Below are 111,219 nucleotides of genomic sequence, written 5' to 3' on the forward strand. Positions count from 1 at the left end.
TACGCCCGCGGCGCTCTGCGCGGGACCGTCCAATGAACCGCCGTACTCTCCTTGCCACCATGATGATCGGAGCCACCTGCATGTCCGCGAGCAATCTGGGAGCCGCCGTCCCGCAGGAGCGGGACGCCACGGTAACGGTATCGGGTGTCGAGATCGCGTGTCGTTTCACCATGCCGCAAGGCACACCGCGCGGGGCCGTTCTGCTCGTACCCGGATCGCTCTACAGCGACGTGGACGGCAACTATCCGTCGATGAACATGCGTCCTCACGCCTATGCGGATTTGGCGCAGCAGCTCGGCGCGCACGGCTTCGCCGTGCTACGGATGGCGAAGATCGGACCAGGCACCGGCTCACGGACGATCGATGCCAACGCTGCTCTCCGACACATCGACTTCCTAACTCGGGTCGAGGTCGCGCAGGCCGGGCTTGATCTACTGCGCCGCACCGTAACTGTGCGGCCGGTTATCGTGGCGGGACATAGCGAGGGGGCGGTTGTCGCTTCCCTGCTCGCCGCCGGTCTCGCCGCTAAAAGCATCGATGGCGTTGTCAGCCTATCCGGCCCAGCCTTGCCGATCCTGTCGATCATTCGTGCGCAGGTAGCTGCGATGACACCGCCGGGAATCGTGCCCGACATGACGGTGTTCGACCGCATGGTCGATGCTATCCGAGCGGGCCATCCACCATCGGATGACGCGAAATCCAATCCACAAACAGCAATGCTTGCCTCATTGCCGGAGCAGGGAATCTCTTATCTGCGCAGTGCGGATCGGATCGACCCGATGGCGGCATTGGCAAAGGTGCGTCAGCCGGTGTTGATTGTTCAAGGCGGTCGTGATGATTCCGTCCCGCCGTCTCACGCGGATTTACTGCGCGCAAGCCGAGGCAACTTATCGACCGAAGTCACGACGTTCCCAAACCTGACACACTTCTACAAGGTCGCGCCTGCTGGCATGTCGCCGATGCAATCAATGGCTCTCGACACACCGAGCGATCCGGCTGTGGCTGAGGCAATTGCTGAGTGGGCAAGCCGCCTACCGCGGCAATAGCCACCGTTTCGATAGCGGTCGGATCGTCGTCGACCGGACTGCGACATTCATCCCGCAAGGCTTAGCGTACGTTTTCGGACATCCTCTCGCCGGTCCCCATATCCGCTTGCCTTCTGCAGCCGCGGCATCGGTGAACGCGAAACGTCCGGCATAGAACGCCAGCGCCCACCGATCCTCCGACGGCAGCGACGCAAAGCTCTGCATCGCCGTGCCATCGATGCCCTGTCCGATGACCTGATAAAGTGCGAACGCGCTGCGCTGGCGTGCCCGTACAATGTCGGTGAACGCGATCGGCGGCGTAGTAAGCTTCGCGGCGTCGGGTCCGCGTCCGTCTCCGCTCATCCCGTGGCAGCTGGCGCAATTCTGCGCGAACAGCGTGGCGCCGCGCGCCAGGTCCGGCGCACGAGCGGGCGCGAGCGGAATCGGGTAGGCCTTAAGCAGGTCAGCGGCCAGACCATGCGCCAAGCCAGCGACAGCTTCGGGGGCCGCCTTGGCGGCGATGACGGCCTTGAGACGCGTCGCGCCGGCGACGAGGCTCGCCTTGGCCGGTGATGGCGGCAACGCCGCAATCCGCTCGGCAACGGATATCGAGAATTCGGTCATCTCCGCGTATTCCGACGCGCTCTTGATCCGCCCATTGGCGACCGCGCCGCCATAGTCGACTGCCAGATAATCGAGCAGGCGCCACGCGGTCGGCACATCGGCGGTCTGCGCGTTGGCAATCCCGCCCATGAAGACGCAAAGCAATGCCGCGAGAAACGTCCAGAGGGGTCGGATCGCGCGCGGTGATTGGGCTCGGTGGGAGTTGGATCTTCGCATCCGCCCTTGATAAAGCCTCTAGCCGCTAGAGGGTCAAGTAGTTTTGCGAATTAGTTGCAATAGCGATCGATATCACCCCTCGGCAGTCTTGGGCTGCGAAATGTCGGGGCCGAGCGACTCGATGATCCGGCATTCGGAAATCGATCCGTGGCCGCACTGCACGATCAGGTTGCCGAGTTCTGCGCGCAGCGTCGTCAGGTCGGCGAGCTTGCGGTCAATCTCGGCCAGGTGCTCGCGAGCGATCAGGTCGACGGCAGAGCACGATATGTCCTTCTGGTCGGCAAGGCCGAGCAGCGCCTGGACCTGTTCAAGCGAGAAGCCGAGCGCGCGCGCACGCCGGATGAAGCTCAGCCGCGAAAGGTGCGCCGGTGAATAGGACCGGTAATTGCTGGCGGTGCGCTCGGGTGCCGCCAGCAGGCCAACAGATTCGTAATAGCGGATCGTCTCCACCTTGGTACCGGTGGCGGCGGCGAGCTTGCCGATGCTGAGCGATGGTTGCTGCATGGATCGCCGTCCTTTGGAACTTCTACCGTTTATAGGATTGGTCGCTAAAAATAGTCGAGCGGATCAACCGCCTGATTTTGGAGCTCGGGGTTCGCCCTGACAGCAAGGGTTCGCTCCGATGGGGGGGGGGAACAAGTCCAAAAGGCTGGACGAAAGGCCGAAACTTGGATGTCGAAACGAAGTCATAAGCGTCCGGATCTGGGTCTTTTCTGCTGCATACGCCACCAGCGCACCATTTCAGTTCATGGGCCGGGGCGAATGATGACATTACGGTCCCCTGATCATTTCGTGGATACGCGCATCGAGTGCGTCTACCGCGAACGAACGAACGAACAACTTTCGCGTGGCGTCACCCAAGCAGCGGTCCGACGATCGCTGCCACGGTCGCGCTGGCCCGGCGCTGTCGCAGGACACGGCGATCGCGTCCGCCTTCTTCGTCGTCTCCGGGATCGGCGTCGAATTTCGCAAAGGCGACCGGACCATCCTTACGATAGCCCTCGGTCTTGTCATCATCGCAAAAATGCGTTGCGAGCAGGCCGAGCGCGGAGTGGATGGTTTCGCGGTGCCTGGTTTCCAGCGCGTTGCTGAAGGCGGCGATCGTTGCCTCTGTGCCGCCTTCGACATGGTTGAGGCAATAGACGAGGTCATGAGCATCCTTCGGCTCGAAGCGACTCTCGAACGCGAACGCCTTCAGGCAGGTGAAGCTCACGACGTCGGCGTATCGGACGGTTTCCGTGACGACGCCGTTGTCGCCGAGCAGTTCGGCGGTGATCTCGGCGCTCTCGTAGAAGTCGAACACCATGGAGGCATGCGGGATGTTGAGCGCCGAGACTTTACCTTTTGCGGGAAGCTCCTGGACCTTGCCGCCGGCACGTTCCGGATCATCTGCGAGGAATTCGAGGATCATGGTGGTGCCGGTTTCGAGCGTGGTCTTCCAGCGCCATGACTGTTTGCGGCCCTCATCATTTTCGGCGCGATCAAAGCCCATCATGCGGAGATTTTCTTCCAGCGTCCGATAGGCCTCCGTGTCGGCCAGGATCGCAAGGTCGACGACGACATCGACGTCGCCGGTGCCAGCATGCGCCGGCACTTCGGGCGGACGTGCACGCACGAGATAGCGCGGGGTGAGGCCGCCGACGAGGAACACCGAATCCTTCCACGGGCCAAGGCCCCGCAGGAGCGTGACCAGCACGCGCTCGCACGCTTCGGTGACGGCATTGTCATAGCCGCCAAAGGTCTTCGGCTTGCTCATCAGGGCTTGAGCCTTTCCGCGCGCAGATGCGCCGCCATCTCCTTGGATCGTCCCGACCCCTCGAGCAGATCGAGATAGACTTGCAGCACCGGCGCAAGCGCCACGCCGTCGATCCGCTCGCCCACCGTAACGTCGCCGCGCGAGCGTGTCTCCATAACGCCGAGATTCCATCCCTCGCTGACTGGCCGGGCGTCCAGAAGGTCAAGGATCTGCTTTTGAAATGGGCCGGGAAGGATGCGGCATTTGAGCTGGGAGATGCTGGAGAGATAGGGCGCATAAGCTTGTGCTGCGGCTTCGCCGGTAACGGCATAATCCGCGCCGCCGCAGACTTGATCCAACCGCTCCGACAGCGTGCGAATGTCAGTTAGCGGAACGTAATAGCGATCGATCTTGGCCGGCTTCTGCTCGAGGATATACTTCTGCCAAGCGTCAAGCACCTCCTCGGCTGCGCGCAGGCGGCGCAGCTTGGATGGGCCGGAGCCTTCTACCTCGACCCACTCGCGACGCTCCATCTCGGTAAGCGTGGAAGATGCCGTCGCTGGCGAGACTTCGGTTGTCTCCGCAAGCTCCTTGACGCTCAGCCATGCATGGCGACGTTCGAACACTGCCATGACGACGCGCGCCTTTTGCCCCTGAAAGACGGATTCGAACACTTTGCGGGTGGTACGAGGGGGCGGTCGATCGATGAAGACGAACGCATTGGGGGCTGGGATGTAGAGCGTACCGCCAAGGTCGTAAAAGCCGATGCCTTCCTCGCGCAGGATGTTCCGCGCGCCCGGCGAGATCGCGCGGGCGACGAAGAACGGCAAAACAGGACGGCCATCGGTGGGGAGGTGGGCGGCGTTGGTTCGAAGCTGCCACACGGATTCGCGCACATCGCGGGGAAAAGCATCGCGCTTAGCTTCGACCAGCAATTGCATCGGCCGTCCACCCACGACGATATCGACGAGCGCGTCGGCGCGTCCATTGCGGCCGATCGGAACCTCCCGCGCTCGCACGATGGCCTGCCCCTCGGGCAATTTGCTGATCGCGGTGACCAGACTCTCCAGCAACTCGCCTTCTTCAATCTCGAATTTGAGCATATTTGATGTCCAGTGAATATGGTCCAAATAGCGAATCTTCGCTAATATGTCCATATTTACTGCGCAGGGAATTTGGGCTGGAGGATTAGCGGGATCGGTTCCGCTCCGGCGGCTTGTGATCACGTCCTTGCCGAGCTTGCAACACGCGTTCCGCTGCGGGCCCACGCTCAGGACCGCGTTGTACGGACGCACCGGTATCGCGAACGACCGCGGGCTGGATCGTCCGACCGGCTGCCACATGGGCATCGAGTTGGGCGCGCGCGACCGTCATCACCCGCGTCACCGCCTCGGGGTTATCAAACAGGGTGCGCCGGATCACCGCCTCCATGACGCGCATTTGACTATCGACGGCGCGATCGTTGGGCAGCGAACGTCCATCGACGCGCTCACCGGGTTGGCGGGCAGGGGCAGGGGACTCTTCCGATCGCCGCGCCGAAGCCGGGTGGCGGCTTTCAGTGGCATCGCGCGCGACCATCGGTGCAATCGTGTTCTTGCTCGCGTCGCTGCGCAGCCGGTCGAGCTCCTGCAGATCACGATCATTCGGCTTATAGCCCCGGACTTCGAGCCCCTTTTGTCCCGCCTCCAACCACACCGATCGCCGGAATGCCTCGGTTCCGGTGACATGGATTCTGTCCCACGAACGATGCTGGGCGATCGCGACAAGATCCTTCACCACCTCCTGGCTCTCGGTCGCCGTGACCAGTCGACGCCCCTGATCGCGAAACGCCGGATCCTTCGTTTCCGCTGAGGTAAAGTATGCGGGATCGCCCGACCATTTCGCCTTGTCGGCATAATAGCGTTTGCGCACCGCCTCGGGCATGTCACCCGCCTCGACCGAGGGAGCTTTCAGCTTCTTGTCGGTCCCGACCTTGCGCTCCGTGACGCCTGGGTCCTCGGTCTTTCGCTCCGCGCCCTTCGATTGCCCGACAGCTTCAGGCTCGGCCATGACGCCTCCAGACGCTACCCTTTTGCTGCGATCCTTGTCGTCGATGGCGACGCCGTTGGTCCTGCCGCGCGCCTTGGTTGCCGGCGCCTTCTCCTTATCGGCCATGGTCATGCCTCCCAGTCACTAGCGCTTCAGAAAGGTCGCCATCGTCCTCCGGCTCAATCGCCGCGCGGGCGGTCATCGCCATCACGAAATCAAGTGCCGCCTTCTCGTCGCCGGGCGGCGGCAACGCCTCAAGCTCACCCAGCACCAGCATGTCATCGGTGATCTCGGCATAGCCGGACAGTTCATCGTCGGTCAGAGTGCGCGTCACGACGGGCTCTTCCTTTGGGGGTGGCGGCGCGTGCAGGGCGGCGCGCTTCGCTTCAATCGCCTGCGCGAGGGGGTCGCTACCGGTCGCTGCGCCTGCCTGTGTCGGGTTGGATTTGGGCTGGCGCATCAGGATCAGCCGCGGCGCGACCTTCGGCGGATCGGATATTCTGTCGGTGAAGCGCTTTAACCGGAAATACTCGATCTTGCGCGCGCGAACCGGCGGAATGCCACCACGCAGCAACAGCAGATCGCCCTTGGGCATCTGCATCAGCTCTTGCGGCATCATCAATGCACGACGCTGGTCGGACTCCGAAATGCTGCGATTGGCGAGCATCCCGTGGATCGTGCGGCTCTTCGATTTCACGCTCATCGTGAAGAAGCCGAGCCGTTCGGACAACTCGTTCGCCACCCGCAATTCCTTGGGCGTGAACACCACCTCCAGGCCGCAATTGGCGATGATCTCGTCGGTGACGTCGGGGCCGTATATGCCGCGCGGCTGCGACCGGCTCTGGATCACCGGCAACAGCCGCAGGCCGTATCCCGCGACATAGGAAAAGGCGGACGCGATGACGGGGGCCTTGCCCAGGCGCGCAAACTCATCGAGCAGGACAAGAACCGGCACCTGGCCCCCGGTCGCTGGCAGTTCCCGCGTGTTGAGGTCGATCAGTTGCTGGAGGAACAGATTATAGACCGGTGCGATCCGGTCGATATTGTCCGGCGAGACCCCCAGATAGATCGAGATCCGCTCGCGACGCACCTGCCGCAGATCGAAGTCGGTCTCCGAAGTCGCCGCGTCGACATAGGGGTTGAGCCACAGATTGAGCTTGGATGTGATCGTCTGCTTGATACCGGAAAAAGTGTTGTCCGACGCGGAAGTGAAATCGCTCAGTGCCGAAACGCATGCCTGGCTCAGCCGCTGCCCGCGCTTCTGTGCTTCCTCCACGACCTTGGGTAGTTCGACCTTGGGATCGCCCTCCGTCAGCCGTCGGTAAATCTCGCCGATCGTGAAGGGCAAAGCCGGGTTGGCCGCCACCAGCGCGCCCACCCCCACAAACGCCGCGCGGGCGGCCTCGGCCCAGAAGGGATCGGACTTCTCAGGCGCGGGGAATAGCATTCCGCCGATCTTCTGGAGTTCGTTGATCACCTCGGTGTCGTCGAGCCGGTCAATGAAGCTCAGCGGATTGTAGCGAGCTGACCGGCCTTCGGGGTCGAGCGGATCGAAGAGATGGACCTTTTGCCCATGCCGCGCCCGGAACCCTGCGGTGATGTCCCAATTCTCGCGCTTTACATCGAGTACAACAACCGAGTCCGCCCAGCTTAGCAGATTGGGGATCACGACGCCGACACCTTTACCGGCACGGGTCGGTGCTTCGAGCAGAACGTGCTCGGTGCCTCCAAAAACGAGATAGCGGCCGCCTTTTTGTCCTACGATGATCCCGGACGTGCTGCGCAAATGCTCGCGCCGGATTTCGCCCTCGTTTGCAAAGCGTGCCTCGCCGTGCAGGGAGCGGCCGCGCTTGAGAATGACAAGCAGGATCACGAACGCGGTGGCGCCGCTGACCAGCGCGCCGCGCTTGAGCCAGAGGTGCAGGAGCGGATCACCGCGATAATACCAGAGCCACGCCGGCACGGCCGAGACGTCCATCTGCGGCCCGATCTGTTTGAGGCCGACCAGCGCGACCAGCACGGCGCAGAGCGCGCATGCCAAAAGCGCCGCTGCAAGAATCCCGGCAATGATCGCGACCTTAGTGAGCGGCCGCGCGTCCGACAGGCGGATCAAAATACACCTCCTCGACTTCGAATTTGCCGGCGCGCTTGCGCGTCTGGACGACGACATCGACCAGCATGCGGAGCAGGCCACGAATGTCGTCACGGGCGAGATCCCGGCCGCCCTCGGACTCCTTCACCAACAAGGTCAGCTGTTCGAAGGCGCCCATCGCCGAGCCGGCATGGACCGTCGTAATCGATCCGGGGTGGCCCGAATTGACGTTGCGCAGATAGAAAAAGGCCGTCCCGTCGCGCAGTTCCTGTAGCAGGATGCGATCGGGCCGCATCCGCAGCGCGCTTTCGAGCAGCTGCTTGGGGCCGACCTTGGCCAGGCCCTGTCGTTCGCTTGAATAGACCATATGAACGACGTTGCGATGCTCGACGACGAGCTCGCGCGTATCCTCAATCGTCAGCAGCCGTTCCTCGGGCGGGATCAGCTGGATCAACGCCTTGGCGAACGTGGTTTTGCCCGAACCGGTCGCGCCGCTGACCAGGATGTTCTTGCGGGCGGCGACGGCCGTTCGAAAGAAAGCGGGCCAATCGCCGAGGTCGCGCTGCGCGATAAGCTGGGCATCGACTTCGCCAAGGCCTTGCGCCGCAGCGCGCGTGCCCGTGAAGAGGCCGACCCGCGCGAGTTCGTCGATCGCGAGGGTTACGCGCGAAGGCTTGCGGACGGTGAAGGACGGCGCACCCGTCGGCGTCACCGACGGGATCACGATCTGGCAACGCTCGCCCCCTGGCAGGATTGTCGAGCAGATCGGCGTCTCCGCATTCACGTCCTGTCGGGTAAAGCTTGCGGCCGCAACGGCGAGGGTCGCGAGCCATTCGCTGTCGAGTTCGGGGACAGTGTGCCAATGCCAGCCCAGATGGTCCTCGATTCCGACCTCGCCGGGCTTGTTTATCACAAGCTCGGTGACCTCGGCCGGCTCGAGCAGCGGCAGGATCGGCGCGAGGTAATGGCGAAGGACCGCGGTGTCGCTCACGTTCAGCGCCGCAGCTCCAGATTGTAGACGTCGGCGAAGTTGAAATCCTTGGCGACGAAGATTCCGACCTCTTCGCCCTGGTTCTTCTTCAGAACGGGTCTGATGTTGATGCTGTTCTGTAGCGCGATCCCAGCGCCCTCGCTCGGCGTCCGTGTGGTGTTGTTGAAGTTGTTGCTGCCACCCGAAACCGATTGCCCCGCGATGTAGGCGGCGTCATCGACCAGCGAGAGCAGCAGCGCACTGCCGAACCGCGCCCAGAAGAAGGTGTCGACGGATCCGGCGATGCCCGCGCGGCCAAGCGCGTCCGAGCCCGGCGAAGCCAGGTCGATGCGAACCCCCTGCGGCGTGACCGCGCGCGTCCAGAGCACGAACAGACGGTTCTGCCCTTGCTGGATGCCGCCATGATACTCGCCGAGCACCTTCGTGCCCTTCTCCATCAAGACGACACGGCCATTTTCGGAATAGACGTCGCGCGGGATCAGGCAGGATGTGTAGCCGGGTTGGGCCGAATTCATCGCGGTTTGCAGGATGCACGGGATCAACGTGCCGGCGGTGACGAGATAGTTGCGATTGGGGAGCATCGCTGCGCGCGCTTCCCCGACGGCCGAGCTCTGCCGCAGCGCATCGAGCGCATTCGGGGTGCCGCGGGCGCCTGGTGCTGCCTGCCCGTCACCGCCGCCCGCCTCGCTGGGGTCAGCCGGCGCGCCATTGGCAGCGGCCGAACCTGGGATCGGCGCGCGACCGCCATAAGCGATCAATGTCGATCGCCGCGCCTGGTCTGCCAGGTTCTGGCCTTTGGTCGGTGCGGTCGCCGTCGGCGCGGCCCCAGGCTGCATTGCCGGTACAATCTGACCGTCCGGGCCGACGTCGCGGGCGCCGGGTGGCGGGTTGATGACGGGCGCATTCGGGTCCGGGACCGCGCCCAGGGGTTTCGGCCGGACCGCGACCGCATCATAGGCAACCGTCTCGCGCGCTGCCAGATCGGTGCGTCGGGCGGTAGCCTCGGGCTTTGCCATCAGGTTGCCAGCGGTCTTGCTACCCGTTCCTGAATTTACCCACAGAATGCCGAGCACCATCGCGGTGCCGGCAAAGATCAGGGCACCGTTTCGCTTCGCCGGCGTCATGCCACCGATCGGATCGATGCCGCGTTCGCGGACGATCTCGTCGCGTTCCGGGGTCGGATCACCCTGTGGGCGACGGCGGTCTTCTGGCGCAAATTCGTCCATCGCGCTCACTCCTTCGGGTCTTGCATGGTGCGCTCGACGTGCGGCGATGCGGTGTTCGTGCCGTGATCGATGCCGTAAGGTGTCGGGGCCAGGTTATAGATGCAGAGCACTTCCCGGTTTCGCCGCAGTCGGAGTTGGGCTGTGACAATGTGCACGACCACGAACTCGTCCCGAACGTCGAAGGGGACCAGCGTCTCGGTCCCATCTGGTCGCACCATGTAAATGGCTGGGATCTCGTGATTGCCGGGGAAGCGCAGAACCGTGAACTGGCCATTGTCGGAAATCTCCGATGGCTGCAGATCGCTCGATCCCTGGACCTTGTAGTTCAGATTGCGCGGACCCTCGATCACGCCATGGTCGAGGGCTCCCCGGACGACGCTTGCCTGCAGCGCTGCCACGCGCTGCGCCTCCCGTGTCGCCTGCATACGCGCCGCGCGCTCGGCCTCGTCACGCGGAGACCGGAAGCGAACCTGAAAATAGGTATTGGCGCTCTTGCTGCTGATCGGTCCTCGACGCGCGGTAAGCTCGAAGGCGTAGTTGCGGAGCTCACCGCCCCGATTGGTCGTGACGATGAGGTTGGTCGGCCCCGCACGTTCGCGTGGTTTCAGGAACAGGATATGGCCAGCGACAGCAACTTCCCACGACACCGTGTCGCCGAGCGCCACATGCTCAATCGTCTCATCGGCACCGAGCACGATCTGGGTCGCGGTGCGGAAGGTGCCGACAATCCGGTAGACCTGCGTTTCCTGATACTCGACGAACTTTACGCGCGGGTCCGAGGGGCCGCCGCGCGGCGTATCCTCGGCAAGGGCAGGGGCAGCGATCAGCGCGACAGCGCTTGCGAGGCAAACGAGCCGGTTCACCGCACCACCTCCGGGTCGGCCCGGTAGTTCTCGACCTGAAAGCCTAGCGGATTGCGGTAGCGATCCCCTTCGGCCATCGGCGCGTTCGTATACCGGAACGTCACGGTCGCGATCCAGTCGGTGCTCTGCGTGTCGGTGTCGGTCTGGACCGTGCGCGTGAAGCGCACATTGGCGACGCGATCGTTGATAAAGGCGATGTTGCGAACGCGTGCCTGGACGGTCGCACCCTTGCCCCAGACGACCTGCGGGCTGTTTTGATTGTTTGAGCTGAAGAAGCGGCCCCAGCGCTGCTGTTCGCCAGGCTCGGACAAGATCGTGACCGCTCTGAAATTCTCTTCGGCCGCAGCCGACAGCCAGCTCTCGCGTGCCCTGACGTACTGGGCCAGGAAGAATTTCGTCACCGCCTCGTCATAGCGCATCGGCTTTTGAGTGAGCGTGGTCTGGACGTCGACGGCGCCCGTCGTTTGGTTGACCCGGATGATATAGGGCATCACCGTCTTGAGCGGAGCAAGTCCGGCGAGAGCGAAGCCTTCGGCGGCTGACACCAGCAATGCCAGGGCAGCCACGATCCACGCAATGCGTTCGGAGCGCAACGATTTGCGCTGCCGGTCCTGGTCCCAGGACCGCGCCTGACCGAAATAGAGTTCTGCGTCCTTCGCGGGTACGCCCTCGACCTGGCTGCGCATGGTCAGCAGCTCCCATGATTGCGGGGCGCATCCCGCATGGAGGTCTTGTCTGGCGCGGGAACCGGAACCGGTGGCGGCGCTGATGCACCTTCGGGCGGTTGGATGACCGGCGGGACAGGCGGCGGGGCAGGGGGCGCTACGACGCCCGGGATCGGCGAGCCGGGTAGGACGCTACCGTAAATATTCACGTCGCGCAGGTGCTTCCCGTTACAGACGGGCAGCTTTTTCGGGCCAGAAGCCCCGCTCGACATGGAAGGAAGGATCATCAGCAGTGCGACCGAACTGCGCAGGATGTGGATGGGCGTTGATGAACTCGTCATGGAATTTTCCCTGGTCATAAGGCGCGGCTGACCGAACCACCGCGACCGGCGGCACGTTCGAGATTGCGGCTATTGCGTGTGGCGCGGGCTTGCTGGAACGGTGCAGCCATGGTTCCCCAAGCGGACCCCGCAAAAGCTCCGACCCCGGCCGCAGCGCCGCCGGCGATGCCCGTCGCGATCGACGGCGCCTGGAAAAAGAAGATTGTGCCGAGGAAGATATATACCGCGAACAATACAGCGCCGATCGTCACGTCAGGCGTGCCTTCGGCCGCGGTCAGTGCTGTAGCGCCGAGATCGGTGATCAGGGCCGTGATGGCGATGATCACAGCCATCAGGACGATGTAGTTGAACACCTGTCCCAGCCACCCGTAGAAGAACCGGCGGGTGGTCTCGAACAGCGACAGCGCGATAAAAATCGGCCCGAGCGCGATCACGACGGCGAGCGCCACCTTTGCGAACACGGTGATCGCAAACCCGATCGCCGCAGAGAGGCCCGCTAAACCGTAAATCGCTACCGCCAGCGTGAGCAGGACGAGCTTCCAGGGGTTGATGTCGAGATAGGTCGCGGCTTCCGTCCGGATGATCAGGACGATGGAATCGACCTGCCCGAAGTAATCGTCGAACACCGCACCGACGCTGGTGATGGTCTTGCCCGCCAGCGCCTGGGAGATTGCATCCGGCATCCCGTGGAAAAGCGGGTTCGTGATCCACTCCGAATAAGCGACCGTCGTGGCCGCAACGTAGAGCAGGCACAGCTTCACCATCCGGTAGACCAGCTCGCCCCAGGGCTCGCTGACGATACCGCGCATCACCATGTACCCATACAGCGCGATGTAGATGACCAGGCCAAGCGCCAGCGGTCCTCTCACGACCTCAATGACGTTGTTGAGACGCTCGTTGAGGAAGAGATCGAGCTTCCCGTCGATGTTGGTATAAATATCCGCGAAGAGTGTGGACGCCATGGCCAGTATCCTCGCTTATTTGTGACCCAGCGAACGCTCGAGCTTGTCAGCGTTCTCGACGTCCTTGGCGTTGCTGCACTCCTGGGCATCGTTGTGAGTGCCGTTGGCGCAGGCGGCCAGGATTGCAGCGCGCTGCTTGGGATCGGACTTCAGCTCGGCCTTGCCGACCAACTGCCCGCAACCACTCAGGAGTGTGGCCGTCAGAGCAGGGAGGAACGCAGCGATCCCCTTCACGGCCGGCTACTCAGGCTCTGCTGAAGTTTGGCGAGGCCGTTTTCATCATCTCGCTGCGAACGCAGTCTCGCCTCGGCGGCCTGCCGCATCTGAAGCGCCTGAAGCTGGACGGCGTCGTTCTGAATATGCGCGTTTTCGACGCCAATCCGCGCCTGAATGTCCATGACTTCTTTCGCGTCTGAGGCGCTGTCGAGTGAGGAGCGAAGCTCCTCGAGACCGGTCGTCCGCTGGGCGGTGACCCCGTAAGCCGCTTCGGCGATCGCAGCGTCGCGAGCGGCCATCTCGCCATTTTGTGAGATCGAATCTCGGTTGGACCGTTCGAACGCCGTCGCGCCCGGTCGAAGGTCCGGCAGTTCGATGCGGTTGCTGCTGCGGATCCGGGCGGCAGACGAGCCCAGGCTCCCCAACCCGGAAAAATCGGACGACATCAATCGCTGGATGTCCCGAGCTTCGCTTGGAAGAAGGTGGCGAACGGCGTCGGTATTGAGCGAGGACGCTATCTGGTTGACGTTCGTAAGCTTGTTGACGCTGTTGTAGAGTTCGGTTGCCTGCGAAATCTGCTGCTTGCCCTGCTCGATCATCGACAGCGTGTTTTTCACCGTCGAGAGCGTCTGCAAGAACGTTGCGGTGTCGTGGACGGGTATCCCCTGCGCATACGCCGGCGCCGACATTGCCAATGCGCCGACGATCGCCATCGTTCGAATTGCCTTCATGACCTTATCCTTTCCTTCTGGTGGTTGCGCGCCGACGCTCGTGGAATGCGGGCAGCCAAGCGCTGGGATCATCGCCATGCTCAGCCCGGACCTGATCGAGGATGCCGACCGTCTCAGTGGTGCCCGAGAGGACGGCCAACTCGTCCGACAGACCGCCCAGGTCGAGTTCCACAACGATGGAATCATGGCCCTGCTTCACCAGGAAGCGCCGGCTTTCGGGAATGAGGTCGTTCCTGATGAGCTTGAATTCGGCGCGTGTAAGACCGAGGCCATCGATATAATCGACCTCGCGGCCATAGGGATTGGGCAACAGGATCTTGGTCGCGACCTGTTCCATGATGCTGTGCGAGATGTCCGAGCGCAGTGCGTCGGCCGGGCTCTGGGTGCCGAACACCAGAAAGGCATTCTGCTTGCGGTAGGTCTTCAGCCCGTCTTGCGCGAAGGCGCGGAAGGCGTCGTCGCCGAGTGCCTTCCAGAACTCGTCGATGTCGATCACAAGCCGGCGACCGTCGAGCAGCGCATCGATGCGGTGGAACATGTACATCATCAGCGGCGTGCGGATCTCTGGATTATCGAGGAAGTCCGTCATGTCGAAGCCGATGAACCTGGCCTCGAGCGTCAACTCGTCCCGGTCGTTGTCGAACACCCACCCTAGCGCCCCGCCGCGTGACCATTTCTCCAATCGCGCGCCGATCCCTTCGGGATCGCGCTGTCCAAGCAGCTGGCGCAGCGCGAGAATTGACCGTTCTTCTGGAGGGAGACGCCCGATCGAGAGGATACCCTCGTCGATCATCCTCTCCTGGGTAACGCCGAGCTGCAATCCAGCTGGCGTCACGAGATGCCGGATCAGTCTGCCGAGGAAGACAATATTGCCGGGCGTCTGATCGAGCGCGCGGACCGGGGCGAACCCGGTCGGCACACCATTGCGCAATGCGAGGTAGGTGCCGCCCGAGGATCGGACATAGATCTCCGCGCCGCGATCCTTGTCGATAAAGATCTGCTGCGCGCCAGTCTTCTCGAGCTGCGCCATCAGGAAGTTCTGCACCACGGTCTTGCCACCACCCGAGGGGCCGATGATCAGCGTGTGGCCGAGATCGTTCACATGGAAGTTGAAATAGTAGGGAGATTGGGCAGCGGTCTTCATCAGCGCGATCGCCGCGCCCCAGTGATTGCCATCGGGCTTTCCGGCCGGGAAGGTATGGAACGGCGATAGCGCTGCGAAATTGCGCGACGTGATCGCGGCCGGCCGCGCCCGCCACGAGAAGTTGCCGGGTAGCTGCGACCAGAAGGCAGCTTCAAGCGCCGGGCCTTCGCGCGCCGATACAAGACCGGCGTCCGCCAGCGCAGCCCGAGCCGTCGACAGGTTCTCGGCCAGACGCTTCTGGTTTTCACCGAATACCGCGAGAGAGAAATGATGCTCGCCGAGCACAAACCGATTACTTTGAAGGTCGTCGGCTGCATCCGCCAGTTCGATTGCCTGGCTGGCAGCGGCATCTTCGGTCGATGCCATCTGGTTCTGACGCCGACGCAGCCGCTCCGACGCCCGTGCCTTGCCCATGAACGCGAAGGATTGCGTCACGACGAACGCAAAATCCTGTGAGAGCAGGGCGTTCATTTGCCCCGGCCGGGTCATGGCCGGATACTCACGAATGCCGAACAAACCGACGAAGCGACTTTCGTCATGCGCGCGCACCTCGACTGTCTCCCGGCCGAAGATGACGCGCTCACCGTAAATGGCGGAGCCCAGATGACCACGTACGAGCGGGACGCGCGCCGCTCGGCCCATCATCACGAGCTCCAGCACCTCAAGGGGCTGCGAGAACATCAGGCCATTATGTTCGTAGAGGCTGAGCCTGAGTGGCCGGCATCGGGCCAACAGCTTCTCGATGTCGCGCGCCTTGTCCTCAAAGCGCGCAAGTTCGTCTTCGTCGACCTCTTCGCCCTCCTTGCGGGCAGTAGAGAGGCGGCGCAGCAAAACCCCCGTGCGATCAGCCGAACCAACGGACGGGCGCATGATCAGGGTCAGATACAGTTCGTTGACGAACATACGCTTGGCCGTGACCCGGGCGCGGTACTTCGCGTCCAGATCTGCTGCGAAATCCGACCGGAACTCTCCTTGCGGATAATCGGTAATTGGGCGGCGCACGATGTGGGTCCAGATCGCGAGACGATCGTCGGCAATGTTGCGCAGCGTGCCGTTCAGCTTCTCGTGCCAGTCGTTGAGATGGAGGGGGTCAGCCGTCTCGAACGCGAGACCGTCGAGCTTGAACATCATCATCAGATCGCGGCCATCAAGCGCGATGACGTGATCGTCGATATGGCGCGCATAGGGGAGGTAACGCGCGGGGTCGGCCTCGTTCTTGAGGATTCGCCAAGGCGTTCGGGCTGACGTGGCACCGAGCGAGATCGCGCCACTAGCCACGAGCGAACCCCTAGGTCGTCAGCAACAGGGCCTTGTTGCTGCGTCTCGCCAAATCGACATTGTGAACCAAGGCAAACCACCGGAAGCCAGATTCTCTGACGATGGCATCGACTAGCGCCGACAATTCATCGAGCGTCTCTGCGTGCTTTGAGCGTTGCTCGAATTCGCTGATCGCGGCCAGCTGCCCGTTGTCGCAAACGTTTGTCATGACGACGATTTTGGGTCGAGGAATCAGTCGATCCACCCCCAAGTCGTTGAACAGGAGCAAAAATACGGCGAACTGCGACCGGTTCTCAACTCCTCCGGCCGGCGGCACGACTGACCGCATCTCAACGACTTATGGGATCCTGGTAGCTCGCGCGTGGTGCGGCAATTCCGTCACCGCGCCAGCAAAAGCCTGAGGCCCGGCACGTCGATACGTGCCCATTGCTGATCTGCCGTAACAACGGGCAACCCTTCGGCGATCGCCAGGGCCATGCAGGTTCGATCGCCGAGGCCGCTGCCGAATTCTTTAGTGACAGGGTAGAGGCTGGCGGCTGCAATGGCGTCGTCCCACCCATGCGGACGCACCTCGAGATGCAATGCATCCAGCATCGCCAGCGCAGCATCGATCGGCACGTCGCGGCGTAAGAGGCCCTTGATTACTTCCTGAAAATTGACCGCCGATATGAGCCCGTCGCCAATATACTGCGCGACAACGTTGGCACCCGGCTCATCGCGCAGCAACGCCAATATCGCCGAGGCGTCAAAAACGATCGATGCCATGCCTAGTCGAGGTCTTCGCGTGCCGCTTCGGCCCGGCGCTCGGCGATGAAGTCATCAACCGGAAGGTCGTTCGTCGCGTGCTGGCGGTACAGGTCCTGAGCGCGTTTGATGCTCTGATGCATCGACGTGAGCTTCACATTGTCGCCGTCGATCGACAGCACTAAGACGCCTGCGCCTGTGACGCCAAGCGCCTTGCGCGCCGAACGCGGCAGTACCATGCGGCCATTCTCCGCAATCCGGATGTCCATAGTTTCGTGCACGAATGACACCTCATTCAAAAGGGCATGAACCGTACTTATGCCATTTTATAAAGAATGTCTATCTATGTCCTATGACGATGGCTCTGCCGAATTGCCGGTGGAAGTCGATAATCCCTGTCTGTCAGACGGCCGATCGTTTCTGCGAAAGAGACGCTTTACGGGCTGACCAACGAGCGCACAGCCCGTGCGCACCGCATCAATCGATCGGTCCGATAATATATCTTATGTTAAATATATCAATGGTTTATGCAGCTTTTCCAAGCGCTCGCTTTACAGAGGGCGCAATCGTATAGACCGCCTCTCGACCGGCTCCGCGGTTTTCGTGGTCGACGCGGTAGCCTTGATAGTGCCGATGCAGCAGTCCAGCACGAACCAGATCCGACACGGCACGGCTGACGTTAGTGCGGCCAGAATGACGAAGCCTCGTACGCACCTCGTCAGCAATCATCTGCTTTGCGCAAGTTACATCGGTCGGTAGCGCGCCCCTGCCGCTCAGATCCGCGCGGACCTGCTCGACCACGGCAAGCCGGCGCGCATCGCGTTGCGCCATCGGCATCAGGGCGTCGCTCAGCCAGTCCCTGACCGGGATCGCGCGCGCGCCTTCGCGGATATAGGGTCCGGCACTGTCGGACTCGCCTGCAGCGCGAGCGATGAGGTTCAGCACCATGAAGGTATATCGCGGACGCGCCGAAATGCGGGCCAAACGCTCCAAGACCGAAGGCAGATCGAGATCGTTATCCCTTCCGCCGGATGATGGACCAGATTGCCGCGGCGCGCTCTGTGTCAATTTGCGAGGCGTGACCGGACCAGCGCTCAACTTGCTGGCATCGGCGACGATGTCCTTCGCGAAGAGGTCGGGCTGGAACATGGAACATTACAAGCACAGCCGTACTGATTTGTGAATCCACTACCTGCAATGTGCTGATTTTTAGCCACTAGTGACACTTTACCAGACCTCGCAGGTAAAGTGTCACCCGTGGGCTTTCCCGGCCGCAGATGCCGCCCCAGTTTAGCTGCCTGAGCCCCGGATTCGCGCTCGGGATCGACCAGGCCTTGGTGTAATGGCGTTGCCTGCGCGGCCGATGATCGGCGCGTAAAGTCGGACAAACGCATGGCGCGCAAACATTCGAAACACGGTTCATACGAAGACCTGAATCGCGACGATGAGGCGCCGGCGACAGTAGCGCCTTGCTGGCTGTGCGGTCGGCCTACTGGCAAAACCGTCATCTGGCACCATCCTGTGCCGAAAAGTCGGGGTGGGCGCGATATCGTGCCCATGCACCCCATCTGCCAGCAGACGGTGACAGCCAACTTCAGCAATTCCGAACTCGAGCGGCACGGCATGGATGTGGCGGCCCTGCTGGCCAATCCCGCCATCCGCAAATTCGTTGACTGGGTCGTCAAAAAGGACCCTGACTTTACCGCCACAACGACCAAGAAGCAGCGCTAGTACGACTGCGCCTTCACGACCCAAACGCTGCCAATCAAGTCGAGCTTATCGCCGCTTGGGCGCGGGCGCTGGTTCGGGTGCAGCAAACAGCTCCTTTCACAGGTCTCAAATCCGTAGGCTGAACTCAAGGGGTGATTGCTTGTCCGCCTATGATCCTCTTTGCTGTCGGCCGGGTGGCTTCGACTGGCCGGTTTGGGGCGGATCGCGGATAAGCTAAGGACGGCCATGGACTTTGATCAACTGCTCATCCATTTGTTCGGCACCGACGAGATCGCCGACCTTGCCCCTGAACAGCTCGCCGAAGGCATCGACCGCCTGCGGGTCCAGTTCGGGCTTGAGCAGGATCGTGGACGCCGTTTCGCCCTCTGGTGCTTGGCTTACATGCTCGGCACTGCGCCCGACCTCGATGTCGCCTTCAAGGACGAAGCGGATCGGAACTCGGCGCGCGACTTCATGGACACCGTCGACCGCCAAATAGAGAAGGGCAGCTGAACGATGACGACAGTACTCAAAAGCACCGCTGATGTCGGATGAGTATGCCCATGGTCGGCGAGATGGATTGCGGCTCGCGCTAGCAGTTCTGGCGGCGGAAGAGGCAAAATGGGCGGCGCTACTAGGCGAAAGCCCGTCGTGGCGGACCAACGCGACCCGCGAGGTGAGGCACAAGGCGCTTCAGGTCGCGCAGAAGCGAATAAAGACAGTTTTGAACCGGCTCACGCCGAAGGCCGATGGCCAGATTGATCCGGAGTTCGCCTCTGCCCTCGAAAAGGTAGGACTATAGCGGCCGACCGTTTCGACCCACAAACGACCATTCAGGGCTGATGCCGTGAATCCAGAAACCGGACGTTCGTTCATGGAAATGTATCAACTTAGCCACCGGGCGGGGACCTTCGGCCTGAGATTCTTGGGGCGAGAGGTTGTAGTCATTCGTTGTTGCGACCGCGAATGGCCGTTATTGTCAATCAAGGAAGCAATAACTGACCTAACGGACAACATCGAGCTCGACGTTCCTAGCCCTACTGTGGGGTATATATTATTCGCGAATTGGGCATTTATCTCGTCATTATTTCATCGAAACCGATAGACCCGCAGCGACGAAGAAAACCTTGTCGGCAGTAGCTGCGACGCATTGATGCAACCGGCCCGCCTCGTCCCGAAAACGCCGTGCCAACGCATTGTCGGGCACGATGCCGAGGCCGACCTCATTACTGACGATCACGAGCGGACAGCGCGCATTGCCTATGGCAGACAGGAGTCTATCGCTCGCCTGTATGATGTCGACGTCTGACAAAAGCAGATTGCTCACCCACAGGGTCAGGCAATCAACGAGCACGACATTTCCGTCGACCGCTTCCTTCCCGATCGCTTCGGGCAGGTTGATCGGACATTCGACGGTACGCCAGCGTGGACCGCGATCCGCGCGGTGGCGCGCGATCCGCTCGGTCATTTCTGCATCGAAGGTCTGGCCTGTCGCCAGGTAGACCGGTGCAACCGTTTGGCTGTCGGCCAATTTTTCCGCCAGTTCTTGCGCCAGCCGGCTTTTGCCCGATCGCGCGCCGCCCAAGAAAAACACGACGTTCGCTCCGGTCACTCTTGTCCTTTCTCATCCCAACGAATATCGACGCCAGGCGACAGGTTTCCAGAAATGGAAATAATAGGGAACCCGGAAGCTGATAATTTATCTGCAAGCCGGGGCTGTGCCCGCAACTGTGACCGGATAGCGGTCGCTCCATATGCCACTGGCGGCCTTGGCTGCTGGGAAGGCGGGGCGGACGTGACGACCCGGGAGCCAGGAGACCTGCCTGTCGCGGTCGGTCCTTTGTGCCAACGGGGTGTTTGGCATGATCGGGGGAAAACCTCGCGTGACGACATCGATGGAGGTGGCGCGCGTGAGGGTTCAGACCATTTCGCTCTACGTGAGTCCGTGCCGCTGGCGCGTGCAACCTCGCTTTGTTCAAAAAGGAGGTTCCATGCGTTACCCATTTGTTGCTCTGCTAAGCGCAATCAGCCTGTCCTCGCCCGCCTATGCCGGTGAAGCGCCAGAGCCGGAAAGCGACGAAGCGATCGTCGTCACCGCCAACCGCACCGCACAACCGCTGTCACGCGTCGGCCAGTCAGTCAGCGTCGTCGATGCCGCAGAAATCGCCCGTCGCCAGACAGCAACTGTTGTCGATATTCTGCGCACGCTGCCCGGCGTTTCGATTGTTCGCAACGGCGGCATTGGCACGGCGACGGGAGTGTTCATCCGTGGCGCCGAGAGCGACCAGACCGTGACATTGATCGACGGCGTCAAGCTCAACGATCCGTCGTCCCCAGGCGGCGGCTTTAATTTCGGCAATCTCCTGGTCGGCAATATCGATCGGATCGAGGTGCTGCGCGGATCGCAATCGGTGCTGTGGGGCAGTCAAGCAATTGGAGGGGTCATCAACATGATCACCCGGCCACCAACCGACGCCCTGGCGATCAACGCGCGCGCCGAATATGGCTATCGCAACACTGGGCAACTGGTCGGCAATATCTCTGGCAAGCTGGGGTCGCTCTCGGCGAGCGGCGGCGGCGGCTATCTGCGCACCGATGGCATCTCGACCTTTAGCGAAGCTCGCGGCGGCGCGGAACGCGACGGATATGAAAATTACGGGGCCAACGCCAATCTGAAGCTGGCGCTGAGCGACCAGTTTTCGCTCGATGCGCGCGGCTGGTATTCGAATGGCACCGTTGGGATTGACGGCTTTCCGGCACCGAGCTTTACTTTTGCCGATACGAGGGAGATCGCGAAAACGAGGGAAATCGTGGGCTACGCCGGTGGCAACGCAGCCTTTTTTAGTGGTCGATTCCGTAATCGTCTAGGCTTTGCCTACACCGACACACGCCGCCGCAATGATGATCGCGGCACCGAGACATTTGCCGCAAAGGGCCGCAACGAACGGCTGGAATATCAGGGGATTTTCGAGATTGCCGACGGCTGGCAGGCGACGGCCGGGCTGGAGCGCGAGACTTCGCGCTTCATTTCGTCCAGCTTTGGCGCCGCGCCGTCCATTGGTCGGGCGCGACTGGACAGTGTCTATGGCCAGCTGGTGGCGACGCCGGTTGCCGACCTGACGCTGACTGGCGGGGTGCGACAGGACGATCATGACCGTTTCGGCGGGGCAACCACATTTGGCGCAAGCGGTGTGTTTCGGCTTTCTGGAACTGGTCTGACCCTTCGCGCCAGCTATGCGGAGGGCTTCAAGGCACCATCGTTGTTCCAGCTACAGAGCAATTTCGGCAATCAGGCGCTACGCCCCGAACGCGCCACGGGATGGGATGCAGGCATCACCGAACGCGCGCTGGGCGGCAGACTTGAAGCCGGGATCACCTATTTCAGGCGCAACAGCACCGACCTGATCAACTTCATTTCTTGCGTGCCGCCATTGACGGGCATTTGCACCAATCGAGCGTCGGGCACCTACGACAATGTGGCGCAAGCGCTGGCAGATGGGATCGAAATCAGCCTGGCGTTGCGCCCGATCGAGACGCTGCGCGTGCAGGCCAATTACACCTATACGAACGCCGTCAATCGGTCATCGGGCAGCGCCAATTTCGGCAAGTTTCTGGTACGCCGGCCACAGCATAGCGCGACGGTGCTGATCGATTATAGTTGGGGGGTCGGGCTCACGACCGGGGCCACGCTGACCCATGTCGGCACCAGCTTCGACAATGCCAGCAACAGCCGCAAGCTACAGGGCTATGTGTTGGCCGATGTACGCCTGTCCTATCCGGTAACCCCGCGCATCGCGCTTTATGGCCGAATCGAAAACCTGTTCGACGAGCGCTATGAAACCGCTTTCCGCTTTGGGCAGCTAGGTCGCGCTGCTTATGTCGGCGCGCGGTTCACTTATTGATGGGGCAGCAATGACCACCGCGTCCTTTACCGTCCATGGCGGGCGGCTGGCGCTGGCGCGGGCGCAATTCCCGACGCATCTTGAATGGATCGATCTGTCGACCGGAATAGGTCCGTGGGCCTACCCCGCAGCGGTCGATGCCGAGGCTCTGCGCCGGTTGCCCGAGCCGGGCGCGCTGACCGCGCTTGAGGCCGCCGCGGCGGCGGTGTTCGGGAGCGATCCGGCCGCGACGGTCGCGGTGCCGGGCAGCGACATTGCACTGCGGTTGATCGGCCGATTAATCCCGGCGCGAACACCCGCCATTCTTGGTCCGGGTTATGCCGGGCATCAAGCGATGTGGCCAGACTCGGTTTTGCTAACCGATCTTGCCGCCGAGCAACATGATGTGCTCGTCCTTGCCCGTCCCAATAATCCCGACGGCGCGATAATCGACCGCGAGCGGCTTGCCGACGCAGCGCGGCTCCTGGGCACAAAGGGTGGCTGGCTGATCGTCGATGAGGCGTTCGCCGATGCCGGGACAGAGCCGGGGATCGCTGCGGCGAAATGGCCTCGCACCATCGTGCTGCGATCGTTCGGCAAGTTTTTCGGGCTGGCAGGCTTGCGGCTCGGCTTCGTCATCGCGCCGCCGGTTTTTGCAGCATCGTTGCGGCAGATGCTTGGTGACTGGCCGATCTCCGGCCCCGCGATCGCCATCGGTACAGCTGCCTATCGCGACCTTGCCTGGCAAACGGCCCAACGACGTCGGCTGAGTGATGCAGCGGTGCGACTCGACGAAGTGCTGAGCGAGGCCGGTTTTGCGATTGCGGGCGGCACACCCTGCTTCCGGCTGGTCGACACGCCCAACGCAGCGGGGGTGTTCGAGCAGCTGGCACGCAGCGCTATCCTGACGCGACCCTTTGCCGACGATCCGCGCCGCCTGCGCGTCGGCCTGCCATCGACCGAAACCGACACCGCGCGGCTCAAACAAGCCCTTCAGACTGCGAGGATGACATGACCGACCCCGAAGCACCCGCCCCCGAAACGGATTTTACCTCCCACAATGCTCGCATGAAGCGCGTGCAGGCTGCCCGCGCCCGTATTCAGGCGCGGCATACGCTCGAACGCGGCCTGCTGATCGTCCATACCGGCAATGGCAAAGGTAAATCCTCCTCCGCCTTTGGCATGGCAATCCGCAGTCTAGGCTGGGGCATGAAGGTCGGCATTGTCCAATATGTGAAGGGCAGCTGGGAAACGGGCGAGAAGACCTTCTTCCAGGCCAATCCCGATTTATTGACCTTCGAGGTCATGGGCGAAGGCTTCACCTGGGACACGCAGGATCGCGCCCGCGACATCGAAGCGGCACAAGCGGCTTGGACGCGGTCAAAAGAGCTAATTCTCGACCCAGATTACGAGTTCATTATCCTCGATGAACTCAACATCGTCCTGCGCGATGATACGCTGCCCATCGCCGAGATCGTGGATTTTCTGCGTGACCGACCGCTGACCAAGCATATCTGCATCACCGGGCGGAACGCGAAGCCGGAACTGCTGGAGATCGCCGATCTTGTGACCGAATTTCAGGAGGTGAAGCACCCGTTCAAGGCCGGGTTCAAGGCGCAAAAGGGGGTCGAATATTGATCCGCATATTTGCCTGCATGCTGGCGTTGGCGGTAACGTCGTGCGCGGTCCCCAGCGCATCGCCCGGGCACAAAAGCGGTGCCAACGGCCTGCGCATCGTATCGATCAATCCGTGTGTGGACTCGATCCTGATGCACGTCGCCGACCGCAGCCAGATTGCGGGCATCAGCCATTATTCGCAGGATCCGCGCGCCACCTCCATCCCGATCGCGCAGGCGATGCAGTTCAAGGCAACGTCGGGCACGGCGGAGGAAGTGGTCGCGCTCGCGCCCGATCTGGTCATTGCTGGCGCTCATGTCGCGCCGTCGACCATCGCGGCACTCAAACGGATGCACATCGCCTTGTTGCAACTCAGCGTGCCGGAAACCATCGCTGAGAATCGCGACCAAATCAGTAAAATCGCAACCGCCATTGGCCATGCCGAACGCGGCAAGCGGTTGAACGCGCGGATCGATGCCGCGATTGCAGCCGCGCGCACAACGCAGCCGACGATCCCGGCGCTTATCTGGCAGGGCGGCGGACTGGTGCCGGGAGACGGCACGCTGGCCAGCGTCTTGCTGCGGAGCGCCGGTTTTAGCAATCTGAGCGGTGATTACGGCCTGAAGAAATGGGATGTGCTGTCGCTCGAATATCTCGTCGCCAACCCACCGCGCGTGCTGCTTACGGTCGGTGATGCGACCGTCTCGGACCGCATGGTGGGCCATCCAGTCGTGCGGCAGCTATCCCGCACTATAGCGCTCCGCCCCTATCCGGAACGGTTGCTGCACTGCGGCGGGCCGACGATTATCGATGCAGTCGCTGAACTGGCCAAGGCGAGGCGAAGCCTGTGACGGCGCGGGTGACCTGTGCACTAACGCTCGCGCTCGTCGCGGCGATGCTGCTGTCCTTGATCGCGGGTAAAGTCTGGGTCCCGCCCGCGATCCTCGGCAGCGATGACCCGCGCGCGTTGATCATCATGGAATTGCGCCTGCCACGGACGTTGCTGGCGGCTTTGGTCGGTGCTGCACTTGGCATGTCGGGCGCGGCGATGCAGGGCTATCTTCGCAATCCGCTGGCGGATCCCGGCCTGTTCGGCGTTTCATCAGGCGCTGCACTTGGCGCCGTTATCTCGCTATTCTTCGGCTATGGCGCGCAGGCATGGCTATTGCCAACCTTTGCGCTGACCGGGGCGGCGGCAGCGATGGCGTTGCTCGCGCTGCTTATCGGCCGGTCGGGCAGCTTAATCGTCTTCACGCTCGGCGGCGTGATCCTGTCCAGTATTGCGGGGTCGATGACCGCGCTGGCAATCAGTCTGGCACCGACACCTTTCGCGACATCGCAGATCGTGACCTGGCTGATGGGAGCTTTGACCGATCGGAGCTGGGATGATGTAACGATCGCCCTGCCACTGATCGCAATCGGTATCGCGCTGCTCGCGGCGACCGCGCGCTCACTTGATGTGCTCACACTAGGAGAGCCCGCCGCTCGATCGATGGGGGTAGATCCGTTGCGCCTGCAGCTACTGATCATCGGCGGCGTGGGGCTGTGCGTCGGCGCGTCGGTGGCGGCGGCCGGGATCATCGGCTTTGTCGGCCTGATCGTGCCGCATCTCGTCCGCCCCTTTGTCGGCCATCGGCCATCGGCTGTGTTGCTGCCTTCGGCGATCGCTGGCGCCCTGCTGCTGGTGGTTGCCGACAGCGTCGTGCGCGCCGCACCCACCGTCAGCGAGTTGCGCCTCGGCATCGCCATGTCGATGCTGGGGGGCCCCTTCTTCCTGGTGCTCCTCCTCCGGATGCGGCGGCAATTGCCATGAGCCTGATCACGCGTCACCTCTCGCTGATGCTCGGTGGCACACAGGTGCTCGACCGCGTGGATACATGCTTTGAACGGGGCCGCGTTACTGCCATTCTCGGCCCCAACGGTGCGGGGAAATCGAGCCTGCTCAGTTGCCTTGTCGGACTTCACCTGCCCGATAGCGGGACCGTAGATCTGGACGGAACATCGCGTGCGCAGATCTATCGCCGCGACCTTGCGCGCAGGATCGGCTATCTGCCGCAGACCGCGGATGTTCACTGGGATGTCGATGTCGAGACACTGGTTGCGCTTGGCCGCTTTCCCCACCGCGGGCGCTGGGGCGCCAATGATGCGGATCGGACCGCGATCGCCGCCGCCATGGCCGCGACCGACGTGACGGGCCTCGCGGGACGCATCGTCAACACATTGTCAGGTGGCGAGCGGGGCCGCGCCTTGCTTGCGCGCGTACTCGCGGGCACGCCGGAATGGCTGCTTGCCGACGAACCGCTGGCGAGCCTTGACCCGGCGCATCAGCTCGATGTTCTCGATTGCCTCCGGTCTATCGCGCGGCAAGGCGCCGGGGTCATTGTCGTCCTCCACGATCTCAATCAGGCAGCACGCGTGGCCGATGAGGTTCTACTTATGCGGAGCGGGCGCGTGATCGCGCACGGTACGCCGGATGCCGTACTGACACCAGATCGCATCGACGAGACATATGGCGTGTCGGCCTTTGTCGGACACACGCCCGACGGGCAACGGTTCCTGATTGCCACAGGTCGCGCGTGACCGATCGCGCAGCCTTACTATTTGCCGCACTGATGACAGAGGCGGTGATCGGCTATCCGGCGTGGCTGTTTGCCGCGATCGGGCATCCCGTGAGCTGGACGGGCGCGTTGATCGCGCGGTTGGAAGGCGATTGGAACATCGGATCGGCCGGACGGCGAAGGGCAATGGGGGTCGCGGCCGTTGGCGTCATCATCGCGGTATCGGGCGGTATTGGCTGGGCTGTCGTGGCTGCGCTCGATGATGGGTGGGCGGTTATCTTGCTCGTCCTCGCGGCGACCTCCGGGCTGGCGCAGCGCAGCCTTCACGATCATGTCGCAGCGGTTGTCCGGTCCCTCGCCGCCGGCGACCTGCCCGCCGCCCGTGTCGCGGTATCGGCTATTGTCGGGCGCGATACACAGGCGCTCGACGAGAATGGCGTCAGCGTTGCGGCGATCGAGAGTCTTGCCGAAAGCTTTTGCGATGGCGTCGTTGCGCCGGCCTTCTGGTTCCTCATTGCCGGGTTGCCCGGATTGCTGATCTGCAAGGCGATTAATACGGCCGATTCGATGATCGGGCATCGTGACGCACGCTACCGTGACTTCGGCTGGGCCGCTGCGCGTGCCGATGATCTGATGATGCTGGTTCCAGCACGCCTTTCGGGGTTGCTGCTCACGGCTGCCGGGCGTGGCGGGCTGGCGGTGATGTGGCGCGATGCCGGCAAGCACGCCTCGCCCAATGGCGGTTGGCCCGAAGCGGCGATGGCTGGTGTGCTGGGGCGCCGTCTTGGCGGTCCGGTGCGCTATGCGGGCGAACCGAGCGACCGAGCCTGGCTCGGTGATGGCCCCGCGCCGGACGTTGCCGATCTGGCAAGGGCGCTGGCGCTGTATCGCCATGCTTGCCTGCTGCTCTGGATCACCGTCGGGGGCATCGCATGGCTGTGCTGATGCTGCAGGGCACCGGCTCGGATGTCGGCAAATCGGTGCTGGTCGCCGGGCTTTGCCGCCTGTTCGCCAATCGCGGCCTGAATGTCCTGCCGTTCAAGCCGCAGAATATGTCCAACAACGCCGCCGTAACCGAGGATGGTGGCGAGATTGGCCGCGCGCAAGCCCTCCAGGCGCTTGCGTGTCGCGTCCCGCCAAGCACCGACATGAACCCGGTGCTGATCAAGCCGCAATCTGACAAGGGCGCGCAAGTCGTCGTCCACGGCCGCGTCATCGGCCAATGGGGTGCGGGCGATTATCAGGATCAAAAGGGCGCGCTGCTAGACGCCGTGATGGCGAGCTATGCCCGGCTGTGCGGGCGCGCCGACCTCGTGATTGTCGAGGGCGCGGGCAGCCCGGCGGAGATCAATCTGCGGCGCGGCGACATTGCCAATATGGGCTTCGCGCGCGCGGCGGGGGTGCCAGTCGTCCTTGTCGGCGACATTGATCGCGGCGGCGTGATCGCCTCGATCGTTGGGACCCAAGCGGTCATCGATCCGGATGACGCCGCAATGATCAGGGGCTTCCTGATCAACAAGTTTCGCGGCGATCCGCGCCTGTTCGACGATGGCTATGCCGAGATCGCGCGGCGCACTGGCTGGCCGGGACTGGGCGTGGTGCCGTGGATCGCCGCTGCACGTCAGCTACCCGCAGAGGATGCGGTAGTGCTCGATACGGCGGTGGCAACAGGCGGCGTCGTCACCATCGCTGTACCGATGCTCTCGCGCATCGCCAATTTCGACGATTTCGATCCGCTGATCCACGAGCCCGCCGTCCGGCTTGTCTTCGTGCAGCCCGGCCAGCCAATCCCGGCGGACGCCGGGCTGATCATTCTGCCCGGCACCAAGGCGACGATCGCCGACCTCGCTTTCCTGCGTGTGCAGGGCTGGGATATCGACATCGCCGCGCATGTCCGGCGCGGGGGCGGCTTGCTCGGCATTTGCGGCGGTTATCAGATGCTCGGCCAGACGATCGAGGACCCCGATGGCGTTGAGGGTTCGCCGGAGACCGTGTCGGGGTTGGGTTATCTGCCCGTCACTACCCGGCTGACCGGAGACAAGCGCGTGGTCGATGTCACCGGCACGAGTCTGCGCGAAGGTGCGGCTTTTGCGGGTTATGAAATCCATGTCGGGCGGACGTCAGCGCTGGCACAGGTGCAGCCGTTGCTGAGGCTTGCTGATAGCACGCACGACGGCGTGGTCAGCGCCGATGGGCGGATTGCAGGCTGCTATATCCACCGGTTGTTCGATCACCCCGCCCAGCGCAGCGCCTGGCTGGTGCGGCTGGGTGTGCAAAGCGATGGCGTGGCGCAGGAGCACCGCGTCGATCAAGCGCTCGACTCGGTGGCGGCTGGGCTGGAACAGCATGTCGATATCGCGCGGCTGCTGGAAATTGCGGGGCACAGGCCATAATAGGAACAACCTTCGACGCGGCTTTTCGCGAGCAGCTCAACAGCCTGCTGGCTTGGCGCCGCGATGTGCGGCATTTTGACACCCGCCCTCTGCCCGAAGGTCTGCTAGGCACGCTGCTCGATGCCGCCTGTCATGGGCCCTCTGTAGGTAACGCGCAGCCCTGGCGCTTCGTCCTCGTCGTCTCGCCCGACCGCCGCGCTGCCCTTATCTCTGAAGTCGATGCGCAAAAGCTTGACGCTGGCGAGAGCTATTCTGGCGAGCGAAAGGCGCTTTACGATAAACTCAAGCTCCACGGTCTGCGCGAGGCGCCCGAGATCGTCGCGGTGTTCTGCGACGAGCAGGGAGAGGCAGGCCACGGCCTTGGCCGCGCGACGATGCCCGAAACCCTGTGCTGGTCGGTGGTGACCGCGGTGCACACCGTGTGGCTCACCGCCCGCGCGCATGGGGTCGGGCTTGGCTGGGTGTCGATCATCGAGCCTGCGGGTATGAACGCACTGCTTGATGTGCCTGCGCATTGGCGCTTTATCGCTTTGCTGTGCTTGGGCTATCCCGAGCGCCAGAGTGAGACGCCCGAGCTGGTCCGGCATGGCTGGCAGGACCGTCTCGCTGCCGACACCATCCGGCTGGAGCGCTGATGATCACCCGCGAAGACATTCAGGCCCGGCTCGATTCGCTTGCCAAACCGGTCGGCAGCTTGGGACGGCTGGAGGCGTTAGCGGTCGAACTGGCCATGGCCAGCCAGTCGCTCACCCCCCTTACTCGCCCGCGCCGCCTTGTGCTGTTTGCCGCCGATCATGGCGTGGTCGCCCAGGGCGTGACACTCTGGCCCTCGACGGTGACCACCGCGATGGTCGAGACGATCCTGCGCGGCAAAGCGAGCAGCACCGCGCTCGCGCAGACCAATGGCGTCGATGTCCGGGTGGTCGATGCGGGGATGGCGCAGCCACCGCGCCCGCCTTGGCCTGCGCACTTCAACGCGGCGGCGGTCGCACGCGGCACGACGGACCTCAGCCGAGGCCCGGCGATGTCGGTGGACCAGTTTAACTCTGCCTGGGCGCTGGGCGAGGCGGAGGCCCAAGCCGCGATCAAGGCAGGCCACCGCCTGCTGATTGCGGGCGAAATGGGCATCGGCAACACCACTGCCGCCGCCTGCCTCACCCATGCGCTGACCGGGATCAATGCCGACACTGCAACGGGGAGCGGCGCGGGCGCGGATGCTGCGATGCGTGCTATCAAGCGAGATATCGTCGCCGCTGCGGTCGCTGCGCTCGACGGCCGCACGGACAAAGCCGCGCTGGCGGCGATCGCCGGGTTAGAGATCGCCGCGATTGCGGGGTTCTATGCCGCCGCCGCACGACAGGGAATCCCGGTGCTGCTCGATGGCTATGTCACTACTTCCGCCGCGCTGATCGCCGAGCGGCTTTGTCCGGGGACGCGCGCGGCGATGATCGCAGGTCATCTGTCCGCCGAGCCCGGCCACCGCGCGGCGCTGGCGCAATTGGGGCTTACCCCGGTGCTCGAATGGCAGATGCGGTTGGGCGAAGGCAGCGGCGCATTGGTCGCCCTGCCGCTGCTCGACAGCGCCGCCGCCATACTGCGCGATGTTGCGCGGTTGGCGGACCTAGGCGTCTGATGGCCGGCCGCTGCCCATGGTGGGCACCACCCCTGCTGGCCTTACAGTTCCTGACGCGGCTGCCGGTGACTGCGACCGATCGGCTGTCGGGAGAGGCGGTGCGCGCTGGGCTGACTCTCGCAGTCGGCTGGTTTCCGCTGGTTGGAGCACTGATTGGCGCCGTCACTGCAACGATCACTCTTGGTGCAATGGCACTCTGGCCAGCACCCGTCGCGGTTCTGCTCGCGCTCGCCATCGAAGCGCTAATGACCGGTGCCTTCCACGAAGATGCCGTGGCCGACTTTTGCGATGCTTTTGGCGGCGGCCAGACAGCAGAGGACGTGCGCCGCATCATGAAGGACAGCCGCATCGGTAGCTATGGCACGGTCGGTCTTCTGCTTGCACTTAGTCTGCGGGCGACGTTGATGATCGCCGTGCTGGAGCGATTTGATGGGCTGACTGCGGCCCTGGTCATCACGGCTTCGGCCTGTTTCGGGCGTTGGCTGATTGTTGCCCTGATGGCCATTGTGACCCAAGCGCCTAGCGGCACCGGCCTCACGAAGGATATTGCTGCGGGCGTGGGTCTGAGCAGCTTGGCCCTTGCGTCGCTGGTCGCCCTGCCGATTCTGACCCTTGTCACCCTTCATGCTCCAATCGCGATGATTGGCGGGCTGGCCGTTGCCCTGGTTTTTCTACTTTGGTTTCGCGCACTTCTTATCCGCCGGATTGGCGGGAGCACCGGCGATTGCCTCGGCTTTGCGGCCTATGTCGGTCAACTCATGCTTCTTTTGGCTGCCGCCGCGGCCACGCCATGACAGCCACACTATTGATGGTACGTCACACCGAGGTCGCGCGACACTGGAAAGGACGCTGCTGTGGTGCCAGCGATGTTGGCCTGAGCCGTGCCGGCGCTGCCCATGCCAGGTCGCTCGCCTCCACCATCGCCGCGTGGTGCCCTGATATCGTTATCCATTCGAATCTGCGTCGAACGCGGATTCTCGCGCTACAGATTGCCGCGATCGCAAAGGTCGAAGCTATTGCAGACGCGAACTGGCGCGAACGTGATTTCGGCGATTGGGAGGGGAAAAGCTGGCTGGCAATCTACCGCTCCACCGGCAATGCGATGGACGGGATGATCACTGCGCCGGACAGCTTTCGCCCAGGCGGCGGCGAGACAACGACCGAACTGGCAGACCGAACATTGGACGCAATCGCCCGATTGACCGCGCGGCGTGTCGCCGTCGTGACCCATGGCGGGCCGATTGCGGCGGCGCAGGGAAGATCGGCGGGCCTGCCGGAACATGAGTGGTTGGCGCTGGTGCCGAGATACGGTGAAACGTGGGAAAGACCCATGAACGACGGTTTTTGTTAAGAGTAGCCACTGGGAAACCGGCTTACCAACCGCCAGCATTGGTCGCCGATCCACTATCGTCTCAAAGGTATCCGCCGCTCGGCAACTGGCCGACTCCGGTCGTCTGGTTGATGCGAAGGCTAGATCCCATGATGGTTGATATCAGGTTGCATACAAAAGACCCACAAGGCGACATCCAGCGGTGCTTTCGCGATCCCCAACTTCGGACGTCCGTTCATCCCGATAAAGCGTGCCATAGACGATAGCGCTCTAACGCGACGTAGCCACAGCCCCACTCAGCATATCGATCACGATCCGGCCATCGCGACGAGTCGTCAGTACATGCCGCCGGCCACCATTATGCGGAAACCCCCGAGCGTGCTTGCGGTAGAGCGCGACCGTTTCCTGGGAAGCATATTGGATGCCACTATCCGAAATGACGATCATTTCGGGATTAAGACCTGTCTGCGCAAAAAGCTCGGCGCAATAGCCATTTTGTCGACCATGATGAGATGCCACCAGAATGGTGATGTCGCTCATCGCAGCTCGGAAATCGGGGCGCTGAAGTAGTCGTTTCCAACCCGCCACTTCCATATCGCCGGCGTAGCAGATCGAGATCTTCGGCCAGCGCAGGATAGACACAAGGCTGAGATTATTTTCGTCAATGAAGTCGTCAGGATAGCGGTTCCAGAACTGGGTCGTCCGCAGTCCGTCGAAATAGGGCTGCTGGGTCACTGCTTCGGTGTAGCCGCCCGTCATGGCCGCAAGGGCGGCGATGCCACGCCCCATGCCGCCCTGGCTCTTGAGGTGAAGCAGGTCTTCTCCGCTCACCGTCGGGTTACGCGATAAAATGCCGATGCCAATCTTCTCGCGAAGAGCGACGAGATCGCTGGCGTGATCTTCATCGCAATTCGTGATCATGAGTTCCTCGAGCCAGCCGATACCGCGCGAAGCGAGATGGCTCGAAGGTCGCCAGCCCGAAGTACTATTGTGACCGCAGTCGATCAGCATATGTTCGCCTGTCGTGCTGGTGATCAGCGAGCATTGACCATGTTCGACATCGAATATCTCGGTCGTGCTCATCAGCTCTGAACCGAATTGAACGTCCGCAGCACCTCGCGCGAATAGGCGGCGTAGAATTTCATGAAGCGGCCGAACATGCCGACTGCGAGGACCACCGCTCCTGCCGCACACCATCCGGCCTGCACATCGCAGTGTCTGATGGCCGCCGTCGCGAGCACGGCTGCCGCAATACAAGCCGCGAAGCTTACATTCCTGCACATCCCGTAGACGTTACTGAATGTATCGAGCCGCCTCGCTGTATCAGCCGAAGTCCTCGCCTTGGGAAAGGCGATCTGGAAAACCGTCTCCGCATCCGCTGGCACGACACCACCCAGCAATGTTGCGGCCTTATCCTTGATGGACGTGGCGAGCGTTGGGGCGAACGGCTGATATTCACGGGCGCCTGCAACCGCGCAGAGCAACTTTTCGCGCCAACGGGGTGTTGCAAAACCGAGAAGGACCTCGCCTGGCGGATGGAAGAAGCGGCGGCCGACCAAATGCTCGAGAAAGCTCGACGACGGTCCCGCCAGCAGCTGACCGATCAGATAGGCGATTACTATCCAGAAGACCCCGGCCGCCACTGTCCAGGAAGACCGGGTGATCAGCGTCGAGCCGCCAAAGGCGAGATCAATAGCGGCGATGACGATCATCCCCGCGGAAAGGAAAGCGTAGAACTCATAATCGGTGAGCGGAAACCAGCTTTTCATCGTGATTCGCCCTTCTTCGCTATGAGCGCATGGAAACGGGTCGGCGTGGCGATCAACAGCACCGACGGCGGGGCTCGACCAGCGGCGAGATCGGCGGCGGTGCGCCAATCGGTCGGCGACGGCCCCTGCTCGGCCAAATGGCTATGCCATGTGCCTACATCGAACAGCGTCCGGCCGCTGACTTCATGGCGATCGTTGATTTGCGCCTGAAGTCCCTGCGTGCCGAGGAGAAACAGACTGGCTGACCGCGTGCTGTCCGGCGGCGCATCGAGCAGGTCAACGACCGTCACGGTCTTGAGCCGGGCACTGCTCAAGCCGATCATGATCCCGCCGGTTTCGACATTGCCATAGAGCTTGGCGTCTTGTCGGATCCGCTTGGCGACCCGCTGGGAAATCCTGAGTTGCCAACCGTCACTACCGTCGATCAGCACAGTTTCGAACGAAGGGACGGCCTGTTTGCTCCAGCGTGTTGCCGGCGAGTTCTCCTCAGAGACCCCAATCACTATCGCCCCCTCTTTCACGGGGTGATCGAGCGCCCGTCCAATCTCCTTCGACAGTGCAGCCGTCATCATCGAAAGCTGTGCGTCGTCGACGGCCATGGTCAAAGATCCGCAGCCTTGACCGATCTGTATCTGAGCGAGGCCTTCATCGGGGTCGAACAATAGCGCCGCCGTCTCGCTATCGTCGATGGTCGCATAGAGCTCGGCCATAAGGTCCGAATGATTGGGGTTATGGCCTTTTCCATCGACGAGAAGATATGCTACCCGGCCCTTTCCGAACAGCGCCGCTTCGAACAGACGCGGACGATCACGCTCTTGCGTCGATCCAACGAGCGCCTCGCGGACCGAAAGCGATGCGGTCGCGTTCACCACCGCTTCTGAAGCTGCCGGCAAGATGTCCCTCCTCGATGCAGGAAAGCGCAAGGCAGCGGCAATATCCCCATTGTAAACCGCTGGCTGCTGCTTGAGGTCGCGCAATTCTTCGGCGAGCGCTTCAGCCTTATCGGTGGCGATATGTCGCCCCCCCAAGGCATGCCGCGCCATGTTATGCGGACGCAAAGACCCCTGGTCGCTTACCGCGACAACCTCCTGCCCGCCCCGCGCGGCGTGTAGTGCAAGTTTCGACCCAACGCTGCCGCATCCGAGCATTGCGATAGCCGGCCGGGCGGGCGCGGCGGACAGGGTCCGTAGGAGAGCTGCGGTCAAAAGCTGATAGTGCATTGCCGGCGCCACCGGCTCCTTGTCGCCTTGAGCAAATAGCGATCCGCGTCGTGGCTCGGGACGAATTTCGACGACATAAGGCAGGAGTTCGATCGGTGATGCCGAGTTGATCAAATGCACCGGACGCCTGACACATAACAGAATGCCGATTGGAATCGGCGCACGCAACACGAGGCCGGCGAAGGATCGCTCAATGTTGGAAAGCAGCTGTTCGAAACCGCGCTCGCAGCCAAACTGAAGCGCCCGATCGCGCAGGTCGCCAAGGCTCGCGATGTCTTCGGGCCAATATCGATCGCTGACATGCGGCTTGCCACTGGGAAGCTTGTCCGGCCACACGATGCCGACGACCGTTCGGCCGATGGTGACGTCGGTCTTGTCGCGGGACGCCGTAAATTGGTCATCGTCGCTCTTGTGGCGAAGCGGAACGGCTTTACCCTCGCTGGTGATAAACGCCGACGCCGCGACCGTGACGCGGGCGTCGCGTTCGCCGCGGCGATAATAGCGAGCGTCCCATGTGGCAAAACCGCCCGATTTCGTGACGGCAAGGCGGGCCGAATCGGCATCGAGCGCGATGACATCCGCCAAATCCCGCCGGAGCATCGGCTCCCATCCCTGCGCCGAATCGATAAGCGCATCGATAGCCGCCTTGCGTAGCCAGATCGCCACCTGTTCAATTAGATGGAAAATGCCGTATTCGACGAGGCCCCATTGAAGGAAGAACTCGTCCTGGCTGCCATCGACAAGACAGGGGCGCGGAAGGGTCGTCGCTGAGCCCGGCTGAAGATGTGGGAAGCTCCGCGGAAAGTCGGGCCGTAGGGTCACGCTCGGTGACCGCCATGGGTAACCAGGCGGCAAGACGAAGGTCACCGGCTCGATGGTACGAACGCCGGTCGTACTGACGCCGTCAGCCTTTAGATGCAGTGGCATCTCGACTTTCATATCGAGACGAATGCGCAGGTCGGCGAGAACTTTGCCGCCTGCGCATTCCGGGTGCTCCCTGGCAACCCGCAGCAAATGATTAGCTGCGTCCGCGCTTGCCCGATCCGACATCCTTCAGCTTCCGTGCGGCCGAGCCTGTGCCGCGGTGGCGCCGATTCCCAAGGCGGTGACCGCGGCCTTCGCCGCGCTCTTGACCACCTTGATAATGCCATTCGAACCGATGTCATATTGAAGCGGCTGCTCCTCATTCTCCCAGACATCCGCGACGCAGATGAAGCGGTCCTTTTTGCCATCGACAATAGAGATATATTCGCGCTTGGCCTTGTCGCTCGGGGGGTCGGCATCCTCCGGGTCGATATGCTCGCAGCTGGCCACGATGATCGCGCCCTTCCGCGTCTGAGCAAGCGCGCTGCGAGCGCTCTCGCAAACCTCCGCGTCCTCACCATAGGTCGAAAAACTGTCGTAGCTCAAGCTATGCCACGAACAATGGTGCGGGGTCTGAAGGATATCATATTGCAGCCAATCCGCGTTTTTAGAGCCATGCTTGTCCCACAGCCGTTCCCAAATCGCCACCTCGGCATCGCCGCCCGACAGGAAGCGGCACTTATCGAGATAGCCGGCCCCGCGGATCGAAAAACGCAGAATGACCGACGAGCGGTTCTTGGCAAGAAGCTGATCGACCTCTTCATCGTCACCCTTCGGCAGCGGCGCAAGCAGGCGAGCTTCGAATGCGCCTGCGGAAACGCGATTCAGGCTCGTCAGCAAGCTGTCTGTCTTGACGACGATACCAAGGATGTCGTCGGTCTTGCCGTCGATGTCCTCGCCCAAAATCTGGATGCGGTTACCTTCGACACCGATCGTCTTGGTGTCGCGGTAGAGTTTAACGCGCCGACGAGCCTCCTTGGCCCAGGCTTTGGCGTCTTCGCACAGCACATGCTCCGTCGATGCCCGGCGGAAAACGATCGGCGAGGACAGCATTTCTCGAATGATGATCTTGTCGTCGTCCTTGTTCCACTCCTCGGGCGGACCGAGATGGAAATGGCTGACTAATCCGCCGATATGATCCTTGTCGGGGTGGCTCAGCAGAAAGCCGTCGACATAGGGGCGGTTCTTCTCGTCGCGCTTGAGGTGCTCGCGCAGCTGCGCCATCACATCGGGCGTGTCGTCATCGGGATCGTCCGCCGCCTTGCGGACATGCAGGTCAATCAACAATTGCTGGTCATTGTCGAAGGTAGCGAGCGTCATATCCCCGTTGTTGACGGGGAAAAAGATAATCGAAGCCGTCATGTCATTCCCTTTTCGGTCTGAACCTTAACCCGATCGCCCCCGCCAGCGACCGCGTTAACTTTACTTATAGATTAAGTATGCCGCCGAGATCAAGCAGATTGACCACGCGAGAGAATGCGCTAGACGGAGCTCAGCTTAATGAATAACTTAAGCGGCGAGGTGGTGATGTGGACTCAGCCGACCGGACGCCGAGCGAGCACATGGAGGTGCGATTTGAGGGTGTGCATCGCCGAATCGCTATTCGCGCGTCTGATTGGGAAACCCTCAGAACAAAAATCCAGAGATCGGCACACCTCAGACTCGTCGCAGCCTTCAAGCGCTTTTGCGCCGGGTGCGACAATATGCCCGAGCAGGCATTCCGCCGCTGCGAGGGTGGCGGCTTTGGTAGGCTCGAGGAATTCGTTGCCGATGGCGTCCTGGTGATCGGACGGCGCGGTACCGACGATCGATTTCAGACATTCTATACGACCGAGGTGCGTGTCAGCTCGGAAGTGGCGTTACTCGTTCAGCAGCCCGAGGCACCGCGCCAGAGCCTGTTGCCGCTCGAGAACGGCATACAACAGAAGGGAACGGAACGATGACCAAGATGATCGAGGAAAATGCCGCCACGTGCGACGCAATTACCTACGCCATCGAAGAGGCGGAAGCTGATCTGATTTTGGCAGTCCAGACCGAGATTCAAACGCTTCTGAACGGCAAGGGTCTACGTGCTCGCGATTTGGCGAAGCGGCTCGATGTGACCGAGGCTCGGGTAAGCCAAATGTTTGGCGATCAAGCCAAAAATCTGACTCTTCGTACTATCGCCCGCATTTTCCATCACCTGGGTGAGACAGCCTACATCACCACGCATGAAGCCTATGCGCGGGCGATCGCGACAGCTCGTGGTGATGACGCGCATCGGGACGAGCGTTGGACGGTGAGCGGCATCGTTGATGATCTACAAGTGGCGCCGAATATTGTCGTGGGACACGTGGATTCGAACTTCAACCTGCCGTGTGCGGGCACCGTGCTCAACCGATGGGCACGTGCGGAAGAGGCGGAATCTTTCAAACCACGTCGGTTTGCCAGCGCGCGTTAGGAGTGGTTCAATTGCCCCAAGATCCGAATAAAATGGACCCTCAGACCTATAACAGCCTCGTTGCTCGTGCCAATCTACGAAGTATTCGAATGACCGTGAGCAAGTTCGAAATGAAGCCGGAAGCGCTCGATCTCGATCCGGATGCCTGGCAAAATAATGTGACGGCAGGTCTATTAGAGAGTTTCCTAGAATCAGAATCAGGGTCGCTCTACGGCGTTCTGGGTTTTGAGGTTGTTTGCCGACAGGCTCGGAGGAAAGTTCTCTCGATTAATGCCACCTACCTCATCAGCTACAGGATCGATGGAGAGTGCGACCAGCCCGCATGCGAGCTGTTTGTCGAGCGCGTTGGCAAGATCGCGACCTATCCCTATTTTCGGGCCTTGGTCGCGTCGCTTACTTCACAAGCCGGTTTGATAATGCGCCCTTTACCGGTGTTGAGTTTCGCACCGCGCAGTGTCGAATCAGCGGCGAATTTGGAACAATCTTCCGGGTCGCTAGGGGCTCCTAAAACGAAGCGGCTCCCTGCCAAATGAGCCAATTTTGGCGGAACCGCGTAACTATCTTTGCGGTTTTACCTAGAGAGAACGGTCGATCACGAGCTATCGCAGGGTAGCATTCTTGTTTTGATAACCGGAAAAGCCTATATTCTGGGATCTGAACGCGATCCAGCTAACGAAAGCGGAAGATGACAAGCGTGGAAACTCAAGTGATGGCGACGGTCAACGCCCCTTATGGGGTGAACCTTTCCGCCCATGCGCTTGCCGCGAAGATCGCCGACCTGCAGAGCGCCAGCACCTATGACGCTTCGGTTTTTGCGTTCTTTTCCGAAGTTAGCCCAAAAATCCAGGAAGCTTTCATCGTCGCCATGGGCGTGGATATTAACCTCGCGCATCAGACCGCTTCGCAATTTGCGGAAATGTCGGGCTACTCGCTTCCTCTGGCAGCGTAACGGGTGCTCACACCGGGGGCTAGCCAATGGCCTCTTCTATTCGACATCGCGATAAAACTGATCGATCAGGCTGAAGCTGCCGTCGGGCATCGGCCGATGTGGAGTTTTGGTGGCGGAACCGCGTTGATGCTGCAGATTGATCATCGCGAAAGCCACGATATCGATCTGTTTATCGACGACCCGCAAATCCTGCCGTTTCTTAATCCCGTAACCCAGGCCTATGCGCTCGACCGGCAGCCAGACGCCTATCAGAGCGACGGTACCCGTGCTATCAAGCTTATCTTCGAGGGTATGGGCGAAATCGATTTTATCTGCTGTGCCGATATCACCGACGATCCGACCGCATCACAGTCGATCCGTGGGCAGAATGTGGCCTTGGAAAGGCCCTCCGAAATCATCGCGAAAAAGATCTTCTATCGCGGCAGCCATATGCAGCCTCGCGATATGTTCGATCTGGCGGCGGTCGTGGGTCACTACGGCGATGATTATGTCGTCGCCGCGCTTCGGCAATGCGGAATCGACCGCTGTGCTACCGCGCTCAAAGCCGCGGAAACGATGAAGCCCGCTTTTGCAGAAGCCATTAACGGTCAACTTCTATTTCGCGATCAAACACGACCTCTCGTCGGCGAAGCGCAATCCGTCACGCAAAGGTTATTGCGCTCCGCGCTTTGAACCGAGGGGTGAGTGCAGCACCGAGTAAGACCAACATAGGCGCACCTAAAAGCACGGAAGATTGAGTTTAGATGGTGCGGGCGGTCGGGATCGAACCGACACTCCGATTAAGGAACTGGATTTTGAGATGGGCTGACCACGAGATCAATGTCCGCTTTCGCGGGTTGATCGGCGGACAGCGGCCAGGCCGTCTTCCTGAAGAGTTTCGGATGCCGGCAGGCGTACGAAAGTCTTGGAGGCCCGAACCCGCGGGCCCCAAGCGGTTCGCTATGGGGTTTTCGGTTTTGAGCCGGTTTCGGTGACCCGCGACATGGCGGATGCGGGCGTGAGTCTGGATGCGGACTGTCCGAGTTTGGGTGGCCACGATAGCTTCGCTGGCGCGAGAAGCTCGGCTTTGCTCGATGTGGTCGCCCATCTGATGGCCATCGGCGCAGACGGCATCGTCTCCGCAAGCATGGGCGCTGCAGGGTCTGTCGCTGTCAGGCCATGCCGGGTCACGACGCCGATATCCCGGATAGTGGCGCAGGAGTCGGAGGCGCGCGGGGCTGACGCTGACGTTCGAAGGTCTCGACGATGACCATGTGCCCGCCGCAGCACGGACAAGGCGGACGGACGTCTTCCTGTTCGGCGTGCGCGTCGATCATGGCCGGCGGGACGACCCCCAGTAACTGGCGGACGTGGTTGAGCACGACCTTGCGGGTGGCGCCGGCGAGCAGGCCGTAGTGGCGGATGCGGTGAAAGCCCTTCGGCAGGACATGGAGCAGGAAGCGGCGGATGAACTCGTCAGCGGTCAGCGTCATGACCTGCTGCCGGTCGGCACCGCCCCGGCGATAATCCTTGTAGCGGAAGGTAACGCCGGTCTGGTCGAAGCGCATGAGTCGGCTGTTCGAGATCGCGACGCGGTGCGTGTAGCGCGATAGATAGGCGAGCACCGTCTCGGGCCCGGCGAACGGCGGCTTGGCGTAGACGACCCACCGCTTCTTCCGAACCGGTGACAGGTGGCGCAGGAACGCGCGGCGGTCGGCGAGGTGCGCGATACCGCCGTAGAAGGCGAGCCGCCCGGCCTCATGCAAGGCCATCAGCCTGGTGAGGAACAGGCGGCGGAACAGCTTGCCCAACACCCTGACCGGCAGGAGGAACGCCGGGCGCGACGAGATCCAGCGTCTTCTGTCTGGCGACAGCCCGCCGCCCGGCACGATCATGTGGACGTGCGGATGATGGGTCATCGCCGAGCCCCAGGTGTGCAGCACGGCGGTGATGCCGATGCATGCGCCGAGATGCTTCGGGTCGGCGGCGATCGTCGTTATCGTCTCGGACGCCGCTTGGAACAGCAGGCCATAGACCGCTGCCTTGTTCTGGAGCGCGATGTCAGCGACCTCGGCGGGCAGCGTGAACACGACGTGGAAGTAGCCGACCGGCAGCAGGTCGGCCTTGCGTTCGGCGAGCCAGGTGCGCGCAGTCGCGCCCTGGCACCGCGGGCAGTGCCGGTTGCGGCAGGAGTTGTAGGCGACCCGCCAATGCCCGCAGTCGGTGCAGGCATCGACGTGACCACCCATCACGGCGGTGCGGCAGGTCTCTATCGCCGACATCACCTTGAGCTGGTCCAGGCTCAGATGTCCGGCACGCACGACCCGGTAGGCGGACCCCGCGGCACGGAAGATGTCGGCGACCTCGATGGAGGCGCGCATGCCCGCTCAGCCGCTGGGCGTTCTCGCTTCCATAGCGGCCATCGCCAGCCGGTCGAACGGACTGGTCACATTGCGCAGCACCCGGGTGGCAACCTGCGTATAATAGGCGGTGGTCTCCAGCTTGGCGTGCCCCAGCAGCGTCTGGATGATGCGAACGTCGATCCCGTCCTCGAGCAGGTGGGTGGCGAAGCAGTGCCGCACCGTGTGCGGCCCGACGCGCTTGCCGATGCCCGCCGCTACGCTCGCTTCCACGACGATACGGTGCAGTTGCCGCGTGTTGAGCGGCTTGAGATAGTGCTGGCCGGGGAACAGCCAGCCGTCGACGTGCAATACGCCCTCCTGTCGACCAACCCGCCACCACTCTCGCAGCAACGCCAGAAGCCCCGTCGGGAGCATGGCGTTGCGATACCGCCCGCCCTTGCCGCGCTCGACCCGCAGCAGCATGCGCTCGCTATCGATGTCGCGCACCTTGAGGCCGGCGATCTCGGCGCCACGCAATCCGGCACCATAGGCGACCGACAGCGCTGCCTGATGCTTCAGGCACGTGGTCGCGGCCAGCAGCCGCGCCACCTCGTCCTGACTGAGCACGACCGGCAACTTGCGCACGTGCCGCATGCGAACCAGCTTGCGCGCCAGGTCTGGCCGATCGAGCGTCTGTATGAAGAAGAACCGCAACGCCGACACGATGGCGTTCATGGTCGGCACCGGCACGCCCAACTCGGGGTCGGTACACAGAACGGACCCAGATATACGCTAAGGTTTTGCCGTGCCTTCGACGGCGCGCATCTGGCGAAGCGGTCTGAGCGCGGTGGATGGCGCATCGGGATCGGTCCAGAGGTAATCGCCGGTGAGATTGATATGCTGCCAACCGAGCGGTGATAGGTGTTGCAGCAGGTCCGGCGGGACCGGCCGGCCGAGGTTGGCGAGATGCATCCGGGCGGCTTGCAGGTAGGTCGTGTTCCACAGGACGATGGCACCGGCGACGAGGTTCAGCGCGCTCGCCCGATGGCTTTGGGCTTGCAGCGCATGATCGCGGATACGGCCGATGCGATGGAAGAAGATGGCGCGTTTCAGGGCATTTTCCGCTTCTCCCTTGTTGAGTTCGCGGGTGGCGCGGCGACGCTGTTCGGGCTGCTCGATCCAGTCGAGCGTGAACAGGGTACGCTCGACGCGACCGATCTCGCGCAACGCCAGTGCCAGGCCGTTGGCGCGTGGATAGGAGCCGAGCCGTTCCAGCATGATCGAGGCGCTGACGACGCCTGTGCGGATCGAGGTTCCCAGTCGCAGCACGTCGTCCCAGTGTGCCTCGATCAGACCTTCGTCGATGCGGCCCGCGACCAGCGGCGCAATATCGGGGCCGGGTTCGATGCCGTTAAACAGGTGCAAACGGCGTGCGGCGATATTCGGGATACGCGGCGCGAACCGGAACCCAAGCAGATGACATAGCGCGAACACATGGTCGGAGACGCCCCCGCCATCGACGTGATGCTCTTCGATGTGCAGATCGGCGCCGTGGTGGAGCAGCCCGTCGAGCACCTGTGCCGCCTCGCTCGCCGAAGCGGAGATAACTGTGGAATGGAACGGCGCGTAGCGATCCGAGACGTGGCTGTAAAAGGAGACAGCCGGCTCTGTCCCCTTGTGCGGATTGACTGCGCCGGTTGCCTGGGCGCGGCGGTCGAGCGGAAAGTTCTGACCGTCTGAGCTGGACGAGGTGCCGGACCCGAACAGCGCGGCCAGCGGCGCGGTGTGTTGGGCGTCGACAAGCCGGGCGAGCGCGCGACCGTAGGTTTCCTCGCGCAGATGCCATGAGGCGAGCCAACCGAGTTGGCGCTGGGTCACGAGATTGCAGGCTTCCGCCATGCGCGTATGGCCCAGATTGGTGGCATCGGCGAGCACCGCCGTGAGGATCGCACGTGGTTCATCCGCGGCACGGCCACTTTGCAGATGCGTGAAGCACTGGCTGAACCCGGTCCATCGATCGACTTCGGCAAGAAGGTCGGTGATGCGGATCGCGGGCAGATGCGCATAGAGCGGCGCAAGGGCGGTATCGGATTCCTCGGGAGTAATCGCCTTCAAGGGCGAAATCCGCAGCCTGCCCAAGCTGAGCTGCACGTCTTCCAGCGCGTCCGTCTCCGCCTTTCGCTCGACCTCGGCCAATCGACGGGCGAGGCGGGCGCGTCGTTCGGCCAGCCAGATATCGGCCGTATCCGGTGCCGGTATCGGCAAGGGGCCGGCCGCGCGCATGTTGGCGAATACGGGGGCAGGAATGAGTTGCTGCTCGACAGCACGATAGCGTCGGCTTCCCTCGACCCACATGTCGCCGGCGCGAAGCCGGTCGCGAAGCTCGACCAGCACGCACAATTCATAGATCCTGCGATCGGGAATGCCGGTGCCGATCGCCCGACGCCAAGCTTGCCGGATGAAGCCGACTGGCGTGCCTGCAGGCAATTTGCGCAGATGACCAAAATGAAGGTCGCGCATGATCGCGACCGCTCGCGCGAGCGCATGGCAGGCTGGCACCGCCCCGAATGTGAACGAGGCGATGAACGAGGGACCGACCTGTCGGAGGACGGGGTAATTGGTCGCGGCGACCGCGACGGGATCGACCGAATCGGGGCGGATCAGCTTGCGGGCTTCATCGACCTCGCGGCCGAGATCATTCCATCCGATCGCTGCCTCGACCGCAGCGCCGATATCGCCACCTGATATCTTGGCGGCGAGCAAGGCAGCGCCGAGTTGGGCAAGCAGCCGGATTTTGCCGTTGATGGTGCGCCGGTTGCGCTTGAGTGTCGTGTCCGCGCTGTTCTGTTCGCGCCGGAACATCTGCCCAAGCAGGCGATCGAACATCAGCACCGCATCGTCGGTGAGGGTAACGATGGTTTCGAGGATGGTCGCCACCAATGTGGCGCGACGCCGCGTCGCTTGCAGCGTCCGAACATGTTGCGCGGTCAGCCGCACGCCTTCCTGGCACAGGCGTCGGAGGCGCTCGGGATGGACGCCTACGGCGATATCCGGATCGATCCCGATGGCCCGAAGCAGTGTCAGTCGCTCGATGATGGCGGCGAATGTCTTTCGGCCGGGCTTGCCGGGTGACTGCCGCACCCAGGCCAGATCGCTCAAGTTCGTGCCTGTGTGGGGCAGGAGAAGCGCATCGAGCAGCCGGCGCTGTCGAGCATCGAGTCCTCGGGTCAGATGCTCGGCGACATGGCGTTCGGCATCGAGCAACGCCTGTGCGACCATCCGCTCGACCGAACTGATGCCCGGCACAATGATGCGCCGTCGCCGGCACTCATCCAGCATCACGCGCGCCAGCCTAGCCCCGCTGGTCGTCGTCAGCGCGATCGGCAGGAGCCATTCCTGCAACGTCGTTCGCAGCGGCCGACTGAGCGGCATGAAGCCGAATGCATCGCGCAGTGCATCGAGCTGTTCGTACCGGGTCGGGCCGCGCGTCGCGTAGTCGGCCAGCACCTCGGGTCCGACCTGCAATTGCTCTGCGACGAACGCGAGCGGCGTATCAGGGATCAGTTCACCGGGTCGCAGGAAACGGCCAGGATAGCGCAGCGCGCAAAGCTGGATCGCGAAACCCAGCCGGTTATGCGGTCGCCTCCGGCGGACGATGATGGCCAAGTCGTCCCGGCTCAATGTCCAGTGCTGGACGAGCAGGGTTTCGTCGTCGGGAAGCGCGAGCAACGCCGCGCGTTGCTCGTCCGACAGGACGGCGCGACGCGGCATCGGCTTAGACCTTGGCCGGTGCGGTCCAGCCGATCCGGGCAAGCGTGCCGAGAAGGGTCGAACGCGGCACCTTGAAGGTCCGGCAGACGGACGCCTTGCTGGCCCCGCCATCCAGCGCGGCGGTGATCCGCTCGAGCGTTTCGGCGTCGATCATCGGCGGGCGGCCACCTTGGCGTCCCCGGCGTTTGGCAGCAGCCAGTCCCGCCATCACCCGTTCGCGCGTGAGCGCACGCTCATATTGTGCCAATGCACCGAACAGCGAGAACAGCAATTCGCCGTGCGGCGTGGTCGTATCCATCTGCTCGGTCAGCGACCGGAACGCGATGCCGCGCGCCTTCAGATCGGTGACGATCGTCAGCAGGTGCGGCAGCGAGCGTCCGAGCCGGTCGAGCTTCCACACGATCAGTGTGTCGCCCGCGTTCAGATAGTCGAGGCAGGCTTTCAGGCCTGGTCGGTCGTCGCGCGCGCCGGATGCCTTGTCGGTATGGAGATGCCGATGATCGACCCCGGTTGCGACGAGCGCGTCCCGCTGGAGATCGACCGTTTGGCGGTCATCGGTCGTTGACACCCGCATATATCCGACCAGCATGTACGACAAACCCTCGAAAGCATGTTTTCGAACACCCTATCAAAGCGACAGGGTTTGTCGATCGTTATGGGCTGAGGCGGGTATGGTTCGGCAAAAGCGCAGGTCCGGAGCGTCGCCTATCACCTGTTTGCCGTCACGCGTCTGCTGTCCGTATGGACGCAAGTAGAAGGCACGCTGATGCCGCAAGAAGCACCAGGTCCTTCAACAGGAACTGTCCGGTTCCGGCCGAAATCGCCGGGAACCCGCCAGCGGTCGGCTCGGCGACGCCAGGCGTGCTCAGGAAAAACGTCAGTGTCACGGCATAAGTCAGGCATGACATCGCCGCGCCGAGAGCGGAGGCCGTCTTGTTGAAAGCACCGATAATCAGCGCAGCGGCCGTCGCGAGCTCGACGGTGCCTATAAAATAGCTTCCACCCTGCACCCCAAAAACGGCCGGAATCCAGCTCATGATCGGACTGTTCTTCATCAATGGCGCGATGCCCATCGCTTCATAGCTCGTGAATTTCATGCAACCGAACCAGAGAAAGATGACCACCAGCGCCCAGCGCAGCAACGCGAGAGACCCGCGAGAGCCGGTCGTCTTTTCAGCTATGTGTAATGTCGAAAACATGGTGCCTCGCTTTCATCATGGCGCATGACCTGCCTTCATGCTTAGACAGGCGTGATATATGCGCTGCGCATACACTATGCGCCGTCAATGAATGAGGCAACCCTTTGAACGTACTCTCGGACCGGCTCGTCAATCTGTTCGGCGCCCTCGCAGTGGGCATCACCGATCGAATTAAGAAGGCGGCATTCGACCCGACGATACCCGGCGGTGGCGAAACCACCGCGGCGATCGTCGTCATCGGTCACGCGACCGGTCTTTCGATCGACGAATTAGGACGGGTGCTAGGCTTGTCCCACGCGGGGACGGTGCGGCTTGTCGATCGATTGGTTGCAGCCGGGTTCGCCGTTCGATCCAAAGCGCTACGGGACCGTCGTGCAGTAGCGCTGATGCTCACTGAGGCAGGCGAGACTCGCCTATCTGCGATCCTGCAACGAAGAAACGAGACTTTATCCGAAATCCTTAGCCATGTCTCGAATGCTGACCGCCTCGTGCTGGAACGTATTGCCGAGACAATACTTGCGCAGATGTCTGACGACGCTGTCTCGGCGCTGACGATATGCCGGCTCTGCGACGAGAGGCGATGCTACAACTGTCCGATGGATGCCTTTGGAATGCTGGAGTCGTCGACGCATAGAGTCGACCCATAAGTGCGCGCAGAGACGCTTAGCGTATATCTGTGCCCGTTCTATGTCCTGACCCCCAATCGTCAGCTCGGCAAGTCCGACCGCGAAGCCGCCGGCGTGCTGTCGGCCGCGCAACGCCACACGCATTTCCTCGACTCCCCGCGCATGGCGGCGGTGCTGGGACGCTCGGACTTCACGTTCGCCGGATTGAAGGACGCGCCGGCGACGGTGTTCCTCGTGCTGCCACCCGATCGGCTCGCCAGCTATGCCCGCTGGCTGCGGCTGATGGTGGCGCAAGCCCTGACCGAGCTGGCGCGCGCGCCCGGTCGTCCGCCTTGGCCGGTACTGTTCCTGCTCGACGAGTTCGCGGCGCTCGGCCGTCTCGAACCGGTTGAACGCGCGATGGGGCTGATGGCGGGTTATGGCGTCCAGCTCTGGCCGATCCTCCAAGACGTCCACCAGCTCCGCGCGCTTTACGGCCAGCGCGCTGGCACCTTTCTGTCGAACGCCGGCGTCCTCCAGGTGTTCGGAGTCAACGATCAGGACAGCGCCAAGCTCGTCTCCGATCTGGCGGGGCAGGAAACCGTCGTGTTCGAGACCATGAGCCGCGCGATCGACGCGGAAGAAACCGGGATCTCCTACGGGCAGCAGAATGTCGGCCGCGCGCTGCTCACCCCCGATGAAGTCCGCACGCTACGCCCCGATCGCCAGCTCCTGTTCCTCGCCGGCCAGCGACCGATCGTCGCCGCCAAGCTGCGCTACTATGCCGATCGCGAGTTCGCCGGGCGGTTCGATCCAGCGTGATTGATCGCGGAAAGCACGAATGAAGCTGGGAGCGGCCTGACCGATTTAAGCCCTGCTGGTGACGCTCGCCGCGTCAGGCTTCCCGAACCACCCGAATCCCTTCCCCTGCCCTCACGGCGCGCCTGGGCGGCCGTAGTGAGTGATTGCGCCGCCCACCTGCCTTACTTCTTTCCCGCCTAGCCAGCGGCGCTTGCGCCGCTTCTGTGACGCCGTAGGCGGCACCTAGCGAAAGCGCATCGGCCGGTAGGCCGATTCCGTTGGTCCCTTCTGTTCCCTGCCTCGATGCGGGCCGTTCGACGTTAAAAGATTCTGTTAAATATGAATCGTTAAGTAGGTTAAGCCGAAAAAACGGCCTTGTTTCAGTAAGGAAATCAACAGCTTGCCAGAACCGCCGGTGGGTGAAAACACGTGATTCGGTGTGTGAAAACACGATAGTGCGGTGTGTGAAAACACGAGTCAAAGGTGTGTGAAAACACGATAGCACACGGCTCGGGAACGCCGATCGCCCATATCCTGGGAAGTCTTGCCGCCGATGATTCCAACCATGCCTCGCCGCTTCTGGGGGTGGCGGTGTGTGATAACACGATAGTTAGGAGCGGCCTGAAAGTCGGTCCATGAGGTCATCGACCTCTGTGGTGCGCCGTCGATCGGCCTCCATGCGGTCGCGCCGATCCTGCTCGGCCTGGAGCTGCTCGGAGAGCGCCAAGGCTTCCGCCTCCCCTCTCAACCGGAATTGAATGGCCGGGCTGCCATCGTTCGTCGCCACCATTTCGACCGCATAATCGGGAAGTTGGTTGATCTCCACGATCTTGCGGAGCATCCGGTTGAACTCTTTGGGCTTGCTGTCGCTGCCGGTCTTGTCGCGCAGCACCTCCACCCGGCACGTCCACCCGCCGCGCTGGTTGCCGGCGTGCTTGCGGGCGATGCGATACAGCGCCCGCTCAAGCCCGCCGGTCAGCAGGAAGTAATCGGGGTGCATGGTGAGAAGCGACCGCTCCGCCATGATCCCCTCATAAACCCAATCCGACAGGGTGATGGTCATGCCGCGGGGCTGGTCGGTTTCGGGGTCGACCTCCAACGTCCATTTGTCGAGCCAGTTGAAACCCGCCTTGCTGCGACGCTTCGGGGCGCGGATCGACGTGGAAATAGAAGTCGTCTGCAACCGCTGTAGAGCGGCTTGAAGGTCTTGATAGGCGCGCCCGCTGGTGTTGCGCTTGATTGCCCGCAAAAGGTCGTAGGACGTGGTTGTCAGCGTCCTGGGCAGGTCGTTGACCCCCTGCTCCCGCATCCGATTGAGCGCCGACGTGGCCCATATGATGATATCGGCGTCCCAGATCGTCGCCATGCCGTAGGCGGGTATTGCCTCGATCTTCACCCAGGTCGCGCCGTCCGGGCTGGTATATTCGATCGGCTTGACCCGCTTGCGTTTCTGCAAGGAAAAGAACGGTCGTTCCATCGTCTCCCGCTGATCCTTGAGCGGAAGGTCGCCCATGATTGGCAGGAACAGGTCGAACTCCGGACTAGGGTCACGCCGCTTCTTCATTGTTCAATCCTGCACGCTTGCAGATTTGCATGTGTGCACACGCTCAAGCACGTCCAAACTGCTTGTCGGCGTCGTATTTGGCGACCAGCTCGGCAATCGCTTCGGCCAGCAAGTCCTGGTGGCTGCGGCGCGTTCGTGCCGCCAACACCCGGAACGCCTCGGCGGTTGGATCGGCGGGATCGAAATAAGCACCCAAGTGATATTTGCCCGGACGTTGCCCGCTCAATCGGGGAGCGCGCGCGTTTGGTTGAGGCGCTGCACGCTCGGGGGATGCGGACTCGGGCTTTGCCTTTGTGGTGACGGCGGGCGCTAGGAGTGAGGAACGTCGTGCCATGATATCAAGCCTTCACATTTGCAGGTGTGCAATTCTGCAATTCATCAAATAGGAATTGGCGAAGCGACGCAATCTCCTGGGCGGCTTTGCCGTTGGGTTCGTGCTCGGTCACGCCAAGCCCGTAGGGCCATGCTGCCCGATAGGCGCTGCGCTCCCTGATGACTGCGCGCGCGACCTTTAATCCAGTATCCTCCGCCAGTGTCCTCGCATCATCCAATAGCGTCGTTGCCGTAGGCGGGGCCGCATTGAGCACGACAAAGCCGGTCCTGCCGGTGCTGATGATGAGTTGGGCCGTGCGCTTGATCGCGTCGAGATCAATGAGGGAAGGGCGGCACGGTATCAGCACAATATCGGCCCGTTGCGCGGCTGCGGCTGCCTCGGCCCCGGCTGCCGGAGGCGTGTCGATGATGGTGAGGTCGAAACCGTTCGCCTCGGCCGCGTCGATCGCCTGGTTCAAGCGGCGCGCGCTGATTGGCTCTACATGAGGTAGCTCGGCCTCACGGCGCTCGCTCCACGCCGTTGCGCTTTCCTGTGGGTCTAGGTCGAACAGCGCCGTCCTGATGCCTGCCGCTTGCGCCGCGACCGCCAGATTGACCGCGAGCGTCGTTTTGCCGACGCCGCCTTTTTGTGCCGCAAGCGTGATTATATGCACGTGTGCACACTCCCAATATTGATGACGTGATAGTATGCAGAATGGCAGGACTGCACAACCGTTCTCTTGCCGGCTGAAGGTGACCCCAGGGTTGGGTGGGTGGGACAACAGCACGGCCGCCTCGGCGGCCTCCCTTTTTGCGCGAGCGATCGTAGCCGTCAGGGACGAGACGCCAGCATGGCGGCTCGATCGGAGCTGCGAAGCGGAGATAGAGCGCGGCCCGTTAGGGCGCGTCCAGCCCTTGACGATTGGATCAATGGTAACATATATGGAACTGATGGTGCTAAAGGAGTATGAGGACGGGGAAGGGCAAAGCCCCTTCGGACTCTGGTTCGCCGCGCTGGATGCGGTAGCGGCCGCAAAAGTGGTGGTGGCGCTGAATAAGGTCGAACGGGGCGCGCTTTCCAACGTCAAACCGGTGGGAGAGGGCGTCTCGGAATACAGGATCGATTTTGGACCTGGCTATCGTATCTATTTCGGAATGGATGGCCAAACCCTCGTCATCCTCCTGAGCGGCGGGACGAAGAAACGCCAGCAGCGTGATATCGACGCCGCCAAGTCGCTGTGGGCGGATTACAAGGCGCGGAAGAAAGGAAGATCGTGATGGCTCTCACCCGCAACTTCAAAGACACCGTGCGCGCACGTGTTCAAGCGGACCCAGCGTTTCGCTCAGCACTCCTCACCGAAGCCGTTAACGCCTTCCTCGTCGGTGACATCGATACGGGTAAGGCGGTCCTGCGCGACTACATCAAGGCGACGGTGGGTTTCGAGGAACTGGCCGAACAAACCGGAAGACCGTCCAAGAGTCTGATGCGGATGTTCAGCCCGGCGGGGAATCCGGCTGCCGACAACCTGTTTTCGGTCATCAGCACGCTGCAACGAGCATCGGGTGTAACACTGGAAGTTCGCGCGGCGTGATTTGAACCCTGAAAGTGGTAACTTTCCTCTTTCGTTCTCATCGGCCATGACTCATAGAATCGTCATGCCGATCGCGCGTGAACATCGCTGGCTCTATCCGATCGACTGGCGCGAGCTGTCCAACCTCATCCGGTTCCAGCGTGCCAAAGGGCGCTGCGAGCATTGCCGTCGTCCGCACGGCCGCGACGTGCTGCACCTGGGCGATGGAGTATGGTGGGACGAGGACGCCGCGACCTGGCGCGACGGGCAGGGCAGGGGTCTTCGCCATCTGCCGTCGCCGGACGAGCTGGCGCGGGCGCAACCGGGTCTCGCCGGCATCGACCCGCCCGCTTATCTTCGGATCACGCGCGTGGTCCTCGCCAGCGCGCACCTAAACCACGATCCCGGCGACAACCGGCCGCGCAACCTCGCCGCGCTCTGTCAGCGCTGCCACATGGTCCACGATGCCACTGAACATCGCCGGCGCCGTTGGCTCAACGCGTTCCGGCTGCGCGCGATCGGCGACCTGTTCGCCTGACTGCCGGGCCGTAGGACCGGCCCCCGGGTTGGGTGGTGGGACAAAAACGCGGCCGTCGAACAGACGGCCTCCATCTAGGCCGGTTGGCTAAGTGAGCTGCGCCCGCCAGGAATATGCCGGTATAGCGTCGATGGCTGCACCCCGATCTGCTGCGCCACTTCCTCCACCGTAATAGTCGGATCGGCGAGCATCGCCTTGGCCCGCTTAATCTCGGCCGGCCCCATCGCCGGCTTGCGCCCGCCGCGCCGCCCCAAGGCCCGCGCCTGGGCAAGCCCGGCATGGGTGCGCTCCAGGGTCAGTTCGCGCTCGAACTCCGCCACGGCCGCGAAGACGTGGAACACCAACCGCCCGCCGGGGCTGGTGGTGTCAATCGCCTGGGTGAGCACCTTAAGGCCGATCTCGCGCTTGGCGAGATCTTCGGCCGTCTCGACGAGCTGCCGCACCGATCGCGCGAGCCGGTCGAGCTTCCACACCGCCAGCGTGTCGCCGGCACGAAGATAGTCGAGCGCAGCTTTCAGCTCCGGCCGATCGCGCTGCGCGCCCGACGCCCTCTCCATGAAAACGCGCTCGCATCCGGCTTGCCGTAGCGCCTCGATTTGTAGGGCAGGGGACTGGTCCCTGGTGGACACGCGCGCATAGCCGACGAGCAAGGGGCTTCTCCGAAAACTCGACACGACCTAGCCGGATTCCGGAGAAGGAAACAAGGGACGGTTTTCGGAAACTGAACAGGCCGTTTTCGTGATCTGTAAACGCTCGCGCTAAATGGCGGCGTTCTGATCGCGCTATTTGTCAGTTGCCGGGTCCGATGACGAGGCAATCGCGCGCGGCCTGAACGATGTCAGCGGTGACCTCCTCGACGCGGTTGAGGGTCATGATCCGCCGCATCTGCGCGAACAGGCGCTCCATGAGCCGGAAGTTGCCGCGCGTGATGCGGATCACGGCTGCCTGCGCTTCGATCGCGTCGAGTTGGGCCGGGTCGAAGCTGATCCCGAAATCGCCGGCGTGGGTCGCGAGCAGCAGCCGCATTTCGGTCTCGGTAAGCGGTTTGAACTCGTGGACGAAGCCGATCCGCGAGTAGAGCTGGGCATAGCGGGCGAGGCGCTTCTCCAAGCCCGGCATACCCATCAGGATCAGCCCGAAGCCGTGGCGATCGGCCATGTCGCGGAGATGTTCGAGCGACTTTATGGTCAGGCGGTCGGCCTCGTCGACGATGACGAGGGGGCAGGCGATGCGGGCGGCGTCATGGGTGATTTCGTCCTGCGAGCCGCCCGCGACCGTCAGCCGGGCATAGCCCAGCTTAATGAGGTTGAGGCCCAACACCGCGTCGATCGTCTTGGGCGTGTTGCTGACCGACACGGTGTAGAAGACGGCGCGGCAGCGAGCGACCTTTTCGCCAAGGAGCGCGGCAATGGGACGGAGCGCGGCATATTCCCCCAGGTCGGGGAAGCTGGAAAACTCGCGCGCCGATCGCGTCTTTCCGACGCCCGGCCGGCCATGACACACGCCGATATAGCGGTAGTGCGCGCAGGCTTCGGCAAACTCGACGAACCGGGCATGTTCGCGGGTCGCCAGGAACGGCTGCTCGACCAGGAACTCAATCGTCAGCGGCGTAGAGCCGGAGCCCTCGGTAGGTGGTGGGCCGGGAAGCCGTATCCTCTTGGTCGCCATCGAAGGTCTCCGTGGGGGCAGGCACCTGCTTGTCGCGCTCCTTCGCGCCGCGCCGGGCGCGCTGGATCGCGCGCAACGACGGGTGCCCAGCGTGCTCGGAGCTGAGCGCACGGCAGACGAACCGGCCCTGGTGGTAGACGTGGATCTCGGTCAGGTCGCGGGGGTCATAGACCGCCTCGACCTGCTCGCCGACGAAGGCCGCGAGCGTGGGTTCGACATAGCGCCTGCCCATCAGACGGATGCCGTCGCGCAGCACTTTACGGGGCTTGGGCACGTGCACGAGCAGCATGTCGAGCTGTTCAAGGCTGTCGGGCATTGCGGGCAGGAACCCGCCCTTCTGCCAGCGCGTGATCGGCGGTTCGCCGGTGCTGCCATGCGGGCGACGATGATAGACGCCGCACACGAACGCCTCGAAGCGGGCGCGCAGCTCGTCGAGCGTGAGCACTGGCGCCGACAGCGGCTTGCCCGCGATCAGGTGGCCGGGCAGGTCGGGCAGGAACATGTCGTTGATGGTGCGGAACAGCCGCTCGATCTTGCCGCGCCCGCGAGGACGCCCCGGCAGCGAATGGATGAGGCGGATTTTGAGGGCGATGCACGCCTGCTCGATATGCTCGGAGATGAAATCCGAGCCGTTGTCGACGTAAAGCTGTTCGGGAATGCCGCTGACGATCCATTCGGGATTGGGCTTGCGCCAGATCGCCTGCCGCAAGGCGAGCGCCGTGTTGAGGGCACTGGGGGCATCGAGGCTGAGGAAGTAACCGGCGATGGCTCGGCTGTGATCGTCAACGATGACGGTCAGCCAAGGACGCACCGGGGTTCCGGCATCATCGAGCACGAGAATGTCGAGAACGGTATGATCGGCCTGCCACATCTCGTTCGAGGTCGCGGCTTCGCGCCGATGCACTAGCTCGTGCTGGTCGCGGTAGACGGCCGGATCGGAGGCTGCGGCGATCTGGCTTGCCGGTATCGCCCTGACGACACGCGCGACGGCCGCATAGCTGGGGGTTCGGTGTCCATGCGCGATGGCGAGTTCCTGCACCTTTCGGTGAATGGCGGCGACCGGGGGTCGCGGGCGCTTGGTGGCGAGAGTGCGGGTCAGTTCGACCAGATGTTCCGGCAGGTGCAGCCTGCCCCGATCGTTGCGCGGCAGACGCGCGAGACCGGCAAGTCCTTCGGCACGGTAGCGCCCGAGCCAGCGCTGCAACGTCCGCTCGCTCAGCGTGTCGGTGCGGGCGAGGTCCGCGAGCGGGATGCCATCGGCGAGGTGCGGTTCAAGGACGCGGTAGCGCTCGATCGCCAGCGGCGGGACAAGCGCCGGATGCGTCACCGCCGACGGTCCGTGTCGCAGGTAAGGAAAACGGAGATTTGCCTGCCCATCGCCATGCGAGTCCGCTCGCGTTGCCAAACCGGCCTGTTCGACGTAAATCTACCCGGTAAAGAAAACTAGGGCAACATAGACCTGCCGATGACGACTTTCTTCCCAAACCGCGCCCGATCGGGGCGCCACCGGCCCTACGCATGAAAATCGGTTACGCCCGCGTATCGACCGCCGAGCAGAACCTGGACCTCCAGCGTGATGCGCTGAAGGCTGCCGGCTGCGAGAAGGTCATCACCGACAAGGCCTCCGGGGCGACTGCCGCTCGCCCTGGATTGGAAAAGGTGAAGGAGCTGCTTCGCGCCGGCGACACACTGGTGGTCTGGCGCCTCGACAGGCTCGGCCGCTCGCTCCGTGATCTGATCGGATGGATGACCTACCTCGACGAGGAAAAGGTCGGGCTGCTGAGCCTGCACGAGGCGATCGACACGACCACCACGTCGGGCAAGCTTACCTTCCACCTGTTCGGGGCATTGGCGGAGTTCGAGCGCAACCTGATCCGCGAGCGGACCCAGGCCGGTCTCACCGCAGCCCGCGCTCGCGGCAAGAAGGGTGGCCGGCCGGCCGCACTCGGCAAGGACAAGCGCGACCTGGCCGTCAGGCTCTACCACGAGAACACGATGCCGATCGCCAAGATTTGCTCGATGCTCGGCATCTCCAAGCCAACACTCTACGCCTATGTGCGATCGGCCGAGACCAAGCCGGTAGCCGCGTAGCGACGCTCGCCGACAAATAGCGCGATCAGAATGCCGCCACTTAGCGCGAGCGTTTACAGTGATCTCGGCCGCGATCGGCCCGGCTGTCGCGCAATCGACCGTTTGGGAGACGCACGGGATGGGCGATATTCTGGGTTATGCCCGCGTCAGCACCGGCGATCAGGACGTGGCTGGACAGACCATGCGTCTGGAGGAGGCCGGCGCGATCAAGGTGTTCACCGACGTCATGTCGGGCAAGAGCATGGAGCGGCCCGGTCTGGCCGAACTGATCGCCTATGCCCGCAAGGGCGACACGCTGGCGGTGGTCCGCCTCGATCGGCTTGGGCGCTCGCTCGCCGAATTGCTCACCACGGTCGAGACGCTACGCGGCCAGGGCATCGCGCTCCTGAGTCTTGAGGAAAAGATCGACACATCGTCGGCCGCCGGCGAACTCATCTTCCATGTGTTCGGGGCCATCGCCCATTTCGAGCGGAGACTGATCTCCGAGCGAACCAGGGATGGGATCGCCGCCGCGCGCGCCAAAGGCAAGTTGCCCGGCCGTCAGCCGCTCGACATGTCCAAGGTACATGCCGCCATCAAACTGGTCGAAGCGAGCATCTCGCCGACAGAAGCAGCACGACAACTCGGCATCGGCCGATCGACCATCTATCGAGAAATGCGCCGCCTCGGCGTGGAAAGGCCCATCTGAATGTCCAGATCGAAATCGGCTCACGATCTTTCCGGCCTGATGAAATATGCGGATCGCGCGCCATGGGATGAGGCATTGGCCGAAATGCTGTCCGCGCATCTCGATCCGGCGAGCGAAGCGACCGGACTCGAGCCTGACGCCATATTCGAGATAATTGGCGATCACTGGCAAGGGCCGCTATGGGGCTGCGCCTTTGAAGATCTGCTTACGCAGGAACTGGAACCCGACGGTCGCAATCTGGTCGATGACTATCTCAAGCGCCGGGGCTGGAACGAAAAGGCGCCGAACAAGGCCTATATGCGCGCGTTACGCGATACGGTCATGTCGCTCTATGAGGTCAGCGAAGTCGTGCCTGGTCAGTCGATGACCTTGCGCGATCTGCTGCGCGACGTTGCTCCGGTGACGGTGCGCGAACACGGTGCAACCCAGACCCTGGTCAACTGGGACAAGATCGCCGCAAGGGTTGTCGACGTGAACGGGCGCCATGGCATTTCCGGAGCGCTGTTGCCGTTCAGCGCTGAGGGCGCCGTGCGAGTGGTCGATGCATTTTCCCGACTTGCCGACGAAACTCAGGACACTGCGGAATTGGACCCGTCCGATCGGGACGCGCTTCTGGGAGCATCGGGACCGATGTTCACGAACATGTGGCTGCTCGACTGTCTGGGCAAGGCCATGCCCGGCAGCGCGCCGGATATGGTCAACGCCGACGGCGATGACCTGGTGTTCCACCGTATCGTTTTTCCGCTGGCGAAAGGCGTGGTCGGCAAGAGCCTGATCCGAAGGCTGAACGCGGCACAATGGCTGGAACCTGCCAGCGACAGTTTCTGGAACTGGCTGGCACCAGCGACGAAGAACAAGAAGCCGCAAGCGACCAAAGGCAAGCGGGCCTTCGTCACGACCATGGATGACGGCACGCCGGTTTTTGCCAATGTGGAACTGGCAGGGCGCAAGCTGATCGTCGAGGTAAACAGTGCCGCCCGCGCGGAGCGAGCAATTACCCAGATGGGCGAATGGCTTGGTGATTGCGTGAGCGCGCCTATGGCCGAAATCCGGACGCTCGATCAGGTTATGGCCGACGATGCCGCCCGCACGCCACAGGACGAGGCGCTGGATATTCCACCGCATGAAATGGAGCGCATCGTTCACGATATGCTGACCCGTGAATATACGAAAACGCTCGATGAGCCGGTCCCAGCCCTCAGCCACAAGACGCCACGCGTTCTGGCCTGTACAAAGGCGGGGCGGGTAAAGGTAGCCGACTGGCTCAAATATATCGAAAATGGCGCGGCAAAATCGGGCACCGCCGATCCGATGGGCACCTATGACTTTACATGGATGTGGGAAGAACTGGGGCTTAGCGACCTCCGGCGGTAACGGCCATCATACGGTTCTTGAAATGTTCTCGCTTAGCGTTGTCTGGCGTACCTTCCACGCGATGCCCTCATATACTCGCCGGCCCCCGCTCGTGCGGGGTGGGGTCGCGACAATGCCGACACGCTCGAAATAGCGGATCGTCTCGATGTTCACGCCGGTTCGGCGCGACAACTCGCCGATAGCTACAGCTTGCGCGGCCTTCCACCTGATCAGACGCTTGTTCTGGTCAACGGCAAGCGGCGCCATCGTGGCGCCACGGTGCAGCTGTCGAACATTCCCTACATCCGCGGCTCGCAAGGGCCGGATCTCGCACGATTCCGTCAATCGCTATTGGGCAGTTGGAGGTTCTGCGCGACGGCGCATCGGCCAACTACGGCTCCGATGCCATTGCGTGCGCCGCTCGAGCTTGGGCTTGCGAAGCCGCTCAACCTGGCGGCCTGGCCGGAGTATTGGCGCGAGACGTGGGAGGTCACGCCCGGGAAGCTTGAGTCCTATCAAGTCGGACCCTTTGCGTCCGTGCTGGATCCCGACACGCCCAGTCCGACGGATCGGGTCTTCTTGCCCGCCGGATCGAGCGGCTTTGCGGGCTTGGACCCCTCCAAGCAGGCACTTTCTCGCGCAATAACTGGGTAGCCTATGCAGCCTCGAGGGAGACCTGACGGGCCCTTCGAGAACCGCTCAAGCGCGGGCACCGCCGACGTGACGCTGTTGTGTCCCGGCCCGCTCAACCAGTTGGTGCGATTCTGGTCACCGGATCGATTAACCTGATCGCCATTGTCGGCATCGATGACCTCGCAGTGATGTTCTCGATTACCTATGGGTGGATGCTTATGCTGAAGCTCGCTCTGTTCTTCGGGATGCTTGGGCTTGCGGCATTCAATCGGTGGCAGCTCGTGCCGAGCATCAGAGCAATACTGGGTGGCGGGGGGCAGGTAACGGCCGTTTTCCGGCTGTGGCGGGCGATCATGGCCGAAACGCCGTTAGGTTTTCGTCTTCTCGCCGTCGTGGCGATCCTTCGCACATTGTCGCCGGGCGATTGACTGTCAGCGGAGAGCATCTGTCAGCAGCGACAGCCGCTGCAAGGGACCGACGATATCTAATCGCCGACCACATGTCGCGTGCGAGCGTCGGGGGGCCGAGGCAAATCCCGCTCCTTAGCTCGTCGCCGCTCGACCAAGTGGAAGTCTCTAGGGCGAGCGTTCGATAAACATGTCGGATCGAGTAATCGGCCCGGAGTGCCGATATGCAGCTGGCCCCGTCGGCGGTCATCAGATCTCTTCATCGAGGGCGGGGGGGGTATAACCATTTCGCATCGAAGCTACCTCATTAGCATTTGAGGTTAAGCGCCAAGCGAACTTATGAAAGGACGATGACAGTCCAGATCAGTCTGGCGAGAACAACAGGCTATCGAATGCTAAAGTAAATGCGTGACCGGCTTAGCACACGCATAAAAAACGATCTCGAGGGGAGGACGTCGTGGGTACCGAAAGCAAGACCGGGAAAAGATCCTTATCGTCTGCCGTCTCACTTGGCGTGATGTCCTTAGCAGTTCTAGGCTGGACGACCCCCGCTGCTGCTCAGGAAGCAGCGACCTCATCGAGTGATACCCAGGCGGCCTCGGATACCTCGGCCCAATCGGACATCGTTGTAACCGGTTCGCGGTTTGGCCCTCGCGTGGTGACTGACTCACCTACTCCGATCGATGCGATCTCCGGTGAGGAGCTTGTTCGGGCGGGCAACTCCGATCTGCAAAGCAAGCTAGAGGTGGTCGTCCCAAGCTTCAGCACCCCAAGACCGGTTTCCGCCGGTACCAACGATTTCTTGACGCCCCCGACATTGCGAGGCCTGTCAACTGGACAAGTTCTCCTGTTGGTCAACGGAAAGCGCCGCCACACCAACGCCGAGTTGAACTCGAACAATCAAATCGGGCGCGGCGACGTTGCCTACGATTTCAATGCCATCCCGGTGGCGGCGTTGGCGCGCGTCGAGGTTCTTCGCGACGGTGCAGCTGCGCAATATGGTTCAGATGCTATTGCGGGCGTGATCAATCTTCAACTCGACAACAGTGTTGGAACTCTTGCTCAAGCCCGCTTCGGTATGACGACCGAAGGCGATGGCGAAGATTATCAGGCGTCGCTCGCCCACGGCTTTGCAATCGCGGGAGACGGCTTTGTCCGCCTTACGGGGTCCTACCAAAAGCACTTCAGCACCAATCGGGCGCGGCCCGACACCCGACAGCAGTATTTCGGGAATAACAATGGTGTGCTCGTGCTGCCATCCGGTAACTTTGGTTCAGGTGTGGGTCTGACCCCGTCGAACGGGACGCTGGACCCGCGTGAGGCGACCTTCGATCGTGACACCTCGTTTTACGGCGAACCCGAATACGACAATGCGAGCTTCTTTGTTAACGCTGAGGTTCCCCTGACCAACGACATTCGCCTTTATTCGTTTGGCGGATACAATCGCCTCAAGGGAACAAGCTTCAACTTCTTCCGCCGCGCTGGTCAAGATGAAAACGTACGTTCGATTTTCCCAGACGGCTTCAGGCCGGAGCAAGTCTCGCGGCTTACAAATTTTTCATCCGCTTTTGGCATAAAAGGCGACGACCTCGCCGGTTTCCGTTGGGACTTGTCCACCGTCTACGGAATTTCACAGAACAAGCTGAGAGTGGAAAACTCTGTCAACGCCTCGTTCGGGGCGCAGAGCCCGACTTCGTTCTTTAGGGGCGGGTCGCGCTTCCGTCAGTGGACCACAAACTTCGACCTCTCGAGGGAGATCGACCTCGGCGATGGTTCGCCGCTCAAGATTGCATTTGGCGCTGAGTATCGAAAGGAATTTTACCGTCTCATAGCAGGCGAGCCTGCCAGCTACGCAAACGGCGGGATCCGCGTTCTTGACGGGCCGAACGCCGGCCGACCGGCTCCAGTTGGCGCGCAGTCCGCTATCGGCGTGTCGCCCTCCGATGTCCTGCCGGGAAAGAGGAACAGCAGAGCGATCTATGCCGAGGTGGAGAAGGAGTTTGCCGATCGCGTCCTGATCTCGGCTGCCGTGCGTCATGAGAACTTCTCGGATTTCGGGAAGACGACCGACTACCGGCTGGCCGGCCGCCTTGAGTTGACAGATGGATTGGCCTTGCGTGGCTCTCTTGGGACCGGTTTCCGTGCGCCAGCTCTGGCGCAGTCTTTCTACAGCCAGACCGACTTTTCCTTCGTAAACGGCCAGCTGCTCGCCGTGCGCATATTCTCGGTCAACGATCCTGTCGCAAGGCTGATCGGAGCTACCCCGCTGAAACCCGAGCAGTCCGACAACGTGTCGGTTGGCGCGGTATTCGAAAGCGGCGGATTCGCTCTCACGATCGACGCGTATCGAATCAAGCTGGACGATCGCATCGCAATCTCATCAAATTTCCAGAGCGCCGCGCTGACTAACTTCCTGGCGCAAAGGGGCGTTCCTGACATTGCGGCTGCGGCATTCCTGACGAATGCGGTCGATACGACGACGGAAGGAATCGATCTCACAGCGAGATATCGTACCGACCTCGGGGCCGGATCTCTGATTGCGACTTTCGCCGCAAACTTCAATCGCACCAAGTTCGATCGACTGGGGGGACGGCCAGCCGAACTTACGGCGATCGGCATTACCACTCCGCTTGTCGACCTGACGCAGCAGATACGATTGTCCGAAAGCACGCCAGAGGACAAACAGACACTCAATCTGACTTGGGCCAGTGGTCCGTGGAATGTGAGCTTGACCGGCACGCGCTATGGCAAGGTGGCGCAAGTGGCACTCACAAATGTCACGCCGGCGAGAGTCGCAGTGTTGACGCCCGGCTACAACGTCAAGCTCGTGCCATCACCGGCTAACGCAGCGAACTCAGATATCATCCAGCGCTTCAGGGCCGACATCATTGCTGATATTGATATCAGCTATGAGATCAACAATCGTCTGACGCTCGGAATAGGTGCCGCCAACCTGTTCAATCAGTATCCGGAAGGTCCGCTCGCTTCCACGGTCGCGAGCGTTGCAGCAGGAACTAATGGCGCCGATAACGCAGGCATCTTCCCTTACGCCAACATCAGCCCCTACGGGATCAGTGGTCGCTTCCTCTATGCGAAGGCGACATTCCGTTACTGAACGCGCCAATGTCGGTGTCCAGGCTATGAGCCCGGTCTGAGTTTCACTTTGTCCTCAAAGTGGCCAAAACACGGGAGCAAGGAGTAAGTCATCGCCGTGGCGGAGAATGAAGTGACCGATCTTGATATCGACGCTCGGCTGTCCTCTCTGGGCCTTGTGCTGCCCGAAGCAGCGGTTCCGGTGGCGGCATATGTGCCGACACTCCTGGTAGGACACCTTCTGCATATCTCGGGGCAGCTCTCGATGCGCGATGGCGAACTGGTGAAGGGCCGGCTCGGAGATCAGATGAACCTGGAAGACGGCGCCGCCGCCGCGCGGGCGAGCGGGCTGATGGTCCTTGCGCAAATCAAGAGTGCTCTGGGCTCGCTTGCCCGTGTTGAGCAGGTCGTCAAGCTTGGCGTTTTTGTAAGTTCGACGCCGGATTTCGTCGACCAACCGAAGGTCGCTAATGGTGCCAGTGAACTATTTCTGGCGTTGTTCGGAGATGCTGGTCGCCATGCTCGTAGCGCGGTGGGCGTCACGTCGCTTCCGCTCGGCGCCGCTGTCGAAATCGATGCGGTCGTGGCGGTCAGACCACTCAATCTCTGACGTCTCCGGCTTTAATGGTCCCCCGAGGCCGATGGTGATCAATGGGCAGCGACATTCGTCTCGAGCACGACCCGCTTGGGCCAGTGGAAGTCCCAGCACAACGCTTATATGGAGCCCAGACCGTCCGGGCGCTCCGGAACTTCCCCATCTCGAGCCGCACTATCGCGGAAATGCCGACGCTCATCGTGGCGTTGGCCCGCGTCAAGAAGGCGGCCGCCCGAGCCAATCTTCAAACGGACGAGCTCGATGCGCCGACCGCCGAGGCCATCGCCCAGGCCTGCGATGAGATCATCGCCGGAGAATGGCATCACGAGTTTGTTGTCGACGTGTTCCAGGGAGGTGCTGGCACATCGACGAACATGAACATGAACGAGGTCCTGGCAAACCGAGCACTTGTCCTCCTTGGTCACTCTCCCGGGGATCACAGGATCCTGAGCCCGAATGACCATGTGAACCGCTCTCAGTCGACCAACGATGTATACGCCACCGCGGTCCGGCTCGCGGTCTTCGACCTGAATGGCCTGCTTATGAAAGCCCTTGCGCGGCTGGAGCATTCGTTTCGGATCAAGTCAAAAGAGTTTGCGCACGTTCGGAAGCTAGGGCGGACGCAGCTTCAGGATGCTGTTCCGATGACGCTCGGAGAGGAGTTTGGAGCCTTCGCAGCTACGCTCCAGGAAGACAGCGCAAGGGCAGCGGAGGTGGGACGGCTATTTCTGGAGGTAAATATGGGCGGCACCGCGATCGGGACGGGGATAGGTGCCAACGCCGGTTATGCCGAGCGTATCGTCGACGCCCTACGCGAAGTGTCGGGCCTCCACGTGACGCGCGCGGCTAACCTGATCGAAGCCACCTGGGACATGGGGGCTTTCGTCTTCTACAGCGGCTTTCTCAAACGCGTTGCGTCAAAGCTCTCGAAGATCTCGAATGATCTAAGGTTGTTGTCTTCTGGTCCGCGCGGCGGCCTTGGGGAAATACGATTGCCGGAGCGTCAGCCAGGGTCATCGATAATGCCCGGCAAGCTCAATCCCGTCATGCCGGAGGCCATGAACCAAGTTGCGTTTCGGGTATTCGGCGCCGACACCACGATCACCTTTGCTGCCGAGGCGGGACAGCTCCAGCTGAACGCGTTTGAGCCGATCATCATGTGGTCCATCCATGAGTCTGTAGATCTACTGATAAAGGGCATGGACGCCCTCAGGATTAATTGCGTCGACGGAATTATCGCAGACGAAGCGGCCTGCCGAGAAAACCTTCTGCAGACAACTGCGCTCGCGACCGCTCTTGTCCCGCATCTGGGCTATGCCAGATGTGCCGTGATTGCCAAGGCGGCCCTCGACCGAGGCGTTGACCTTCGTACTTCGATTGCCAGTTGCGAACCTGACAGTCTGGCGCTTTTCGATCGCCTTACGGGCGCCGGAGAGCAAGCTCAGCCAAACTGATCCGTACATGCCTCAAAGATCTTATCTCGCTCCTCCTCCAGCAACACCACCAGCTCATCGACCAGTCGAGAACGGGCGCGATGTGGCGGCAGTATCATGAGCGAACGGAACGCTATCCGAGGCCTGAACGGGCGCGCAACCAAGCCCTGTGAGGCGTAACCGCCGGACAGATAAGTCAGCGAGTTCGTAAGCCCGATGCCAGCGCCTTCCAAGGCCAGCTGGCAGACACTGGCTGCAAACTGAGTTTCCACTGAAATGCGAGGCGAGACGCCAGCCTCCGCGAGCGCTCGATTCAACTGTTTTCGGGCCGTGTCATCGGGAGACAGGGAAATCACCGGCATGTCATCCAAGTGTTCGGCAGTGATCACCTCCTCAGAGGCTAAGGGGTGATCGGCGCGCATAACGATGACCCCGGACGTTTCCACAAAGGGTCGGCTGACGAGGTTCTCACGGTCAATCTCATCCGCGCAAAGGCCGACGTCGTGCGTGCCGCTCGCCACCAAGTTCCGGACGGCGGCAGAGTTCGCGATCTCAAACGTGACCGACACTTCTGCCCGCTGAGCCAGAAAGCGTTTGAGGACCTTGGGAACGAATGCGAGGCCGAGCGCAGCCGAACTCGCTATCCGAAGAGAGCCGGTTCCCACAGATCTTATCCTTGCGACTGACTGCCGCAGGCGGTCGAGGCCAATCTGGGTGTCGATAATTTCTTGGTAAAGCAGGCTCGCTTCAGGTGTAGGAGAGAGGCGCGGCCCGGCCCTCTCGAACAGCTTGAGCTTGGTCGTGTCTTCCAACCTCTTTAGCGAGCGGCTTATGGCCGGCTGCGAAATCCCCAGCAGCGTCGCCGCCTGCGTCGTTGACCCCGTCTTCATCACGGCGCTGAAGGCTTCAATCAGGCTGAGGTTCAAAACTGCCTCCAATATAACCGTGACGCATAGTAACGCTGCATTGGCTATTTGGAAACAGAGCTTCGGTGGATTAGGCCCTTCCGCAGGGAGCGAACGAATGCACGACGAAACGCTATGTCTGCCGATCCGTAAGACGCCTGAGGATGGCTTCGAGAGCTTGGTGGTGCCGCTGCATCGAGCATCAACGATTACGTTCCAGACGGTTGAGTCATATCAGAACCGGCGCGACGCGATCTACGACGGCTACTCCTATGGTCTCTATGGGACGCCGACGACGCGTGCTCTCGAAATGCGGATCGCCGAGTTGGAGCGGGCATCGCGTGCGCTGGTGGTGCCCTCAGGCTTTGCCGCGATTGTTCTGACCACACTCGCGTCCGCGCAAAGCGGACAATGTGTTCTGTTTCCGGACAGTTGCTACGATACCATTCGTCCGTTTGCCGCAAACTTTCTCCAGGGCCTCGGCATAAAGTCTGTATTCTACGATCCTGAGGTTGGCAGCGAGATCTCTCAGCTGTTGGACGATGATGTTGCGTTGGTCTGGGTAGAGTCTCCCGGCTCGATAACGCTTGAGGTCCAAGATGTGCCCGCCATCGCGGCAGCAGCGCATGCGCGCGGGATCAAGGTTGCCGCCGATAATGCCTGGGCAACACCACTGCGCTATCGGCCGCTTGAGCACGGCTGTGACTTCTCCATCATCCCGCTCTCGAAATATCTGAACGGGCATTCGGACGTTGTGATGGGTGCGATCGCCGTCCGTGATGTGGCGCTATATCGTCGCCTAAAGGATTTCTCTCGTTATCTGGGCATGGGAGCATCTTCGGACGACGCGAGCCTGGTCCTCCGAGGCATCGAAACGCTGGCCGTTCGGCTCGACCGAAGCGAGGCGAGCGCTCACATCCTCGCGCAGCTCCTTCAGGCGCGGCCATCTGTCCTAGAGGTACGTCATCCCGCCCTGGTCGCGTCTCCAGGGCATGATTTCTGGAAACGTGACTTTAGCGGGTCGAGCGGTGTTTTTTCGGTCTTCCTTGATCCAGCAGTGCGGCCCGTCCTGGCTGGCGCCGTCGAGGCGCTCGAGTTCTTCGCGATCGGCGCAAGCTGGGGCGGTACCAGAAGCGTCGTAGCTATTCTCAACCAGGCACCGCTTCGATCTGTGCGCCCGCTTCCGCACACGGGGCCGATCATAAGGCTGAGTATAGGTCTGGAACATGTCGAGGACTTGCGCGCGGATCTGGAAAAGGCGTTTGATCGCCTCGATGCAGCGGTTCCGGCGCATGCGACGCAGACACAGGGAGCAGACACATGATCGTCGGTCGAGCACGGGTCCTAGCAGTTCTCGCGGCAACGGCTTTGGCGAGCTGCACCGGCCAGTCCGGCTCGTCGGCAGACTCTGGCGGCGTCGCAAAGATCAAGGCGCGCGGTTACCTGTCATGCAGCGGAAGCCAGGGCGTGCCGGGGCTGTCGCGAGCGGACGAGAAGGGCGTGTGGCGCGGGTTCGATAGTGACATCTGCCGTGCGATTACCGTCGCCATCCTCGGCGACGCCCAGAAGGTTCGCTTCGTCCCCTTGAACGCGGCGCAGCGTCTCCCGGCGGTCCAGACCGGGGAGATCGATGTACTTTCGCGAACAAGCACGCTTACCTTCACGCGTGACATGGCGATCCGGTTTGTAGCCATCACTCTTTACGATAGCGACGCAGTCCTCGTCCGGAAGGCTTTGGGCGTTAAGGGGTTGAAGGATCTCGGCGGAAAGACCGTGTGCATGCAGGGCGGCGGGAGCTTGGTCGAGAATGCTCTCGATGAGCTGGAAACAGCCGAGAGCATCAAGCTCGAACGCGTATACTTTGACTCGACGATCACGGCCCGCGACACCTACCTCGCCGGTCGTTGCGATATGTATGTCACCGATGGACTCGCTGCTCGCAGTCAGCTCGCCACCGTCGTCAAGAACCCCGGCGAACACGACTTGTTCTACATCGGGCACACGATCGAACCCAACGGGGTAGCGATCGCGCGCGGCGACGACAGGATGTTCGACATTGTACGGTGGACCACCAACCTCCTGATCTGGGCCGAGGCCAACGGCATCACCTCCGCGAACGTCGACGAGAAGCTCCGCACGGGCAGCAAGGAGGTCAAGCGCGTGCTAGGTGCCGACGACGGCTATGGCCGCGCTCTGGGCCTCGACCAGAAGTGGGCCTATAACGTCATCAAGCAGGTCGGCAATTATGGCGAGATCTGGGACCGCAATCTGGGGGCGGGTACGCCGATTAAGGCGGAGCGGCGGCTGAATGCCCTCCAAGGAAACGGCGGGCTGCACTTTCCCCTGCCGTGGGATTGATCATGCTGAGCACGTCATCGGCGCGCCGCCCGCCGGCGCGCCCGCCCGTCAATCTACGCTCCGCTGGAATCCAGATTGGCGTAGTCGGCTTCGCCCTTGTCATTCTCGGAATGATTGTCGCGACAACTGTGGCGAACCTCGCCAGTCGTGGAATTCCGATCGGGTTCGACTTTCTTTGGGCGCGCGCAGGATTTACGATTTCTGAATCGGTGCTGTCCTACACGCCGGACGACTCAAACCTCTGGGCCATCATGGTGGGGATCGGTAACACGATCTTCGCGTCCAGTCTCGTTATCATCGTTTCGACGATTGCCGGGACCCTGCTTGGGATTGCGCGCCTCAGCGTCAATCCGTTGGTCGCGGCGCTCGCCAAGGTCTGGGTAGAAACCGCCCGAAACACTCCACTCCTGCTGTTGCTGCTGTTCGTTTACACGATCTGGTGGACGCTTCCGGCTGATGTCGGCGGCGAGATCGTCCCCGGTGTCTACGCATCGATGCGCGGGCTCGTCGTCCCGTGGCTGGAGATGCCCTGGGACGGACGCATGACGGCCTTGTCTGTGATGGTTGCTCTTGCGGTGCTGGTCGCGGCACGGATGGCAGCAAGCCGTGCCAAGGCAAGGACGGGACGGCGGCCATCCTACCTGCCCGTTGCCACGACGGTCACCCTGCTAACTTTCGTTCTGGTGTTCGTCGTTGCGGGCGGATCCTTGGACTGGCCCGAGGTCCGAGGTACGGCCTTGACGGGTGGCATCACGCTTACGCCTGAGACTGCGACGCTCCTGCTCGGCCTGATGTTCTACACTACCGGCTTTATTGCCGAAATCGTGCGCAGCGGTCTGAACGCAGTGCCGAAGGGTCAGTGGGAGGCCTCACGATCGCTCGGATTGCCAACAAGCCGGATCCTGCGGCTCATCATAATACCGCAGATGATGCGGGTGATCGTGCCACCGATGACGAGTCAGTACATCAATGTGGTCAAGAACAGCACCTTGGCGATGGCTGTCGGATATAACGACTTCATGGTCGTGATGGGAACCATCATCAACAAGACGAGCCGAGCCGTGGAGGGGACGGTGCTGATCATTATCACTTACCTGGTCATCAACTTGACCGTCTCGTTTCTGATGAACCTCTACAACCGTCGCGTCATGATCAAGGAGCGTTGAGCTGATGGCGACGCAATCGATGACGCTCGCTCCTGCGGCCGAGTCCAAGCCGCCTGTACTGCCGCGACGTTCCTGGGCGAAGCTCTTCTTCGGCTCCCCACTCAACGCTGCGCTGACGCTTGTATTTGGGTTTGCGGTCGTCCGCATGGCATGGTGGCTCGGGCATTGGGCAGTGATCAATGCCGCTTTCTACCCGGCGGAGCCCGCCACTTGCCGCGCAGCAGAGGGTGCCTGCTGGAGCTTCGTGATCGCCAAGCACAGCCAGATTCTGTTCGGCATTTACCCTCCTGAGGAGCGGTGGCGTCCAGCGCTCGTCTGCGTCATGTTGCTCGGGCTGTTGATATACTCGGTTCGCCCGTCCGCATGGCATGGACGTCTGATGGGCATCTGGGTCGCAGCGATCGTGTCGGTGTTCGTCCTGATGCTTGGCGGAGTGCCTGGGCTGCCTTTCGTCCCCACGGCGCTTTGGGGCGGACTGCCAATCACGTTAATCCTGACGGTGGTGGCAATCGGCGCCGCGTTCCCGCTGGCTATCTTTCTGGCTCTCGCACGACGTTCCAATATGCCGGCGATCAGCGCATTGAGCGTGCTGTTCATCGAGACGACGCGAGCGCTGCCCCTGCTCAGTATCCTCTTTATCGCTTCGATTATGCTGCCTTTGCTGCTTCCCGAGGCCTTGCTGCCGGACAAGTTCTTCCGCGCGCTGTTCGCGCTCTTGCTCTTTGCCGCGGCCTATATGGCAGAAGTCATACGGGGCGGCCTCCAAGCGCTCCCCCGAGGCCAAAGCGAAGCAGCGGAAGCGTTGGGCCTCTCCTTCTGGCAGAGACAACGTCTGGTCATCCTTCCGCAGGCGATCACGATCGTGATCCCTGCGCTGACCAACACGATCATCGTGATGATCAAGAACACCAGCCTGGTTCTCGTCATTGGTTTGTTCGACCTTGTCAGCTCCGGAAAGGCTGCCTTGGCCGATCCTGCGTGGAGCTCTCCCGCGGCCGAGACCTATCTGTTCATAGCCGCGATCTACTTCGCTCTCTGCTTCGGGTTTGGTCGCTTCGCCGACAGCCTGGAGCGCCGTCGAAAGGTTAGTCGATGACTCAGGCGCTTCCGTCCACTGAGAACGAGCCGGCAATCGAGATTGCAGGCCTGAACAAGTGGTTTGACGATTACCATGCCCTGCGGGACATCGACCTGCGGGTCGAGCGCGGAGAGCGAATCGTCATCTGCGGGCCGTCGGGTTCTGGGAAATCCACGCTGATCAGGTGCATAAACCAGCTGGAGCATCATCAAGAAGGGTCCATCACGGTAGCGGGCCGCCAAGTGTCCTCAGACACCAAGCAGTTGGACGCGATCCGCCGCGATGTCGGCATGGTGTTCCAAAGCTTCAACTTGTTCCCGCATCTGACAATACTCGAGAATTGCACGCTCGCGCCGCTTTGGGTGCTGAAGCAAAAGCGGCAGGAGGCGGAGGCTACGGCCATGCACTTCTTGGAGCGGGTCCGGATCCCCGAGCAGGCCAACAAATATCCCGGACAGCTTTCGGGAGGTCAGCAGCAGCGGGTCGCCATCGCCCGTTCCCTCTGCATGAATCCACAGATCATGCTGTTTGACGAGCCGACTTCTGCTCTTGACCCGGAAATGGTCAAAGAGGTGCTTGATACAATGCTCGGCCTAGCCAAGGATGGAATGACAATGCTGGTCGTGACTCACGAGATGGGCTTTGCTCGACAGGCTGCAGACCGGGTCATCTTCATGGACGAGGGCCGCATCATCGAGAGCGCGGCACCCGATGCATTCTTTGAGAGCCCGAAGCACGAACGCACCAGGGCGTTTTTGAGCCAGATTTTGCACTAGGACGGTGAGTTTGTCCGGGAGAGATGGGTGGTGGTCGAGGGCGTCCACACATCAGGGCGGATCGGGACGGGCAAAGCCGGCGCGGCCGCTGAAGCGCCTTACCATTCAAGTAATCGGTTGATTGCCGACGTGCTGATGCGTAGGGTTTTAGCGTGATCCAAGTTGTCCGTCCTCTTCTCAGTCTGCTCGCGCTTGTTTGGCTCGCGCTCGGCATGAGCGTGCCGGCTTCGGCATGAGCGTGCCGGCTTCGGCTTGGGCGATGCATGAGGCTGAGCATGGTGTGGTGCAGGTGAGCGTCGATGCGCACCATCATCATGATGATGAAGGCGGTGTTTCGCTTCACAGCAGCGATCAGGGCGAACCGACGGGCAATACTGCCGATGGCGGGCATGATCATATGCCCAGCACCCATCAAGGGGCTGGGACTGTCCCCAACTCAGGGGTGTTCATGGCCGTGCCGGCAGTAGTTCGAGCGGCCTTTGCAGTAACAACTGCGCGCGGGGTCGATCGACACGGCTCCGACGGACTACGACGACCTCCAAGACTCGGCTGATCGAACATTAGGGATCGCGCCTTTGCGGGCGTGATTGGCCGTTCGCTCGTCCGGAGTCCTCCAATGAAATCGTTGTATACTGCGCGCCAATCGCGTGCCTGTTTTGCCTTGTTGGCTGTCTGTGCGTCCATGCCGGGATACGCCGCGCCTTGGGCCTCCGCCACAAGCGTACCGGCTGGCGTGCTGACGCTTGAAGAAGCGGTTGGGCGGGCGGTGGCCTCATCGCCTGTAGGGGCCGCAAATCGGGCGAGACTTGATTCTCTTGCGGCTGCGCGTGCGGCAGCGGACACGCGCCCCGCTGCATCGATCGACGTCCAGGCCGAGAATTTTGGAATTGGCGGGCGCGACCTGAACCGCACGATCCAGTTGACCGGTCTGTATAATCAGCGGCTGGAACGCGGTGGCAAGCGTGGCGCGCGCGTCGGTGCGGTCGAGGCGGACATGGACGTCGCCCGCGCCGAGGCGCTCGTGCGCGGGCTCGACATCGCCACGGCCGTGCAGCGCCTCTATGTCGAGGTGCAAGCGGCCGAAGCATTGATTGGCATTGCACGCGAACGCATCGCCATCGGCAGTGAGTTGACGCGCGAAGTCGGTAGACGCGTTGCCGCAGCCCGCGATCCGCTGTTCGCAGGAACGAGCGCACGCACTAAACTCGCTGAAGCTCGCGTCGATCTCGAGATCGCCGAACACGCCCGCGACGCCGCGATGACGCGTCTCGTCTCACTGTGGGGCGGTTCGCCGGCGGGGCTTTCGGTCAGCCGTGAAGCTTTTCTGGCTGTCGAGGAGGCACCGGCCGTGAATGAGCCGGCAGCGGTCGACCTAGCGGTCTTCGAAACACGCCGCCGGCGGGCTTCGGCCGAGTTGACCCTCCAGCGCGCCAACGCACGCACTGATCCGACCCTCTCTGGCGGACCGCGCGTGATCGGCACCGGCGATATCGCGCTGGTCGCGGGCTTCTCCTTGCCGCTGTCAAATCGCGGGCTCAACCGCGCCAATATCGCGCGTGCCGAGGCGCAGGCACGGCAGGTCGAGGCCGATCTGGCGGTAGAGATATTTCAGCGCCGCCAGGCGATCGCGCTCGCTGCCGAGAAAGTCAGCGAGACGGCGCATGAAGTCGAGGCCATCCGCGCGCAAGTGGTGCCCGGCGCACAGCGAACACTTGCCGAAGTTCGCGCTGGCTACAATCGCGGCGGCTTCACTTTCCTCGACGTTTCGACCGCGCAGACCGCGCTCCACGAGGCGCGCGCGCGCATGGTCCGCGCGGCCACCCGTCATCACGAAGCGCGCGTCGAGCTCGACCGCCTGACCGGCCGCTTCGCCCCCATCGTTCAGGAGACCCGTTGATGCGTTCGCTCGCCCTTGCCTTGTTCTTCACACTGCCGCTCGCCGGCTGCGGGGAAAAGCCCGAAACGGCCGAAGCCGGGAAGGACGCGCCCGCCGCTGGGGACTATGAACGCGGGCCGCACAATGGGCGGATGCTGCGCGACGGTGACTTCGCGCTCGAAATGACCGTGTTCGAAGACGGCGTGCCCCCCGAGTATCGGCTTTATGCCTATCGTGGAGATAAACCGCTCCCGCCGGGCGAACTTCAAGCAAGCGTCACGATCAAGCGCCTCGACGGCGAGGTAACAACCTTCTCCTTCCGCCCTGAGCAGGACTATCTCCGCGGCAACGCGGTACTGGTCGAGCCGCACAGCTTCGATGTTGTCGCGACGGCGTCGGAGGGCGGACGGCGGCACCAGTGGAAATTTCCATCCTACGAAGGTCGCACGACGATCACGGCCGACGCGGCGAGGGCGGCGGGCATCGAGACGGCGGTTGCGGGTCCGGCGCAAGTCGGCGAGACGCTTGAAATAATCGGCCGGATTGAGATCGATCCGAGCGGGAGTGCTGACGTCGGCGCGAAGTTCGCGGGGCCGGTCGTCGCGGTCTACAAGAATGTCGGCGACCGCGTCGGGCGCGGTACGTTGCTCGCGCGCGTCGAGAGCAGCTATTCGCTTCAAACCTATTCGATCTTCGCGCCGATTGCCGGGGTCATCACCCAGCGCAACACCAATGTCGGCGACGTGGCCGGGACAGATCCGCTGTTCGTGATCTCCGACCCCTCCCGCACGGTCGCGGTCTTCCCGGTGTTCCCACGCGATGTCGAAAAGGTCCGGCCCGGACAGGCGGTGCAGATAAAGGCGCTCGAGGGCGAACGCGCGCAGGGCTCGGTCATCCGAGATTTCCTGCCGCTCGCCGAAGTGCAGACGCAAACCGTGACGGCGCGTGCGGCGCTCCCCAATCCGGGTGGGCTGTGGCGGCCCGGGATGGCCGTGCGCGGGATTGTCACCGTCGATAGCCGTCAGGTGCCGCTGGCGGTCAGGAGCGAGGCGATTCAGCAGTTCCGCGACTTCCGCGTCGTCTTCGCCAAGATCGGCAACACGTACGAAGTGCGGATGCTCGAACTCGGCAAGGAAGGCCCAGAGTGGACCGAGGTGGTCGGCGGGCTGAAGCCCGGCACGACCTACGCGACGAGGAACAGCTACGTCATCAAAGCCGACATCGACAAGTCCGGCGCGAGCCACGACCACTAAGGAACGCAGCTCATGCTCGAACGCATTATCAGGCTGTCGATTGCACAGCGCTATATCGTCCTCGCGATCGCTGCGATGCTCGCGATCCTTGGCGTGTGGTCATTTTCGCGGCTCAAAATCGACGCCGTGCCCGACATCACCAACGTCCAGGTGCAGGTCAACACCGCTGCGCCGGGGTTCTCGCCCCTGGAGGCCGAACAGCGCATCACCTTTCCGGTCGAGACCGCAATCGCTGGTCTACCCGGCCTCAAATATACACGCTCGGTTTCGCGTTACGGGCTGAGCCAGGTGACCGTGGTATTCGAAGACGGCACCGACATCTATTTCGCGCGTCAGCTCGTCAATCAGCGTCTGCAAGGCGTGGTCAGCAGCTTGCCTGCCGGGCTCGAGCCCGAACTCGGCCCGATCGCGACCGGCCTTGGCGAAATTTTCATGTATACGGTCGAGGCTCGGCCGGGCGCGGTCAACGAAAAGGGCAAGCTCTATACGCCGCAGGACTTGCGGACGCTGCACGATTGGGTGATCCGCCCGCAATTGCGGACCGTCAAAGGCGTCACCGAGGTCAACTCGGTCGGCGGCTTCCGGCGAGAATATGTCGTCGCGCCGATCCCCGAGCGGTTGGCGGGCTTCGGCCTGTCGGTCCCCGATATCGTTGCCGCGCTCGAAAAGAACAACGCCAATGTCGGCGCGGGCTATATTGAGCAATCGGGCTCGCAGTTCCTGATCCGAGTGCCCGGTCAGGCGACCAACGAAACCGACCTTGCCGGCATCATCGTGGCCTTCCGCCAGAGCACGCCGATCCGGATCGCCGATGTTGCCGATGTCCAGATAGGCTCCGAGGTCCGCAATGGGGCAGCGACCAAGGACGGGCGCGAGGTCGTGCTCGGCACGATCTTCATGCTGGTCGGCGAAAACGCACGGGAGGTTTCGGTCGCGGTCGCCGAGCGGCTCCAGGATGTCAACAAATCGCTCCCCGGCGGCGTGTTCGTGAACACTGTCTACGACCGGTCGAAGCTGGTCGAAAAAACGGTCTGGACGGTCGAGAAAAACCTGGCCGAGGGAGCACTGCTCGTCATTGTCGTGCTGTTCCTGCTGCTCGGCAACATCCGCGCCGCGCTGATTACCGCGGCCGTTATCCCGTTGTCGTTCCTGATGACGATCACGGGGATGGTCGCGAACGACATCTCGGGCAATCTTATGAGCCTGGGCGCGCTCGATTTCGGCTTGATCGTCGATGGCGCGGTTATCATCGTCGAGAATTGCCTGCGGCGGTTTGGCGAGGCGCAGCACAAGCTCGGGCGCTTGATGACGCGCGAGGAACGCTTCGACATTGCCGCGAGCGCCAGCACTGAGGTGATCCGTCCGAGCCTGTTCGGCATCGCGATCATCACGATCGTCTACCTGCCGATCTTCGCGCTCGAAGGCGTGGAGGGAAAGACATTTCACCCGATGGCATTCACCGTCGTGCTCGCTTTGACGGCGGCGCTGCTGCTGTCGCTCACCTTCGTGCCGGCCGCGGTCGCCGCGTTCGTCACCGGCAAGGTCGACGAGAAGGAGAACCGTTTCATGCGGGCCGCAAATCGCGGCTATCGACCGGTACTCGACTGGGCACTCAAGAGGCGCGTGGTGGTGATGGCGGGTGCGGCGGTGCTGGTCCTGGTAACGGGGCTTGCCGCGACCCGCCTTGGCTCGGAGTTCATCCCGAACCTCGACGAAGGCGACATCGCCATGCACGCGCTTCGCATTCCAGGAACCAGCCTGACCCAAGCGGTGTCGATGCAGTCCGCGCTCGAGCGGCGCATCAAGCAATTCCCGGAAGTGCAGCAGGTGTTCGCCAAGATCGGCACCGCCGACGTTGCGACCGACGCAGTGCCGCCCTCGGTGGCCGATACTTTCATCATCATGAAACCGCGCGACCAGTGGCCGGACCCGCGCAAACCCAAGACGCAGCTCGTCGCCGAAATGAGCAAAGCGGTCGAGCAGATCCCCGGCTCACGCTATGAGTTCATTCAGCCCATCCAGATGCGCTTCAACGAGTTGATTGCCGGCGTTCGTTCGGATGTTGCCGTTCGCGTTTATGGCGACGATCTCGATGAGCTGGCGCGGTTGGCATCAGAAATCACCAACGTGGTGTCAAAAGTCGATGGCTCGCAGGACGCGCAGGCAGAACAGGTCACGGGGCTGCCCTTCATCCAAATCCTCCCGGATCGGGCGCAGCTGACTAGGCTCGGCCTCAACATCGCCGATGTACAGGGTGTCGTGGCCGCTGCCACGGGCGGGCAGGAGGCCGGGCAGATCTTCGACGGCGACCGCCGCTTCGACATCGTCGTCCGCCTGCCCGAAGAGCTGCGACAAGACCCTTATGTGCTGCAACGGCTGCCGATCCCGCTGCCCGGTGGCGGCACTGTCCCATTGTCCGAAGTCGCCACGATCGAGCGTACGACCGGGCCGAACCAGATCAGCCGCGAGGATGCCAAACGCCGGGCGGTGGTCACGACCAACGTGCGAGGCCGCGACCTAGGTTCGTTCATCGGAGAGCTTCAAGCGAGCATCGACCGCGAGGTGAAGCTGCCGCCCGGCTACTGGATCGATTATGGCGGCACGTTCGAACAACTCCAGTCGGCAACGACGCGGCTGCAGATCGTCGTGCCGCTCGCCTTGCTGCTAATCTTCGGTTTGCTGGTCGCATTGTTCGGATCGGCGAAGGACGCGGCCATCGTGTTTTCGGGCGTTCCGCTCGCGTTGACCGGCGGCGTCGCGGCGTTGCTGCTTCGGGGCATCCCCTTTTCGATTTCGGCGGGCGTCGGCTTTATCGCCTTGTCGGGTGTGGCGGTGCTCAACGGCGTGGTGATGCTGACCTTCATCAAGCAGTTGCGCGAAGAGGGGCGCGACCTCGAAGATGCCATACGTGAAGGGGCGCTGACGCGGTTGAGGCCTGTGCTCATGACAGCACTCGTCGCTAGTCTCGGCTTTGTGCCGATGGCGCTGAACGTCGGCCTTGGTTCGGAAGTTCAGCGGCCGCTGGCGACGGTGGTGATCGGCGGGATCATCTCGTCGACGCTGCTGACGTTGGTCGTGCTGCCGGCGCTTTACCGCCTGGTCCATGGGCGCGAAGCGACCAAAGCCGCTCGTTCGAGCGCTATTCCAGACATCGATTCCAACCCGGAGCCTAAAGCGATATGATAATATTGAAACCGGCTTGGCGCGCGCCGTCGCCATCCGCGCTTCTCGCGCTGGCGACGTTCGCCGTTGCGCTGTTGTTGTTCGCGACAGGCGCGCAAGCGCACGGTGTCGCGGAAGGCGATCAAGGCTATGTCCAGGAAGTGAGCGGAGTGCAATTCCTCCCGTTCATGTACCTCGGCGCCAAGCACATGGTCACCGGTTACGACCATTTGCTGTTCCTGTTTGGGGTGGTCTTCTTCCTCTACCGGATGAAGCATATCGCGATTTACGTGACGCTGTTCGCGGTCGGCCATTCCACCACGATGCTGTTCGGCGTGCTGACCGGCGTCAGCGCCAACCCATACATCATCGACGCGATCATCGGACTATCGGTCGTCTACAAGGCGCTCGACAATCTCGGCGCGTTCCGGCGCTGGTTCGGAGTGCAGCCCGACACGAAGGCCGCAACCCTGATATTCGGCTTCTTCCACGGCTTTGGGCTTGCGACAAAGATCCAGGACTTCGAAATGGCGCGCGATGGGCTTTTGCCCAATCTGATCGCGTTCAACATTGGCGTCGAGGTCGGCCAGCTACTGGCCCTCGGCGCCATCCTGATCGCGATGGGCTATTGGCGCCGCAGCCCGAGCTTTGCCCGTTACGCCTTTGCCGCCAACGTCGCGCTCATGACCGCCGGCTTCGTGCTAGTCGGCTATCAACTCACCGGCCTTGCCGTCGCTTAGGGAGTATACCCAGTGTTCAATTCGCAACTACCCGACATTTCGGAACTCCCGACCTCGAACCAGCTGCTGAAATCGACGCTGCTGGCGGTGGTGGCAGCCTCGGCGATCCTCGTCACGATCGTCCTTCCGTCCGAGTACGGCATCGATCCGACCGGTATTGGACGTGCGCTCAATCTCACCGAGATGGGCGAGATCAAGATGCAACTTGCCGCCGAGGCGAAAGCCGACGCCGCCAAGGATGCGAGCGGCACTGCCACCGCTGCTCCCGCCTCTGCAGCTGCCGTTCCGTCCACGACGCCTGCAACCTCCGCCCCGCTCGCGGGCGCGACCGAAGTGCGCCTGACGCTGCAACCAGGCCAGGGCGAAGAGGTCAAGGCGACAATGAAGACGGGACAGGAGTTCGCGTATCGCTGGTCGACCGATAGCGGCAAAGTCAATTTCGAACTACACGGGGAGCCAATCGGAGCGGGCAGCAGCGACTATACGAGCTACGAAAAGGGTTCGTCGACGGGTGCAAGCGGGACGTTCCGAGCGCCATTCGACGGCACGCACGGCTGGTTCTGGCGTAACCGTGGCACCGGACCGGTCACCATCACCGTATCGGCTAAAGGCGGTTTCGAGAAGTTCGCGCTGGTTCAGTAAGTCGGCGGAGCGAGCGACGTCTAATTGATGACTTTAGAAGGAGTAGTTCAAATGCGTTTTCCATTTCTCGTCCTCGCCGCTGCGGCCGCAGCGGTTTCGGTTCCCGCGATGGCGCATCCCGAACACGACCAGGCTCGCGCGCCCGTTTCTCCGGCGCAAACAGCAAGGGGGGCGATCATGCGGCAGGTCAGCCAGTCGAAACTGCCCGCAAGTTGGGGATCGGCCAAATTGGTCGAAGCCAAAGCCCGCGTGCGCAACGGGGCCAATCAGACGGTCGTGACGTTCAAGAACGATGCCGAACGCAACAAGGCACGCCGGATGCTCTACATCGTGGTGGCGAACGGCGATGTGGTTTCTACCGGCCACAAGTTCAACTAATGCAGCAGCGCCCGGGCGTTACATATCGTGACGGCCGGGGGGCTGGGCCTTGTCGGACTGTTTCTGTCCGCTCTGGCGGCGGCAACGCTGTTGCCGGGCGGATCGGAAGTCGTGCTCGGCGCAATGCTGGCCGCGCGCCGCTGGGATCCCTTCCTGCTCGTCGCGGTCGCAACGGCAGGCAATCTGGCGGGCTCGACGATCAACTGGGCGATCGGCCGATATCTTTCGGAGCGACGGGATGCCCGCTGGTTCCCCGTGTCGGGCGCGGCCCTCGAACGGGCGGAAGCCCGCTTCAACCGCTTTGGCTTGCCGGTGCTGCTGCTCGCCTGGGTACCGATCATCGGCGATCCGTTGACTTTGATCGCCGGACTACTGCGCGTTCGTATTATTCCCTTCCTGCTGCTCGTGGGAACAGGAAAGGCAGCACGCTATGCCGTGATCGCCTTCGCTTTCGCGGCATAGCACCGTTCGCCGGCCGTAAGGACTGACCATGCTCGCCGTTCTCGCCAACCGCACCTATCGGCACCTGCTGGCGGCGCAGGTGATCGCGCTCGTGGGCACGGGGCTCGCGACGGTCGCGCTCGGCCTCCTCGCTTATGAGATCGCTGGTGCCGACGCAGGCGCCGTTCTCGGCACGGCGCTGGCGATCAAGATGATTGCCTATATCGGGATCGGGCCTTTCTCATCCCTCATAATTCACTTGCTCCTGTAGCCGCTACAGGAGGCATAGGGAGTTATTCCGCCGGAGACGACTGATGAATCAAAGGACTTTGCCGCACGAAACCCGCGCCGCTCCCGCGTCGCCACGCCGCGCCGACGCGGGGTTGTCCGCCCTAGGTGCGGTGGCGAGCTTCGGCGCGGTCCTAGCCGCGGCATCCTGCTGCGTCTTGCCGCTCGCGCTGGCGGCGCTGGGCGTGGGGGCTGGCCTGTCGAGCACCTTAGCCGCGCTGATGCCTCTACGCTGGCCGCTGACGGCGCTTTCGCTCGTCGGCCTGGCTGCCGGGTGGTGGACCTATGAGCGGCGTCGAAGGGCCTGCGCCGCGGATCGATCCTGCACCGTGACCCTACCGTCCCGCGCAACTCCGATCATGCTCGCGATCGGCACGGCCCTGACGCTGACCGCGCTGATATGGGATCCCATGGAAGCGCCGCTTATAAGGGCGCTTTCCTGATGCAGCTCACCTCTACGCTGACCTGTCCCAAGTGCAGCGGTGTCGCGACCGAGACGATGCCCACCAACGCCTGCCAGTTCTTCTATGATTGCCGGCATTGCGCGGCGGTGCTGCGGCCCTTGGCCGGCGACTGCTGCGTGTTCTGCTCGTTCGGCGATGTCCCATGCCCTCCGATTCAGGAGGTTAAGGCGAACGGGACCGTGGGGAGCTGCTGCGGGTAAGGGGGGAATCGCACCCTTTAATCCGGGATGAGCGCGTAACCCCGAGTTTGTAGATTTGCCAAGGTGGTGAGCGCTGAATCATCGATCTCAACGCCCGGGGCCACTTGGCTCGTCGCGATACCATTCCCGACCATGGCCTGACTGCATACGCGGACCGAAACACCAGCTTTCTGGAGAGCCGCAATCAGCGCAGCATTCGGGTTTGCCGCTACCTTCATACGCGCCGCATATGGCGCGTTCTGCAGGATGAGCGGGGTCGCGGGACCATGAATGATGACGGCTATGTCACCAGCAGCAGGATGGACCTTGTCCGCGCCAAGCAGGTTCACGAGGCGCGCCGCCTTCTCAAGGCTCGGATTCACTTTGTCGGGAGAGTTTGCAGCCTTGGTGACATTGAATAGGACACGGTAGCGAAGCTTGGGATCAGGGCGCTCGGCAGCACTGGGCACGGCCACGATCCCGCCAAATCCCGGAATCACGGGATAAACCAGATTATCCTGTGCCGCTAGCGAGGTGCCGCCCATCAGCATCGTGGCCGTGACTAGAAGTGCGGCAAAAGCTCTTTTCGGCAACGTTGCTCTCCTGTTGAACGGTAGATGCTGCATAAACTCCCAAGAAGTGGGAACCTCTGCCTACGTAACACTGAACTGGCCCATCATCCCATTATCCTCATGCTCAAGGATATGGCAGTGATACATGAAGGGAGCGTTTTTTGCCGGCTGATCAAATCGGATGAGAAGCTCCACCGGCTCCTTGACGAGGACCGTATCGCGCGGCCCTTGGTCGAGAACATCGGGCTGCCCGCCACCGCGGGTGAGAACATCGAAGTGGACGCCGTGAATATGGATCGGGTGGCGCATCATCTCGCCAGACACCTCCCATATTTCGGTGGAACCTAGTTTCACCGCCTCATCGATGCGATTCATGTCGAATGGCTTGCCATTGATCGTCAGGCCGCCGCCGCCGCTTCCTGAGCCCATCATGCCGCCCATGCCCATGTTGAGAATCAGACGGCGACCGCGCACCGCCTTGCTGGCGTCGGGCCGAGTTCGTGATACCAGTAGAGTGGGCACGGCGGCGCTGGCACGAGCCTGTCCCGACGGCCGTGGCTCAAACCGCAGCACGGTCGATGGCGCGGCAGCGTCGGTCCTACTGGCGCTCCGCCCCATCATACCCATACCTCCCATCATCGAGGCGTTGGTATCAGCCGCCGTGACCAGCGAGGTGGGCCTGCCGTCCGTAAAGTCCACCAGAAGCTCAGCGCGCTGGCCCGGCGCCAAAGTTATGGCCGCCAACGCTACTACCCGTTCGAGTAGCCCGCCTTCGGTTCCGATCCAGTGAAAGCTTCGCCGATCGGAAAACGACAACTCATAGATCCGGGCGTTGGATGCGTTCACGAGCCGCAGGCGAACCAACCGGTTTGGCACTGCCGCCAGCGAGTTTACCGCTCCGTTCACAAGGATCGTGTCGCCGCGCCGGCCCTGCATGGCGACCATCATGCCGCCTGGCATGACAAGGCGACCATTTTCAAACTGCCGATCCTGGATAATCAGGGGTAGGTCATCCACGCCATATTCTGACGGGAGGCCTAAGCCCTGCTCTTCCTCGTCGGTCACCAGCAACGCCCCTGCCAAGCCTGAATAGACTTGCTCGGCCGTCAACCCATGGACGTGTGAGTGATAAAGGAGGGTCGCTGCCGGCTGCCGGATGGGGAGCGTGGGTCGCCAGGTCGCGCCCGGCGCGATGATCTGATGGGGGCCTCCATCCAACTCTCCCGGAATCAGAAGCCCGTGCCAGTGCACAGTGGTGTCCGCGTTGAGCCCGTTGGTAACGGCAGCCGCCACGTCGTCGCCACGACGCACCCTGATCGTCGGCCCGAGATAGCTGCCGTTATACCCTAGCGTGTCGCTCGAACGGCCCGGATAGAATGAAGTCGTTCCGGACTGGACCCGTAGCGCGAATGATCGTCCAGGCTGCGCATCCAAAAGCGGCGGGATCGGGAGGGGGTTTGCACCGCCCCCGCCGAGGGCAGACGTGGAGCGCGAGCAAGCGGCGGTGGCGAACAATGCCGCTCCGCCGGCCAATAGCGAGCGTCGATCAAGCATCTAAATCTGGCCCTGCGTGCAGCGCTCGGAAGCGCCACCGGCAGCCTTGTCGATCAGCATTGGTCGCCCACGCCCTGGCGCTTCAATAGCGCGCAGGACCGCTTTCCTCGAAGGATGCCGCACTAGTCCGGCGAAATAGTAGCGCACGGAACCTCCTAAGCTGGCTTGATCGAACGCCCATCCATCATATATGTTGCATATAAGATGTTTGGAGCAATCGTGCCACCTTCTCTCATTAAAATGTCCCCGGAACGTCTGGAGGAAAAGGCCGGCGAAGCAGAAGCGTTCCTCCGTTCGCTTGCGAGCCGGCACCGTCTGATGATCCTGTGCAGCCTGCTCGGCGGGGAGTTGTCGGTAAGCGACCTGGGCGAACGCCTCGGACTGACACAGTCCAATTTGTCCCGCCACCTGGCCACGCTGCGCGACGAGGGCCTGGTCGGCACACGGCGAGAGAAAACAATGATCTTCTACCGCATCACGTCCGAGCGCGTGCTGCCGATCCTGACGGAACTCTACGCACTCTTTTGTGCTGGCGCCGATGCTGAACAAGGAGAATCCTGACGATGGAGGGATTCACCCCATTTTCGGCCATCGTGGGCGGCGCGCTCATCGGCCTCTCGGCCTCCCTCCTGTGGCTCGCCAACGGGCGCATTGCCGGTATCAGTGGCGTCATCGGGGGCGTGCTTGCGCCCGTTCGCGGCGATGTGGCGTGGCGCGGAATGTTCCTGGTCGGCCTGTTCGCTGCGCCCTTCCTCTACCGGGCGGCGGGCGGCGTGCTGCCGGACCTCACGTCGCCGGCCCCAGTCGCCATCGTGATCGCAGCCGGCCTTCTGGTGGGATTTGGGACTCGGCTTGGGAGTGGTTGCACCAGCGGGCATGGCGTCTGCGGAATAGCGAGGCTTTCGCCCCGCTCGCTTGCCGCGACCGGCATCTTCCTCATCACAGCGGCTGCGACTGTGTACGTCGCTCGGCACGTCGTGGAGCTTTGAGACAATGAGGAAGCTCCTCATCGCGCTGGCCTCGGGGCTCATTTTCGGCTTCGGCCTCATCGTCTCGGCCATGATCAGCCCAAGCAAGGTGCTGGCGTTTCTTGATGTCGCCGCGCCGTCGTGGGACCCGAGCCTGGCCCTGGTACTGGCGTCGGCCGTCATGGTTTCCGCCTTGGGATTTGCACTCGGCCGAAGGCGCGACGCTCCGCTTTTCGCAGCCACGTTCAATGGGCCATCGTCCCGGTCCCTGGACAAGAAGCTTCTCTCCGGCGCGGCGTTGTTCGGCGTCGGGTGGGGCCTCGTCGGCTACTGCCCTGGTCCGGCCCTGGTTGCCTTGAGCCTCGGGGCGCCGGCGGCGCTGATGTTCGTCGTGGCGATGCTGGTTGGCATGGGCGTCTTCGCTGTTCAGGAACGCTATCGCACGGCCAGGGCGGCGGCCAACCCATGACACCGGTCGACATCCTCACGCTCATATCCGGTGTCGTCGTTGGCTTCACCCTCGGGGTGATCGGCGGCGGCGGCTCGATCCTGGCGCTGCCATTGCTGCTGTATGTCGTGGGCATGAAGGACCCGCACGTCGCGATCGGCACGAGTGCGCTGGCGGTGGCCGCCAATGCCTTCGCCAACCTGGTCCAGCACGCCCGGGCCGGAACCGTGAAGTGGCCCTGTGCCCTCGTCTTCGGGGCATCGGGTGTCGTAGGCGCCCTGGTCGGCTCCACCCTGGGCAAGATGGTGGCGGGTCAGCACCTCCTGGTGCTGTTCGCGGGCGTGATGATCGTGGTTGGGGTTTCCATGCTGCGGGGCAAGTCGGGCGGCGGCGATCCGGGCGTGCGGATCACGCGGCCGATTGCTGTGCGGCTTGTGGTGATCGGCCTTCTCGCCGGCCTCCTGTCAGGGTTCTTCGGCATCGGCGGCGGCTTTCTGATTGTGCCCGGCATCATGCTCGGCAGCGGCATGCCCATCCTCAACGCGGTCGGATCGTCGCTGTTTTCAGTGGGAGCATTCGGCTCGGCGACAGCCCTCAACTATGCCCTGTCAGGGCTCGTGGACTGGCGCGTGGCTGGCTTTTTCATTGCTGGCGGGGTCGCTGGCGGCATCGCCGGCATGCAAACGGCCATCCGGCTCGCCGATCATAAGGGCCTGCTCACCCGCATCTTCGCTTTCGTCCTGCTGGCCGTGGCCGCCTACATGCTGTTCCGCAGCCTGGGCGGGATCGGCAGCTAAGCACCATTGGAGACCGATCATGATCTTTCGTCAGTTGTTCGAACCCGAGTCCTCGACCTACACCTACCTCCTCGGTTGCTCGGAAACGCGCAAAGCCGTCCTGATCGATCCTGTCCTGGAGACGATCGAACGCGACCTTGCCGCGCTTCAGGAACTGGATCTTGAGCTGGCCTATACGTTGGAGACGCATGTGCATGCGGACCACGTCACATCGGCCTGCTATCTGCGCAGCCTTACCGGCTCCAAGATCGCGTACCCCGCCATGGACGGCCTTCCCTGTGCTGACGTCGGCGTCGCCGAGGACCAGCCCCTGACCGTCGGTGCGCTTAAGCTTCAGCCGCTGTTTACGCCAGGGCACACCGATGCCCACCATACCTACCTGGTCGATCAGCCCGATGGTCTTCGCGCTTTCACTGGGGACGCCCTGCTGATCGACGGCTGTGGCCGGACCGATTTCCAGAACGGTGACGCCGCCACGCTCTATCACTCGGTCACGCAAAAGATTTTCACGCTGCCGGGCGACGGTCTGATCTTCCCGGCTCACGACTACAATCATCGCCACATCACGACAGTGGCGCAGGAGCGCGAGCGGAACCCTCGCCTTGCGGGCAAGACCGTACAGGAATTTGTCGCGATCATGGCGGCTCTCGATCTTCCCTACCCGAAGAAGATCGACGTTGCCGTTCCGGCAAACAAGCTTTGCGGTGATTGCCCGACAGATCTGCCGGAACTGTTGCGTCAGATAGGCGGCAAGTCCCAGCAGGGCTGAGTGATCCGATACAGGTTTATTTACAGGAGAAAGTCGATGCCAACACGCACCTCGAAGCAGCTCGTTTCTGAAGCCAATGCTCTTGTCGAAACTATCGCGCCTGAGGATGCAGCCAAACTTGTCGGCAATCCCGAGGTTCAGTTCGTTGACATCCGCGAGCCAGGGGAAGTCGCGAAATCGGGGCTGGTCGCTGGTGCGGTAAACGTCCCACGTGGCCTTCTGGAATTCCAGGTCGATCCGGAAAGCCCCACCCATAATGCCAAACTCGCCGCCGGATCGCGGTTGGTGCTCTATTGTGGGTCCGGTGCCCGTTCAGCTCTTGCCGCAAAATCACTCAAGGATATGGGCGTGGAGAACGTCGCCCACGTGCCGGGTGGGTTTTCGGCACTCAAGGATGCTGGCGCCGTAATCGCACCGGAGTAGCTTCGTGGCGCGGTCGAGCATTCATTCTCGCTGGCAGGATACAATCGTTGGATAGCCACATCGCATTTGCCAGTCTCGGATTGAGCCCGATTGCCATCTCCATAGGTCCGCTCGATATCCGGTGGTACTCGCTGGCCTATATCGCCGGCATTGTTGCAGGATGGTGGTATCTGCTACGGCTGCTGGCTCAGTCCGACGCTCCAATGAACCGCCAGCAGGCTGATGATCTCGTGTTCTACGCGACGTTGGGCGTCATTCTGGGCGGGCGGCTTGGCTATGTGATCTTCTACGGTCCCGAGATGATCCTCCACCCCCTGCAAATCTTCAAACTGTGGGATGGCGGTATGTCGTTCCACGGGGGGGCCGCCGGCGTCTCGCTCGCGCTGATCATGTTCGCGCGACGACACGGCCTCGAATGGCTGCGGGTCCATGACTATGTCGCCTGCACCGTGCCGATCGGCCTTTTTTTCGGTCGCCTCGCTAATTTCGTGAATGGCGAGCTTTGGGGAAAGCCCACCGATGTGCCCTGGGCAATTGTGTTCCCCGGAAGTCGCGACGGCCTCGCGCGCCACCCGAGCCAGCTCTACGAGGCCGGGCTGGAAGGGCTGGTCCTATTTGCCGTGCTCGCGTGCCTGTTCTGGTTTACCAACGCCCGGCGCCGCCCTGGCATGCTCGTCGGCGTGTTCCTTCTTGGCTATGGGCTCGCTCGCTTCACTGTCGAGTTCTTTCGAGAGCCCGATGCCCAGCTTGTCGGCTTCGCAGCCAGAACAGGACTTCACATGGGTCAGTGGCTCACGGCGCCTATGATTGCGGCGGGTATCTATCTGATAGTGGCAGCTTGGCGGGTCGCGCAACCAGTAGGGAAAATCAGCGACCAGCAATGATGCGCTTTGTACCAGCGCCTTTTCAAAGTGAGCCAGCAATCGATGCCAAAATCGAGTTGTAGTGGATAGGAGCTACCAGTCGCGATCTGGTGCCGTTTAAGGTCTAACGCCAACTCTGATCGTGCATCGCAGGGCCTCGCGTGCTTTCACCGCCGCCTTTTCACACCCCTCGATCGCCTCGCGATTGGCCGTTACGATCCTGTCGGCAGCGGCGATCGCGCGGAACTGCGCTGGGTCGGCACTCTGCATCATGCGCTGCCCCGCTTCCCAAGGGGGCAAGTCGAGCGTCCGCGCCGCCATGCGCTCGGGCCATTGCCAACTCGCAGGCGCGACCTCGCGGGCGACAAGGCCGGGCATGATCGCCCATACGAGGACGCCGGCCACCACCCCGCCGAGGCCGAACCATAGCTGCCTGTTCCTCTGATCGACCCGCGTCCATGCCGATCCGGCAATGGCGCGAAGCTCCGCCATGACGCGGGCCTTGTCCTCGCCGGCCTTGGCGAGCGCCGCTTGATCCTCGCGCCGGGCGGCGCTGCCTGCCGCCGCAATCCGCTGTGCCATGTCCTCGGGCGTCAATGCCAGAGCCGGGGCCTTGGCGAGTATCTGGCCGATCGCGTTGATCCGGCCGGCGGCAGTGTTCACACCCTGCTGGAGCGCGCCAAGCGTCTCGGTGTAGTCGGGAATGTCGATCGCGCCTCGCTCGGCCGCCAAGCCCTCTACGGCGCGGCGCAACAGCGCCAGCTCGCCGCGCATGGCCTCGAACGCCTCGGCGGCATCTGCTCCCTGGCTGTCGTCTTCGTCCGCCACCTGGTCCCCCTATCGGCTCATGCCACGATCGCGGTCACGCCCGATCGCGACCGACTGCGCCAGCTCCTTCGCGATCGACCGGCCGCGCTCCATTTTCAGTTCCAGCTCGGGCGCGCGGGCGCGCAACGCGGATTCGAGCTGCGGGTCGCGTTGTAGCCCGCCCGCGATGCTCTCCATGCGCTTGCCGAGCCGGTCCGCACCCGCACGGTCGCCGGCACGCTCCATGCTGGCGCGTGCTTCCCTCATACCCTGCCATTGCTCCACGAACCGGCCCGCGCGTTTTTCCGGGTCGGTGCGGACCTGGCGCTCGGTTTCCATCGCCTTCGCCGCGCCGCCCGTGTTGCCCTCGGCCGCGTCGCGCGCGAGCTTGGGGTCGCGCCCGATCGCGCTGGCGAGGTCACGCGCGGCATGGGGCCGAACCTGGTCGAGCGCGACGCCTGCCTTCGCCAGCGCCTGTTCCTGGTGCGCCAGCACTGGCAACCCCTTGTCCTGCATCCGGCCTATATCGGCTGCGGCGCGCCCATAGCGTTCGATCGCGCGGGCCTGTGAGGGTGCCAGCGGCCGATCGGCCGCGACGCGCTCCGGCGACGTCGTCTTCTCGGTCGCCGGCTTCGGCCGGAACCCGTCGAACATGCCCCGCGCCTTGTCGCGAACCTTCGCCACCATTTCACGCGCGCGTTCCGGGAACCGGATCTCGCGCCGATCGGCGAACGCGCGTGCCTGATCCTGCTCCGGACGCGCATAATCGCCGGCCATGTCCTTGCCCCGATCGCGCGACAGGGCACGAACAAGCTGGCGCTGGTCGGCGAAGTCGTCGCGGCCATAGTGGAGCTGCACGTCGTCGCGGTGCCGCGACAGGCCGACATAGGCGCTGTGCCGGTCCATACCGGGGGTAGCGAGGACGTGCGCCCGATCGACCGTCACGCCCTGTGATTTGTGGAACGTGGCGGCATAGCCGTGATCGACATGGGCATAATCCTTGGTGTCGAACGCGACCTCGCGCCCGTCATCAAGGCGCACCGCCATGCCCTCGGACGATACCCGCTCGATCGTCGCCAGCGTGCCGTTCTTCACCCCCATGCCCCGCTCGTTGCGCAGGAACATGATGCGGTCGCCGGTCGCGAACTGCCGCTCGCCGCGCTCGGCCTTCACCGTCACGTCGTCGCCAAGGTCGCCGCTCGCGCGCAACCGGTCGCGCGCCTCGCCATTGAGGCTCTGCACCTCGGCGTTGGTGTGGGTGAGGATGATGCGGCTCTTGCCCGGCTCGGCCTGGCGCGCCCGGTCCCAACCGTCGACCAGCTCGCCCCGGGCCTGCTCACGGGTGTCGGCTGCGTGAACCATGCCTTTGCCGTCATAGGCATGGATCGCCTCGCCGCTGCGCCCGGTCGCCAAGGCGCGCGTAGCGTCGCGCTGCCAGTCCTCGCGCTGCCGGCGTATCTCGGTAATCTCGGCCGCGCCGTGGCGCTCGGTGACGCTGCGGAACGCCGCGCCCGCCTCGATCGCCTGCAACTGCTCGGGGTCGCCCACCATGACGACCTTCGCGCCGGCGTCACGCGCCTGGCTCAACACCCGCTCCATCTGGCGCGAGCCGATCATGCCGGCCTCGTCCACGACCAGCACGTCCTTGGGGCCTAGCTGCTCGCGCCCCTGCCCCCATGCGTGTTCAAGGCTGGCGATGGTGCGGGACTGGATGCCGGACCCGCCCTCAAGATTCTCGGCCGCGATGCCCGATAAGGCCGCGCCGCGAACCGTGTAGCCCTGCTGCTCCCATGCCTCGCGCGCGACGCCAAGCATCGCGGATTTGCCGCTACCGGCATAGCCGACGACGGACGCCAGCGCCGCGTCGCCGATCACATGGTCGAAGGCGTCGCGCTGCTCGCCTGACAGGACAAGGCCCCTGCTCTCGGCCGCGCCGATAGCGGCGTCACGCTGCCGATCGCCGACACTGTGTTCGCCCCGGCCGGCCAGCTCGTCGCCGGCCCGCTCAAGCCGGTTCTCCACTGCCATCATGTCGCGCGACGTGAACCGCTCCTGGTCCCGCCCGTCCTTCCCCAATGCGATCAGCTCGGGCGAGCCACGCACCGCCCCCATCACCTGGTCGAACTGATCCTTGCCGTCGCTGTGCCGAAACGCGAACGTTGCAAGATCGCGGGTGGTGAACGTGGCCTGCTGCCGCGTGATGGCGTCCAGCGCGACATTGGGATCCGCAATGATCTTCTCGCCGTTCTCACGGGCGATGCGCGTGTGATCCTCGATCCGCTCTGCCTCAAGCCCCTGCTCCGGCCTGCGCGATGCTGCGGGTCCGATCTTGTGCTGCGGCTCCAGCCCGATCCCCTGCGCCTCATAGCTGCGATGGTCGATCCGGCCCTCAAGTCCAAGCTCAGCCATGCGCTCGTTGACGTGCGCGGCCCACGCCTCGCGCCAGTCCCTCAACAGCTCGCTGCTGTTCCAGCCGCGGTTCTTCTTCCCGAACCCCTCCGGCCCCACGTCGCGCATCGTTATCATGACATGTGCGTGCGGCTTCGGGGTGCCGTCCTTCGCCTTGTCCCAATGCACGTTGAGGTCCGCGACCATGCCGCGATCGACAAACTGCTTCTTCACGAAGTCCTGCGCCAGCGCGACGCCCTGCTTTTCGTTCATCTCGCGCGGAATCGAAAACTCCACCTCGCGCGCCAACTGCGCGTCCTTGCGCTTCTCGCCTGCCTCCACCTCGTTCCACAAGGTCGAGCGATCGTTTAAACGCTCCGGTGCGCCCTCCGGCAACATCACCTCGGAGTGGATCACGCCAGCCTTGTTGCTGAAATCGTGATCGCGGCTCAGCCGATCGTCGTGCAGCTCGGACGCGGAGCGATAGGCGGCGCTCGCGACGGCGCTCGATCCGTTCGCACGGCTCACAACCTTGGCGGAGAAATGGTAGATCGCCATGATGCTACGCTTATTGCACTTCTAAGCGCACGTCGGCAACGACGTATAAGCGCGCACTCACAATCCGCTTCGCTCCTCGTGATTGACTTGATGCCGCTTCTGACTTGCACTCCTCGCTCCGTCTGGCAAACTGCCTCGGTGAGGAGAATATAATGAGCCGTGCTTACGAAGACGCGATGGAGCGGCGCAGCGATAAATATGTCGCCCAGTCGCTAGGTATCAGCGTCGAGACGCTGGATGATTATCCCTTCCAGCTTGACGAGAACGCCAGTGACGATGGCATGGTCTATGGCTGGCGTGTTCTTTGGGATGAGGAAGCCCCGCCCGGTGTCGATGTTAACGGCGCGGCCGGCTCGCTATGGTCGGACATTCCCGCCGCGCCCGATCAACCTGACGAGGATGATTCCTGATGCGGAAGGTTCGCGATTACGATGCCGAGCTGAAGGCACTGGGGGACAAGGCACGGTCGCTCAAAGCCAAACGGGTCGAACAACTCGGCCAGCTCGTCGCTGCAACCGGAGCCGATGCGCTCGATGCGGAAACCCTCGCCGGTGTGCTGCTCGATGCGATCGGATCGAAAGATGCTGCGGCAAAGGAGGCGTGGCGATCGAAGGGCGCTGCCTTCTTTCAGCGGCGCGGCCGTAAAGGTGGCGGCGCTGCTGCAATCGACGGATCGGGCGCTGCGGCTGAACCGGGCGGCAACGCTGCGGGCGGAAGCGGCGGAACGGCGTAACGATACGCGGGGCTGGGTCATGCAACGCCGCGAACGAACGCGCCACCTCATAGAGCTGGGCGGCCTCGTGCAGAAAGCCGGCCTGGTCGAGCTGACCGACGATGATCGCGCCACGCTCTACGGTGCGCTGCTCGATCTCGCCGGACGCGCGCGGGGCGATGATGCGAGCGACGAGCTGGTGGTGTGGAAGCGGCGCGGCAAACGTGCGTTCGAGGCGGACGCGGAAACGACGGAGGCGAGGTGATGGCAGGCGGCGATAACTCGGAATGGCTGATGCACGGGTCGGCATCCGCAACCGTCATCTACAATGATCCGGTCTGGTCCGAACAGGAATATGCGATGCAGCGCGGGGAGCGACTGCGCGGCGATTACGACCCGCCTGTTCCCGCCCACTATGTTGATCTGGTGCGCGCCCGTTGGGATCGCGCGACTGCACTACACCTTCGCATGGCGACGGAAGGTCGAGACGCCCTACCCGACGACGCGCCTGACGCCTGGGTCGCAGTCGATGGCGATATGCTCATCGCCAGCCGCTACGCCCGTGATCGCGGCATCCACTGGGTGCCCGCCGAACTGCTGGCGGAATATCAGGCGCACATCGCCCTGCCCCTGCCCCGCTCGGCCGATCTGGAAAGGCTCTGATGGTGGATTTCGATATCAGGACGATCCGCCGCCAAGTCCGCGCGATGGAGTTCGTACGCGGCACCCCGGCGGAAGTCGCCATGTGGCACGAGGACATGGCGGACTCGCGTGCCAACCTTGTGATCGAAGACATGATCCCGACGCCGAACGAAGATGCGTTTTTCGCGATGATGCTGGAAGAGGCGGTGCCTCCCGAACTGGCCACGCAAATCCTCCTTCGGCTGCTCGATCATTCCAATGCCGATCACTCGTTGCCAATCACGCCCATGACCGTGGCGGGTCTGGAAAGCCGGTAGCATGGGCCTCGCGCGCGCCACCCGTAACCTCGCTCGCACCGCTCGCGCCAACCCCATGTGGGCGCTGCTCGGCGTCCTGCTCGCTCCCTTCCGCTTCGCCCGTCACATCATCGGCGTGATCCTGTTCACGATGGTGCTGTTCGCCGCGCTGTTCCTGCTGCTGATGCTAGCGATCTGGTATTTCAAGCTTGATAAGAACGGCGGGCTCGCCCAGCTCGGCTTCCTCGGCATCAACCTCGGCGTGCTTCTGGTCATGGTCTGGATGTTCGTCCTGCCCCTGCTCCGCCGGTTCGATTATGAAGATCGGGCCGATACGCACGGCTCGGCCCGCTTCGCCAGCGCTGGGGAAGCACAAGCCCTCAATGACGATCACGGCTTGCTGATCGGCCGCGACGTGAAGACCGGCAAGCCGATGCGCTACGCCGGTCCCGCCCATCTGCTGACGATCGCACCCACCCGCACCGGCAAGGGTGTCGGCACGATCATCCCCAACCTGCTGGAATATCCGTTCGCGGTCGTCTGCATCGACCCCAAAGGCGAGAACGCCCGCATCGCCGCGCGCCAGCGCGGCAAGTTCGGCGCGGTCCATGTCCTCGATCCATTCGGCGTCACCGGCCTCGCCTCGGCCGCGTTCAACCCGCTTGATCGGATCGACCCGCACGGCCTCGATCTCGCCGACGACTGCATGACGCTGGCAGATGCACTGGTCCACGATGCGCCCGGCGAAGCGGGCGAGGCGCACTGGAACGAGGAAGCCAAGGCGCTGATCGCCGGCATCCTGCTCCACATCGTCACCACCGAACCGCCCGCGACGCGCACCCTGGATACGCTGCGCGACCGGCTGACCCTTGCCCCGGCCGCATTGGCGGCGCAGCTCGCGGCGATGCAGGCGCAAGGTGGCCTGGTCGCGCGCGCCGCCAATCGGGGTCGGTACACAGAACGGACCCAGATATACGCTAAGGTTTTGCCGTGCCTTCGACGGCGCGCATCTGGCGAAGCGGTCTGAGCGCGGTGGATGGCGCATCGGGATCGGTCCAGAGGTAATCGCCGGTGAGATTGATATGCTGCCAACCGAGCGGTGATAGGTGTTGCAGCAGGTCCGGCGGGACCGGCCGGCCGAGGTTGGCGAGATGCATCCGGGCGGCTTGCAGGTAGGTCGTGTTCCACAGGACGATGGCACCGGCGACGAGGTTCAGCGCGCTCGCCCGATGGCTTTGGGCTTGCAGCGCATGATCGCGGATACGGCCGATGCGATGGAAGAAGATGGCGCGTTTCAGGGCATTTTCCGCTTCTCCCTTGTTGAGTTCGCGGGTGGCGCGGCGACGCTGTTCGGGCTGCTCGATCCAGTCGAGCGTGAACAGGGTACGCTCGACGCGACCGATCTCGCGCAACGCCAGTGCCAGGCCGTTGGCGCGTGGATAGGAGCCGAGCCGTTCCAGCATGATCGAGGCGCTGACGACGCCTGTGCGGATCGAGGTTCCCAGTCGCAGCACGTCGTCCCAGTGTGCCTCGATCAGACCTTCGTCGATGCGGCCCGCGACCAGCGGCGCAATATCGGGGCCGGGTTCGATGCCGTTAAACAGGTGCAAACGGCGTGCGGCGATATTCGGGATACGCGGCGCGAACCGGAACCCAAGCAGATGACATAGCGCGAACACATGGTCGGAGACGCCCCCGCCATCGACGTGATGCTCTTCGATGTGCAGATCGGCGCCGTGGTGGAGCAGCCCGTCGAGCACCTGTGCCGCCTCGCTCGCCGAAGCGGAGATAACTGTGGAATGGAACGGCGCGTAGCGATCCGAGACGTGGCTGTAAAAGGAGACAGCCGGCTCTGTCCCCTTGTGCGGATTGACTGCGCCGGTTGCCTGGGCGCGGCGGTCGAGCGGAAAGTTCTGACCGTCTGAGCTGGACGAGGTGCCGGACCCGAACAGCGCGGCCAGCGGCGCGGTGTGTTGGGCGTCGACAAGCCGGGCGAGCGCGCGACCGTAGGTTTCCTCGCGCAGATGCCATGAGGCGAGCCAACCGAGTTGGCGCTGGGTCACGAGATTGCAGGCTTCCGCCATGCGCGTATGGCCCAGATTGGTGGCATCGGCGAGCACCGCCGTGAGGATCGCACGTGGTTCATCCGCGGCACGGCCACTTTGCAGATGCGTGAAGCACTGGCTGAACCCGGTCCATCGATCGACTTCGGCAAGAAGGTCGGTGATGCGGATCGCGGGCAGATGCGCATAGAGCGGCGCAAGGGCGGTATCGGATTCCTCGGGAGTAATCGCCTTCAAGGGCGAAATCCGCAGCCTGCCCAAGCTGAGCTGCACGTCTTCCAGCGCGTCCGTCTCCGCCTTTCGCTCGACCTCGGCCAATCGACGGGCGAGGCGGGCGCGTCGTTCGGCCAGCCAGATATCGGCCGTATCCGGTGCCGGTATCGGCAAGGGGCCGGCCGCGCGCATGTTGGCGAATACGGGGGCAGGAATGAGTTGCTGCTCGACAGCACGATAGCGTCGGCTTCCCTCGACCCACATGTCGCCGGCGCGAAGCCGGTCGCGAAGCTCGACCAGCACGCACAATTCATAGATCCTGCGATCGGGAATGCCGGTGCCGATCGCCCGACGCCAAGCTTGCCGGATGAAGCCGACTGGCGTGCCTGCAGGCAATTTGCGCAGATGACCAAAATGAAGGTCGCGCATGATCGCGACCGCTCGCGCGAGCGCATGGCAGGCTGGCACCGCCCCGAATGTGAACGAGGCGATGAACGAGGGACCGACCTGTCGGAGGACGGGGTAATTGGTCGCGGCGACCGCGACGGGATCGACCGAATCGGGGCGGATCAGCTTGCGGGCTTCATCGACCTCGCGGCCGAGATCATTCCATCCGATCGCTGCCTCGACCGCAGCGCCGATATCGCCACCTGATATCTTGGCGGCGAGCAAGGCAGCGCCGAGTTGGGCAAGCAGCCGGATTTTGCCGTTGATGGTGCGCCGGTTGCGCTTGAGTGTCGTGTCCGCGCTGTTCTGTTCGCGCCGGAACATCTGCCCAAGCAGGCGATCGAACATCAGCACCGCATCGTCGGTGAGGGTAACGATGGTTTCGAGGATGGTCGCCACCAATGTGGCGCGACGCCGCGTCGCTTGCAGCGTCCGAACATGTTGCGCGGTCAGCCGCACGCCTTCCTGGCACAGGCGTCGGAGGCGCTCGGGATGGACGCCTACGGCGATATCCGGATCGATCCCGATGGCCCGAAGCAGTGTCAGTCGCTCGATGATGGCGGCGAATGTCTTTCGGCCGGGCTTGCCGGGTGACTGCCGCACCCAGGCCAGATCGCTCAAGTTCGTGCCTGTGTGGGGCAGGAGAAGCGCATCGAGCAGCCGGCGCTGTCGAGCATCGAGTCCTCGGGTCAGATGCTCGGCGACATGGCGTTCGGCATCGAGCAACGCCTGTGCGACCATCCGCTCGACCGAACTGATGCCCGGCACAATGATGCGCCGTCGCCGGCACTCATCCAGCATCACGCGCGCCAGCCTAGCCCCGCTGGTCGTCGTCAGCGCGATCGGCAGGAGCCATTCCTGCAACGTCGTTCGCAGCGGCCGACTGAGCGGCATGAAGCCGAATGCATCGCGCAGTGCATCGAGCTGTTCGTACCGGGTCGGGCCGCGCGTCGCGTAGTCGGCCAGCACCTCGGGTCCGACCTGCAATTGCTCTGCGACGAACGCGAGCGGCGTATCAGGGATCAGTTCACCGGGTCGCAGGAAACGGCCAGGATAGCGCAGCGCGCAAAGCTGGATCGCGAAACCCAGCCGGTTATGCGGTCGCCTCCGGCGGACGATGATGGCCAAGTCGTCCCGGCTCAATGTCCAGTGCTGGACGAGCAGGGTTTCGTCGTCGGGAAGCGCGAGCAACGCCGCGCGTTGCTCGTCCGACAGGACGGCGCGACGCGGCATCGGCTTAGACCTTGGCCGGTGCGGTCCAGCCGATCCGGGCAAGCGTGCCGAGAAGGGTCGAACGCGGCACCTTGAAGGTCCGGCAGACGGACGCCTTGCTGGCCCCGCCATCCAGCGCGGCGGTGATCCGCTCGAGCGTTTCGGCGTCGATCATCGGCGGGCGGCCACCTTGGCGTCCCCGGCGTTTGGCAGCAGCCAGTCCCGCCATCACCCGTTCGCGCGTGAGCGCACGCTCATATTGTGCCAATGCACCGAACAGCGAGAACAGCAATTCGCCGTGCGGCGTGGTCGTATCCATCTGCTCGGTCAGCGACCGGAACGCGATGCCGCGCGCCTTCAGATCGGTGACGATCGTCAGCAGGTGCGGCAGCGAGCGTCCGAGCCGGTCGAGCTTCCACACGATCAGTGTGTCGCCCGCGTTCAGATAGTCGAGGCAGGCTTTCAGGCCTGGTCGGTCGTCGCGCGCGCCGGATGCCTTGTCGGTATGGAGATGCCGATGATCGACCCCGGTTGCGACGAGCGCGTCCCGCTGGAGATCGACCGTTTGGCGGTCATCGGTCGTTGACACCCGCATATATCCGACCAGCATGTACGACAAACCCTCGAAAGCATGTTTTCGAACACCCTATCAAAGCGACAGGGTTTGTCGATCGTTATGGGCTGAGGCGGGTATGGTTCGGCAAAAGCGCAGGTCCGGAGCGTCGCCTATCACCTGTTTGCCGTCACGCGTCTGCTGTCCGTATGGACGCAAGTAGAAGGCACGCTGATGCCGCAAGAAGCACCAGGTCCTTCAACAGGAACTGTCCGGTTCCGGCCGAAATCGCCGGGAACCCGCCAGCGGTCGGCTCGGCGACGCCAGGCGTGCTCAGGAAAAACGTCAGTGTCACGGCATAAGTCAGGCATGACATCGCCGCGCCGAGAGCGGAGGCCGTCTTGTTGAAAGCACCGATAATCAGCGCAGCGGCCGTCGCGAGCTCGACGGTGCCTATAAAATAGCTTCCACCCTGCACCCCAAAAACGGCCGGAATCCAGCTCATGATCGGACTGTTCTTCATCAATGGCGCGATGCCCATCGCTTCATAGCTCGTGAATTTCATGCAACCGAACCAGAGAAAGATGACCACCAGCGCCCAGCGCAGCAACGCGAGAGACCCGCGAGAGCCGGTCGTCTTTTCAGCTATGTGTAATGTCGAAAACATGGTGCCTCGCTTTCATCATGGCGCATGACCTGCCTTCATGCTTAGACAGGCGTGATATATGCGCTGCGCATACACTATGCGCCGTCAATGAATGAGGCAACCCTTTGAACGTACTCTCGGACCGGCTCGTCAATCTGTTCGGCGCCCTCGCAGTGGGCATCACCGATCGAATTAAGAAGGCGGCATTCGACCCGACGATACCCGGCGGTGGCGAAACCACCGCGGCGATCGTCGTCATCGGTCACGCGACCGGTCTTTCGATCGACGAATTAGGACGGGTGCTAGGCTTGTCCCACGCGGGGACGGTGCGGCTTGTCGATCGATTGGTTGCAGCCGGGTTCGCCGTTCGATCCAAAGCGCTACGGGACCGTCGTGCAGTAGCGCTGATGCTCACTGAGGCAGGCGAGACTCGCCTATCTGCGATCCTGCAACGAAGAAACGAGACTTTATCCGAAATCCTTAGCCATGTCTCGAATGCTGACCGCCTCGTGCTGGAACGTATTGCCGAGACAATACTTGCGCAGATGTCTGACGACGCTGTCTCGGCGCTGACGATATGCCGGCTCTGCGACGAGAGGCGATGCTACAACTGTCCGATGGATGCCTTTGGAATGCTGGAGTCGTCGACGCATAGAGTCGACCCATAAGTGCGCGCAGAGACGCTTAGCGTATATCTGTGCCCGTTCTATGTCCTGACCCCAACTCGCACTGCTCGACCTGGAAGCACCGCACCTCCTCAGCCGTTGCCGTGTCCGGCGAGCGCCCGAGGAACGTCGCGAACCGCCCGACATCGCGGATGTAGTTACGCTGCGTCTCGCGGCCGAACCGGCGTATATCCATCTCGTCGATGAGACGCTGGCGTAGTGGGCTGACAGCAACAACGGGTACGAGGATGTTCATGGCAGGGCTCCTTCTGGTGGAGCCGCGATGTTCATCCTGCATCCCGCAGCGCTCAACCGCCGCGCTACGCTCGTTCCTTCACCTCATCCGTGCCGCACGCGCCCTCCCGCGCAGCGGGTTCGTGCTTCCACCCATATTGCCGAAATGCCGCCCTTCTGCTCCGCACCCATTTCGCCAAGAAATTTCTGTCCCAGTGGCGAAGGATCGAGACCGACCGGCAGCTATGAATCGATAGTATCCATCCCGGTGGGCATCGCCCGCCGCATGAACCCCCCGAACATTGGCACGGTAAACGCTGTCTCGCCGTAGCCCGGCGTGTAAATCATGCCCTTTGCAATCAGGGACGCACGCACGGGGCCAAAGCTCGACGACTTCCGACCTATATGCTCGGCGATGGCGGTCGATCCAAAGGGCCCCTCCCCCAGATCCGCCATGCCCCGCAGATAGCGCTTTTCGGACGGTGTCAGGCGATCGAACCGCACACGAAAGAAACTGTCATCGAGTGCGGCGATGGCCGTGGGGTGAGCCAGATCGACGTCCGCCACAGTAATAGGGCAAGCGACGGCGGCATCCCAGCATTGCTTGCCCCATTCTTGGAGAAAATAGGGATAGCCCTCGGTGACAGCGATGATTTGCGCGACCGCGGCAGGCTCAATCGCACATTCCTCCGCCTCGATCGGATGGATTATGGCCGAACTGGCCGCTTCGGTGCCGAGCGGACCGATGCTGGTGAACAAAAATAGTCGTTCGGCATAGGACTTGGCTTTGCCCATCTGCCCGGCCAGTTGCGGCAGGCCAGCGGCTACCAGTGTGATGGGACGGTCGTTCTGGCGGGCGCGATGAAGCGCGGTGATGAGCGCCGCCAGTTCGCGTTCGGGCACATATTGCAGCTCGTCGATGAAGAGCACGAGGGCGGTGTCTCGCTCAGCGGCGGCGGCTCCCGCCAGGTCGATCAAGTCGATCAGATCGGCGTCGAGATCGCCATTGTCCGCGATCCCAATCTCCCCCAGATCGAGCGACGCCTCCAGCTCACCGTAACTCAGCTTGAACGCCTTGACGAACCGCGCCAGAGCACCCAACCCGCGTTTTGCCAGCGTCATTGCCGCCTGCCCCCGATCAAGCTTGAGCATGGCGGTGCGGAGCGCCGGAACCAGCATGGCGGGCAACGACTGGCCTTCGGGCGCTTCGATCGGCACGCTCAGGATGCCCTCGCCTTCTGCGGCCCTGCGCATGGCGTTGAGCAGCACCGTCTTGCCCACCCCGCGCAATCCCAGCAGGATCATGCTTTGGGCATGACGACCGTTACGAATCCGGTCGAGTGCGACGGCGACCGTTTCTAGGATGTCGTCCCGGCCGGCGAGCTCGGGTGGGCGGCTGCCAGCACCTGGTGCGAAAGGGTTGCGGCGTGGATCCATTCTAGGCTCCTTACATGGTTCTAGCTGATTTGAGTAGAACTATGTAAGTCCATTATAAACCGCCGTGTGAACTGGGAGCGCGTGATCCGCTTATTGGGGCTATCCGAGTGGGGCACGATCAACCGATTTTGGCCATCAGCCGTCCAGCAGCACCCTGCTCTGCGGCCAGATTGCGATTGTAGGCAAGCGGCATCCGCGGCGACTTCCACCGCAGCGCATCCATGATCCCTGCCAAATCCTCGCCGCTGGCGAACAGGTCCTGGTTGAGCCCGACCCGCGTCGAGTGCGCGCTGACCCCCTTGAGCAGCCGCACCAGATCGTCTGCTGTCAGATCCGCCAGGGCACCACGGTCGAACGCCCGCTGTATCATCGCGCGATAGATCGGACCGACCGACGCGGGATGCAGCGCCCCCTCCCCTACGTCGTACTCGATCCGCGCCGGCACTGCTGCCTTCGATAGCGTCTTTCGTAGGTCCCATGTCTCGCGCCCGGAGATGCTATCGATCGGCCGCCCCCGCACCGCCGCCTTCGCCTTGTAGCGCCGCACATTCACCCGCCGGAACACCGGACCATGCTCGATGCCAGCTGCCTCAAGCCAAGCCGCCAACGCGCCAACCGTGCGGGGACTGAGATAAGCAGTGGCCCCCTCCCCCTCCTGATCACCTTTGCTACGCGGAATGCTAAGCAGCCGCGCTTCAGGATCGATCGCTTCGACGATGTGCTCAACCGCGATCGCGACCAGTTCGGAGGCGCGTAAGCCGGTGTCGTATCCCGCCGACAGCAGTGCGCGATCGCGCAGGCCCGGCAGATCCTCCGCGCAGCTTTCGAGCAGCGCCCGAACATTGAGCCCGCGGGGTGCGTCGTGCTCGACGTTGCGCACCGGCCCCTTGAACCGCAGCGGTCGCGCTTGCTTCTGTGCGGTGCCGAGACTTCGGCGGATCGCCTGCAGCCGCAGCTTTACCAGCGAAGCCGACGTCGGGTCTTTGAGATCGAGCAGCTGATGGATCTTGGCGATCGACGCCTTGTAGCGGCCAAGCGAGGCCGGCTTGCTCCCCTGCCCCGCACGGCCATCGAGATAGTCCGCGACGGTCTCGGGGGTGGCTGGCAGCGCGATGCGGGCCATGCGTCGGCACCAGAGGTCGAATGCTTCCAGGTCGGACTTGAGCGCCCGGATGCTGTGCGGCGAAGACGCGGCCTGGTACGCGGCGAGCAACGCCTCATTGACGACAATACGCTGCCCAGCGCGCATCTTGACGACCGCCCAGGAGAGATCGTCAACCGACGCTGCTGGCAGCGCCTGCTTTTCCCCTGGTGTCAGAGCGCTTTCATCGATCTTTCCGGCGTGCTCCATCGCGAGCAGTTCTACAGCACCTTATAAGGAGGCGTCAAATATGGATATGTGATAACTGCAATTATCATAGGTCCATCTTGTACCAGCACCGGCAAGGTAGACGTGAGGTAACCTTTCGGGATACTCTTTATCCATGTCGAGCGCTTATCGCGATCTTTCTGAGCCTGAGTGGACCCCGAAGCTTGCCACCGTTCTTGAGCGAGCGGCAGCGGCGATTGCGCGCCTTGATGCCCGTATTTCCGTCAGTCCCGTCGCAACGCCGTGGCAGCAACGTGCGGTGTGGACAGGCTATACCACGGCACTTCAAGCGCAAGGCGCCGAAATCGACGAAATCGATATTTTTGGGCGGGAATGTGCCGTCACATTGCCCGGACGGCCTAGGATGCCGAGCCATCTTGATGATCACCACGCGCTGCGCAATTGGCAGACGCGCCTGGCCTCCCGGAAACCTCACCACTGGCGGGACGAACTCCCCATCTCGACCGAGGTCGCTGCGGACTGGGCTGAGCGTCCAGCCTTGTTGCGGGCGCTCGAGATCGTCGCCCGGCATGCACGGGCCGACAGTACGATCACGCCATGGCTAACGGTACCTTGGCTCCTGAAATCGATGAACATCACGCACGCCACCCTCCCATGCCTCACGATCGGCGACAAAGCCTTGCGGCGCGCTCCGCGCGACGCGCAGACGATCATCGTTCGCAATCTTCGAGCATTCGCAGATCGTGCGGAGGAAGGCCTCGTTCGACTGCAGGCGCTTGAGGACAACAGATTGCGGGCGGCCGACGCCATCCGTGATGCTCACCGTCCGGGGAAGCTAGCGACGCTTCTGAGCCTCATGCAGTTCGTGCCGGTGGCGAGTCCGCGCTTGGTCGCATTGACGTTGGACCTGACGATTTCTGGTGCCGGAAAACTGCTGGCCCGAGCCGCAGACCTTGATCTGGTTGTAGAGGTGAGCGGTCGACAGGCATGGCGCACCTATGTCGCGCGGGATCTCGCTTTGTCGTTTGGCTTCGTGCAGCGGTCGGTGGGACGCCCGCTTGCTCCACCAAAATATTCCGCCAATCTCGAACCGGTGCTCCAGGTGTTCGATCGCGAGATGGCCGACCTCGACGCAAAGCTGGCGAGCCTTGGACGCGCGGGTCCCGTTCACTTTCCCGGGGCGTAATTTCCTATGATCTGCCAGCCAGTGCTCACGCCCAGTGTGCGTCTAGCACCTCTCGAATCGCCTTCTCGGCATCCTCGCGTGAAGCACCGCCTTTGGTGAGCAGCGTCAATCGGACTCCCTTGCGATCTGCTCCTTCGATGCGCAGCACCGCTTTACCGGCCGCGCTCGAGACGGTCTGCGCCATTCCTGACTTCTTGGGGGATCCTGACCTTCTGGGGGGGTCACCAGCGGCGGTGAGCGCTCGAATGACATCAAGGATCGGCATCGCCTTGCCCGCATCGGCTTGTGCCTTTCCAAGCGAAGCGGCTTCTTTGAAAACCCTCGCTCGCTTGTCCTCCGGCTTGAGGAGCGGTTTGAGAGCGATCACGTTGCGAATGCTAAGGTCCTGCGGTTCTGGGAACGCGGCCATAAGTTCGGCCGGCAGACGCGCCAGATCGAGATAGCGCGTCAGCCAGCTTTCGCTCACATTGATACGCTCAGCCATCGTCTTCTGACGACCGTCATAATAGGCACCGAGCGCCCGGAGGTAGTCTCGGGCGCGTTCCAGATCCGTGAGATCATCACGTGCCCTGTTCTCGATATCTGCGAGTCTGAAAGCCTCCTCGTCACCGATTTCCCGGATATCGACCAGGAACTTGAAGTCGGGGTAGTTGTGTGTGCGCAGCCAACTGATCGTCCAATGGCGTCGGGCCCCACAGATCACCTCAAAATCGATGTTCGGATCGCCAGCCACCCGGCGTACGATCGCCGGTATTTCCTGCCGCCCCTGCGCCTTGATGCTTTCGATCAGATCGCCACAACGCTCTTCATTTAGCAGCGCATACTCGCGATTGTGGCCCGTCCACATCCTGCATCGCGCAGGATCGACCAGCTCGTGCGTGCGAGTAACGACGGCGCCAGATGCAAGTTCGGCAATCCGATTGCTTCGACCTGTCAGCACGTTTGCAGCAATACCGCTCCGCCGCGGCGCGGCCTCGGTCGTAAGGTCGATCCCAGCGGCCAAATCAGCCGCGAAGCCACTGTTTTTTCCGCTCATGCGGCCCTCCTCTTACCCAGAATTGCACGCGTGCAATTTCGCGGGTTCACGCCAATGCCTCTTGGCGCAACCGTGCCCGATGACTCGGCCACATCGACCGGACGTCGACCTCGATTTCTTGGTTCACCCCGTCGAGATAAGCCAGGCAACGATTGCGGACCTGCGAACTCGTGGCAGGCCCATCGAGTTCATAGACCGTCATCAATCGAGCCGTGGCGTTGTCGATCTCTGCTGAATCCTTCAGCGGCGTACGGATCATCGCATGACCGAACAACGTCCTCATCAGATTGAGCAATTCCTTCTGCATCGACTTGTTTTCGTCGACCTTCGAGGCGACGAACCGCAGGAATTGCAAGTCCGGCGCGAGGCCTCGCTCGGCCAATTGCTCGATTGTTTCATCAAGCATCGAGAGGAACGCGGCGGTTGACGAGAAGTCCATCACGGTCGGCGGAACCGGCACTATCAGCGCGTTAGCGGCGCGCAGGACGGAAAGTGAGATTGCCCCCAGCGCGGGTGGCGGATCCATGACGATGACATCAAATCGGTCCGAGATGCTGTTGATCCCCTGACGCAGGCGATCGAGCAAAGCGCCACTGCCCCGCGCCATGCGCGCCGCGAGTTCATACTCCGACTGAAAGAGCCGCAAGTTGGCCGGGATGAGTTCCAGGCCATCGAAATGGGTTTTGCGCAGAGCGTAATCGAGGGAGGTCCGCTCTTCCTCCCGCAGATAAGGATAGAGCGTATCGTCCTCGGTGAGATCAAGGTCTGGGACGTAGCCGAACAACGTGGTCGCAGATGCCTGGCTATCGCAGTCGATAAGCGCCACGCGGTAGCCGCGAATGGCGAGGTACTGGGCGAGGTGAACTGCCACCGTCGATTTGCCAACGCCGCCCTTGAAGTTCTGAACCGCAACGACACAGCACGGATCGTCGGCACTCCGGTAGGGGCGTGTCCCGAACACACCGCGCATGTCGTTGATTTGCGCAAGCGTGTAACGCTCACGCCGGTTGTTATCCCCTCGGACAGGTTCCGGAAGTCGGCCGTCCTTTTCCGCGTCCCGAATCGCTGCAGCGGTTCGGCCCACGAGTTCGGCCGCCTTGCTGATCGTAAACGTAGGCTCGCGCCGGTCGTCCGCTCTGGCGCTTCGGGCGGAATCGCGGAGCTTTTCCAAGACGGAGGACGTACGAGCGGCCAACGTCGCTACCGACACCAGATCCTGTGTGCCCTCTATATCCAGTGCCGTTGACATACACCCGCCTTTTGAAATTTGGGGTAAGGTGCACTCACTTGCGCTTTTTTGTCAAGAAACTCGATAATTTCGAAAGTGCGTAGGACGTTCAGACGTCCTACGCACGTTCCAATGGCCTAACCTGACTCGGTGGGGGGATCGGCAAATTGCACGCGTGCAATTTCTACTGCGCGCGACCCCGACGAGTTACCCAACCTTCACAGAACCCCGTCCAAGCCGATATGAGTTTTGGACCACGAAGCTTCTCCAAGCGGTTGCCCATCTGCGACCTGAAGCCATCGGCAATCAGATCGATATCCCAGCCCCCGCCGCTGCGGCGCCCGATCGCCGCCAGCTCTTCAGCGCCGAACCGTATCGTGCCACTTGGAAACGTTTCACCATTTGTCTTCGCGGCTGTCCCTGACTTCGCTGCCGGCAATGCGGGGGCCACCAGGCTTACCGACTCAACGGACCCATCCCGCCGTTGTTTGCGGCCTCCCGAATGCCGCTCAAGTTCGTCGACCGTCGCAATCAATTCAGGAGCATCCTTCGGCTCGAATCGAAACTCAATCTCGGCGACCGTTCTGCCCTGGCGAACCTCTCGCCACTCGACGCGAAAATGCGCAAGTTGATCGATCTCAGCCTTAGCCTTTTCCAGAACCTTCCGACGCAGCTGGGCAAAATCGGTGTAAACTTCTGGAGGCACTCCCAACGCAGCGCGCAGAGCGGTCATGTCGCCACGCCAAGTCGCTTGTCGTCTATGCAGACGCAGAGCGCCGAGCTCATACAGCCGCAATGCGTAGTTCGATCGAAAACCGAGAACAGCTTGCCGGTTAAGAACAGCATAGGTCTCTGAAGCCTGGATCAGCTTGCGGGCGTCGGGCGTAAATTCCCATTCGATCCATCCGGCCTCCCCTCCGTCCTCCTCGGTTTCCTCACGCGATCGGGAGATTAGCGAGAACAACGTGGTCGCTTTCTTGCCTCGCCAGGACTTGTCATCGATTGCGAAGAGCGTTCGATGAAGCTCCTGCAGCATATCCGTTATCCGCTCGTTACCCTTATGACCGCGGCGGATATCCGCTTTCCGCATCCGGTGAGGCTTGTCTTCCCAGGCATCTCCGCCGGCAGCAAGGATCATAAGAGCAAGTAGTCGAGACGCCGTGAGGCTAAGCGACTCACCTTTGACGAATTTGACTTCGATGATGCTGCCGGGTTTGGCGAACTCGTCGCCGCCTTTAGCGCGCAGGGCTGCTGCCACTCGCATTGCGCGGCCAGGCGAAACCGCCTCGGCCTCACCCTCGACTGCAACAACACTATCGCTATTATCGGCGTCCATGCGATATTACGATCAGAATTAGGGTACGGAGAGTGAGTTGCTGCCTGACCTGACCTCTTGCGTCAAGTCAGGTCAGGGAACCCAGTCTCTCTACCTCCCCCAATCGGTCAGGATGAAATGGGCAGCCGATATCGGAAAACTCCTCTGATTCCGCCGAGTCGCGCGGTCTGGTTTCCAACCCTCGATTATGGCCGAGTTTCGGTCGTTTTCTCTTCGCCATTCACGCTGGAGGGTGCTGAATGATGAAGGGACTGCTTGCTCCCCCAATCGGTCAGGTTAGTCCCCGGATGGTCAGGAATGATCCCCCGATTGGACAGGTAAAAGCCCCCAAGCGGTCAGCCAAACTCCCCCACGCAGTCAGCTAGTTCGGCCTACCCAGTTGTTTTATCGTCATAATTTCGGTCCGAATTAGAATCTTTTGAATCATGAATCCTTCCGCTGCGAGCAGCGGCGTTGTTTTAAAGAGATTTTAAAAGGGTAAGGGCCGAGTCGCGAGCCTCAAGCAGAGCGGCGCTATGATCCGCGTCCCCCTGTCCGGGGGGATACCTCCAGGTCAGCTTATCACGGTAGCATGACGATCTCGATCCTCGGCATGTGCGCCGCGAGACGAGATGCTCTGCGCACCGACAGCAGCTCGTTGTTGCTTGGCAGACGCAGCGAGGAGGTCGCATGATCAATTTTGCCAAGTTTGAGATCATCGGACGGATTGGTGAGATCGACGCCAAGCCGAAGGTCACGAACGTATCTGTTTGCGCGAACTATCGTCGGCGTGGCGAAGGAGATCAGTGGATCGAGGAGAGCTACTGGAACCGCGTCGTCATTTTCAGCGACGGCCAGCGGAAGTATATCGATGATAAGGCCCAGGTGGGCGATCTCGTTCGGATCGCTGGACGGCTGCGCGATAGCTCTTACGAGCGCGACGGCACCACACATTACACAACAGACCGGATCGTCGAGGAGTTCGGCGTGCTCGCTACAAAGGCAGCGTAGGCCCGTGCCCTGTTCCGCCGATCGGGCAAGAGGAAAGGGGGCGGGCGCGGAGCGAACCTTGGCTTCCAATAGGAGTTTCGCCCATGCCGGCCACCATCGACGCAGCGGTCCGCGCCAAACAAATTGTTGAGAGTTTGGGCGGGCGTTGGTCCGGAACGCGCGGAGAGTGCCGTTGCCCTGCCCATGACGATCGCTCGCCGAGTCTATCGGTCCGGCTCGGGACCAAGGCCATCCTGTTCAAATGTTTTGCAGGCTGCACCGCGTCCGATATCCTCAAGGCTCTGGACCGTCAGGGCCTCCATGATCGGGCCCCCGTTCATGTAGAATTGCGCGCACCGTTCCGCGATCTGAGCGGACTGGCCAGGACATTGTGGCAGCACAGCATGCCTGTCGAAGGCACGCCAGCCGAGGCGTATCTTCAAGCACGCAGGATATACACATCATCCCCAGAACTGCGCTTCAACCCGCAGACGATCATCGGCAAGGGAAAGGATCGGCGCAGCCTTCCGGCGCTGATCGCGGCCGTAAGAAATGATCTCGGCCTCGTTGCCGTGCACCGCACATTCCTCGACCCAGCTGACATTCTGCGACGCCCCTTCCGCAAGCCCAAGCTGGCTTTGGGTCTTCTGGGTTCGGGCAGCGTACGGTTTGGGGAGCCCGACGACATACTGGGTATCGCCGAGGGCATCGAAGATGCCCTGTCTGCCTCCGACTGGTTTCAATTGCCCGTCTGGGCCGTGCTTGGTGCCGAGCGCTACGCTCATGTCGGGATTCCATCCCATGTGAGGCGTGTGATCGTTTTTGGTCAGAGAAACAAAGCGGCGAAGATTTGCCTGGAGCGGGCGCGCGAGCACCTCGCCGCTAATGGGCGGGTCGTGGAGGAATGGCTCCCGTCCGAGCATGATGACTGGAATGACGCACTTCGCGATCGATCTGCTCGCAATGCTCTCCCTCGGGCCGAGATTCACCTACATTCCCACTGAAGAGAGGGGAGGAGGCCTCCGGCTTGTTGATCCGGTGATGAGCACCGGGCGACAAGAAGGAGACCCTCGATGCGCACCTCAGCCGCAGCTCTCGAACTCGATTTCACTGAACCCTCGATTACCGCCGCCAAGGCGGTTGCCGACACCCTCGCCAGGAATGGATCGCTCCAGCGGGACACGCTGCTGTGGGTCATGGAACAGGCCTATGGCGGTTCCTCGGCCGATGGTCGCTGGTCGCTTCGCGACGCTTACGACATGCTCGAACTCGCCCAGGTCAGCCGCCTGAGCATAGGCCGGATCGGTCAGCAGCAACGACACTGCCAAGACGGTGACGGCCAGCGCCAGATATTGTGTGAACGTGCGTCGGCGCGGAGTGAGCCAAACGGCGGAGGTTGTCGCAAAAGCGGTCATTCGGATTGTCCTTTCTGTGAGCTGCTGGATGCACTGCCGAAGACCATCAATTTGGCCGTTTGCGCATCCGCCGATGTGTCCCAGTCAACCGTGATGGTCGGCGCTGATGCCGCTGGCGCTTGCGTGCCAAGAGCTGGTGGCGGGGCAGGGGTGGTGGGCATGGCCGGCGCTAGGCCGTGCCGGATTGCCGGGACGACGACAGTCGATGAGGCATAGACGCGGCCGACATAGCCATTGCCAAAGCCGCGCGAGCGGCTGCCGGTATTGTACATCGACACAGCGGTCGCGATCGCCGCTTCGGTCGTCGGGCTCGAGCGGACGACGCTCAGATAGTTGCCCGACAACACGCGCGCTGCGGCGGCAAGGTTGCGGCAGGGGTCAAAAGCATCTTCTACCGAAAGCCCGAGCCATTTGAGATTGGCGCTGTTGATCTGCCCCAACCCCAGATCAATGTTATACGCCCGCGGCGCTCTGCGCGGGACCGTCCAATGAACCGCCGTACTCTCCTTGCCACCATGATGATCGGAGCCACCTGCATGTCCGCGAGCAATCTGGGAGCCGCCGTCCCGCAGGAGCGGGACGCCACGGTAACGGTATCGGGTGTCGAGATCGCGTGTCGTTTCACCATGCCGCAAGGCACACCGCGCGGGGCCGTTCTGCTCGTACCCGGATCGCTCTACAGCGACGTGGACGGCAACTAGCCCTCTCGACCGCAGTTCGAGGCGACTGGGGCGGCACTCTTCGCGGAGTGTCGCCCCTCTTTTTGTGACCCCACGCCGCCTCTCCCAGAGGAGAGGATGCTGACGCGGGTTCGCCTCACTCGACATTAGGAGAACATGCCGTGGCCAAGACCACCGACAAACTGTCGCCTGCCGACATCATCACCAACACCATTATCGACAAGCTCGAGTCTGGCGTGCGCCCATGGGTCAAGCCATGGCGCCCGGGCCTTGGCGGTCGTCCGCTGCGCGCGACCGGCGACCCCTACAAGGGCATCAACTGCTTCTGGCTGTGGCTCTGCGCCGAGGGTGCGCCACCCGCATCTCGCCATCCGCGTCGTCCCGTGGAGCTTTCTCCCCGACAGCGAAATATCGTTCAACCGCTGCCGTGACGGGCAAGACGCGGGGAAGCCTCACCACGCGCCGATTGCCGAGTTGCTGGACGCGGACGCGTTCCAGCGTCGGCTCACCGCCACCATCGGCGACCTGGGCGCTCCGCGCCTCGCCGTCGCCGCCTAATCCTCACAGACACAGGAAGCTCGTCATGGGATGGCTCTTCATGCGCGATCTGGGCGGTTATGCCACCCCGCGCTCTTATCTCGACAATCAATTCACCTATGCTCGCGACGATCACCGTCTCACGGTCCTCGCGTCGTCGATGGTCGGTTCGACCTATTACGCCGCGTGCGAGCGGATCGAGTCCAGCGGCGCCCGCACCGTCTTCGCTGTGGTCTGTCTGACGAGGCAAAGTACCGGCGCACGCGATGGCTGCACGTTCGGCTACAAGGATAGTGCGCCGTTGTGGCGCTGAAAGGAGTATCAGTAATGATGAGGTAAGTTGAGGAAACCTCTGCCCGCCAAGCTAACCTTGGGTTCGAAAGACCTGAAATCCGGAAACGGACAGGGGACAACAGCATGCTTGGAGTAAGGCCGAATGCGTTCCAGTCGTAAAGGAGCGATGCCGGTCAGGGCAAGACGCGTAAGGTGAAAGCTACACTGCTTAAATCCCAGTCTGCAGCGTTTTATATAGCGGAAGCTGGCGAAATCGACTGACACGCCAGTCCCGGACGATGGCAAGAGTCTCATGTCTTGGCTCTTTGCTCCTCAGCCCGTCCGGCGCGCCCCTCGTCGAGGGGTTTAGTGGATGAACGGGACACCTAACCGCGTCGTATCTCCGATCAGTGTAACTACGGGATGCCCTAAACAGGCGGCTTCGGCCGACCTGCATGGGTACGGAGCCGCCATAGTACTCAAACGCCCGGGGTAATGCTTGGGACAGCTTCCCAGTCGGGGAGACGGTGCATCCGCATAAGGAACGGGCGACCGGGCCGAAAGCGGAGACCGCCGGGGGAAGGGCGGCAGTTGCGATACTTCAACCGAAATCATGGGGTGTGCTGATGCTACCTGAAACTGTGATGGCCCGGTTGGAGGCCATTCCGACGCTGGCAGCGTCGGGCAAACGAGTAAATGGGCTTCATCGTCTGATGGGGTCTCGGCTTCTCTGGGAGCAGGGACTCAAGAAGATCGTCTCCAATCGGGGGGCGATGACGCCGGGTGTCGATGGCGAGACCTTCGCGGACTTCGGTCCGGAAGACCTCGACCCATTGATCGCCAGTGTGGTGGCTGGAGCCTACAAACCGAAACCAGTGCGTCGGGTATTCATCCCGAAAGGCAAGGGTAAGCGGCGTCCGCTGGGGATACCCACGCGCGACGACCGCCTCGTCCAGGAAGTGGCGCGCCAACTCCTCGAAAGGATCTATGAGCCGGTGTTCTCGAACGCCTCGCATGGGTTCCGGCCGAGGAGATCGTGTCACACGGCGCTTGAACACGTTAAAGCCGTCTGGACGGGCGTGAAATGGCTTGTTGACGTGGATGTCGCTGGGTTCTTCGAGAACATTGACCATGACGTCCTGCTCAAGCTGTTGCGGAAACGGATCAACGATGAAAAGTTCGTTGGCCTGATCGGTGACATGCTGAAGGCGGGCGTCATGGAGGGGCGGACGCATAATCCGACCTACAGCGGCACTCCACAGGGCGGGATCGTGTCTCCAATCTTGGCAAACATCTACCTGCATGAGCTCGATGAGTTCATCGCAGGCCAGATAGGCCACCAAACCTCTCAAGGATCGCGTGTCGGTGGCGCGGTGGCTCGACGCAATACAAAGGCGTTAGCTGGCGGGCTGACCCTTCCCCTCTTCCAACGGAGTTTATCATGGCCGATCGCGCTTCTGTCGCGATCCGCATTGGCGGATCGCTGTCCCCTGCCCTTTTTCCAGCTCTTTTCGCGGCAATCGAGAGCGACGGCGCTTTCACCGACTGGGATGGCACCGCGTTTGTACCCGACGACCTTGACCAGAGCGGACCTCTCTATCTGGCTGATCATGAGGTCGCCTGGGGCCGGTTCGAGGCGATCGAGGTCTTCTGTGTCGATCATGGCCTTGTCTTCGCCCGTTGGGCTGGCGGCGCCCCGGGAACGTTCGGCCCCGAACGCGTGGTCTTCGATGGCACGTCCGTTCGGCGTTTCGCTGCCTCCGACGATGACGAGATCATGATGTCGGCCGAAACGGTGCGCGGCCTCGGCAGCTATGCTGCGGTACTGTCCCATCTCGCTGCAGCGGAATTCGAGATACCTCCGTTGCTGGTGAACGGCAGCGCATGAGGGTTGGATAGAGCCAGTCAGTGCCGACACCTCCCCGCCAGAGGATGCGGCATATGGGCGCTCTCGAGGCCCTGGCAACCCGCGAACGGCGGGCCGAGTTGCCGTGTGCCACGGCTGCCCGCACCACCCCTTGTTCGCGGGTTTCCCTCGGCTCCGCCTCGGTGCCAGCACCTCTTTGCGAGCGCCCAGAGGATGCGCATCCGGCGGAGAGGCCGCCGGCACAGACAGAAAGGCTCGCTATCATGTCCACATCGCTTGCAGCCGCGCTCGCGGCATTGGAGCTAGGGCACCTCGAACCCCGCGTTGAAGAATTAATTGGCATGGCACCGCCGCCAACCGAGGCCCTGGAGCAAACCGTTACCGCAATCTGGAGCGATCTCTTCACGACGTTGGGAAACACCTCGCTCGAGCGTGACATCGAAGATCTGGGCTGGGGCCTGGTGAACCTCTTCCACCGCGCCGCCGCCAAGAAACACGGGC

The 111,219-nt window shown here is 62.4% G+C and carries 117 protein-coding genes, 6 pseudogenes and 1 riboswitch (1 of these 124 only partly in view); of the genes and pseudogenes, 72 read left to right on the forward strand and 51 right to left on the reverse strand.

Going from position 1 to position 111,219, the window contains the following annotated elements:
- Nucleotides 1-32: 32 nt before the first annotated feature.
- Entirely contained in the window at nt 33-1,046 is a 1,014-nt protein-coding gene (locus AX676_RS10380) for an alpha/beta hydrolase (protein ID WP_066478340.1), read from the forward strand.
- A gap of 96 nt (nt 1,047-1,142) precedes the next feature.
- On the opposite strand, the pseudogene AX676_RS10385 reads toward AX676_RS10380, so the two are convergent.
- The 18 genes and pseudogenes from AX676_RS10385 to AX676_RS10470 all read right to left on the reverse strand — a co-directional run.
- Nucleotides 1,143-1,778: pseudogene (locus AX676_RS10385) on the reverse strand (c-type cytochrome); the annotation flags it as partial.
- Nucleotides 1,779-1,937: 159 nt separating this feature from the next.
- Entirely contained in the window at nt 1,938-2,369 is a 432-nt protein-coding gene (locus AX676_RS10390; RefSeq protein ID WP_066478347.1) for a MerR family transcriptional regulator, read from the reverse strand.
- 349 nt (nt 2,370-2,718) lie between these two features.
- Nucleotides 2,719-3,621, reverse strand: coding sequence for a hypothetical protein (locus tag AX676_RS10395; protein ID WP_066478350.1), 903 nt, complete (start codon nt 3,619-3,621; stop codon nt 2,719-2,721).
- Nucleotides 3,621-4,703 carry a MarR family transcriptional regulator gene (locus tag AX676_RS10400; protein ID WP_066478352.1) on the reverse strand — a complete coding sequence of 361 codons (1,083 nt, stop codon included), beginning with the start codon at nt 4,701-4,703 and terminating at the stop codon, nt 3,621-3,623. The genes AX676_RS10395 and AX676_RS10400 overlap by 1 nt, the downstream gene beginning before the upstream one ends.
- A gap of 85 nt (nt 4,704-4,788) precedes the next feature.
- Nucleotides 4,789-5,760, reverse strand: a complete 972-nt coding sequence (locus AX676_RS10405) for an LPD7 domain-containing protein (protein WP_231726172.1) — start codon at nt 5,758-5,760, stop codon at nt 4,789-4,791.
- On the reverse strand, nt 5,744-7,741 hold the full coding sequence (locus AX676_RS10410) for a type IV secretory system conjugative DNA transfer family protein (protein ID WP_231726173.1): 1,998 nt from the start codon (nt 7,739-7,741) through the stop codon (nt 5,744-5,746). Before AX676_RS10410 ends, AX676_RS10405 begins: the two co-directional genes overlap by 17 nt.
- Nucleotides 7,707-8,711, reverse strand: a complete 1,005-nt coding sequence (virB11, locus tag AX676_RS10415; RefSeq protein ID WP_066478355.1) for a P-type DNA transfer ATPase VirB11 — start codon at nt 8,709-8,711, stop codon at nt 7,707-7,709. Before virB11 ends, AX676_RS10410 begins: the two co-directional genes overlap by 35 nt.
- Before the next feature lie 2 nt (nt 8,712-8,713).
- Nucleotides 8,714-9,937 carry a type IV secretion system protein VirB10 gene (gene virB10, locus AX676_RS10420; protein ID WP_066478531.1) on the reverse strand — a complete coding sequence of 408 codons (1,224 nt, stop codon included), beginning with the start codon at nt 9,935-9,937 and terminating at the stop codon, nt 8,714-8,716.
- 5 nt (nt 9,938-9,942) lie between these two features.
- Nucleotides 9,943-10,800, reverse strand: coding sequence for a P-type conjugative transfer protein VirB9 (gene virB9, locus AX676_RS10425; RefSeq protein WP_066478357.1), 858 nt, complete (start codon nt 10,798-10,800; stop codon nt 9,943-9,945).
- The gene (locus tag AX676_RS10430; protein ID WP_066478360.1) at nt 10,797-11,486 is read right to left on the reverse strand and encodes a virB8 family protein; all 690 of its coding nucleotides are present in this window, start codon (nt 11,484-11,486) and stop codon (nt 10,797-10,799) included. The genes virB9 and AX676_RS10430 overlap by 4 nt, the downstream gene beginning before the upstream one ends.
- 334 nt (nt 11,487-11,820) lie before the next feature.
- Nucleotides 11,821-12,768: a type IV secretion system protein gene (locus AX676_RS10435; protein ID WP_066478363.1), complete on the reverse strand. Its 948-nt coding sequence runs from the start codon at nt 12,766-12,768 to the stop codon at nt 11,821-11,823.
- A gap of 15 nt (nt 12,769-12,783) precedes the next feature.
- Nucleotides 12,784-13,002, reverse strand: a complete 219-nt coding sequence (locus tag AX676_RS10440; RefSeq protein ID WP_066478372.1) for an EexN family lipoprotein — start codon at nt 13,000-13,002, stop codon at nt 12,784-12,786.
- The gene (locus AX676_RS10445) at nt 12,999-13,715 is read right to left on the reverse strand and encodes a type IV secretion system protein (RefSeq protein ID WP_066478374.1); all 717 of its coding nucleotides are present in this window, start codon (nt 13,713-13,715) and stop codon (nt 12,999-13,001) included. The genes AX676_RS10440 and AX676_RS10445 overlap by 4 nt, the downstream gene beginning before the upstream one ends.
- 4 nt (nt 13,716-13,719) lie before the next feature.
- On the reverse strand, nt 13,720-16,137 hold the full coding sequence (locus AX676_RS10450) for a VirB4 family type IV secretion/conjugal transfer ATPase (RefSeq protein WP_066478376.1): 2,418 nt from the start codon (nt 16,135-16,137) through the stop codon (nt 13,720-13,722).
- Between the two features lie 10 nt (nt 16,138-16,147).
- Nucleotides 16,148-16,465, reverse strand: a complete 318-nt coding sequence (locus AX676_RS18085; RefSeq protein WP_066478392.1) for a hypothetical protein — start codon at nt 16,463-16,465, stop codon at nt 16,148-16,150.
- Nucleotides 16,466-16,515: 50 nt separating this feature from the next.
- Complete coding sequence (locus AX676_RS10460; protein ID WP_066478394.1) at nt 16,516-16,902, reverse strand: type II toxin-antitoxin system VapC family toxin; 387 nt, start codon at nt 16,900-16,902, stop codon at nt 16,516-16,518.
- A 2-nt stretch (nt 16,903-16,904) separates the two neighbouring features.
- On the reverse strand, nt 16,905-17,120 hold the full coding sequence (locus AX676_RS10465) for an AbrB/MazE/SpoVT family DNA-binding domain-containing protein (RefSeq protein ID WP_156437689.1): 216 nt from the start codon (nt 17,118-17,120) through the stop codon (nt 16,905-16,907).
- Between the two features lie 286 nt (nt 17,121-17,406).
- Complete coding sequence (locus AX676_RS10470) at nt 17,407-18,030, reverse strand: hypothetical protein (protein ID WP_197417146.1); 624 nt, start codon at nt 18,028-18,030, stop codon at nt 17,407-17,409.
- 243 nt (nt 18,031-18,273) lie between these two features.
- Here AX676_RS10470 and AX676_RS10475 point away from each other — a divergent pair, with 243 nt between their 5' ends.
- The 3 genes from AX676_RS10475 to AX676_RS17315 all read left to right on the forward strand — a co-directional run bounded on the left by AX676_RS10475 (nt 18,274) and on the right by AX676_RS17315 (nt 19,393).
- Complete coding sequence (locus AX676_RS10475; RefSeq protein WP_066478398.1) at nt 18,274-18,612, forward strand: hypothetical protein; 339 nt, start codon at nt 18,274-18,276, stop codon at nt 18,610-18,612.
- Between the two features lie 225 nt (nt 18,613-18,837).
- A complete protein-coding gene (locus AX676_RS10480; protein WP_066478536.1) occupies nt 18,838-19,104 on the forward strand; it encodes a hypothetical protein in 267 nt (88 codons plus the stop codon).
- Nucleotides 19,105-19,135: 31 nt separating this feature from the next.
- Nucleotides 19,136-19,393, forward strand: a complete 258-nt coding sequence (locus tag AX676_RS17315) for a hypothetical protein (protein ID WP_082731095.1) — start codon at nt 19,136-19,138, stop codon at nt 19,391-19,393.
- Between the two features lie 282 nt (nt 19,394-19,675).
- Here the strand turns inward: AX676_RS17315 and cobU are convergent, their stop codons facing one another.
- On the reverse strand, nt 19,676-20,203 hold the full coding sequence (cobU, locus tag AX676_RS10485) for a bifunctional adenosylcobinamide kinase/adenosylcobinamide-phosphate guanylyltransferase (RefSeq protein WP_066478402.1): 528 nt from the start codon (nt 20,201-20,203) through the stop codon (nt 19,676-19,678).
- Between the two features lie 25 nt (nt 20,204-20,228).
- Nucleotides 20,229-20,432, forward strand: a riboswitch (cobalamin riboswitch).
- A gap of 21 nt (nt 20,433-20,453) precedes the next feature.
- On the opposite strand from cobU, the gene AX676_RS10490 reads away from it, so the two are divergent.
- The 12 genes from AX676_RS10490 to AX676_RS17320 are packed head-to-tail and all read left to right on the forward strand — an operon-like array spanning nt 20,454 to nt 32,024.
- Nucleotides 20,454-22,493: a TonB-dependent receptor plug domain-containing protein gene (locus AX676_RS10490; RefSeq protein WP_331709239.1), complete on the forward strand. Its 2,040-nt coding sequence runs from the start codon at nt 20,454-20,456 to the stop codon at nt 22,491-22,493.
- A gap of 10 nt (nt 22,494-22,503) precedes the next feature.
- A complete protein-coding gene (locus AX676_RS10495; RefSeq protein WP_066478406.1) occupies nt 22,504-23,487 on the forward strand; it encodes a threonine-phosphate decarboxylase in 984 nt (327 codons plus the stop codon).
- Nucleotides 23,484-24,110: a cob(I)yrinic acid a,c-diamide adenosyltransferase gene (cobO, locus tag AX676_RS10500; RefSeq protein ID WP_066478407.1), complete on the forward strand. Its 627-nt coding sequence runs from the start codon at nt 23,484-23,486 to the stop codon at nt 24,108-24,110. The genes AX676_RS10495 and cobO overlap by 4 nt, the downstream gene beginning before the upstream one ends.
- Nucleotides 24,107-24,940 carry an ABC transporter substrate-binding protein gene (locus tag AX676_RS10505; protein WP_066478410.1) on the forward strand — a complete coding sequence of 278 codons (834 nt, stop codon included), beginning with the start codon at nt 24,107-24,109 and terminating at the stop codon, nt 24,938-24,940. The genes cobO and AX676_RS10505 overlap by 4 nt, the downstream gene beginning before the upstream one ends.
- 44 nt (nt 24,941-24,984) lie before the next feature.
- On the forward strand, nt 24,985-25,902 hold the full coding sequence (locus AX676_RS10510; RefSeq protein WP_066478538.1) for a FecCD family ABC transporter permease: 918 nt from the start codon (nt 24,985-24,987) through the stop codon (nt 25,900-25,902).
- Entirely contained in the window at nt 25,899-26,669 is a 771-nt protein-coding gene (locus AX676_RS10515; RefSeq protein WP_066478414.1) for an ABC transporter ATP-binding protein, read from the forward strand. The genes AX676_RS10510 and AX676_RS10515 overlap by 4 nt, the downstream gene beginning before the upstream one ends.
- Complete coding sequence (gene cbiB, locus AX676_RS10520) at nt 26,666-27,592, forward strand: adenosylcobinamide-phosphate synthase CbiB (RefSeq protein ID WP_197417147.1); 927 nt, start codon at nt 26,666-26,668, stop codon at nt 27,590-27,592. Before AX676_RS10515 ends, cbiB begins: the two co-directional genes overlap by 4 nt.
- Entirely contained in the window at nt 27,580-29,040 is a 1,461-nt protein-coding gene (locus AX676_RS10525; RefSeq protein WP_066478419.1) for a cobyric acid synthase, read from the forward strand. The genes cbiB and AX676_RS10525 overlap by 13 nt, the downstream gene beginning before the upstream one ends.
- A complete protein-coding gene (bluB, locus tag AX676_RS10530) occupies nt 29,040-29,675 on the forward strand; it encodes a 5,6-dimethylbenzimidazole synthase (protein WP_331709240.1) in 636 nt (211 codons plus the stop codon). The genes AX676_RS10525 and bluB overlap by 1 nt, the downstream gene beginning before the upstream one ends.
- Nucleotides 29,675-30,673: a nicotinate-nucleotide--dimethylbenzimidazole phosphoribosyltransferase gene (gene cobT / locus AX676_RS10535; RefSeq protein WP_066478424.1), complete on the forward strand. Its 999-nt coding sequence runs from the start codon at nt 29,675-29,677 to the stop codon at nt 30,671-30,673. The genes bluB and cobT overlap by 1 nt, the downstream gene beginning before the upstream one ends.
- Nucleotides 30,673-31,467: an adenosylcobinamide-GDP ribazoletransferase gene (locus AX676_RS10540; protein WP_066478430.1), complete on the forward strand. Its 795-nt coding sequence runs from the start codon at nt 30,673-30,675 to the stop codon at nt 31,465-31,467. Before cobT ends, AX676_RS10540 begins: the two co-directional genes overlap by 1 nt.
- Nucleotides 31,468-31,481: 14 nt before the next feature.
- On the forward strand, nt 31,482-32,024 hold the full coding sequence (locus AX676_RS17320) for a histidine phosphatase family protein (protein WP_066773272.1): 543 nt from the start codon (nt 31,482-31,484) through the stop codon (nt 32,022-32,024).
- A gap of 249 nt (nt 32,025-32,273) precedes the next feature.
- On the opposite strand, the gene AX676_RS10545 is transcribed toward AX676_RS17320, so the two are convergent.
- The 4 genes from AX676_RS10545 to AX676_RS10560 are packed head-to-tail and all read right to left on the reverse strand — an operon-like array spanning nt 32,274 to nt 37,218.
- Entirely contained in the window at nt 32,274-33,086 is an 813-nt protein-coding gene (locus AX676_RS10545; RefSeq protein ID WP_066478432.1) for a ComEC/Rec2 family competence protein, read from the reverse strand.
- Complete coding sequence (locus tag AX676_RS10550) at nt 33,086-33,772, reverse strand: hypothetical protein (protein WP_066478434.1); 687 nt, start codon at nt 33,770-33,772, stop codon at nt 33,086-33,088. Before AX676_RS10550 ends, AX676_RS10545 begins: the two co-directional genes overlap by 1 nt.
- Nucleotides 33,769-36,042, reverse strand: coding sequence for a ThiF family adenylyltransferase (locus AX676_RS10555; protein WP_082731098.1), 2,274 nt, complete (start codon nt 36,040-36,042; stop codon nt 33,769-33,771). The genes AX676_RS10550 and AX676_RS10555 overlap by 4 nt, the downstream gene beginning before the upstream one ends.
- 3 nt (nt 36,043-36,045) lie before the next feature.
- Nucleotides 36,046-37,218, reverse strand: coding sequence for a hypothetical protein (locus tag AX676_RS10560; protein WP_066478442.1), 1,173 nt, complete (start codon nt 37,216-37,218; stop codon nt 36,046-36,048).
- 200 nt (nt 37,219-37,418) lie between these two features.
- Between AX676_RS10560 and AX676_RS17830 the strand changes: the two genes are divergently transcribed.
- From AX676_RS17830 to AX676_RS10580, 5 genes are all read left to right on the forward strand, one after another.
- A complete protein-coding gene (locus tag AX676_RS17830) occupies nt 37,419-37,799 on the forward strand; it encodes a hypothetical protein (protein WP_156437690.1) in 381 nt (126 codons plus the stop codon).
- Complete coding sequence (locus AX676_RS10570) at nt 37,796-38,296, forward strand: helix-turn-helix domain-containing protein (RefSeq protein WP_066478453.1); 501 nt, start codon at nt 37,796-37,798, stop codon at nt 38,294-38,296. The genes AX676_RS17830 and AX676_RS10570 overlap by 4 nt, the downstream gene beginning before the upstream one ends.
- Nucleotides 38,297-38,385: 89 nt before the next feature.
- On the forward strand, nt 38,386-38,829 hold the full coding sequence (locus AX676_RS17835) for a hypothetical protein (protein ID WP_156437691.1): 444 nt from the start codon (nt 38,386-38,388) through the stop codon (nt 38,827-38,829).
- 176 nt (nt 38,830-39,005) lie between these two features.
- The gene (locus tag AX676_RS10575) at nt 39,006-39,245 is read left to right on the forward strand and encodes a hypothetical protein (protein WP_231726115.1); all 240 of its coding nucleotides are present in this window, start codon (nt 39,006-39,008) and stop codon (nt 39,243-39,245) included.
- A 3-nt stretch (nt 39,246-39,248) separates the two neighbouring features.
- Nucleotides 39,249-39,917, forward strand: coding sequence for a nucleotidyl transferase AbiEii/AbiGii toxin family protein (locus tag AX676_RS10580; protein WP_066478466.1), 669 nt, complete (start codon nt 39,249-39,251; stop codon nt 39,915-39,917).
- Nucleotides 39,918-40,411: 494 nt separating this feature from the next.
- Here AX676_RS10580 and AX676_RS10585 read toward each other — a convergent pair whose 3' ends face one another.
- The 5 genes and pseudogenes from AX676_RS10585 to AX676_RS10605 form a co-directional block, all read right to left on the reverse strand.
- Nucleotides 40,412-41,605, reverse strand: coding sequence for an IS91 family transposase (locus AX676_RS10585; RefSeq protein WP_066478473.1), 1,194 nt, complete (start codon nt 41,603-41,605; stop codon nt 40,412-40,414).
- Between the two features lie 6 nt (nt 41,606-41,611).
- Nucleotides 41,612-42,325, reverse strand: a pseudogene (locus tag AX676_RS10590) (tyrosine-type recombinase/integrase); the annotation flags it as partial.
- Nucleotides 42,326-42,358: 33 nt separating this feature from the next.
- Complete coding sequence (locus tag AX676_RS10595; RefSeq protein ID WP_012449407.1) at nt 42,359-45,337, reverse strand: Tn3-like element ISMpo10 family transposase; 2,979 nt, start codon at nt 45,335-45,337, stop codon at nt 42,359-42,361.
- 4 nt (nt 45,338-45,341) lie between these two features.
- Nucleotides 45,342-45,926, reverse strand: coding sequence for a recombinase family protein (locus AX676_RS10600; RefSeq protein WP_010339849.1), 585 nt, complete (start codon nt 45,924-45,926; stop codon nt 45,342-45,344).
- 133 nt (nt 45,927-46,059) lie between these two features.
- Complete coding sequence (locus AX676_RS10605) at nt 46,060-46,536, reverse strand: YkgB family protein (protein ID WP_010339850.1); 477 nt, start codon at nt 46,534-46,536, stop codon at nt 46,060-46,062.
- 104 nt (nt 46,537-46,640) lie between these two features.
- Here AX676_RS10605 and AX676_RS10610 point away from each other — a divergent pair, with 104 nt between their 5' ends.
- Both AX676_RS10610 and AX676_RS10615 read left to right on the forward strand, forming a co-directional pair.
- Entirely contained in the window at nt 46,641-47,183 is a 543-nt protein-coding gene (locus AX676_RS10610) for a MarR family winged helix-turn-helix transcriptional regulator (RefSeq protein ID WP_010339851.1), read from the forward strand.
- A gap of 54 nt (nt 47,184-47,237) precedes the next feature.
- Nucleotides 47,238-47,963 (forward strand): annotated as a pseudogene (locus AX676_RS10615) (type IV secretory system conjugative DNA transfer family protein); the annotation flags it as partial.
- Nucleotides 47,964-48,552: 589 nt separating this feature from the next.
- Here the strand turns inward: AX676_RS10615 and AX676_RS10620 are convergent.
- The 3 genes from AX676_RS10620 to AX676_RS10625 are packed head-to-tail and all read right to left on the reverse strand — an operon-like array spanning nt 48,553 to nt 50,492.
- Complete coding sequence (locus AX676_RS10620) at nt 48,553-49,506, reverse strand: replication initiator protein A (protein ID WP_066544273.1); 954 nt, start codon at nt 49,504-49,506, stop codon at nt 48,553-48,555.
- Nucleotides 49,507-49,549: 43 nt separating this feature from the next.
- Nucleotides 49,550-49,840: a ribbon-helix-helix domain-containing protein gene (locus AX676_RS18285; protein WP_156441222.1), complete on the reverse strand. Its 291-nt coding sequence runs from the start codon at nt 49,838-49,840 to the stop codon at nt 49,550-49,552.
- 4 nt (nt 49,841-49,844) lie between these two features.
- Nucleotides 49,845-50,492 (reverse strand): ParA family protein, encoded by a 648-nt coding sequence (locus tag AX676_RS10625; protein ID WP_066544274.1) that lies wholly within the window; start codon nt 50,490-50,492, stop codon nt 49,845-49,847.
- A 268-nt stretch (nt 50,493-50,760) separates the two neighbouring features.
- Between AX676_RS10625 and AX676_RS10630 the strand changes: the two genes are divergently transcribed.
- From AX676_RS10630 to AX676_RS10640, 3 genes are all read left to right on the forward strand, one after another.
- Nucleotides 50,761-51,096 (forward strand): type II toxin-antitoxin system RelE/ParE family toxin, encoded by a 336-nt coding sequence (locus AX676_RS10630; protein WP_331710228.1) that lies wholly within the window; start codon nt 50,761-50,763, stop codon nt 51,094-51,096.
- Entirely contained in the window at nt 51,096-51,410 is a 315-nt protein-coding gene (locus tag AX676_RS10635; protein WP_066544277.1) for a helix-turn-helix domain-containing transcriptional regulator, read from the forward strand. The genes AX676_RS10630 and AX676_RS10635 overlap by 1 nt, the downstream gene beginning before the upstream one ends.
- A 64-nt stretch (nt 51,411-51,474) precedes the next feature.
- The gene (locus tag AX676_RS10640) at nt 51,475-51,927 is read left to right on the forward strand and encodes a hypothetical protein (protein WP_066544280.1); all 453 of its coding nucleotides are present in this window, start codon (nt 51,475-51,477) and stop codon (nt 51,925-51,927) included.
- A gap of 74 nt (nt 51,928-52,001) precedes the next feature.
- Here the strand turns inward: AX676_RS10640 and AX676_RS10645 are convergent, their stop codons facing one another.
- The 3 genes from AX676_RS10645 to AX676_RS10655 all read right to left on the reverse strand — a co-directional run bounded on the left by AX676_RS10645 (nt 52,002) and on the right by AX676_RS10655 (nt 54,922).
- Nucleotides 52,002-52,577 (reverse strand): recombinase family protein, encoded by a 576-nt coding sequence (locus AX676_RS10645; protein WP_066544283.1) that lies wholly within the window; start codon nt 52,575-52,577, stop codon nt 52,002-52,004.
- A gap of 139 nt (nt 52,578-52,716) precedes the next feature.
- Complete coding sequence (locus AX676_RS17325) at nt 52,717-53,595, reverse strand: AAA family ATPase (RefSeq protein ID WP_009824028.1); 879 nt, start codon at nt 53,593-53,595, stop codon at nt 52,717-52,719.
- Entirely contained in the window at nt 53,522-54,922 is a 1,401-nt protein-coding gene (locus tag AX676_RS10655; protein ID WP_066544285.1) for a Mu transposase C-terminal domain-containing protein, read from the reverse strand. Before AX676_RS10655 ends, AX676_RS17325 begins: the two co-directional genes overlap by 74 nt.
- A gap of 191 nt (nt 54,923-55,113) precedes the next feature.
- On the opposite strand from AX676_RS10655, the gene AX676_RS10660 reads away from it, so the two are divergent.
- The 3 genes from AX676_RS10660 (at nt 55,114) to AX676_RS10670 (ending at nt 57,748) form a co-directional block, all read left to right on the forward strand.
- Nucleotides 55,114-55,686, forward strand: a complete 573-nt coding sequence (locus tag AX676_RS10660) for a recombinase family protein (RefSeq protein WP_007407197.1) — start codon at nt 55,114-55,116, stop codon at nt 55,684-55,686.
- Nucleotides 55,687-55,804: 118 nt separating this feature from the next.
- Nucleotides 55,805-56,374, forward strand: a complete 570-nt coding sequence (locus AX676_RS10665; protein ID WP_013849886.1) for a recombinase family protein — start codon at nt 55,805-55,807, stop codon at nt 56,372-56,374.
- Nucleotides 56,375-57,748 carry a hypothetical protein gene (locus tag AX676_RS10670; protein WP_062734668.1) on the forward strand — a complete coding sequence of 458 codons (1,374 nt, stop codon included), beginning with the start codon at nt 56,375-56,377 and terminating at the stop codon, nt 57,746-57,748.
- Nucleotides 57,749-57,754: 6 nt separating this feature from the next.
- Here AX676_RS10670 and AX676_RS10675 read toward each other — a convergent pair whose 3' ends face one another.
- The gene (locus AX676_RS10675; RefSeq protein ID WP_066544287.1) at nt 57,755-57,994 is read right to left on the reverse strand and encodes a MerR family DNA-binding transcriptional regulator; all 240 of its coding nucleotides are present in this window, start codon (nt 57,992-57,994) and stop codon (nt 57,755-57,757) included.
- Between AX676_RS10675 and AX676_RS18290 the strand changes: the two are divergent.
- From AX676_RS18290 to AX676_RS10700, 5 genes and pseudogenes are all read left to right on the forward strand, one after another.
- Nucleotides 57,935-58,140 (forward strand): annotated as a pseudogene (locus AX676_RS18290) (TonB-dependent receptor plug domain-containing protein); the annotation flags it as partial. The gene AX676_RS10675 and the pseudogene AX676_RS18290 overlap by 60 nt on opposite strands.
- A 318-nt stretch (nt 58,141-58,458) precedes the next feature.
- Nucleotides 58,459-58,788, forward strand: coding sequence for a CopD family protein (locus AX676_RS10685; protein WP_082731399.1), 330 nt, complete (start codon nt 58,459-58,461; stop codon nt 58,786-58,788).
- 436 nt (nt 58,789-59,224) lie between these two features.
- Nucleotides 59,225-61,882, forward strand: coding sequence for a TonB-dependent receptor plug domain-containing protein (locus AX676_RS10690; protein WP_231734710.1), 2,658 nt, complete (start codon nt 59,225-59,227; stop codon nt 61,880-61,882).
- A gap of 111 nt (nt 61,883-61,993) precedes the next feature.
- Complete coding sequence (locus AX676_RS10695) at nt 61,994-62,470, forward strand: RidA family protein (RefSeq protein WP_066544383.1); 477 nt, start codon at nt 61,994-61,996, stop codon at nt 62,468-62,470.
- A 41-nt stretch (nt 62,471-62,511) separates the two neighbouring features.
- Nucleotides 62,512-63,909: an aspartate ammonia-lyase gene (locus AX676_RS10700; RefSeq protein ID WP_197417799.1), complete on the forward strand. Its 1,398-nt coding sequence runs from the start codon at nt 62,512-62,514 to the stop codon at nt 63,907-63,909.
- On the opposite strand, the gene AX676_RS10705 is transcribed toward AX676_RS10700, so the two are convergent.
- Nucleotides 63,897-64,814, reverse strand: a complete 918-nt coding sequence (locus AX676_RS10705; RefSeq protein ID WP_066544296.1) for a LysR substrate-binding domain-containing protein — start codon at nt 64,812-64,814, stop codon at nt 63,897-63,899. The two genes, AX676_RS10700 and AX676_RS10705, sit on opposite strands and share 13 nt — an antisense overlap.
- A 97-nt stretch (nt 64,815-64,911) precedes the next feature.
- Here AX676_RS10705 and AX676_RS10710 point away from each other — a divergent pair, with 97 nt between their 5' ends.
- The 15 genes from AX676_RS10710 to AX676_RS18465 all read left to right on the forward strand — a co-directional run bounded on the left by AX676_RS10710 (nt 64,912) and on the right by AX676_RS18465 (nt 79,615).
- Complete coding sequence (locus tag AX676_RS10710; protein ID WP_066544298.1) at nt 64,912-66,117, forward strand: trans-sulfuration enzyme family protein; 1,206 nt, start codon at nt 64,912-64,914, stop codon at nt 66,115-66,117.
- On the forward strand, nt 66,114-67,151 hold the full coding sequence (locus tag AX676_RS10715; protein ID WP_082731400.1) for a transporter substrate-binding domain-containing protein: 1,038 nt from the start codon (nt 66,114-66,116) through the stop codon (nt 67,149-67,151). Before AX676_RS10710 ends, AX676_RS10715 begins: the two co-directional genes overlap by 4 nt.
- A 2-nt stretch (nt 67,152-67,153) precedes the next feature.
- Nucleotides 67,154-68,317 carry an amino acid ABC transporter permease gene (locus tag AX676_RS10720; RefSeq protein WP_066544300.1) on the forward strand — a complete coding sequence of 388 codons (1,164 nt, stop codon included), beginning with the start codon at nt 67,154-67,156 and terminating at the stop codon, nt 68,315-68,317.
- A 4-nt stretch (nt 68,318-68,321) separates the two neighbouring features.
- On the forward strand, nt 68,322-69,413 hold the full coding sequence (locus AX676_RS10725; protein ID WP_066544303.1) for an amino acid ABC transporter permease: 1,092 nt from the start codon (nt 68,322-68,324) through the stop codon (nt 69,411-69,413).
- Entirely contained in the window at nt 69,410-70,171 is a 762-nt protein-coding gene (locus tag AX676_RS10730; protein WP_066544305.1) for an amino acid ABC transporter ATP-binding protein, read from the forward strand. Before AX676_RS10725 ends, AX676_RS10730 begins: the two co-directional genes overlap by 4 nt.
- Before the next feature lie 616 nt (nt 70,172-70,787).
- Nucleotides 70,788-72,068, forward strand: coding sequence for a TolC family protein (locus tag AX676_RS10735; RefSeq protein WP_082731401.1), 1,281 nt, complete (start codon nt 70,788-70,790; stop codon nt 72,066-72,068).
- A complete protein-coding gene (locus tag AX676_RS10740; RefSeq protein WP_066544309.1) occupies nt 72,068-73,300 on the forward strand; it encodes an efflux RND transporter periplasmic adaptor subunit in 1,233 nt (410 codons plus the stop codon). The genes AX676_RS10735 and AX676_RS10740 overlap by 1 nt, the downstream gene beginning before the upstream one ends.
- A gap of 12 nt (nt 73,301-73,312) precedes the next feature.
- Complete coding sequence (locus tag AX676_RS10745) at nt 73,313-76,483, forward strand: efflux RND transporter permease subunit (protein WP_066544311.1); 3,171 nt, start codon at nt 73,313-73,315, stop codon at nt 76,481-76,483.
- Nucleotides 76,480-77,202: a HupE/UreJ family protein gene (locus tag AX676_RS10750; protein WP_066544317.1), complete on the forward strand. Its 723-nt coding sequence runs from the start codon at nt 76,480-76,482 to the stop codon at nt 77,200-77,202. The genes AX676_RS10745 and AX676_RS10750 overlap by 4 nt, the downstream gene beginning before the upstream one ends.
- Nucleotides 77,203-77,214: 12 nt before the next feature.
- On the forward strand, nt 77,215-77,844 hold the full coding sequence (locus AX676_RS10755) for a hypothetical protein (RefSeq protein ID WP_066544319.1): 630 nt from the start codon (nt 77,215-77,217) through the stop codon (nt 77,842-77,844).
- A 51-nt stretch (nt 77,845-77,895) separates the two neighbouring features.
- Complete coding sequence (locus AX676_RS17845) at nt 77,896-78,222, forward strand: DUF6488 family protein (protein WP_156441223.1); 327 nt, start codon at nt 77,896-77,898, stop codon at nt 78,220-78,222.
- Nucleotides 78,223-78,333: 111 nt separating this feature from the next.
- On the forward strand, nt 78,334-78,684 hold the full coding sequence (locus AX676_RS10765; protein ID WP_231734712.1) for a YqaA family protein: 351 nt from the start codon (nt 78,334-78,336) through the stop codon (nt 78,682-78,684).
- A gap of 28 nt (nt 78,685-78,712) precedes the next feature.
- Nucleotides 78,713-78,934 carry a hypothetical protein gene (locus AX676_RS10770; RefSeq protein WP_066544323.1) on the forward strand — a complete coding sequence of 74 codons (222 nt, stop codon included), beginning with the start codon at nt 78,713-78,715 and terminating at the stop codon, nt 78,932-78,934.
- 43 nt (nt 78,935-78,977) lie between these two features.
- Complete coding sequence (locus AX676_RS10775; protein WP_066544331.1) at nt 78,978-79,394, forward strand: mercuric transporter MerT family protein; 417 nt, start codon at nt 78,978-78,980, stop codon at nt 79,392-79,394.
- A complete protein-coding gene (locus tag AX676_RS18465) occupies nt 79,394-79,615 on the forward strand; it encodes a GDCCVxC domain-containing (seleno)protein (protein WP_066544333.1) in 222 nt (73 codons plus the stop codon). The genes AX676_RS10775 and AX676_RS18465 overlap by 1 nt, the downstream gene beginning before the upstream one ends.
- A gap of 17 nt (nt 79,616-79,632) precedes the next feature.
- Here the strand turns inward: AX676_RS18465 and AX676_RS10785 are convergent, their stop codons facing one another.
- On the reverse strand, nt 79,633-80,145 hold the full coding sequence (locus AX676_RS10785) for a DsrE family protein (protein WP_443026323.1): 513 nt from the start codon (nt 80,143-80,145) through the stop codon (nt 79,633-79,635).
- 102 nt (nt 80,146-80,247) lie between these two features.
- Entirely contained in the window at nt 80,248-81,681 is a 1,434-nt protein-coding gene (locus tag AX676_RS10790) for a multicopper oxidase family protein (protein ID WP_231734713.1), read from the reverse strand.
- A 258-nt stretch (nt 81,682-81,939) separates the two neighbouring features.
- Between AX676_RS10790 and AX676_RS10795 the strand changes: the two genes are divergently transcribed.
- From AX676_RS10795 to lgt, 7 genes are read left to right on the forward strand one after another with little or no spacing between them, the layout of a single operon-like run.
- Nucleotides 81,940-82,281, forward strand: coding sequence for an ArsR/SmtB family transcription factor (locus tag AX676_RS10795; protein WP_231734714.1), 342 nt, complete (start codon nt 81,940-81,942; stop codon nt 82,279-82,281).
- Between the two features lie 2 nt (nt 82,282-82,283).
- Nucleotides 82,284-82,709 carry a YeeE/YedE family protein gene (locus tag AX676_RS10800; RefSeq protein ID WP_066544342.1) on the forward strand — a complete coding sequence of 142 codons (426 nt, stop codon included), beginning with the start codon at nt 82,284-82,286 and terminating at the stop codon, nt 82,707-82,709.
- Between the two features lie 4 nt (nt 82,710-82,713).
- A complete protein-coding gene (locus AX676_RS10805) occupies nt 82,714-83,157 on the forward strand; it encodes a DUF6691 family protein (RefSeq protein ID WP_066544344.1) in 444 nt (147 codons plus the stop codon).
- Nucleotides 83,154-83,933: a sulfite exporter TauE/SafE family protein gene (locus tag AX676_RS10810; protein WP_066544345.1), complete on the forward strand. Its 780-nt coding sequence runs from the start codon at nt 83,154-83,156 to the stop codon at nt 83,931-83,933. The genes AX676_RS10805 and AX676_RS10810 overlap by 4 nt, the downstream gene beginning before the upstream one ends.
- Nucleotides 83,934-83,952: 19 nt before the next feature.
- On the forward strand, nt 83,953-84,702 hold the full coding sequence (locus AX676_RS10815) for an MBL fold metallo-hydrolase (protein WP_066544347.1): 750 nt from the start codon (nt 83,953-83,955) through the stop codon (nt 84,700-84,702).
- A 36-nt stretch (nt 84,703-84,738) separates the two neighbouring features.
- Nucleotides 84,739-85,125 (forward strand): rhodanese-like domain-containing protein, encoded by a 387-nt coding sequence (locus AX676_RS17335; RefSeq protein WP_082731402.1) that lies wholly within the window; start codon nt 84,739-84,741, stop codon nt 85,123-85,125.
- Nucleotides 85,126-85,172: 47 nt separating this feature from the next.
- Nucleotides 85,173-86,009: a prolipoprotein diacylglyceryl transferase gene (gene lgt, locus AX676_RS10820; protein ID WP_066544350.1), complete on the forward strand. Its 837-nt coding sequence runs from the start codon at nt 85,173-85,175 to the stop codon at nt 86,007-86,009.
- A 96-nt stretch (nt 86,010-86,105) separates the two neighbouring features.
- Here the strand turns inward: lgt and AX676_RS10825 are convergent, their stop codons facing one another.
- Both AX676_RS10825 and traA read right to left on the reverse strand, forming a co-directional pair.
- Nucleotides 86,106-86,816: a DUF6118 family protein gene (locus tag AX676_RS10825; protein ID WP_066544353.1), complete on the reverse strand. Its 711-nt coding sequence runs from the start codon at nt 86,814-86,816 to the stop codon at nt 86,106-86,108.
- 9 nt (nt 86,817-86,825) lie between these two features.
- On the reverse strand, nt 86,826-89,741 hold the full coding sequence (gene traA / locus AX676_RS10830; protein WP_066544355.1) for a Ti-type conjugative transfer relaxase TraA: 2,916 nt from the start codon (nt 89,739-89,741) through the stop codon (nt 86,826-86,828).
- Nucleotides 89,742-89,893: 152 nt separating this feature from the next.
- Here traA and AX676_RS10835 point away from each other — a divergent pair, with 152 nt between their 5' ends.
- From AX676_RS10835 to AX676_RS10860, 6 genes are read left to right on the forward strand one after another with little or no spacing between them, the layout of a single operon-like run.
- Nucleotides 89,894-90,151, forward strand: coding sequence for a hypothetical protein (locus AX676_RS10835; RefSeq protein WP_156441224.1), 258 nt, complete (start codon nt 89,894-89,896; stop codon nt 90,149-90,151).
- Nucleotides 90,151-90,474: a conjugal transfer protein TraD gene (locus tag AX676_RS10840; protein ID WP_066544357.1), complete on the forward strand. Its 324-nt coding sequence runs from the start codon at nt 90,151-90,153 to the stop codon at nt 90,472-90,474. The genes AX676_RS10835 and AX676_RS10840 overlap by 1 nt, the downstream gene beginning before the upstream one ends.
- 19 nt (nt 90,475-90,493) lie before the next feature.
- On the forward strand, nt 90,494-90,718 hold the full coding sequence (locus AX676_RS10845) for a conjugal transfer protein TraD (protein WP_066544360.1): 225 nt from the start codon (nt 90,494-90,496) through the stop codon (nt 90,716-90,718).
- Nucleotides 90,718-91,116 carry a hypothetical protein gene (locus tag AX676_RS10850; RefSeq protein ID WP_066544363.1) on the forward strand — a complete coding sequence of 133 codons (399 nt, stop codon included), beginning with the start codon at nt 90,718-90,720 and terminating at the stop codon, nt 91,114-91,116. Before AX676_RS10845 ends, AX676_RS10850 begins: the two co-directional genes overlap by 1 nt.
- Nucleotides 91,116-91,412, forward strand: coding sequence for a hypothetical protein (locus AX676_RS10855; RefSeq protein ID WP_066544365.1), 297 nt, complete (start codon nt 91,116-91,118; stop codon nt 91,410-91,412). Before AX676_RS10850 ends, AX676_RS10855 begins: the two co-directional genes overlap by 1 nt.
- A gap of 1 nt (nt 91,413) precedes the next feature.
- Nucleotides 91,414-92,418 carry a type IV secretory system conjugative DNA transfer family protein gene (locus tag AX676_RS10860; protein ID WP_066544368.1) on the forward strand — a complete coding sequence of 335 codons (1,005 nt, stop codon included), beginning with the start codon at nt 91,414-91,416 and terminating at the stop codon, nt 92,416-92,418.
- On the opposite strand, the gene AX676_RS10865 is transcribed toward AX676_RS10860, so the two are convergent.
- The 3 genes from AX676_RS10865 to AX676_RS10875 all read right to left on the reverse strand — a co-directional run bounded on the left by AX676_RS10865 (nt 92,369) and on the right by AX676_RS10875 (nt 96,546).
- On the reverse strand, nt 92,369-95,347 hold the full coding sequence (locus AX676_RS10865) for a Tn3-like element ISMpo10 family transposase (protein ID WP_012449407.1): 2,979 nt from the start codon (nt 95,345-95,347) through the stop codon (nt 92,369-92,371). The genes AX676_RS10860 and AX676_RS10865 overlap by 50 nt on opposite strands.
- A gap of 4 nt (nt 95,348-95,351) precedes the next feature.
- Nucleotides 95,352-95,936: a recombinase family protein gene (locus tag AX676_RS10870; RefSeq protein ID WP_010339849.1), complete on the reverse strand. Its 585-nt coding sequence runs from the start codon at nt 95,934-95,936 to the stop codon at nt 95,352-95,354.
- 133 nt (nt 95,937-96,069) lie between these two features.
- The gene (locus AX676_RS10875; protein WP_010339850.1) at nt 96,070-96,546 is read right to left on the reverse strand and encodes a YkgB family protein; all 477 of its coding nucleotides are present in this window, start codon (nt 96,544-96,546) and stop codon (nt 96,070-96,072) included.
- A 104-nt stretch (nt 96,547-96,650) separates the two neighbouring features.
- On the opposite strand from AX676_RS10875, the gene AX676_RS10880 reads away from it, so the two are divergent.
- The gene (locus AX676_RS10880) at nt 96,651-97,193 is read left to right on the forward strand and encodes a MarR family winged helix-turn-helix transcriptional regulator (protein ID WP_010339851.1); all 543 of its coding nucleotides are present in this window, start codon (nt 96,651-96,653) and stop codon (nt 97,191-97,193) included.
- 16 nt (nt 97,194-97,209) lie between these two features.
- Here the strand turns inward: AX676_RS10880 and AX676_RS10885 are convergent, their stop codons facing one another.
- The 3 genes from AX676_RS10885 to AX676_RS10895 all read right to left on the reverse strand — a co-directional run bounded on the left by AX676_RS10885 (nt 97,210) and on the right by AX676_RS10895 (nt 100,110).
- Nucleotides 97,210-97,446 carry a phage integrase N-terminal SAM-like domain-containing protein gene (locus AX676_RS10885; RefSeq protein WP_066478129.1) on the reverse strand — a complete coding sequence of 79 codons (237 nt, stop codon included), beginning with the start codon at nt 97,444-97,446 and terminating at the stop codon, nt 97,210-97,212.
- 221 nt (nt 97,447-97,667) lie between these two features.
- The gene (locus AX676_RS10890; protein WP_082731403.1) at nt 97,668-98,861 is read right to left on the reverse strand and encodes an ATP-binding protein; all 1,194 of its coding nucleotides are present in this window, start codon (nt 98,859-98,861) and stop codon (nt 97,668-97,670) included.
- A gap of 118 nt (nt 98,862-98,979) precedes the next feature.
- Nucleotides 98,980-100,110 carry a tyrosine-type recombinase/integrase gene (locus AX676_RS10895; RefSeq protein ID WP_231726004.1) on the reverse strand — a complete coding sequence of 377 codons (1,131 nt, stop codon included), beginning with the start codon at nt 100,108-100,110 and terminating at the stop codon, nt 98,980-98,982.
- Nucleotides 100,111-100,345: 235 nt separating this feature from the next.
- Here AX676_RS10895 and AX676_RS10900 point away from each other — a divergent pair, with 235 nt between their 5' ends.
- Complete coding sequence (locus AX676_RS10900) at nt 100,346-101,377, forward strand: hypothetical protein (RefSeq protein ID WP_082731215.1); 1,032 nt, start codon at nt 100,346-100,348, stop codon at nt 101,375-101,377.
- Nucleotides 101,378-101,402: 25 nt separating this feature from the next.
- On the opposite strand, the gene AX676_RS10905 is transcribed toward AX676_RS10900, so the two are convergent.
- The 3 genes from AX676_RS10905 to AX676_RS17340 form a co-directional block, all read right to left on the reverse strand.
- Nucleotides 101,403-102,413, reverse strand: a complete 1,011-nt coding sequence (locus AX676_RS10905; RefSeq protein WP_066478136.1) for a ParB/RepB/Spo0J family partition protein — start codon at nt 102,411-102,413, stop codon at nt 101,403-101,405.
- Nucleotides 102,414-102,459: 46 nt separating this feature from the next.
- Nucleotides 102,460-103,662, reverse strand: a complete 1,203-nt coding sequence (locus tag AX676_RS10910) for an AAA family ATPase (protein WP_066478139.1) — start codon at nt 103,660-103,662, stop codon at nt 102,460-102,462.
- Nucleotides 103,663-103,825: 163 nt separating this feature from the next.
- Nucleotides 103,826-104,905 (reverse strand): replication initiation protein, encoded by a 1,080-nt coding sequence (locus tag AX676_RS17340; protein WP_082731218.1) that lies wholly within the window; start codon nt 104,903-104,905, stop codon nt 103,826-103,828.
- A gap of 741 nt (nt 104,906-105,646) precedes the next feature.
- Between AX676_RS17340 and AX676_RS10920 the strand changes: the two genes are divergently transcribed.
- Nucleotides 105,647-105,967, forward strand: coding sequence for a single-stranded DNA-binding protein (locus AX676_RS10920; protein WP_066478144.1), 321 nt, complete (start codon nt 105,647-105,649; stop codon nt 105,965-105,967).
- An 83-nt stretch (nt 105,968-106,050) separates the two neighbouring features.
- Nucleotides 106,051-106,950 carry a DUF7146 domain-containing protein gene (locus AX676_RS17345; protein WP_082731216.1) on the forward strand — a complete coding sequence of 300 codons (900 nt, stop codon included), beginning with the start codon at nt 106,051-106,053 and terminating at the stop codon, nt 106,948-106,950.
- A gap of 78 nt (nt 106,951-107,028) precedes the next feature.
- Here the strand turns inward: AX676_RS17345 and AX676_RS18295 are convergent, their stop codons facing one another.
- Nucleotides 107,029-107,361, reverse strand: a complete 333-nt coding sequence (locus tag AX676_RS18295; RefSeq protein WP_066544372.1) for a hypothetical protein — start codon at nt 107,359-107,361, stop codon at nt 107,029-107,031.
- Nucleotides 107,358-107,825, reverse strand: a pseudogene (locus AX676_RS18300) (transglycosylase SLT domain-containing protein); the annotation flags it as partial. The gene AX676_RS18295 and the pseudogene AX676_RS18300, both read right to left, overlap by 4 nt.
- 24 nt (nt 107,826-107,849) lie before the next feature.
- On the opposite strand from AX676_RS18300, the gene AX676_RS18305 reads away from it, so the two are divergent.
- The 6 genes and pseudogenes from AX676_RS18305 to AX676_RS10960 form a co-directional block, all read left to right on the forward strand.
- The gene (locus AX676_RS18305; RefSeq protein ID WP_231734716.1) at nt 107,850-108,062 is read left to right on the forward strand and encodes a hypothetical protein; all 213 of its coding nucleotides are present in this window, start codon (nt 107,850-107,852) and stop codon (nt 108,060-108,062) included.
- A 140-nt stretch (nt 108,063-108,202) separates the two neighbouring features.
- Nucleotides 108,203-108,472, forward strand: a complete 270-nt coding sequence (locus tag AX676_RS10940) for an ArdC family protein (RefSeq protein ID WP_066544375.1) — start codon at nt 108,203-108,205, stop codon at nt 108,470-108,472.
- 152 nt (nt 108,473-108,624) lie between these two features.
- Nucleotides 108,625-108,891, forward strand: a complete 267-nt coding sequence (locus AX676_RS10945) for a hypothetical protein (RefSeq protein WP_082731405.1) — start codon at nt 108,625-108,627, stop codon at nt 108,889-108,891.
- Between the two features lie 586 nt (nt 108,892-109,477).
- A pseudogene (locus AX676_RS17365) lies at nt 109,478-110,185 on the forward strand (reverse transcriptase domain-containing protein); the annotation flags it as partial.
- A gap of 107 nt (nt 110,186-110,292) precedes the next feature.
- Complete coding sequence (locus tag AX676_RS18095) at nt 110,293-110,739, forward strand: hypothetical protein (protein ID WP_082731217.1); 447 nt, start codon at nt 110,293-110,295, stop codon at nt 110,737-110,739.
- A 242-nt stretch (nt 110,740-110,981) separates the two neighbouring features.
- Nucleotides 110,982-111,219, forward strand: the 5' portion of a protein-coding gene (locus AX676_RS10960; RefSeq protein ID WP_066478151.1) for a DUF2493 domain-containing protein. The gene runs 722 nt beyond the window's last position; 238 of the gene's 960 nt are visible here — the first part of the coding sequence; the start codon lies at nt 110,982-110,984; the stop codon falls past the right edge of the window.

It is taken from the genome of Sphingomonas sp. CCH21-G11, assembly GCF_001555965.1.
Taxonomy (GTDB): Bacteria; Pseudomonadota; Alphaproteobacteria; order Sphingomonadales; family Sphingomonadaceae; genus Sphingomonas.

Coding starts and splice junctions, on each gene's coding strand:
- AX676_RS10380 (WP_066478340.1), top strand. CDS start 33: ATGAACCGCCGTACTCTCCTTGCCACCATGATGATCGGAGCCACCTGC.
- AX676_RS10390 (WP_066478347.1), bottom strand. CDS start 2,369: ATGCAGCAACCATCGCTCAGCATCGGCAAGCTCGCCGCCGCCACCGGT.
- AX676_RS10395 (WP_066478350.1), bottom strand. CDS start 3,621: ATGAGCAAGCCGAAGACCTTTGGCGGCTATGACAATGCCGTCACCGAA.
- AX676_RS10400 (WP_066478352.1), bottom strand. CDS start 4,703: ATGCTCAAATTCGAGATTGAAGAAGGCGAGTTGCTGGAGAGTCTGGTC.
- AX676_RS10405 (WP_231726172.1), bottom strand. CDS start 5,760: ATGACCATGGCCGATAAGGAGAAGGCGCCGGCAACCAAGGCGCGCGGC.
- virB10 (WP_066478531.1), bottom strand. CDS start 9,937: ATGGACGAATTTGCGCCAGAAGACCGCCGTCGCCCACAGGGTGATCCG.
- AX676_RS10430 (WP_066478360.1), bottom strand. CDS start 11,486: ATGCGCAGCCAGGTCGAGGGCGTACCCGCGAAGGACGCAGAACTCTAT.
- AX676_RS10435 (WP_066478363.1), bottom strand. CDS start 12,768: ATGGCGTCCACACTCTTCGCGGATATTTATACCAACATCGACGGGAAG.
- AX676_RS10445 (WP_066478374.1), bottom strand. CDS start 13,715: ATGAAGGCAATTCGAACGATGGCGATCGTCGGCGCATTGGCAATGTCG.
- AX676_RS18085 (WP_066478392.1), bottom strand. CDS start 16,465: ATGCGGTCAGTCGTGCCGCCGGCCGGAGGAGTTGAGAACCGGTCGCAG.
- AX676_RS10460 (WP_066478394.1), bottom strand. CDS start 16,902: ATGGCATCGATCGTTTTTGACGCCTCGGCGATATTGGCGTTGCTGCGC.
- AX676_RS10465 (WP_156437689.1), bottom strand. CDS start 17,120: ATGGTACTGCCGCGTTCGGCGCGCAAGGCGCTTGGCGTCACAGGCGCA.
- AX676_RS10470 (WP_197417146.1), bottom strand. CDS start 18,030: ATGTTCCAGCCCGACCTCTTCGCGAAGGACATCGTCGCCGATGCCAGC.
- AX676_RS10475 (WP_066478398.1), top strand. CDS start 18,274: ATGGCGCGCAAACATTCGAAACACGGTTCATACGAAGACCTGAATCGC.
- AX676_RS10480 (WP_066478536.1), top strand. CDS start 18,838: ATGGACTTTGATCAACTGCTCATCCATTTGTTCGGCACCGACGAGATC.
- AX676_RS17315 (WP_082731095.1), top strand. CDS start 19,136: ATGTCGGATGAGTATGCCCATGGTCGGCGAGATGGATTGCGGCTCGCG.
- AX676_RS10490 (WP_331709239.1), top strand. CDS start 20,454: ATGATCGGGGGAAAACCTCGCGTGACGACATCGATGGAGGTGGCGCGC.
- AX676_RS10495 (WP_066478406.1), top strand. CDS start 22,504: ATGACCACCGCGTCCTTTACCGTCCATGGCGGGCGGCTGGCGCTGGCG.
- cobO (WP_066478407.1), top strand. CDS start 23,484: ATGACCGACCCCGAAGCACCCGCCCCCGAAACGGATTTTACCTCCCAC.
- AX676_RS10510 (WP_066478538.1), top strand. CDS start 24,985: ATGCTGCTGTCCTTGATCGCGGGTAAAGTCTGGGTCCCGCCCGCGATC.
- AX676_RS10515 (WP_066478414.1), top strand. CDS start 25,899: ATGAGCCTGATCACGCGTCACCTCTCGCTGATGCTCGGTGGCACACAG.
- AX676_RS10525 (WP_066478419.1), top strand. CDS start 27,580: ATGGCTGTGCTGATGCTGCAGGGCACCGGCTCGGATGTCGGCAAATCG.
- cobT (WP_066478424.1), top strand. CDS start 29,675: ATGATCACCCGCGAAGACATTCAGGCCCGGCTCGATTCGCTTGCCAAA.
- AX676_RS10540 (WP_066478430.1), top strand. CDS start 30,673: ATGGCCGGCCGCTGCCCATGGTGGGCACCACCCCTGCTGGCCTTACAG.
- AX676_RS17320 (WP_066773272.1), top strand. CDS start 31,482: ATGGTACGTCACACCGAGGTCGCGCGACACTGGAAAGGACGCTGCTGT.
- AX676_RS10545 (WP_066478432.1), bottom strand. CDS start 33,086: ATGAGCACGACCGAGATATTCGATGTCGAACATGGTCAATGCTCGCTG.
- AX676_RS10550 (WP_066478434.1), bottom strand. CDS start 33,772: ATGAAAAGCTGGTTTCCGCTCACCGATTATGAGTTCTACGCTTTCCTT.
- AX676_RS10555 (WP_082731098.1), bottom strand. CDS start 36,042: ATGTCGGATCGGGCAAGCGCGGACGCAGCTAATCATTTGCTGCGGGTT.
- AX676_RS10560 (WP_066478442.1), bottom strand. CDS start 37,218: ATGACGGCTTCGATTATCTTTTTCCCCGTCAACAACGGGGATATGACG.
- AX676_RS17830 (WP_156437690.1), top strand. CDS start 37,419: ATGGAGGTGCGATTTGAGGGTGTGCATCGCCGAATCGCTATTCGCGCG.
- AX676_RS10570 (WP_066478453.1), top strand. CDS start 37,796: ATGACCAAGATGATCGAGGAAAATGCCGCCACGTGCGACGCAATTACC.
- AX676_RS17835 (WP_156437691.1), top strand. CDS start 38,386: ATGACCGTGAGCAAGTTCGAAATGAAGCCGGAAGCGCTCGATCTCGAT.
- AX676_RS10575 (WP_231726115.1), top strand. CDS start 39,006: ATGGCGACGGTCAACGCCCCTTATGGGGTGAACCTTTCCGCCCATGCG.
- AX676_RS10585 (WP_066478473.1), bottom strand. CDS start 41,605: ATGCGCGCCTCCATCGAGGTCGCCGACATCTTCCGTGCCGCGGGGTCC.
- AX676_RS10595 (WP_012449407.1), bottom strand. CDS start 45,337: ATGCCGCGTCGCGCCGTCCTGTCGGACGAGCAACGCGCGGCGTTGCTC.
- AX676_RS10600 (WP_010339849.1), bottom strand. CDS start 45,926: ATGCTGGTCGGATATATGCGGGTGTCAACGACCGATGACCGCCAAACG.
- AX676_RS10605 (WP_010339850.1), bottom strand. CDS start 46,536: ATGTTTTCGACATTACACATAGCTGAAAAGACGACCGGCTCTCGCGGG.
- AX676_RS10620 (WP_066544273.1), bottom strand. CDS start 49,506: ATGAAGAAGCGGCGTGACCCTAGTCCGGAGTTCGACCTGTTCCTGCCA.
- AX676_RS18285 (WP_156441222.1), bottom strand. CDS start 49,840: ATGGCACGACGTTCCTCACTCCTAGCGCCCGCCGTCACCACAAAGGCA.
- AX676_RS10630 (WP_331710228.1), top strand. CDS start 50,761: ATGGAACTGATGGTGCTAAAGGAGTATGAGGACGGGGAAGGGCAAAGC.
- AX676_RS10635 (WP_066544277.1), top strand. CDS start 51,096: ATGGCTCTCACCCGCAACTTCAAAGACACCGTGCGCGCACGTGTTCAA.
- AX676_RS10640 (WP_066544280.1), top strand. CDS start 51,475: ATGCCGATCGCGCGTGAACATCGCTGGCTCTATCCGATCGACTGGCGC.
- AX676_RS17325 (WP_009824028.1), bottom strand. CDS start 53,595: ATGGCGACCAAGAGGATACGGCTTCCCGGCCCACCACCTACCGAGGGC.
- AX676_RS10660 (WP_007407197.1), top strand. CDS start 55,114: ATGAAAATCGGTTACGCCCGCGTATCGACCGCCGAGCAGAACCTGGAC.
- AX676_RS10665 (WP_013849886.1), top strand. CDS start 55,805: ATGGGCGATATTCTGGGTTATGCCCGCGTCAGCACCGGCGATCAGGAC.
- AX676_RS10670 (WP_062734668.1), top strand. CDS start 56,375: ATGTCCAGATCGAAATCGGCTCACGATCTTTCCGGCCTGATGAAATAT.
- AX676_RS10675 (WP_066544287.1), bottom strand. CDS start 57,994: ATGGCGCCGCTTGCCGTTGACCAGAACAAGCGTCTGATCAGGTGGAAG.
- AX676_RS10700 (WP_197417799.1), top strand. CDS start 62,512: ATGGGCAGCGACATTCGTCTCGAGCACGACCCGCTTGGGCCAGTGGAA.
- AX676_RS10710 (WP_066544298.1), top strand. CDS start 64,912: ATGCACGACGAAACGCTATGTCTGCCGATCCGTAAGACGCCTGAGGAT.
- AX676_RS10715 (WP_082731400.1), top strand. CDS start 66,114: ATGATCGTCGGTCGAGCACGGGTCCTAGCAGTTCTCGCGGCAACGGCT.
- AX676_RS10720 (WP_066544300.1), top strand. CDS start 67,154: ATGCTGAGCACGTCATCGGCGCGCCGCCCGCCGGCGCGCCCGCCCGTC.
- AX676_RS10725 (WP_066544303.1), top strand. CDS start 68,322: ATGGCGACGCAATCGATGACGCTCGCTCCTGCGGCCGAGTCCAAGCCG.
- AX676_RS10730 (WP_066544305.1), top strand. CDS start 69,410: ATGACTCAGGCGCTTCCGTCCACTGAGAACGAGCCGGCAATCGAGATT.
- AX676_RS10735 (WP_082731401.1), top strand. CDS start 70,788: ATGAAATCGTTGTATACTGCGCGCCAATCGCGTGCCTGTTTTGCCTTG.
- AX676_RS10740 (WP_066544309.1), top strand. CDS start 72,068: ATGCGTTCGCTCGCCCTTGCCTTGTTCTTCACACTGCCGCTCGCCGGC.
- AX676_RS10745 (WP_066544311.1), top strand. CDS start 73,313: ATGCTCGAACGCATTATCAGGCTGTCGATTGCACAGCGCTATATCGTC.
- AX676_RS10750 (WP_066544317.1), top strand. CDS start 76,480: ATGATAATATTGAAACCGGCTTGGCGCGCGCCGTCGCCATCCGCGCTT.
- AX676_RS17845 (WP_156441223.1), top strand. CDS start 77,896: ATGCGTTTTCCATTTCTCGTCCTCGCCGCTGCGGCCGCAGCGGTTTCG.
- AX676_RS10770 (WP_066544323.1), top strand. CDS start 78,713: ATGCTCGCCGTTCTCGCCAACCGCACCTATCGGCACCTGCTGGCGGCG.
- AX676_RS10775 (WP_066544331.1), top strand. CDS start 78,978: ATGAATCAAAGGACTTTGCCGCACGAAACCCGCGCCGCTCCCGCGTCG.
- AX676_RS18465 (WP_066544333.1), top strand. CDS start 79,394: ATGCAGCTCACCTCTACGCTGACCTGTCCCAAGTGCAGCGGTGTCGCG.
- AX676_RS10785 (WP_443026323.1), bottom strand. CDS start 80,145: ATGCTGATGGGCGGCACCTCGCTAGCGGCACAGGATAATCTGGTTTAT.
- AX676_RS10800 (WP_066544342.1), top strand. CDS start 82,284: ATGGAGGGATTCACCCCATTTTCGGCCATCGTGGGCGGCGCGCTCATC.
- AX676_RS10805 (WP_066544344.1), top strand. CDS start 82,714: ATGAGGAAGCTCCTCATCGCGCTGGCCTCGGGGCTCATTTTCGGCTTC.
- AX676_RS10810 (WP_066544345.1), top strand. CDS start 83,154: ATGACACCGGTCGACATCCTCACGCTCATATCCGGTGTCGTCGTTGGC.
- AX676_RS10815 (WP_066544347.1), top strand. CDS start 83,953: ATGATCTTTCGTCAGTTGTTCGAACCCGAGTCCTCGACCTACACCTAC.
- AX676_RS17335 (WP_082731402.1), top strand. CDS start 84,739: ATGCCAACACGCACCTCGAAGCAGCTCGTTTCTGAAGCCAATGCTCTT.
- traA (WP_066544355.1), bottom strand. CDS start 89,741: ATGGCGATCTACCATTTCTCCGCCAAGGTTGTGAGCCGTGCGAACGGA.
- AX676_RS10835 (WP_156441224.1), top strand. CDS start 89,894: ATGAGCCGTGCTTACGAAGACGCGATGGAGCGGCGCAGCGATAAATAT.
- AX676_RS10840 (WP_066544357.1), top strand. CDS start 90,151: ATGCGGAAGGTTCGCGATTACGATGCCGAGCTGAAGGCACTGGGGGAC.
- AX676_RS10845 (WP_066544360.1), top strand. CDS start 90,494: ATGCAACGCCGCGAACGAACGCGCCACCTCATAGAGCTGGGCGGCCTC.
- AX676_RS10850 (WP_066544363.1), top strand. CDS start 90,718: ATGGCAGGCGGCGATAACTCGGAATGGCTGATGCACGGGTCGGCATCC.
- AX676_RS10855 (WP_066544365.1), top strand. CDS start 91,116: ATGGTGGATTTCGATATCAGGACGATCCGCCGCCAAGTCCGCGCGATG.
- AX676_RS10860 (WP_066544368.1), top strand. CDS start 91,414: ATGGGCCTCGCGCGCGCCACCCGTAACCTCGCTCGCACCGCTCGCGCC.
- AX676_RS10865 (WP_012449407.1), bottom strand. CDS start 95,347: ATGCCGCGTCGCGCCGTCCTGTCGGACGAGCAACGCGCGGCGTTGCTC.
- AX676_RS10870 (WP_010339849.1), bottom strand. CDS start 95,936: ATGCTGGTCGGATATATGCGGGTGTCAACGACCGATGACCGCCAAACG.
- AX676_RS10875 (WP_010339850.1), bottom strand. CDS start 96,546: ATGTTTTCGACATTACACATAGCTGAAAAGACGACCGGCTCTCGCGGG.
- AX676_RS10885 (WP_066478129.1), bottom strand. CDS start 97,446: ATGAACATCCTCGTACCCGTTGTTGCTGTCAGCCCACTACGCCAGCGT.
- AX676_RS10890 (WP_082731403.1), bottom strand. CDS start 98,861: ATGGATCCACGCCGCAACCCTTTCGCACCAGGTGCTGGCAGCCGCCCA.
- AX676_RS10895 (WP_231726004.1), bottom strand. CDS start 100,110: ATGCGCGCTGGGCAGCGTATTGTCGTCAATGAGGCGTTGCTCGCCGCG.
- AX676_RS10900 (WP_082731215.1), top strand. CDS start 100,346: ATGTCGAGCGCTTATCGCGATCTTTCTGAGCCTGAGTGGACCCCGAAG.
- AX676_RS10905 (WP_066478136.1), bottom strand. CDS start 102,413: ATGAGCGGAAAAAACAGTGGCTTCGCGGCTGATTTGGCCGCTGGGATC.
- AX676_RS10910 (WP_066478139.1), bottom strand. CDS start 103,662: ATGTCAACGGCACTGGATATAGAGGGCACACAGGATCTGGTGTCGGTA.
- AX676_RS17340 (WP_082731218.1), bottom strand. CDS start 104,905: ATGCGAGTGGCAGCAGCCCTGCGCGCTAAAGGCGGCGACGAGTTCGCC.
- AX676_RS10920 (WP_066478144.1), top strand. CDS start 105,647: ATGATCAATTTTGCCAAGTTTGAGATCATCGGACGGATTGGTGAGATC.
- AX676_RS17345 (WP_082731216.1), top strand. CDS start 106,051: ATGCCGGCCACCATCGACGCAGCGGTCCGCGCCAAACAAATTGTTGAG.
- AX676_RS18295 (WP_066544372.1), bottom strand. CDS start 107,361: ATGACCGCTTTTGCGACAACCTCCGCCGTTTGGCTCACTCCGCGCCGA.
- AX676_RS18305 (WP_231734716.1), top strand. CDS start 107,850: ATGAACCGCCGTACTCTCCTTGCCACCATGATGATCGGAGCCACCTGC.
- AX676_RS10945 (WP_082731405.1), top strand. CDS start 108,625: ATGGGATGGCTCTTCATGCGCGATCTGGGCGGTTATGCCACCCCGCGC.
- AX676_RS18095 (WP_082731217.1), top strand. CDS start 110,293: ATGGCCGATCGCGCTTCTGTCGCGATCCGCATTGGCGGATCGCTGTCC.